General features: G+C 36.2%; 123 protein-coding genes and 2 tRNA genes (2 of these 125 only partly in view). 74 read left to right on the top strand and 51 right to left on the bottom strand.

All coding sequences use genetic code 11. The annotated features are described in order from the left end of the window. From FN817_RS07590 to FN817_RS07605, 4 genes are all read right to left on the bottom strand, one after another. On the bottom strand, positions 1–397 hold the 5' portion of the coding sequence (locus tag FN817_RS07590; RefSeq protein WP_142717410.1) for a multidrug effflux MFS transporter. Its footprint begins 839 nt before the window's first position; 397 of the gene's 1,236 nt are visible here — the first part of the coding sequence; its start codon is at positions 395–397; the stop codon falls past the left edge of the window. Positions 398–563: 166 nt separating this feature from the next. Further along, a complete protein-coding gene (locus tag FN817_RS07595; protein WP_142717411.1) occupies positions 564–1,385 on the bottom strand; it encodes a helix-turn-helix domain-containing protein in 822 nt (273 codons plus the stop codon). Between the two features lie 98 nt (positions 1,386–1,483). Next, positions 1,484–2,536 carry a thiamine-phosphate kinase gene (thiL, locus tag FN817_RS07600; RefSeq protein ID WP_142717412.1) on the bottom strand — a complete coding sequence of 351 codons (1,053 nt, stop codon included), beginning with the start codon at positions 2,534–2,536 and terminating at the stop codon, positions 1,484–1,486. A gap of 93 nt (positions 2,537–2,629) precedes the next feature. Further along, positions 2,630–3,124 carry an acyl-CoA thioesterase gene (locus tag FN817_RS07605; protein ID WP_047422103.1) on the bottom strand — a complete coding sequence of 165 codons (495 nt, stop codon included), beginning with the start codon at positions 3,122–3,124 and terminating at the stop codon, positions 2,630–2,632. A gap of 114 nt (positions 3,125–3,238) precedes the next feature. On the opposite strand from FN817_RS07605, the gene FN817_RS07610 reads away from it, so the two are divergent. The 5 genes from FN817_RS07610 to FN817_RS07630 are packed head-to-tail and all read left to right on the top strand — an operon-like array spanning position 3,239 to position 7,754. After that, on the top strand, positions 3,239–4,441 hold the full coding sequence (locus FN817_RS07610; protein ID WP_142717413.1) for a BaiN/RdsA family NAD(P)/FAD-dependent oxidoreductase: 1,203 nt from the start codon (positions 3,239–3,241) through the stop codon (positions 4,439–4,441). Between the two features lie 31 nt (positions 4,442–4,472). Further along, positions 4,473–5,774, top strand: a complete 1,302-nt coding sequence (locus FN817_RS07615; RefSeq protein WP_142717414.1) for an alpha/beta fold hydrolase — start codon at positions 4,473–4,475, stop codon at positions 5,772–5,774. 18 nt (positions 5,775–5,792) lie between these two features. After that, complete coding sequence (locus FN817_RS07620) at positions 5,793–6,197, top strand: energy transducer TonB (protein ID WP_142717415.1); 405 nt, start codon at positions 5,793–5,795, stop codon at positions 6,195–6,197. A 1-nt stretch (position 6,198) separates the two neighbouring features. Beyond that, positions 6,199–6,837, top strand: coding sequence for a DUF2306 domain-containing protein (locus tag FN817_RS07625; RefSeq protein ID WP_142717416.1), 639 nt, complete (start codon positions 6,199–6,201; stop codon positions 6,835–6,837). Further along, positions 6,834–7,754: a YARHG domain-containing protein gene (locus FN817_RS07630; RefSeq protein ID WP_142717417.1), complete on the top strand. Its 921-nt coding sequence runs from the start codon at positions 6,834–6,836 to the stop codon at positions 7,752–7,754. The genes FN817_RS07625 and FN817_RS07630 overlap by 4 nt, the downstream gene beginning before the upstream one ends. A 24-nt stretch (positions 7,755–7,778) precedes the next feature. On the opposite strand, the gene FN817_RS07635 is transcribed toward FN817_RS07630, so the two are convergent. After that, entirely contained in the window at positions 7,779–8,180 is a 402-nt protein-coding gene (locus FN817_RS07635; protein WP_142717418.1) for a ribosomal maturation YjgA family protein, read from the bottom strand. Between the two features lie 339 nt (positions 8,181–8,519). Between FN817_RS07635 and FN817_RS07640 the strand changes: the two genes are divergently transcribed. The 6 genes from FN817_RS07640 (at position 8,520) to FN817_RS23095 (ending at position 9,764) form a co-directional block, all read left to right on the top strand. Beyond that, positions 8,520–8,675 carry a bacteriocin gene (locus FN817_RS07640; protein WP_142717419.1) on the top strand — a complete coding sequence of 52 codons (156 nt, stop codon included), beginning with the start codon at positions 8,520–8,522 and terminating at the stop codon, positions 8,673–8,675. A gap of 25 nt (positions 8,676–8,700) precedes the next feature. Then, positions 8,701–8,862, top strand: a complete 162-nt coding sequence (locus FN817_RS23085) for a hypothetical protein (RefSeq protein WP_167498824.1) — start codon at positions 8,701–8,703, stop codon at positions 8,860–8,862. Positions 8,863–8,905: 43 nt separating this feature from the next. Then, positions 8,906–9,061 (top strand): hypothetical protein, encoded by a 156-nt coding sequence (locus FN817_RS23090; protein ID WP_167498825.1) that lies wholly within the window; start codon positions 8,906–8,908, stop codon positions 9,059–9,061. A gap of 29 nt (positions 9,062–9,090) precedes the next feature. Then, positions 9,091–9,249 (top strand): bacteriocin, encoded by a 159-nt coding sequence (locus FN817_RS07645; RefSeq protein WP_142717420.1) that lies wholly within the window; start codon positions 9,091–9,093, stop codon positions 9,247–9,249. Positions 9,250–9,408: 159 nt separating this feature from the next. Beyond that, a complete protein-coding gene (locus FN817_RS07650; RefSeq protein WP_139348444.1) occupies positions 9,409–9,576 on the top strand; it encodes a bacteriocin in 168 nt (55 codons plus the stop codon). Between the two features lie 29 nt (positions 9,577–9,605). Continuing rightward, positions 9,606–9,764: a hypothetical protein gene (locus FN817_RS23095; protein ID WP_167498826.1), complete on the top strand. Its 159-nt coding sequence runs from the start codon at positions 9,606–9,608 to the stop codon at positions 9,762–9,764. 36 nt (positions 9,765–9,800) lie between these two features. On the opposite strand, the gene mutS is transcribed toward FN817_RS23095, so the two are convergent. Further along, a complete protein-coding gene (mutS, locus tag FN817_RS07655) occupies positions 9,801–12,392 on the bottom strand; it encodes a DNA mismatch repair protein MutS (RefSeq protein WP_142717421.1) in 2,592 nt (863 codons plus the stop codon). A gap of 126 nt (positions 12,393–12,518) precedes the next feature. Here mutS and FN817_RS07660 point away from each other — a divergent pair, with 126 nt between their 5' ends. Then, on the top strand, positions 12,519–13,049 hold the full coding sequence (locus tag FN817_RS07660) for a GNAT family N-acetyltransferase (RefSeq protein ID WP_142717422.1): 531 nt from the start codon (positions 12,519–12,521) through the stop codon (positions 13,047–13,049). Positions 13,050–13,229: 180 nt separating this feature from the next. Here the strand turns inward: FN817_RS07660 and FN817_RS07665 are convergent, their stop codons facing one another. After that, entirely contained in the window at positions 13,230–14,108 is an 879-nt protein-coding gene (locus FN817_RS07665) for a cupin-like domain-containing protein (RefSeq protein ID WP_142717423.1), read from the bottom strand. A gap of 219 nt (positions 14,109–14,327) precedes the next feature. Between FN817_RS07665 and FN817_RS07670 the strand changes: the two genes are divergently transcribed. After that, positions 14,328–15,224 (top strand): bestrophin family protein, encoded by an 897-nt coding sequence (locus tag FN817_RS07670; RefSeq protein WP_228451500.1) that lies wholly within the window; start codon positions 14,328–14,330, stop codon positions 15,222–15,224. A gap of 12 nt (positions 15,225–15,236) precedes the next feature. Here FN817_RS07670 and FN817_RS07675 read toward each other — a convergent pair whose 3' ends face one another. Continuing rightward, a complete protein-coding gene (locus FN817_RS07675) occupies positions 15,237–15,836 on the bottom strand; it encodes a hypothetical protein (RefSeq protein WP_228451501.1) in 600 nt (199 codons plus the stop codon). A 64-nt stretch (positions 15,837–15,900) separates the two neighbouring features. Here FN817_RS07675 and FN817_RS07680 point away from each other — a divergent pair, with 64 nt between their 5' ends. From FN817_RS07680 to FN817_RS07725, 10 genes are all read left to right on the top strand, one after another. After that, a complete protein-coding gene (locus FN817_RS07680) occupies positions 15,901–16,512 on the top strand; it encodes a toxin-antitoxin system YwqK family antitoxin (protein WP_228451502.1) in 612 nt (203 codons plus the stop codon). A gap of 5 nt (positions 16,513–16,517) precedes the next feature. Beyond that, positions 16,518–17,048 carry an RNA methyltransferase gene (locus FN817_RS07685; RefSeq protein ID WP_142717424.1) on the top strand — a complete coding sequence of 177 codons (531 nt, stop codon included), beginning with the start codon at positions 16,518–16,520 and terminating at the stop codon, positions 17,046–17,048. A gap of 187 nt (positions 17,049–17,235) precedes the next feature. Further along, positions 17,236–17,889 carry a CBS domain-containing protein gene (locus FN817_RS07690; protein ID WP_047375984.1) on the top strand — a complete coding sequence of 218 codons (654 nt, stop codon included), beginning with the start codon at positions 17,236–17,238 and terminating at the stop codon, positions 17,887–17,889. A 1-nt stretch (position 17,890) separates the two neighbouring features. After that, the gene (locus FN817_RS07695; protein ID WP_047422088.1) at positions 17,891–18,757 is read left to right on the top strand and encodes an NAD kinase; all 867 of its coding nucleotides are present in this window, start codon (positions 17,891–17,893) and stop codon (positions 18,755–18,757) included. 71 nt (positions 18,758–18,828) lie between these two features. Continuing rightward, a complete protein-coding gene (gene fbaA / locus FN817_RS07700) occupies positions 18,829–19,899 on the top strand; it encodes a class II fructose-bisphosphate aldolase (protein ID WP_047422087.1) in 1,071 nt (356 codons plus the stop codon). 90 nt (positions 19,900–19,989) lie between these two features. Continuing rightward, the gene (gene accD, locus FN817_RS07705) at positions 19,990–20,844 is read left to right on the top strand and encodes an acetyl-CoA carboxylase, carboxyltransferase subunit beta (protein ID WP_047380112.1); all 855 of its coding nucleotides are present in this window, start codon (positions 19,990–19,992) and stop codon (positions 20,842–20,844) included. 54 nt (positions 20,845–20,898) lie between these two features. Next, on the top strand, positions 20,899–21,408 hold the full coding sequence (locus tag FN817_RS07710) for a DUF6973 domain-containing protein (RefSeq protein WP_142717425.1): 510 nt from the start codon (positions 20,899–20,901) through the stop codon (positions 21,406–21,408). Positions 21,409–21,703: 295 nt separating this feature from the next. Then, entirely contained in the window at positions 21,704–23,107 is a 1,404-nt protein-coding gene (locus FN817_RS07715; RefSeq protein ID WP_142717426.1) for a nucleoside recognition domain-containing protein, read from the top strand. A 55-nt stretch (positions 23,108–23,162) separates the two neighbouring features. Next, a complete protein-coding gene (locus tag FN817_RS07720; protein WP_142717427.1) occupies positions 23,163–23,528 on the top strand; it encodes a four helix bundle protein in 366 nt (121 codons plus the stop codon). Positions 23,529–23,562: 34 nt separating this feature from the next. Further along, positions 23,563–23,955, top strand: coding sequence for a hypothetical protein (locus FN817_RS07725; RefSeq protein ID WP_142717428.1), 393 nt, complete (start codon positions 23,563–23,565; stop codon positions 23,953–23,955). 15 nt (positions 23,956–23,970) lie between these two features. Here FN817_RS07725 and FN817_RS07730 read toward each other — a convergent pair whose 3' ends face one another. The 4 genes from FN817_RS07730 to FN817_RS07745 form a co-directional block, all read right to left on the bottom strand. Next, positions 23,971–24,855 (bottom strand): hypothetical protein, encoded by an 885-nt coding sequence (locus FN817_RS07730; protein WP_047422083.1) that lies wholly within the window; start codon positions 24,853–24,855, stop codon positions 23,971–23,973. A 35-nt stretch (positions 24,856–24,890) separates the two neighbouring features. Then, positions 24,891–25,289, bottom strand: a complete 399-nt coding sequence (locus FN817_RS07735) for an ExbD/TolR family protein (protein WP_142717429.1) — start codon at positions 25,287–25,289, stop codon at positions 24,891–24,893. Between the two features lie 12 nt (positions 25,290–25,301). Next, complete coding sequence (locus tag FN817_RS07740) at positions 25,302–26,006, bottom strand: MotA/TolQ/ExbB proton channel family protein (RefSeq protein ID WP_047422081.1); 705 nt, start codon at positions 26,004–26,006, stop codon at positions 25,302–25,304. A 173-nt stretch (positions 26,007–26,179) separates the two neighbouring features. Further along, positions 26,180–26,641 carry a hypothetical protein gene (locus FN817_RS07745; protein WP_142717430.1) on the bottom strand — a complete coding sequence of 154 codons (462 nt, stop codon included), beginning with the start codon at positions 26,639–26,641 and terminating at the stop codon, positions 26,180–26,182. Positions 26,642–26,810: 169 nt separating this feature from the next. Here FN817_RS07745 and FN817_RS07750 point away from each other — a divergent pair, with 169 nt between their 5' ends. Together FN817_RS07750 and FN817_RS07755 are read left to right on the top strand one after the other, a co-directional pair. Beyond that, entirely contained in the window at positions 26,811–28,607 is a 1,797-nt protein-coding gene (locus FN817_RS07750) for a DUF885 domain-containing protein (protein ID WP_142717431.1), read from the top strand. Between the two features lie 72 nt (positions 28,608–28,679). Next, positions 28,680–29,126 (top strand): DinB family protein, encoded by a 447-nt coding sequence (locus FN817_RS07755; protein ID WP_142717432.1) that lies wholly within the window; start codon positions 28,680–28,682, stop codon positions 29,124–29,126. Positions 29,127–29,277: 151 nt separating this feature from the next. Here FN817_RS07755 and FN817_RS07760 read toward each other — a convergent pair whose 3' ends face one another. Then, on the bottom strand, positions 29,278–29,898 hold the full coding sequence (locus FN817_RS07760; protein WP_142717433.1) for an endonuclease III domain-containing protein: 621 nt from the start codon (positions 29,896–29,898) through the stop codon (positions 29,278–29,280). A gap of 33 nt (positions 29,899–29,931) precedes the next feature. Here FN817_RS07760 and bcp point away from each other — a divergent pair, with 33 nt between their 5' ends. Continuing rightward, positions 29,932–30,381 carry a thioredoxin-dependent thiol peroxidase gene (gene bcp / locus FN817_RS07765; protein ID WP_142717434.1) on the top strand — a complete coding sequence of 150 codons (450 nt, stop codon included), beginning with the start codon at positions 29,932–29,934 and terminating at the stop codon, positions 30,379–30,381. A 69-nt stretch (positions 30,382–30,450) separates the two neighbouring features. Here the strand turns inward: bcp and FN817_RS07770 are convergent, their stop codons facing one another. Genes FN817_RS07770 through FN817_RS07790 form a run of 5 tightly spaced genes read right to left on the bottom strand, consistent with a single transcriptional unit; the run spans position 30,451 to position 34,650 of the window. Then, positions 30,451–30,984 carry a GNAT family N-acetyltransferase gene (locus FN817_RS07770; RefSeq protein WP_142717435.1) on the bottom strand — a complete coding sequence of 178 codons (534 nt, stop codon included), beginning with the start codon at positions 30,982–30,984 and terminating at the stop codon, positions 30,451–30,453. Continuing rightward, a complete protein-coding gene (locus FN817_RS07775; protein ID WP_047422075.1) occupies positions 30,953–31,615 on the bottom strand; it encodes a hypothetical protein in 663 nt (220 codons plus the stop codon). The genes FN817_RS07770 and FN817_RS07775 overlap by 32 nt, the downstream gene beginning before the upstream one ends. 32 nt (positions 31,616–31,647) lie before the next feature. Beyond that, the gene (locus tag FN817_RS07780) at positions 31,648–32,730 is read right to left on the bottom strand and encodes a mannose-1-phosphate guanylyltransferase (protein WP_228451503.1); all 1,083 of its coding nucleotides are present in this window, start codon (positions 32,728–32,730) and stop codon (positions 31,648–31,650) included. A 2-nt stretch (positions 32,731–32,732) separates the two neighbouring features. Beyond that, positions 32,733–33,326: a SprT-like domain-containing protein gene (locus tag FN817_RS07785; RefSeq protein WP_142717436.1), complete on the bottom strand. Its 594-nt coding sequence runs from the start codon at positions 33,324–33,326 to the stop codon at positions 32,733–32,735. A gap of 1 nt (position 33,327) precedes the next feature. Next, the gene (locus tag FN817_RS07790; RefSeq protein WP_142717437.1) at positions 33,328–34,650 is read right to left on the bottom strand and encodes a TolC family protein; all 1,323 of its coding nucleotides are present in this window, start codon (positions 34,648–34,650) and stop codon (positions 33,328–33,330) included. A gap of 184 nt (positions 34,651–34,834) precedes the next feature. Between FN817_RS07790 and FN817_RS07795 the strand changes: the two genes are divergently transcribed. The 4 genes from FN817_RS07795 (at position 34,835) to FN817_RS07810 (ending at position 37,543) form a co-directional block, all read left to right on the top strand. Then, a complete protein-coding gene (locus FN817_RS07795) occupies positions 34,835–36,079 on the top strand; it encodes a bifunctional folylpolyglutamate synthase/dihydrofolate synthase (RefSeq protein WP_142717438.1) in 1,245 nt (414 codons plus the stop codon). Positions 36,080–36,121: 42 nt separating this feature from the next. Next, positions 36,122–36,196, top strand: a tRNA-Val gene (locus tag FN817_RS07800). 33 nt (positions 36,197–36,229) lie between these two features. Continuing rightward, positions 36,230–36,304: transfer RNA gene (locus FN817_RS07805), tRNA-Val, on the top strand. A 117-nt stretch (positions 36,305–36,421) separates the two neighbouring features. Beyond that, positions 36,422–37,543, top strand: a complete 1,122-nt coding sequence (locus tag FN817_RS07810) for a hypothetical protein (RefSeq protein WP_142717439.1) — start codon at positions 36,422–36,424, stop codon at positions 37,541–37,543. On the opposite strand, the gene FN817_RS07815 is transcribed toward FN817_RS07810, so the two are convergent. Genes FN817_RS07815 through FN817_RS07830 form a run of 4 tightly spaced genes read right to left on the bottom strand, consistent with a single transcriptional unit; the run spans position 37,533 to position 40,292 of the window. Then, positions 37,533–38,456 carry a glycosyltransferase family 9 protein gene (locus tag FN817_RS07815; protein WP_142717579.1) on the bottom strand — a complete coding sequence of 308 codons (924 nt, stop codon included), beginning with the start codon at positions 38,454–38,456 and terminating at the stop codon, positions 37,533–37,535. The two genes, FN817_RS07810 and FN817_RS07815, sit on opposite strands and share 11 nt — an antisense overlap. 50 nt (positions 38,457–38,506) lie before the next feature. Further along, entirely contained in the window at positions 38,507–38,926 is a 420-nt protein-coding gene (locus tag FN817_RS07820) for a SufE family protein (RefSeq protein WP_047422068.1), read from the bottom strand. A gap of 47 nt (positions 38,927–38,973) precedes the next feature. Continuing rightward, a complete protein-coding gene (locus FN817_RS07825; protein WP_142717440.1) occupies positions 38,974–40,068 on the bottom strand; it encodes a glycosyltransferase in 1,095 nt (364 codons plus the stop codon). Further along, complete coding sequence (locus FN817_RS07830) at positions 40,068–40,292, bottom strand: uroporphyrinogen decarboxylase (RefSeq protein WP_142717441.1); 225 nt, start codon at positions 40,290–40,292, stop codon at positions 40,068–40,070. The genes FN817_RS07825 and FN817_RS07830 overlap by 1 nt, the downstream gene beginning before the upstream one ends. A gap of 151 nt (positions 40,293–40,443) precedes the next feature. Here FN817_RS07830 and FN817_RS07835 point away from each other — a divergent pair, with 151 nt between their 5' ends. After that, positions 40,444–42,981, top strand: a complete 2,538-nt coding sequence (locus FN817_RS07835) for an ATP-dependent Clp protease ATP-binding subunit (RefSeq protein WP_142717442.1) — start codon at positions 40,444–40,446, stop codon at positions 42,979–42,981. 212 nt (positions 42,982–43,193) lie between these two features. Here FN817_RS07835 and FN817_RS07840 read toward each other — a convergent pair whose 3' ends face one another. Continuing rightward, on the bottom strand, positions 43,194–43,721 hold the full coding sequence (locus FN817_RS07840; RefSeq protein WP_142717443.1) for a hypothetical protein: 528 nt from the start codon (positions 43,719–43,721) through the stop codon (positions 43,194–43,196). 190 nt (positions 43,722–43,911) lie between these two features. Here FN817_RS07840 and mnmA point away from each other — a divergent pair, with 190 nt between their 5' ends. Continuing rightward, complete coding sequence (mnmA, locus tag FN817_RS07845) at positions 43,912–45,099, top strand: tRNA 2-thiouridine(34) synthase MnmA (protein WP_142717444.1); 1,188 nt, start codon at positions 43,912–43,914, stop codon at positions 45,097–45,099. A gap of 130 nt (positions 45,100–45,229) precedes the next feature. After that, positions 45,230–45,430, top strand: coding sequence for a hypothetical protein (locus FN817_RS07850; protein ID WP_142717445.1), 201 nt, complete (start codon positions 45,230–45,232; stop codon positions 45,428–45,430). Between the two features lie 71 nt (positions 45,431–45,501). Here FN817_RS07850 and FN817_RS07855 read toward each other — a convergent pair whose 3' ends face one another. Further along, positions 45,502–45,852: a hypothetical protein gene (locus FN817_RS07855; protein WP_142717446.1), complete on the bottom strand. Its 351-nt coding sequence runs from the start codon at positions 45,850–45,852 to the stop codon at positions 45,502–45,504. 13 nt (positions 45,853–45,865) lie between these two features. Continuing rightward, the gene (locus tag FN817_RS07860; protein WP_142717447.1) at positions 45,866–46,597 is read right to left on the bottom strand and encodes a glycine-rich domain-containing protein; all 732 of its coding nucleotides are present in this window, start codon (positions 46,595–46,597) and stop codon (positions 45,866–45,868) included. 139 nt (positions 46,598–46,736) lie between these two features. On the opposite strand from FN817_RS07860, the gene FN817_RS07865 reads away from it, so the two are divergent. Beyond that, positions 46,737–47,633, top strand: coding sequence for a hypothetical protein (locus FN817_RS07865; protein WP_142717448.1), 897 nt, complete (start codon positions 46,737–46,739; stop codon positions 47,631–47,633). Positions 47,634–47,818: 185 nt separating this feature from the next. Then, on the top strand, positions 47,819–49,045 hold the full coding sequence (locus FN817_RS07870) for a DUF6051 family protein (RefSeq protein WP_142717449.1): 1,227 nt from the start codon (positions 47,819–47,821) through the stop codon (positions 49,043–49,045). Between the two features lie 112 nt (positions 49,046–49,157). Here the strand turns inward: FN817_RS07870 and FN817_RS07875 are convergent, their stop codons facing one another. The 10 genes from FN817_RS07875 to FN817_RS07920 all read right to left on the bottom strand — a co-directional run bounded on the left by FN817_RS07875 (position 49,158) and on the right by FN817_RS07920 (position 57,801). Beyond that, positions 49,158–49,901: a LytR/AlgR family response regulator transcription factor gene (locus FN817_RS07875; protein WP_142717450.1), complete on the bottom strand. Its 744-nt coding sequence runs from the start codon at positions 49,899–49,901 to the stop codon at positions 49,158–49,160. Between the two features lie 60 nt (positions 49,902–49,961). Next, a complete protein-coding gene (locus FN817_RS07880; protein ID WP_142717451.1) occupies positions 49,962–50,237 on the bottom strand; it encodes a 2TM domain-containing protein in 276 nt (91 codons plus the stop codon). A gap of 30 nt (positions 50,238–50,267) precedes the next feature. Next, positions 50,268–50,564 carry a 2TM domain-containing protein gene (locus tag FN817_RS07885; protein WP_142717452.1) on the bottom strand — a complete coding sequence of 99 codons (297 nt, stop codon included), beginning with the start codon at positions 50,562–50,564 and terminating at the stop codon, positions 50,268–50,270. Between the two features lie 125 nt (positions 50,565–50,689). Next, positions 50,690–51,259 (bottom strand): methyltransferase family protein, encoded by a 570-nt coding sequence (locus tag FN817_RS07890; protein ID WP_142717453.1) that lies wholly within the window; start codon positions 51,257–51,259, stop codon positions 50,690–50,692. 52 nt (positions 51,260–51,311) lie between these two features. Next, on the bottom strand, positions 51,312–51,617 hold the full coding sequence (locus FN817_RS07895) for a 2TM domain-containing protein (RefSeq protein ID WP_142717454.1): 306 nt from the start codon (positions 51,615–51,617) through the stop codon (positions 51,312–51,314). 4 nt (positions 51,618–51,621) lie between these two features. Next, positions 51,622–52,935 (bottom strand): 2TM domain-containing protein, encoded by a 1,314-nt coding sequence (locus FN817_RS07900; protein ID WP_142717455.1) that lies wholly within the window; start codon positions 52,933–52,935, stop codon positions 51,622–51,624. 142 nt (positions 52,936–53,077) lie between these two features. Further along, positions 53,078–53,737 carry a hypothetical protein gene (locus tag FN817_RS07905; RefSeq protein WP_142717456.1) on the bottom strand — a complete coding sequence of 220 codons (660 nt, stop codon included), beginning with the start codon at positions 53,735–53,737 and terminating at the stop codon, positions 53,078–53,080. 50 nt (positions 53,738–53,787) lie between these two features. After that, the gene (locus FN817_RS07910) at positions 53,788–56,034 is read right to left on the bottom strand and encodes a TonB-dependent receptor (protein WP_142717457.1); all 2,247 of its coding nucleotides are present in this window, start codon (positions 56,032–56,034) and stop codon (positions 53,788–53,790) included. 91 nt (positions 56,035–56,125) lie between these two features. Further along, positions 56,126–57,028, bottom strand: a complete 903-nt coding sequence (locus FN817_RS07915) for an AraC family transcriptional regulator (RefSeq protein ID WP_142717458.1) — start codon at positions 57,026–57,028, stop codon at positions 56,126–56,128. Positions 57,029–57,114: 86 nt separating this feature from the next. After that, entirely contained in the window at positions 57,115–57,801 is a 687-nt protein-coding gene (locus FN817_RS07920; protein ID WP_142717459.1) for a 4'-phosphopantetheinyl transferase family protein, read from the bottom strand. 193 nt (positions 57,802–57,994) lie between these two features. On the opposite strand from FN817_RS07920, the gene FN817_RS07925 reads away from it, so the two are divergent. Then, complete coding sequence (locus tag FN817_RS07925; RefSeq protein ID WP_142717460.1) at positions 57,995–58,498, top strand: superoxide dismutase family protein; 504 nt, start codon at positions 57,995–57,997, stop codon at positions 58,496–58,498. Between the two features lie 56 nt (positions 58,499–58,554). Here the strand turns inward: FN817_RS07925 and FN817_RS07930 are convergent, their stop codons facing one another. Further along, on the bottom strand, positions 58,555–60,684 hold the full coding sequence (locus FN817_RS07930) for a carboxy terminal-processing peptidase (protein ID WP_142717461.1): 2,130 nt from the start codon (positions 60,682–60,684) through the stop codon (positions 58,555–58,557). Between the two features lie 344 nt (positions 60,685–61,028). Here FN817_RS07930 and FN817_RS07935 point away from each other — a divergent pair, with 344 nt between their 5' ends. Together FN817_RS07935 and surE are read left to right on the top strand one after the other, a co-directional pair. Continuing rightward, entirely contained in the window at positions 61,029–61,199 is a 171-nt protein-coding gene (locus FN817_RS07935; protein ID WP_047426491.1) for a lmo0937 family membrane protein, read from the top strand. 391 nt (positions 61,200–61,590) lie between these two features. After that, positions 61,591–62,379 carry a 5'/3'-nucleotidase SurE gene (surE, locus tag FN817_RS07940; RefSeq protein WP_142717462.1) on the top strand — a complete coding sequence of 263 codons (789 nt, stop codon included), beginning with the start codon at positions 61,591–61,593 and terminating at the stop codon, positions 62,377–62,379. A 53-nt stretch (positions 62,380–62,432) separates the two neighbouring features. Here the strand turns inward: surE and FN817_RS07945 are convergent, their stop codons facing one another. Genes FN817_RS07945 through FN817_RS07955 form a run of 3 tightly spaced genes read right to left on the bottom strand, consistent with a single transcriptional unit; the run spans position 62,433 to position 64,832 of the window. Further along, complete coding sequence (locus FN817_RS07945; protein ID WP_142717463.1) at positions 62,433–63,836, bottom strand: radical SAM protein; 1,404 nt, start codon at positions 63,834–63,836, stop codon at positions 62,433–62,435. 10 nt (positions 63,837–63,846) lie between these two features. Beyond that, positions 63,847–64,080, bottom strand: coding sequence for a hypothetical protein (locus tag FN817_RS07950; protein WP_077413236.1), 234 nt, complete (start codon positions 64,078–64,080; stop codon positions 63,847–63,849). After that, complete coding sequence (locus tag FN817_RS07955) at positions 64,077–64,832, bottom strand: prolipoprotein diacylglyceryl transferase (protein ID WP_142717464.1); 756 nt, start codon at positions 64,830–64,832, stop codon at positions 64,077–64,079. Before FN817_RS07955 ends, FN817_RS07950 begins: the two co-directional genes overlap by 4 nt. A 61-nt stretch (positions 64,833–64,893) precedes the next feature. On the opposite strand from FN817_RS07955, the gene FN817_RS07960 reads away from it, so the two are divergent. Continuing rightward, entirely contained in the window at positions 64,894–65,934 is a 1,041-nt protein-coding gene (locus tag FN817_RS07960; protein ID WP_142717465.1) for a GMP reductase, read from the top strand. A 42-nt stretch (positions 65,935–65,976) separates the two neighbouring features. Here the strand turns inward: FN817_RS07960 and FN817_RS07965 are convergent, their stop codons facing one another. From FN817_RS07965 to FN817_RS07985, 5 genes are all read right to left on the bottom strand, one after another. Continuing rightward, positions 65,977–67,296, bottom strand: a complete 1,320-nt coding sequence (locus FN817_RS07965; RefSeq protein WP_142717466.1) for a DUF6056 family protein — start codon at positions 67,294–67,296, stop codon at positions 65,977–65,979. 3 nt (positions 67,297–67,299) lie between these two features. After that, a complete protein-coding gene (gene fabG, locus FN817_RS07970) occupies positions 67,300–68,043 on the bottom strand; it encodes a 3-oxoacyl-[acyl-carrier-protein] reductase (protein WP_047377912.1) in 744 nt (247 codons plus the stop codon). Between the two features lie 161 nt (positions 68,044–68,204). Continuing rightward, the gene (locus FN817_RS07975; protein WP_142717467.1) at positions 68,205–69,716 is read right to left on the bottom strand and encodes a WG repeat-containing protein; all 1,512 of its coding nucleotides are present in this window, start codon (positions 69,714–69,716) and stop codon (positions 68,205–68,207) included. 6 nt (positions 69,717–69,722) lie between these two features. Beyond that, complete coding sequence (rsmI, locus tag FN817_RS07980) at positions 69,723–70,397, bottom strand: 16S rRNA (cytidine(1402)-2'-O)-methyltransferase (RefSeq protein ID WP_047422043.1); 675 nt, start codon at positions 70,395–70,397, stop codon at positions 69,723–69,725. A 2-nt stretch (positions 70,398–70,399) separates the two neighbouring features. Next, a complete protein-coding gene (locus tag FN817_RS07985) occupies positions 70,400–71,887 on the bottom strand; it encodes a ring-infected erythrocyte surface antigen domain-containing protein (protein ID WP_142717468.1) in 1,488 nt (495 codons plus the stop codon). A gap of 61 nt (positions 71,888–71,948) precedes the next feature. Here FN817_RS07985 and FN817_RS07990 point away from each other — a divergent pair, with 61 nt between their 5' ends. The 6 genes from FN817_RS07990 (at position 71,949) to FN817_RS08015 (ending at position 80,673) form a co-directional block, all read left to right on the top strand. Then, positions 71,949–72,536 carry a thymidine kinase gene (locus FN817_RS07990; RefSeq protein WP_047380060.1) on the top strand — a complete coding sequence of 196 codons (588 nt, stop codon included), beginning with the start codon at positions 71,949–71,951 and terminating at the stop codon, positions 72,534–72,536. A gap of 150 nt (positions 72,537–72,686) precedes the next feature. Then, entirely contained in the window at positions 72,687–75,134 is a 2,448-nt protein-coding gene (locus tag FN817_RS07995) for a bifunctional UDP-N-acetylmuramoyl-tripeptide:D-alanyl-D-alanine ligase/alanine racemase (protein WP_142717469.1), read from the top strand. 2 nt (positions 75,135–75,136) lie between these two features. Next, a complete protein-coding gene (locus FN817_RS08000) occupies positions 75,137–77,296 on the top strand; it encodes a patatin-like phospholipase family protein (RefSeq protein ID WP_142717470.1) in 2,160 nt (719 codons plus the stop codon). 4 nt (positions 77,297–77,300) lie between these two features. Then, positions 77,301–77,720, top strand: a complete 420-nt coding sequence (gene ybeY / locus FN817_RS08005) for an rRNA maturation RNase YbeY (RefSeq protein ID WP_142717471.1) — start codon at positions 77,301–77,303, stop codon at positions 77,718–77,720. Positions 77,721–77,867: 147 nt separating this feature from the next. Beyond that, a complete protein-coding gene (mnmG, locus tag FN817_RS08010) occupies positions 77,868–79,730 on the top strand; it encodes a tRNA uridine-5-carboxymethylaminomethyl(34) synthesis enzyme MnmG (RefSeq protein WP_142717472.1) in 1,863 nt (620 codons plus the stop codon). A gap of 121 nt (positions 79,731–79,851) precedes the next feature. Then, entirely contained in the window at positions 79,852–80,673 is an 822-nt protein-coding gene (locus FN817_RS08015) for a class I SAM-dependent methyltransferase (protein WP_142717473.1), read from the top strand. A gap of 1,680 nt (positions 80,674–82,353) precedes the next feature. Here FN817_RS08015 and FN817_RS08020 read toward each other — a convergent pair. Next, a complete protein-coding gene (locus tag FN817_RS08020; protein WP_142717580.1) occupies positions 82,354–83,544 on the bottom strand; it encodes a phosphoglycerate kinase in 1,191 nt (396 codons plus the stop codon). A gap of 643 nt (positions 83,545–84,187) precedes the next feature. On the opposite strand from FN817_RS08020, the gene rpiB reads away from it, so the two are divergent. The 8 genes from rpiB (at position 84,188) to tsaB (ending at position 91,497) form a co-directional block, all read left to right on the top strand. After that, a complete protein-coding gene (gene rpiB / locus FN817_RS08025) occupies positions 84,188–84,622 on the top strand; it encodes a ribose 5-phosphate isomerase B (RefSeq protein WP_142717474.1) in 435 nt (144 codons plus the stop codon). Between the two features lie 335 nt (positions 84,623–84,957). Continuing rightward, complete coding sequence (gene rnr, locus FN817_RS08030; RefSeq protein ID WP_142717475.1) at positions 84,958–87,111, top strand: ribonuclease R; 2,154 nt, start codon at positions 84,958–84,960, stop codon at positions 87,109–87,111. Further along, positions 87,111–87,623: a hypothetical protein gene (locus FN817_RS08035; RefSeq protein ID WP_142717476.1), complete on the top strand. Its 513-nt coding sequence runs from the start codon at positions 87,111–87,113 to the stop codon at positions 87,621–87,623. Before rnr ends, FN817_RS08035 begins: the two co-directional genes overlap by 1 nt. A 277-nt stretch (positions 87,624–87,900) precedes the next feature. Next, positions 87,901–88,587, top strand: a complete 687-nt coding sequence (locus tag FN817_RS08040; RefSeq protein ID WP_142717477.1) for a LysE family translocator — start codon at positions 87,901–87,903, stop codon at positions 88,585–88,587. Further along, entirely contained in the window at positions 88,584–89,513 is a 930-nt protein-coding gene (locus tag FN817_RS08045) for a S66 peptidase family protein (RefSeq protein WP_142717478.1), read from the top strand. The genes FN817_RS08040 and FN817_RS08045 overlap by 4 nt, the downstream gene beginning before the upstream one ends. 41 nt (positions 89,514–89,554) lie before the next feature. Next, on the top strand, positions 89,555–89,926 hold the full coding sequence (locus FN817_RS08050) for a YraN family protein (protein ID WP_142717479.1): 372 nt from the start codon (positions 89,555–89,557) through the stop codon (positions 89,924–89,926). An 80-nt stretch (positions 89,927–90,006) separates the two neighbouring features. Further along, a complete protein-coding gene (locus FN817_RS08055) occupies positions 90,007–90,756 on the top strand; it encodes an SDR family NAD(P)-dependent oxidoreductase (RefSeq protein WP_142717480.1) in 750 nt (249 codons plus the stop codon). A gap of 66 nt (positions 90,757–90,822) precedes the next feature. Beyond that, positions 90,823–91,497 carry a tRNA (adenosine(37)-N6)-threonylcarbamoyltransferase complex dimerization subunit type 1 TsaB gene (gene tsaB, locus FN817_RS08060; RefSeq protein ID WP_142717481.1) on the top strand — a complete coding sequence of 225 codons (675 nt, stop codon included), beginning with the start codon at positions 90,823–90,825 and terminating at the stop codon, positions 91,495–91,497. Positions 91,498–91,574: 77 nt separating this feature from the next. Here the strand turns inward: tsaB and porW are convergent, their stop codons facing one another. From porW to FN817_RS08080, 4 genes are all read right to left on the bottom strand, one after another. Beyond that, positions 91,575–94,145 (bottom strand): type IX secretion system periplasmic lipoprotein PorW/SprE, encoded by a 2,571-nt coding sequence (porW, locus tag FN817_RS08065; protein ID WP_142717482.1) that lies wholly within the window; start codon positions 94,143–94,145, stop codon positions 91,575–91,577. Between the two features lie 148 nt (positions 94,146–94,293). Beyond that, complete coding sequence (locus FN817_RS08070; protein ID WP_142717483.1) at positions 94,294–94,857, bottom strand: Maf family protein; 564 nt, start codon at positions 94,855–94,857, stop codon at positions 94,294–94,296. Positions 94,858–94,864: 7 nt separating this feature from the next. Next, positions 94,865–95,383 (bottom strand): KdsC family phosphatase, encoded by a 519-nt coding sequence (locus FN817_RS08075; RefSeq protein ID WP_047380044.1) that lies wholly within the window; start codon positions 95,381–95,383, stop codon positions 94,865–94,867. Further along, a complete protein-coding gene (locus FN817_RS08080) occupies positions 95,373–96,122 on the bottom strand; it encodes a Rossmann-like and DUF2520 domain-containing protein (protein ID WP_142717484.1) in 750 nt (249 codons plus the stop codon). Before FN817_RS08080 ends, FN817_RS08075 begins: the two co-directional genes overlap by 11 nt. Before the next feature lie 181 nt (positions 96,123–96,303). On the opposite strand from FN817_RS08080, the gene FN817_RS08085 reads away from it, so the two are divergent. The 5 genes from FN817_RS08085 (at position 96,304) to lepA (ending at position 101,034) form a co-directional block, all read left to right on the top strand. Further along, complete coding sequence (locus FN817_RS08085; protein ID WP_142717485.1) at positions 96,304–96,855, top strand: RNA polymerase sigma factor; 552 nt, start codon at positions 96,304–96,306, stop codon at positions 96,853–96,855. A gap of 17 nt (positions 96,856–96,872) precedes the next feature. Further along, on the top strand, positions 96,873–97,415 hold the full coding sequence (locus FN817_RS08090; RefSeq protein ID WP_142717486.1) for a hypothetical protein: 543 nt from the start codon (positions 96,873–96,875) through the stop codon (positions 97,413–97,415). A 6-nt stretch (positions 97,416–97,421) separates the two neighbouring features. Then, positions 97,422–97,931 carry a hypothetical protein gene (locus FN817_RS08095; protein WP_047422024.1) on the top strand — a complete coding sequence of 170 codons (510 nt, stop codon included), beginning with the start codon at positions 97,422–97,424 and terminating at the stop codon, positions 97,929–97,931. A gap of 96 nt (positions 97,932–98,027) precedes the next feature. Next, positions 98,028–99,053, top strand: coding sequence for a hypothetical protein (locus FN817_RS08100; protein ID WP_142717487.1), 1,026 nt, complete (start codon positions 98,028–98,030; stop codon positions 99,051–99,053). A gap of 184 nt (positions 99,054–99,237) precedes the next feature. Beyond that, the gene (gene lepA / locus FN817_RS08105) at positions 99,238–101,034 is read left to right on the top strand and encodes a translation elongation factor 4 (protein ID WP_047422022.1); all 1,797 of its coding nucleotides are present in this window, start codon (positions 99,238–99,240) and stop codon (positions 101,032–101,034) included. A 46-nt stretch (positions 101,035–101,080) separates the two neighbouring features. On the opposite strand, the gene FN817_RS08110 is transcribed toward lepA, so the two are convergent. After that, positions 101,081–101,725, bottom strand: a complete 645-nt coding sequence (locus tag FN817_RS08110) for a DUF1579 domain-containing protein (RefSeq protein WP_142717488.1) — start codon at positions 101,723–101,725, stop codon at positions 101,081–101,083. 123 nt (positions 101,726–101,848) lie between these two features. Between FN817_RS08110 and FN817_RS08115 the strand changes: the two genes are divergently transcribed. From FN817_RS08115 to FN817_RS08190, 16 genes are all read left to right on the top strand, one after another. Further along, a complete protein-coding gene (locus FN817_RS08115; RefSeq protein WP_047380037.1) occupies positions 101,849–102,544 on the top strand; it encodes an NUDIX hydrolase in 696 nt (231 codons plus the stop codon). Between the two features lie 326 nt (positions 102,545–102,870). Continuing rightward, the gene (locus FN817_RS08120) at positions 102,871–103,413 is read left to right on the top strand and encodes an NADAR family protein (protein ID WP_142717489.1); all 543 of its coding nucleotides are present in this window, start codon (positions 102,871–102,873) and stop codon (positions 103,411–103,413) included. A gap of 27 nt (positions 103,414–103,440) precedes the next feature. Next, positions 103,441–103,989 carry a 2OG-Fe(II) oxygenase gene (locus FN817_RS08125; protein WP_142717490.1) on the top strand — a complete coding sequence of 183 codons (549 nt, stop codon included), beginning with the start codon at positions 103,441–103,443 and terminating at the stop codon, positions 103,987–103,989. A 70-nt stretch (positions 103,990–104,059) separates the two neighbouring features. Next, positions 104,060–104,395 (top strand): hypothetical protein, encoded by a 336-nt coding sequence (locus FN817_RS08130; RefSeq protein WP_142717491.1) that lies wholly within the window; start codon positions 104,060–104,062, stop codon positions 104,393–104,395. Between the two features lie 2 nt (positions 104,396–104,397). Beyond that, a complete protein-coding gene (locus tag FN817_RS08135) occupies positions 104,398–105,252 on the top strand; it encodes a hypothetical protein (protein ID WP_142717492.1) in 855 nt (284 codons plus the stop codon). A 73-nt stretch (positions 105,253–105,325) separates the two neighbouring features. After that, positions 105,326–106,423 carry an adenylosuccinate synthetase gene (locus FN817_RS08140; RefSeq protein ID WP_142717493.1) on the top strand — a complete coding sequence of 366 codons (1,098 nt, stop codon included), beginning with the start codon at positions 105,326–105,328 and terminating at the stop codon, positions 106,421–106,423. Between the two features lie 40 nt (positions 106,424–106,463). Continuing rightward, positions 106,464–106,934: a macro domain-containing protein gene (locus tag FN817_RS08145; RefSeq protein WP_228451507.1), complete on the top strand. Its 471-nt coding sequence runs from the start codon at positions 106,464–106,466 to the stop codon at positions 106,932–106,934. Between the two features lie 11 nt (positions 106,935–106,945). Then, on the top strand, positions 106,946–107,539 hold the full coding sequence (locus FN817_RS08150; RefSeq protein ID WP_142717495.1) for a DUF4291 domain-containing protein: 594 nt from the start codon (positions 106,946–106,948) through the stop codon (positions 107,537–107,539). Between the two features lie 21 nt (positions 107,540–107,560). After that, entirely contained in the window at positions 107,561–108,379 is an 819-nt protein-coding gene (locus tag FN817_RS08155; protein WP_142717496.1) for a TIGR02452 family protein, read from the top strand. A 21-nt stretch (positions 108,380–108,400) separates the two neighbouring features. After that, a complete protein-coding gene (locus FN817_RS08160; RefSeq protein WP_142717497.1) occupies positions 108,401–109,441 on the top strand; it encodes a DUF2971 domain-containing protein in 1,041 nt (346 codons plus the stop codon). Next, the gene (locus FN817_RS08165; RefSeq protein ID WP_142717498.1) at positions 109,438–110,124 is read left to right on the top strand and encodes an SIR2 family NAD-dependent protein deacylase; all 687 of its coding nucleotides are present in this window, start codon (positions 109,438–109,440) and stop codon (positions 110,122–110,124) included. Before FN817_RS08160 ends, FN817_RS08165 begins: the two co-directional genes overlap by 4 nt. Beyond that, positions 110,124–111,089, top strand: coding sequence for an ADP-ribosylglycohydrolase family protein (locus FN817_RS08170; RefSeq protein WP_142717499.1), 966 nt, complete (start codon positions 110,124–110,126; stop codon positions 111,087–111,089). Before FN817_RS08165 ends, FN817_RS08170 begins: the two co-directional genes overlap by 1 nt. Positions 111,090–111,098: 9 nt before the next feature. After that, positions 111,099–111,641, top strand: a complete 543-nt coding sequence (locus FN817_RS08175; RefSeq protein WP_142717500.1) for an RNA 2'-phosphotransferase — start codon at positions 111,099–111,101, stop codon at positions 111,639–111,641. A gap of 1 nt (position 111,642) precedes the next feature. Further along, the gene (locus FN817_RS08180) at positions 111,643–112,371 is read left to right on the top strand and encodes a metallophosphoesterase family protein (RefSeq protein ID WP_142717501.1); all 729 of its coding nucleotides are present in this window, start codon (positions 111,643–111,645) and stop codon (positions 112,369–112,371) included. Positions 112,372–112,539: 168 nt separating this feature from the next. Further along, positions 112,540–114,264 carry a M14 family metallopeptidase gene (locus FN817_RS08185; protein WP_142717502.1) on the top strand — a complete coding sequence of 575 codons (1,725 nt, stop codon included), beginning with the start codon at positions 112,540–112,542 and terminating at the stop codon, positions 114,262–114,264. A gap of 100 nt (positions 114,265–114,364) precedes the next feature. After that, positions 114,365–115,153, top strand: coding sequence for a T9SS-dependent choice-of-anchor J family protein (locus tag FN817_RS08190; protein WP_142717503.1), 789 nt, complete (start codon positions 114,365–114,367; stop codon positions 115,151–115,153). 50 nt (positions 115,154–115,203) lie between these two features. Here FN817_RS08190 and FN817_RS08195 read toward each other — a convergent pair whose 3' ends face one another. Then, positions 115,204–115,343 carry the final stretch of a cupin-like domain-containing protein gene (locus tag FN817_RS08195; RefSeq protein ID WP_142717504.1) on the bottom strand. The gene runs 742 nt beyond the window's last position, so 140 of the gene's 882 nt are visible here — the last part of the coding sequence; the start codon falls outside the window, past its right edge; the stop codon is at positions 115,204–115,206.

Here is a 115,343-nt window from a genome sequence, read left to right on the forward strand (position 1 = left end):
AGATGGTTACCGATTTCTGTTTATCATAAAGATCAATAATGATCGCTCTGCCAATTACAATGCCTGCACTTCCTCCAAATGCCTGCAGAAAACGCATTGCCCATAAAACATAAATATCAGAAGTAAAATAGATGGCCGTAGCACCTATAATAAAAAGTAAAAGCCCGCAATACAGCATAGGTTTTCTTCCTTTTTTGTCTGATAAAGGTCCCCATAATAATTGCCCGAAAGCAAATCCGGCAAAGAACACCGAAATGGATATCTGGATATGGCCGATATCGGTATTAAAGATTTTAGCCATACTTGGGAAAGCGGGAAGATAAAGATCTATACTTAGCGACTCCAGGGTGTTGAGCAGTGCCAAAATAAACACTACAATATTCAAATTCTTCTTCATAAATAATATAAACCTTCACAGGCGGTTTTTCAGCTGCAAAGTTGCTTTAAAAAGCGTCATATTTCAATAAAAGAACTGAAGGAAGTATAGGACAAACTGAGGATTTAAATCAAAAAATAAATGAAAATTATTAATTTAAGCCAATCATTATAGTAAATATTGAAGATTATCTTTTTTCATTATTCTTAAAGCTGTCAGGATTTTGGTTAGTATGTTTCTTGAAAAACCTTGAAAAATATGAAGCATCATTAAAACCGAGCTTAAAAGCAATTTCCTTCACCGTAAGAGCTCCAAAGCTAAGTTCTCTTTTGGCTTCCAGGATAAGACGCTGGGAAATCATTTTTTTGACTGTTGTTCCTCTCAAACGGCGCACAATATCATTAAGATGGTGTGTACTTATCTTTAATTGACCAGCGTAGAAACCTGTTTCTCTGTGCACTATATAATGTTTCTCAATAAGCCCTACCAGTTCCTGAATGCGTTGACGGTCATTCAATAAAGATTCCTGAGGATGAATTTGTTCTCCGATGATGATACAGAATGCTTTCAGATATGCCTTTAAGAGTTCCGTCCTTGATGAAGCTTTATATTCCTGCTCTATCAGAGATATAAGTGTACTGCAGGTCTTTTCATTTTCCGGATTTAAAAAAAAGGGAAGCTCACCTCCTGTAAGTACAGATTCTATATCGCAGGCCTCGTTGAAAATCTCCCTGCTTATGGCCATTGCATATCCCTCTTCTCCTTCCAGCTTCATATTGAATGCCTGTCCCGGTGCAATGATACAGATCTGATTGTTCTCAAGTTGATAGCTTTCAAAATCCAGTTCTAAACGGCTGTTTTCATACACGCTCCTGAACCAGATGATTTCAAAAAAATTATGCCGGTGAACATCATGAAAATTCTCCGGGCCTGCAGCACTCAAAGTGCTCATCTGAAATTCTTCAGAAGTGAGATGGTGAACCGGGATTTCTTTTTCTGGTGTAAACATTACTTTATTGCAAAATAATCAGTGATAAACAAAAACCACAGCAAAAAAAGTGCTGCGGTTTTCTTACAATATTTAAAATTAAATATAATTTTTCAGTTTTATTTATTTAAAAAGGCATCCCAACCTTGAGCAGTCAATGCTACCAACTGGTTAGATCCTCTTGCTACCATAAAGTTTCCATCTTCTTTTTCTACAGCATGGCCTATAATGGTAAAATCCGGGTGATTTTTAATTTTATCAAAATCATTTGGCGAGATCGTGAACAAAAGTTCATAATCTTCACCACCGCTTAAAGCAGTCATTACCGGATTCAAATTCATTTCATCCGCGGTAGAAATTGTAAGATTATCCAATGGTACTTTTTCTTCATACAATCTGAATCCTACTTTTGACTGATCTGAAAGGTGAAGGATTTCTGAAGCCAGGCCATCTGAAATATCAATCATAGAAGTTGGTTTTATATCCAGTTCTTCCAGAATCGCTTTCACGTCTGTTCTTGCTTCAGGCTTCAATTGTCTTTCCAGGATATAGTCGTAGCCTTCCATTTCCGGCTGCATGTTCGGATCTGCAAGATATACAGCATGTTCTCTTTCCAGAATCTGTAATCCCATGTAAGCACCGCCCAAATCTCCGGTTACCACAAGAAGATCATTAGGTTTTGCTCCGCTTCTTTTTACGATATTTTCTTCATTTTCAATTCCTACAGCGGTAATGCTCATTACCAGCCCTGAATTGGAACTTGTAGTATCTCCTCCAATCAGATCAACTTTGTATCTTCCGCAAGCGGCCTGAATTCCGGAATAGATTTCTTCTAAAGCTTCTACCGGAAAACGGTTAGAAACGGCAAGGGATACCAATATCTGTGTAGGAGTTGCATTCATTGCTGCAATATCACTAAGGTTTACTACCACCGCTTTATATCCTAAGTGCTTCAATGGTACATACCCAAGATTGAAGTGTACTCCTTCCGCCAGCACATCTGTGGTAAGAACTACTTTTTTGTTGCCAGGATTGATAACTGCTGCGTCGTCTCCTACTCCAAGCTCCGAAGATTCATTGGAAAGCGGAAAATATTCTGTCAAATGTTTAATAAGACCGAATTCTCCTAGTTTTGAAATGGGCGTCAGCTCCTGTGATTTATCTTCAAACATAATTTCTGTTTATAAGTGATCGTTGATAAAAATGATAATTGATCCAATAAGAATGTAATTCAACAACATCATTGATCAATCATTATTTATCATTTATATATTAATTTCTGCCGGGTCGATATTGTGTGGGTGGAAAGGAAATTTTTTGAAATCTTCTTTCGATAATACAACAGTTTCCGGGCTTTTATACTTATTCATTGCTTCCACTACATCATCCGGTGGAGTAGTCATTTTTCTAAGCATCATATCAATCCATACTCCCGTAGCTTCTGCAGTGGCACAGTGCATTCCATCCGGTGTATAGAATTTGTGTACGAAGCGGTAGATAGAAGAATCTTCAGCACATCCGTCTATTTCCACACTTACAATTACAATCTGATCGGCATAGATCTCTTTGAAGAAAGAATATCTTTCGTGCAGGATTACAGGACCAATTCCCCATCTGCTTAGCTGGGTTACTCCCATTTTTTCTTTAGTCATAAAAGCCATTCTGGCTTGCGCACAATATTGTACATATGATGAATTGGCTAAGTGCTTATTAGCATCAAGATCGCTCCATCGCACTTCAAATTTATGGTAGAAAATCATTTGAAAATCGTTTTTGGGTATTATAAAATAATAATCTTCAAAAATACTCAAATAAGATGGTTTATAAAAATTGTACTTTTGAAAAAATAATCTTCCGCATAGGATTACATATACATGAAACAGATCATTATTATCGGAGGCGGTGCTGCAGGCTTTTTCTGCGCATCCAATCTTGACGAAAAGAAATATACAATTACAATTTTAGAACAGAATTCGGATGTCCTTCAGAAAGTTAAAATTTCCGGAGGCGGACGTTGCAATGTTACTCATGCATGTTTTGATCCGAGAGAACTTGTTCAATTTTATCCTCGTGGAAACAAGGAACTGCTGAGTGTTTTCAGCAAATTTCAACCCGGGGACACCATGGAATGGTTTGACCAGCGTAATGTTCCGTTGAAAATTGAAAATGACAACAGAACTTTCCCTGAAAGCAACTCTTCTCAGACGATCATCAATACTTTTCTGAATGAAGCGCAAAAGAAAAAGGTCTCTGTAAAAACAAAATGTACGGTAAAAGAGATTGAAAAGCAGGATGAAAAATATCTCGTAAAAACCAATTCAGGGGATTTTGAAGCAGATTATATCGTATATACCACCGGAAGCTCTCCAAAATCTTTAAAAATGGTTGAAAATCTGGGACATAAGATTATAGACCTTGTCCCTTCCCTTTTTACTTTTAATATTAAAGATGAATTGCTGAAAGACCTTCCGGGAACAAGCTTTGAAAATGCAGGAATTTCTATTCCTACACTCAAAACCGAAGAAAGCGGACCTTTACTTATTACACATTGGGGACTTTCCGGGCCTGCTGTTCTGAAAATTTCCGCATGGGAAGCCATAAGTCTGGCAAAACTTAAATATAACTTTGAAATTGAGGTTAATTTTATTTCGATAGAAATGGATGAGGCTGAGGAAATCTTTCATCATTTTAAACAAAGTAATCCTAAGAAAACTATCGGACAGTCTAAGATCTTTGATATTACCAATAGGTTCTGGCAGAAAATTTTAGACATTTCAAAAGTTGACCTCAACAAACAGGTGGCTAATATTTCCGGAAAAGAAATGCAGAAAATATTAGAAAATCTCTGCAAAAAGAAGTTCCAGGTGACCGGAAAATCAACTTTTAAAGATGAATTTGTGACAGCCGGAGGTGTTGATTTAAAGGAAATTAACTTTAAAAACATGTCTTCAAAACTGCTACCTAATTTCTATATTGCCGGAGAGGTTTTGAATATAGATGCTGTGACAGGCGGGTTCAATTTCCAGGCATGCTGGAGTGAGGGATGGCTGATTGCACAGGATCTCAACAACTTATAAAAAAATATTACTTTTACTAAAAACTAAATACATGAAAAAAAAATTCGGTTTCTTTCTTCTACTCTTGTTCTGTTTAGGATACAGCCAGGAAAAAACAATTGTCTCTGACTGGACTTCACTTACACAGGCTGTCAATATAGAGAATAAGCCCAACTGGAACTTCCGTATAACGGCAAAAATCAGAAAAGATAATGAGGATAATGGTTCCAATTGTGGGTTATGGTGCAGAATAGATAATAAAGATGAGTCTATCAGTTTCTTTGAAAATCAATATTATGGAATCCAAGTAACCCATGAATGGAAAACCTACGAAATAAAAGGAACCATCAATCCATCTGCGAAGACCATGAATATCGGAGCTTTTGCACAAAGCAACGGGGATTTTTATTTTGACGATTTTAAGTTGGAAATCAATGATGGAAAGTCAAAAAAATGGACTGAAATTCCGCTGGAAAACTCGGGTTTTGAAAAAGACATTGCATCTTCAAATGGTTGGTTTGAAGGAATCCGTTCTCAGAAATTAAAGCACGTAAAACATTTTACAATTGAAACTTCAGATTACAAACCATTCAGTGGCAGCAAATCTTTGTTGATCAAAGGTCGTGGTATTATCGGAGCAATGCCGGAAGGAAAATTTATGGATGTTAATGGTATCAAATTATACTATGAAGTCTATGGAGAAGGTGAGCCGGTTCTTATGCTTCATGGCAATGGCCAATCCATCAGTGCCTTTATGAACCAAAAAGATACTTTTGCTAAAAAATATAAAGTGATCATTGTCGATTGCCGTGAAAGGGGAAGATCTACGTATGATAAAACGAAAGAACTTACTTTTGATATTCAGACAGAGGATCTTAAGCAGTTTTTAGAGAAGCTGAACATCAAAAAAACAAAAATTCTTGGCTGGAGTGACGGAGGAATTCTTGCGCTGTCTATGGCAATGAAATATCCGGAGATGGTAGACAAAATAGCATGTTCAGGAGCCAATATATTTCCGGAAGGAGTTAAAGATAATGATTTAAAATCCATGAAAGAAATGCTCGTGAGCCTTACTAAAGAGAATAAAGACCATAAAAATGATATCTTTATTGATCTTCTCAATCTGGATTTGAAGTATCCTCAATGGAAGTATGAAGATCTGAATAAAATTCAGTGCCCATCATTGATCATTGCCGGTGATAATGATCTTATAAAAACAGAACATACGGTAAAAATCGCAGAATCTATCCCAAAAGGACAATTAGCTATTATCCCAAATGCAAATCATTATGTTCCTGAAGAAAAACCGGAATTGTTCAATGAACTGGTCATCGATTTCTTTGAAAATAAATAACCTGAATACCCTGTAATCATGAAAAAAATAGTAACCTTCGCTTTGTGTCTTGGTTTTGGACTCACATTTTCACAAACCAACCAGCCAGAAACCACTTATAATCCAGACAATAATACAGAAAATACATTTACTACACCTGTTGAATATCCAGGAGGAATGACTGCCCTAAGGCAGGATATCAGTAAAATCTTTGATCTTTCCTGTATGGAGAAAGCATCTGGTACATCGAAATCATTAACATCTTTTGATGTTAATACTGACGGAAGCATAAGTTCTATTTCAACAACAGGAAACAACCCTGCTCTGAATAAAGAAATGGATCGTGTGATGAATGCTTCAAAAAAAAGATGGAAACCCGCCACTAAAAATGGGCAATCCATTAAATCAACATATAACGTTCCTATGACTTTTAAAAATTATTAAAATGCTATCAGTCAAAAGAAGTACTGCAGTTTTCTTTAAAATCCTTTTAGTTCTTGGATTTGCATATTTCTTTTGGCTGATGTTAAAAATTACTTTAGAATATATTCCTTTTAATCCTGAAGTCAGTTTCTTGATGATTAAGCAGACGGAAGTGGTAGAAAGGCCGGAATATCTTATATTTTTCTATACTCACGTTTATACAAGTATCTTTGTTCTTCTTTCAGGGTTTCTGGCTATTCTCAGACGGAATTTTGGATTAAAAAACTTCCACCGGAATATGGGAAAAGTGTATATTTTCCTTATCCTGTTTCTTGCGGCGCCATCAGGAATTTATATGGGAATCTTTGCCAACGGAGGTATTTTATCAAAGATATCGTTTGTCATTTTAGGCTTTTTATGGTGGTTTTCAACGTTTAAAGCCTATCAGCTGGCGAGACACAAAAAGTTTAAAGAACACAAGCAATGGATGTGGCGCAGTTTTGCTTTTACACTGTCTGCAATTACCCTGAGAATGTGGAAAGTAATTATTGTATATTTATTTCATCCCAATCCTATGGATGTGTATCAGATCATTGCATGGCTGGGCTGGATCCCCAATATCCTTATTATTGAATATTTAATCACAAAAAAACATCTATGAAAATTGTAAATTACACATTGATTTCTTTACTGGCAGTTTCTTTGGCAAGCTGTAAAAAAGAGGGAAAGATCAATGAATCGGGGAAAGATTCTCTGACCGCAAAGAAAGATTCTGTTGTTATTCCTGAGGTTCACAAAGAATATTACGGAATTTATACCGGAGAATTTGCCGGAATGGAAAAGGTAGTTGACGAGACAGATGGCTCGGAATATGATGTTGATAATTACAAAAGAATTTCTTTAAAGATCAACAGAATTACCAAGGACAGCGTTTACGGACAAAGTATTGTGAATGGCAATCAGCGCCCGTTCAGAGGAGTTTTCAATGAGACTTCAGCGTCTTTTATACTGGATGAGCCTGGCAATGATAAAACAGACGGGAGATTTGAAGTAAAACTAAAAGGAGACAGCCTGACCGGAAAGTGGAACGCCTTTGATAAAACAAGCGTTAAAGCACCTTCAAAAACACTTAAACTGACTAAAAAAGAGTTTGTTTATAATCCTAATTTTATGTTGAATAAAGATTCTGATCTTGTAGACTGGTCCAATCCTAAGGAGTTTACAGAAAAGTACACGGATGAAGAAACCGGAAAGACAGAAAGCTATAAAACATCTAAAAACCGTATCGCTTCAGAAGCAATTTTCAAACTGAATGCCTCTAAGCAGAAACTGACGGAAAAGGATCTTAAAAACTTAAGAAAACTTGATCTTGAGATCATCAAAAATTCCGTATTTGCAAGACATGGCTATTCTTTCAAAAAAGAAACCTACAGAAATTTCTTTGAACAAACAGACTGGTACATTCCTGTTTCCAGCAATGTAGACAATGATCTTTCTCCTATGGAAAAGGAAAATGTTGCTTTATTGAACCGCTTTACCAAGTATGCAGAGGATAAGTATGACAGTTTTGGGAGATAAACAGTAGGGATTAGGTTGCGGGTGTTAGGGATTAGGGGTTGAGGTTAAGGTTTCACTTTTTGTCATCTTTACGAAAAGATAAAGCAGCAGGCAGCCTACAGCATAGCACAGGTTATCAATCCATGAAAAAGAATTTCCGATAACAATATACATCAGGCTTCCAGGACGGAAGCCTAGTTTTTCTGCAATATGGAAATACTGTGCAAATTCTATCAGAAAGGAAAAAATAAGAATCCCAAGAATCAGTTTCTCATTATTTATTTTTACAAAACTCTTTACGAAAGTATAAAGAAGCATCACCACAATAACATCCCCCAGATAAGCTCTTACGAAGAAAATATGGCTCAGTTTGGTGGCAATCAATACTTCTACAAGAAAAATAAACAGGGTCAGAAGGAGATATTTCAGGCTGAATTGTAATTTCATTTCAAAAGGAATTAGGCATAAAAAATCGGTATTCAAGGAACACCGATTTTATTTTTATAGGAGCAAATATATTATTTCTTTACTTTAATTGTACATCCGATAGCTACTGTTTTTGTCATTTTCACCGGTTCATCTTTTATCAGGGCATTTACGGCATCCTAAGAGCATAATATTCGTTTCTTTAAGCGATTTTAAGACTGCAAAAAGGATTCATTGTGGTATTTACATGGAGCTTAATCCTCTTTTTATTTTGTTACACAGATATGTTAATTTTTTCACAATTAGTAGAATTATGCAAATTGTTTTTTATATTTGAATTGAATCAAAACTAAAATTACCATGAAAAAATCAATCATTCAAAAGAGAAAATTGACAAAAAACGAATTGAAACAAATTAATGGAGGCAGCGGACCACTTTGTCCGGGAACCTGTTTTTGTAATATTGATGGTGAGATGACAATAGGCTCATGTACTCCTAAAGGACAATGCTGTTAATAAAATTCTAATACTCAATTAAATCATGAAAAATTCAAACACTCAAAAGAGAAAGCTTTCCAAAAGCGAATTAAAAGAAATTAACGGTGGAGCGCTTCCTCCAAGATGCCTTCGCGGGTTCTGTACACATCCTGACTCAGGAGAAATGGTTCCAGGTCTGGTGGGAAAAGATGGATTCTGCTGCTAATCAAAAAACTTCAAGAAAAATCAAATCAAAACTAAAAATTACCATGAAAAAATCAAACATTCAAAAGAGAAAATTGACAAAAAACGAATTGAAAGAGATTAAAGGAAGCGGAAGATTATGCTTTGATGGATTCTGCCGCATGGGAGAATTTGAAGAATGGCAGCTTGGTGCTGGTGACAAAAATGGATTTTGCTGCTAATCAATTAAAAATCTAATAATCAAATTACTATGAAAAAATCAAATATTCAGAAAAGAAAGCTTACCAAAAACGAATTGAAAGAAATTAACGGAGGTAACGGGCCTGTTGTATGCCCGGAAGGTCTTTGTGACAGGGGTGACGGCGAGTTTGTAATAGGACCGGTAGGAAGAGACGGATATTGCTGTTAATTTCAAAAAAAGCTCAGTTAGATAAATAAGGATTGAGGAAGCCCCTCAATCTTTTTTTTATAAAATAGATTTCGTGAAAAAAAGTTAACAATTTGACTCACAATATTTTGCAAATATTAAAATAACTTGTAAATTAGCTTTTACCAAATTAAAATTATTATGAAAAATTCAAAAAATCAAAAAAGAAAGCTTAGTAAAAATGAGCTTAAAGAAATCAGCGGAGGAGCTAACAGACCCATCTGCCCTAGAGTAATAAGCTGCACAGATCCTCACACCGGAGAAGAGCGCTCAGGAGTGCCTGGCATGCAGGATGGATTTTGCTGTTAACCAAGTTATACAAGATAAACTTGGAAAATATGAAAAATTCAAACCTCAACACAAGAAAACTCGCCAAAGCCGAGCTTAAAGAAATCAACGGAGGTATAGCAGCCTGCGCAGAAGGTTTATGCAAGCTAAGAGGAGTAAGCCACTTCCTTATTATCGGCCCAAGGGGTAAAGACGGCTATTGCTGCTAATCAAGCTTTTTAACATTATTAAAAAAAATGATTGGATTAACCTCCAATCATTTTTTTTATTGCATTCAGCTTCATCAAAGCTTCAATAGGTGTCAATGTATTAATATCTATTTTCGTCAGCTCCTCACGGATATTTTCCAGAACAGGATCATCCAGCTGGAAGAAAGAGAGCTGCATATTTTCCTCCGTCACTCTTTTGATACTCTCAGAAGTACCTTCACTTCCCTGCGTTCTGCTCGCTTCAAGGGTTTTAAGAATTTCATTGGCCCTGTTCACCACTTTGGCAGGCATTCCCGCCAGTTTTGCTACATGAATACCGAAACTGTGTTCACTTCCACCAGGAACCAGCTTTCTCAGGAAAATGATGTTTCCTTTGTTTTCCTGAATAGAAACGTGGAAGTTTTTTACCCTTTCAAAATTGACAGTCATTTCATTCAGTTCATGATAATGCGTGGCAAACAACGTCTTGGATTGTGTTGGATGCTGATGAAGGTATTCTGCAATTGCCCATGCAATAGAAACCCCGTCATAAGTGGAAGTTCCACGACCAATCTCATCCAGCAGAATAAGGCTTCGCTCTGAAATATTGTTCAAAATATTAGCTGCTTCGTTCATTTCTACCATGAAAGTGGATTCTCCTGCCGAGATATTGTCTGTAGCACCTACCCTTGTAAAGATCTTATCCAGCATTCCTATTTCAGCATGTTTTGCAGGAACAAAACTTCCTATCTGAGCCAAAAGACAAACAATAGCAGTCTGGCGCAGAATGGCAGATTTACCGGCCATGTTCGGTCCTGTCACCATAATGATCTGCTGGGAATCTTTATCCAGGAAGATATCATTCGGAATATACTTTTCACCCAGTGGAAGTGCATTCTCAATGATTGGGTGTCTGGCTTCTTTTAAATCGATAGCATAACCGTCATTTAAAACAGGTTTTGTATAGCTCTCAGAAACAGCCAGTTCAGATAATCCAGCAGCTACATCAAGCTGAGCAATGATATTGGAGTTTCCCTGGATCTGGTCAATATAAACCATCGTTTCTGAACATACATTTCTGTACAGCGAAGTTTCCAGAACTCCTATTTTTTCTTCAGCACCAAGGATCTGGCTTTCGTATTCCTTTAATTCTTCGGTTATATATCTTTCAGCATTCACCAAGGTCTGCTTTCTTACCCAATCATCAGGAACTTTATCTTTATGGGTATTCCGGACTTCAATATAGTATCCGAAAACATTATTAAAATCAATTTTAAGGCTTGTAATACCTGTTCTTTCAATCTCTCTCTGGCACATTTCGTCCAGGAATCCACGTCCTTTATTCTGTAGATTTCTCAATCTGTCCAGTTCTTCAGAAACACCTTCTTTAATGATATTTCCTTTGGCAATACTTACCGGAAGTTCTTCATTAAGATGATTCTGAAGGAATTTAATCAGTTCTTCAAGATCAAACAAAGGTTCCAGCCAAGCCAGCACATCCGCATGAGGATGCAATAAAGATTTGATTTTGTGAATATTAATTAAACTTTGACGAAGATATCCCAGTTCTTTAGGTGAAATTTTCTCTGCAGCAAGTTTTCCCATTAATCGGTCAAGATCAGAAATCGATTTCAGAAGCTGGCAGATCTTATATTTCAGTTGATCATTTTCGTTTAAGAAATCAATCAGAGAAAGTCTTCTCATAATTTCATCCACTGATTTTAAGGGAAGAATGATTCTTCTTCTCAAAAGCCTTCCTCCCATTGGAGTAGAAGTTTTATCAATAATATCCAGCAGAGATTTTCCCTGTGGATTGCTTGGATAAACAATTTCAAGGTTTCTCAGGGTAAAATTATCCATCATCAGATAATCTTCCTGTGGAATGATCTGAAGCTTTGTAATATGGGCCAGCAGATTATGATGGGTATCTTCCACCAGATATGCAAAAATAGCTCCTGCTGCAGTAATGGCCAGCGGAAGGTTTTCTACACCAAATCCTTTTAAGGAATTGGTTTTGAAGTGATTCGTTAATTTTTCATAAGCAAAATTATATTGGAAAGCCCAGTCTTCCAGTTTAAAGGCACTTCTATTCTTTATCTGCTCCGGGATCTGTACACTTCTCTGATAAATAATCTCGCTGGGATCAAAAGTATTGACAATGTGCAACAGCTTTTCCAGATTCCCTTCACTTACCAGGAACTCACCGGTAGAGATGTCCACTAAAGCGATTCCATATTTCTCTTTTTCTTTGTGTAATGAAAGCAGGAAATTGTTCTTTTTTGAATTTAAAACCTGATCATTGAAGGTAACTCCCGGTGTAACCAACTCAGTCACACCACGTTTTACAATTCCCTTCACCATTTTAGGATCTTCCAGTTGATCACAGATGGCCACTCTCATTCCTGCTCTTACCAGTTTCGGAAGATAAGAATCTATTGAATGGTGCGGAAATCCTGCCAGCTCCACACTTCCTTCCCCGTTGTTTCTTTTGGTAAGAACAATGCCAAGAATCTGGGATGTTTTCACAGCATCCTGCCCAAAAGTTTCATAAAAGTCCCCTACTCTGAAAAGTAATAGCGCATCCGGATATTTACCCTTGATGGTATTGTACTGCGTCATTAATGGGGTTTCCTTCTTCGATTTTGCCATAGTAAAAAATGAGCCCCAAATTTAGAAAAATAAATTCAGGGTAAGAGAATTGTTTAGGGGTTAATCTTCCATACTTTTCTTTATCAGTAATTAATCGTACTTTTCACCCATCAAATCACATTATTTATGGAATTTCCTGTCTTAGAGACTGAAAGGCTTATTTTACGTCAGCTTACTTTTAATGATACCCAAGATCTGTTCGAATATTTTTCGCTGGACGAAGTTATGGAATATTATGATCTGGAAACCTTCAAAACAGAAGAGGACTCCCGACGCATTATTCAGCACTTTAACAATGAATTTGAAAAAGGGAAAGGATTCCGATGGGCACTGGAACTTAAATCTGAAAAGAAAGTTATTGGCACCTGTGGCTACCACAACTGGTACAGGGAGCATTTCAGGGCTGAAATCGGCTATGAGCTCAATCCAAAATTCTGGCAGCAGTCTTATATGAAAGAAGCCATTCTTCCCATCCTGACTTATGGATTTGAAACCATGAGACTGCACCGCGTAGATGCATTCATTGATCCTTCCAATATCTCTTCTGAAAGGCTTTTATCTTCTTTAAATTTCAGCAAAGAAGGAACGTTGAAAGATTATTTTTTTGAAAAAGGAAAATTCGTAGACGCAACAATCTTTGGTCTTATCAATAAATAAAATCCAAAATTTAACGCTAAGAGGCAAAAAAAATTGATATTGATTCCTTTAATTTTCGTTCGCAAAGGCATTTCATTTGAGCAACCGAAAGCTTTCTTCGCTGGGTGAAACGCCTTTGCGAACCCTTATCAGCAAATAAAAGTTTGCGTTCCCTGCGTTAAAATAATCTAAAGTAAATGCCTATTGTCCGGACTTCATGTGTTTTTCCAATGCTTCGGAACTTTTCTTATAGGCCCATTTCTGTTTATAATTCACCCATTTTGCTTTGAATAATTTTCTCATAAGCTTATCCGTATATCTCATAATGAAAACATGATACAGCATATTGGCAAATACATTCGGCTTATTCGGAAGCGCTCTCAATGAAAGTGAAAAACCTGGCTCCAGATATCTGTTGAAGTGCCAGAAAGCTCCCGGAATAAAAAGGGCATCACCATGTTCCATAAAGATTTCATAGCCTTTCGCATATTTCAGTGCCGGAAACTTTACGTAATCCGGATTTTCATAATCTACCTCATATATTGTATGAACAGATAAAGGAACTTTATATAAAAATGGGGACTGCTTCTGATCAAACAAAAGAATTCTTTTCTTTCCTTCAAAATGGATATGCATAAAATCACCCAAATCCACATCATAATGCATTAAAACATGGGCTTCACTTCCCCCAAAGAATAATGTTGGTAATCTCTTAAAAAATTTCATTCCCAGGTCCGGATAGGTGAAGTTTTTCAACAGCTCAGGAAGCCTGTCTGTTATGATATAGAAAAAGATACGCAGATCTGAAGGTTTACTTTTTATGGTATCTATATACTCCTTCATTTTCATCTGAGCCACTGGAGCATCAGAGCTTTTAGCAGCATCTGCAGGCTTATTATCATACAGCGGAACTTCCTGATCTCCTGCTTTTTCCCGGATGTAAGCCAGATTCCATTTGTCGAAAGCATCCCATCTTCTGGCAAAATTCTTGATTAAAAGAGGTTTTTGCTTCTTAAAATAATTTTTCTGAAAATCTTCTTTACTGATATCATTTACAATATCTACGTTTTCGAGGATCATGTATTTTGTATTTAATGCGAAATAAAAATAGTGTTTTTTTGAAACCTGAGAAAATTAAGATTAAAAGAGCTGGAAGCTGGAAGTGGGATGCTGGAAGTTAAGATTTGTTCTGCAAACATCTATATATCATTCTATAATTTTTTTTATAAAAGCTTATACCTCTTCCAGCTTCAGACTTCCTTACTTTATTAGCAGAGCTCAGATGAAAAATTTATATTTGTGGTAACAAGTGAATTTATGAGAGTCTACAATACCAAACATTTCCTTAAAATCCTTTTCAGTTTACATAAAAGTGATACGCTGAAGATCCTTTTTCCAAGCATGGTTCTTATAGGATTGTATTCCTGGGGAATTCAGTATCTGGAAGTGGAATATCTGCATCTTACCTCAAAATCAGGAATCAGTAATGTGGGAATGATTCACTCTCTGCTGGGTTTTGTGCTTTCACTTTTACTGGTTTTCAGAACCAACACAGCTTATGACAGGTGGTGGGAAGGCAGAAAGCTTTGGGGAAAACTGGTTAATGACACCAGAAATTTTGCTGTAAAAATTAATACTATACTTGGGGATAACCGTCAGGATGCTGAACAGATTGCGAGATATTTAAAATATTTCCCGCACTTTTTAGCCAAACATCTTTCCAAAGAATCTACAAGACTGGCTTTGGATGAAGATTATTCTGAAATAGAAAGTTCATTAAAAAATCATGGCCCAAGTGAAATAGTTATCCTGCTGACTCACAAATTGAACGTATTAAAAAAAGAAGGTAAAATTTCAGAAATTGAAATGCTGTATTTAGACACACAGCTTTCAGGGTTTCTGGATGTGTGCGGAGGCTGTGAGAGAATCAAAAACACTCCGATCCCTTATTCTTACTCTTCTTTCATCAAAAAATTTATTATCCTGTACGTTTTTGCACTGCCCATTGCGTATGTGATCACTATTGGTCTTTTCATGATTCCGCTTACCGTTTTCGTCTATTATGTTTTAATGAGCCTTGAGCTGATTGCGGAAGAAATTGAAGATCCTTTCAACAATGATGAAAATGATATTCCTATGGAAACATTAGCGCAGAATATTGAAAAAAATGTGCATCAGATTATGATCAGAAAATAAAAAATCAAGCTTTTAAAGCTTGATTTCTTTGAGTTCGCCGTCCTGTTTTATCTCTACAAACTTGCTTTCCCTGTTGGCTGCAGAATATCCGTAGAAAAACGTACTGTATATTGGTGTTGAATACAGGTAAGCTCCATACCCGTTATAAGCATCTGAAGTTCCTGTCTGCTGCTGATAACTTGCCGTCGCTGTAAAATTGACGATCGTTTCAAGATAGTACTTCCCGGGTTTCAGTTTTTCGAATTTAAATCTGCCATGATCATCCGTTAAAGCTTCCACTCTGTATTTAAAAGCTTCTTCAGACATATACACTGTTGTCTTTTTATTTTCATACTTTCTTCTCATGTCATAAAATTCCTCGAAATAAGGCGTTACAGGAAAAAGCATGATCACAGTTCCTTTGGGTGCATAATGTTTTTCTCCAAGCAATGGCTTGATCCCCCAATTGTTTTTTTGTTTGGTGGAAGCAACGCCTTCAATGGTAGAATTTCCGAATCCCAGCATGTCTCTGGCCAATTTTTTATCAAAAAAAGCTTGAGGATAATACGTATTTTGTGCCTCAAGACAGATAAATCCCCATATCAATATGAATAAGGTGAATATTTTTTTCATAGTATATTTTTGAGTCAAATATAAGTATTTTACTATTTTTGAAGTAAAAATAGCTATGAAGTACATGTTTTTATTGTTTTTTTCCACTTCTGTCATGATTCTGGCACAGAAACCATGTGGATATAAAAACGGATTACAGGAGGGATCCTGCAAAGAATTCTATGATAACGGGCAGGTAAAAAATACAGTAGAATGGGAAAAAGGGAAACTGGACGGAGATGCTGTTTTTTATTACGATAACGGAAAAATACAGTCTAAAGGAGAATATAAAAAGGGATTCAAAGTAAAAGAATGGTCCTATTTCGATAAGAACGGAGTACTTACTTCCAAGGAAGCTTTCAGAAACGGAGAAAAGAATGTTTATGATAACAGCCTTACCGCTACTTTTTATTCTCCAGCCGGCAAAATAACTGAAATTTCGAATTATAAATTCAATAAATTACAGGGAGAAAGCAAAACCTTCCATGAAGACGGAAAATCCGTGAAAGACATCGGCCAGTATGACAACGGCCTTGCGACCGGAAAATGGAAAGTGTTTTATCCTTCAGGAAAATTACAACGTGAAACAGAGTTTGCCAACGACAAGAGAAATGGCAACAGGGTTCATTACCGTGAAGACGGAAGCATAGAAAAAACAGAGGTCTATAAAGACGGAAAATTAATCTCAACAAAATAATACAATTGGTACAGAAACTAAAACTGGAAGAACTTAACAGAATAGATGTAGAAACATTTAAGAAGGTTGAAAAAATTCCGGTGGTCATCATTTTAGATAATATCAGAAGTATGCACAATGTAGGTGCAGCCTTCAGAACGGCAGATGCCTTTTTAATTGAAAAAATAATTCTTTGCGGGATCACGCCGCAGCCACCCCACCGTGAGATTCATAAAGCGGCATTGGGAGCAACAGAAAGTGTAGACTGGTCTCATGAGACAGAAACCAATACAGCGATTTCTGATCTGAAAAGCAAAGGATATGAAATCATCGGAATTGAGCAGACTACCGGAAGCCAGCTTATTACTGATTTTACGATTGACAGGTCGAAAAAATATGCCTTGATTTTAGGAAACGAAGTGGAAGGAATCAGTGATGAAGCTCTCCCTAATATTGATGTATTTTTAGAAATTCCACAGCTTGGAACAAAGCATTCTCTGAATGTAAGTGTATGTGCCGGAATTGTAATGTGGGAATTTGCAAAAGCGTTAAAATAAAAAAACTGCATATGTCCTTAGTAGACAGTGCAGTTTGAAATAAATCTAATAAAAAGTAAAAATGAAAGGCGACAAAGGTACTTTTTTTTTCATTACAAACAAATTTTGATGGCATTTTTTTTGTTTCAGCTTAAAAAAAGTCGCGTTTTCAGAAAAAGTTTCATTTAATTTTTTATAAATTAGCACAATGTTTATCAAGGACTATATCTCAAAAGACTTTCCATGTTTTAGCTTGTCTGACTCTATAGAGTCGGCCAGAAATATGTTGGAAGATTTTGGATATTCCCATGTTTTTATCAAAAAATCCCACCATTTTTACGGAGCCCTTGCAATGGATTTTCTGTATGAAGAAGATGGCGGGACTTTGAAGGACCTTGAGCATCAGATTGAGCGGTTTGCTATTCTGGAGGACAGTAATATTATGGACAGTATCCGTCTGTTTTATACCTTCAGCAGCAATGTGATCCCGGTGATTAATAAAAATGAAAAATATCTGGGGTATATCACCTGTGAAGATGTTTTCCAGGACCTTTCCCGTTATCCTTTATTTTCAGAAACAGGTGCCATTCTTACGGTAGAAACTCCTGCCAGAAAATATTCTATGACGGAGATTACCAATATCGTAGAAAGTAACAACTCAAAATTTTATGGAGGATTTATAAGCTTTATGTCTGAAGAAGTGGTTCAAATCACCATAAAGATCAGCAATGAAAATCTGGCCTCGATAGACTCAACTTTTGACCGGTATGACTACAGAATTGTTGAAAAATACTATTCTGATGAGAAATCCGATCTGTTTAAAGACCGATTTGGGTTTTTACAAAAATTCATAGAAATATAACATGAAGGCAGCCATATATTCTCAGAAAAAAGATCTTGATACTTTTTTATATTTAAGCAAGTTTATCTCTGAACTTGAAGCCAGAGATGTAAAATCTGTTCTGTACGATGAAATGGCTGAAGCACTTCAGTTCTCAAAAATTTTCGAAACCTTCAACTGTAAGCAGGATCTTCTGGATAAGGAAGTTGATCTGTTTTTCACTTTTGGTGGAGACGGAACGATTGTAAATTCTTTAACGTTCATTGAAGATCTTGAAATTCCTGTTGTAGGAGTGAATACCGGAAGACTTGGATTTTTAGCCTTTTTCACTAAAGAAGAAGCTTTTAAAGAACTGGATTCCATTTTAAAAGGAGATGTAAAAACAAGCCGCCGATCGGTCATTGAAGTTGTTTCTCCCAATCTGGAGGGATCTTTCCCTTATGCCCTGAACGACGTTACGGTTTCCAGAAAAGAAACCACCTCAATGATTACAGTAGATTCTTATATTAATAATGAGTTTTTGAATGTATTCTGGGGTGACGGTGTTATCATATCAACTCCTACAGGTTCTACCGCTTACTCTTTGAGCTGTGGCGGGCCCATCATTTCTCCAAACAACGAAAATTTCGTCATCACTCCCATTGCACCTCACAATCTGAATGTGAGACCATTGGTGGTCAATGACAAAGTAGAAATAAAATTCAGGGTGGAAAGCCGTGTTCCTCAATATTCACTTTCTCTGGACTCCCGACTGATCCATATAGAAACCGATAAGGAAATTATCATCAAAAAAGCAGCATTCCAGCTTCTTCTGGTACAGCCCAACAGTTTGAGTTTCTATGAGACGATCCGTCAGAAGCTACTTTGGGGAAGAGATAAAAGAAATTAGTAATTTCTTAAAAATGATTACCTTTACACGAAATTAAAAACACCTAATAAATTTATAACAAAAAGTAAAACATGAGCAGAATTTTTCCGGCAGGAGTTGCCACAGGTCAGTTAGTTACTGATATCTTTCAGTATGCTAAAGAAAACAAGTTTGCATTACCTGCAGTAAACGTAATTGGATCAAGCAATGTAAACGCTGTGATGGAAACTGCAGCGAAGTTGAACTCTCCTGTAATTATTCAGTTTTCAAATGGTGGAGCTGCATTCAACGCAGGGAAAGGATTAAACAATGACGGACAAAAGGCTGCCATCTTAGGATCTATCGCTGGCGCAAAACATATCCACACTCTTGCTGAAGCTTACGGAGCAACAGTAATTCTACACACAGACCACTGTGCAAAGAAATTACTTCCTTGGATTGATGGATTAATGGATGCTAACGAAGATTTCTTCAAGCAGACAGGAAAATCTCTTTACTCTTCTCACATGTTAGACCTTTCTGAAGAGTCTTTAGAAGAAAATCTTGAGATCTCAGCTCAGTATTTCGAAAGAATGGCTAAGCTTCAGATGACTCTTGAAGTAGAAATCGGGGTTACAGGAGGTGAAGAAGACGGTGTTGACAATTCAGACGTTGATAACTCTAAATTATATACTCAGCCTGAAGATATAGCTTACACGTATGAAAAACTAAAAGCTATTTCTGATAACTTTACCATTGCTGCTGCTTTCGGTAATGTACACGGAGTTTACAAGCCAGGAAACGTAGTTCTTACACCAAAAATCCTTGACAATTCTCAGAAATATGTTCAGGAGAAATTCGGAACAGCTGCTAAACCTATCAACTTTGTATTCCATGGAGGTTCAGGATCTACTTTAGAAGAGATCAGAGAAGCTATCGACTACGGAGTAATCAAAATGAATATCGATACTGACCTTCAGTTTGCATATACAGAAGGCGTTAGAGATTATATGGTAAATAATATTGATTATTTAAGAGCTCAAATCGGAAACCCTGAAGGAGAAGAAAAACCTAACAAGAAATTCTATGACCCAAGAGTTTGGGTAAGAAAAGGTGAAGAAACATTCTCTACAAGATTGGTGAAAGCATTTGAAGATTTAAATAACGTAAATACTTTAAAATAAGAACTGTACATTTGTACCGATGTAAAAAGTATTCATAAGAAATACATTTACATTGGTACATTTTACATTTATACATTAATACAAGCAAAAATGGCATTCGACTGGTTTAAAAGAAAAGCAAAAAACATTACCACTTCTACTGATGAAAAAAAGGACGTTCCCAAAGGACTTTGGCATCAGACTCCATCCGGAAAAGTTGTGGAACATGATGAACTAAAGAGAAATAACTATGTTTCTCCTGAAGACGGATTTCATGTAAGAATAGGAAGTGCCGAATTTTTTGACATCCTTTTTGACGGTGGTAAATTTACCGAACTGGATGCCAATGTTGAAAGTATTGATATCTTAAACTTCAAAGATACAAAGCCTTACAAAGACCGTTTGAAAGAGGTAAAAGCAAAGACCAAGCTTACTGATTCTATCAGAAATGCTGTAGGAACTGTAAAGGGAACTGAAATGGTAGTTTCTTGTATGGATTTTGCTTTCATTGGTGGATCTTTGGGTTCTGTAATGGGAGAAAAGATCAGAAGAGCAATAGACTACTGTATTAAGCACAAACTTCCTTACATGATTATCTGTCAGTCCGGAGGAGCGAGAATGCAGGAAGCCACTTATTCTTTGATGCAGCTGGCAAAAGTTCAGGCTAAATTGGCTCAGCTTTCTGAAGCAGGACTTTTATACATCGCTTATCTTTGTGACCCTACATTCGGAGGAATTACTGCTTCTTTCGCAATGACCGCTGATATCATCATGGCAGAGCCGGGAGCATTGATCGGTTTCGCAGGACCAAGAGTAATCCGTGAAACAATCGGTAGAGACTTACCGGAAGGATTCCAGACATCAGAATTCTTACAGGAAAAAGGATTTGTAGATTTCATCGTAAAAAGAACTGAAATTCAGGATACTGTTGCAAAAACAGTAAATTTATTAGCTGTAAAAGCATAGTATCTGTAACAAAAACAATACAATCTCTCTCTAATTAGGGAGAGATTTTTATTTATGAGGACTTTTAAGATATTTTTCAATACCATCAGAAGTATGAGTTTTAAAAAGATTATCCGTCTTTTATCACTTATCCTTCCCCATCCTCTTTTTGCCCTGCTGAGCTTTCATGCCACGGTAAAGGCGTTTACCATAGCTCAGAAAAAATTTCCTAAGACAGCCTCCACAAATGGAATTGGAAATGCATTCAGGCACGCTCTCTGGTGCTGTTTCATTATGATGTACTGCTGTAAAATTTCTTCCCCTAAAAAGGCGCTTGATTTCTGCAAAAGAATCACAGACATGCATGAAGAACTTTTCCCGAATGAGCCTTTGGAAACCAAAATGGATCTCCATAACAACAAAATCGGAATGGATTATTTCATGGAACTTTTACCCGGAATCCACCGCCAGTTTTTTGAAAAAAGCTTTTTTGTAGAAGCCCTGGTCAAAAAAATGGATGATGCAAAGGTTCTGAAAAATCTTGATGATGATTTTGAAGGGCATCTTGTTTATCTGGAAGAGTAAATAATTCAGTTTATTTTAAACGCTAAGGATCGCAAGGAAAATATAAAAACTTTGCACATACTTTTTGTTCGCAAGGGCATTTCAATATTTCCTGATTGTCGTTATTTGCTTAGTGTTAACGCCTTCGCGAACAAAAAATCATATTTATCTTCATTAGAAACTTGCGAACATTGCGTCAAAATAATTTGAAATCAGTAAACCATCATTAGTTCTCTCATTCCAGAATAACAAAAGACTTTAGTTATTTTTGTGGTTTAAAGTATTTTTGATAAGTTTAAACAATTAAATCAATCAGATGGTTCTCAGCAGAATTTGGTCGGCTTTCATTATCATTGCCATTGCCATTGCCAGTATAAAATATGTTTCGTCAGGTCACTACAAAACCATTTTCAATGATATGGTAGTGGGAAAAGGAGGTGATACGGTGAAGATTGCATCCCAGCCGATGAACAGCCTTTCCCCAGTTGTAAGAGACAGCCTGATGAAAAAGAATGATTTTGCAGACAGCAGAATTCATTATAAAACAGATTCTTTAAAACAAAATGTAAACGTTTACCGTGTTCAGGAAGCTGATGGAGTGATTGGAACTTCAGAAACTGCGGTGAAGATCTGTCTTGGTCTTATCGGGATTATGACGTTGTTTATGGGATTCATGAGTATTGCAGAAAAAGCCGGGGGTATCAATCTTCTAAGCCGTCTGATACAGCCTTTTTTCTCAAAACTATTTCCTGATATTCCTAAAAACCATCCCGCATTCGGGCATATGCTGATGAATTTCAGTGCCAACCTTCTGGGACTGGATAATGCAGCGACTCCTTTTGGACTAAAAGCGATGGAAAGCCTTCAGGCTTTAAATCCAAATAAAGACACGGCCAGTAATTCACAGATTATGTTCCTGTGTCTTCATGCCGGAGGAATGACTTTAATTCCCGTATCCATTATTGCCATCAGAGCATCAATGGGCTCCAAAACCCCTACAGACATTTTCCTGCCCTGTATGATTGCTACTTTCGCGGCTACTTTGGCGGCAATGATTATTGTTTCTTTATATCAGAAAATCAATCTTCTCCGTCCCGTAGTAATCGCTTATGTAGGGGGAATTTCAGCCATTATCGCTTTATTGGTTCTGTACCTTGTACAATTGAGTAAAGACCAATTGGATGATTTCAGTAAAGTATTAAGCAATGGTTTAATCCTTTTCATATTCCTTGCTATTGTGCTTGGAGCCGTTTATAAGAAGATCAACGTTTTTGATGCCTTTATTGAAGGTGCAAAAGAAGGATTCACAACCTGTGTCAAGATTATTCCTTACCTGGTTGGGATGCTGATTGCCATTTCCCTGTTACGAACTTCCGGAGTTTTTGATGTGATCATTGACGGAATGAAATGGGTTGCGAATGTCGCGAATATGGATCCAAGATTCGTGGACGGGCTTCCGACAGCTTTAATCAAGCCTTTATCCGGTTCAGGAGCCAGAGGAATGATGGTGGATACGATGAGTACTTTCGGGGCTGATAGTTTCCAAGGGAAATTGGCAGCCGTACTTCAGGGAAGCTCAGATACGACGTTTTATGTGATTGCAGTCTACTTTGGCGCCGTAGCCGTTAAGAATACGAGATATACTGTAATTGCCATGCTTCTGGCCGATTTGGTGGGCGTTATTACAGCAATTGCATTGGCGTATTTATTCTTTGCTTAATAAAAAAGTTGCTGGTTGATGGTTTCTAGTTTTTTAACCGTGAAAAAATATATTAATGAGCTACGAAAAACTTGACATTTATAATATTGCTTTTGAATTATTTATTGAAACACATAAATTATCGCTCAAACTACCCAACTATGAATTATATGAATTGGGTAGCCAATTGAGGCGATCTGCCGATTCCGTTGTTACGAACATTGCAGAAGGTTATGGAAGAAACCATTACAAAGGTGATTTTATCAGATTCCTTACTTACTCTCAGGCAAGTTGTGACGAAACAGTTTGTCACTTGTCAAAAATCAACCGTCTCTATCCGGATTTAAGCTCAGACTTTAAAGAAAAATCAGAACAATACAAACTCTTAGGAGGAAAAATCAATAACTTTATAAAATACGTCCAATTAAGCTGGCGAACCTAATCCAAACCAGCAACTAGCAACAAAATATACTATTATGATTACCGATAAAGAATTCACCCTAAGACTCATCCGCCAATTAACCCAGGCACTGGAAAAACTAATTCTGGACAAACCTGAAGAAAGTTTAATGCAGAAAGAACTGGATTTTGATACTTTGATGAGAGACATTTTCAAGATGAGCTTCACAGAAGTTTCTTCTAAAACGAAGGAAGAAATGATTGCCCTTGTCAATGAAAGACAGGAAAGGGATCACAAAGATTATTATGAAATGCTGGGAAACCTTTTCTATTTCAATAGCAGACATGATCAGAATAAAGATTTTCAGGATAAAGCAAAGACATTTTACGAGCTGTATCTTCAGACCAGCGGTATTTTTGCCCTTCCGATTATTAACAGAATCAATGAATTAAAAAAAGCACTTGAATAAAGTGCTTTTGTATTTTTAGAATGTAATTTTATAAGTTCCGGTGGAAGAAGTATTGGCTTTCTCTGCTTTTACATATTTCTTTACCCAGGCCACTGATGTAGATGACACGCAAGGATCTGAAACACCTCCTGCCCTTCTTGCAGACACCACATTTCCTGCTTTATCTACAGTATAGGCGATGGTAATTGATCCACTTGCAGTACAGCTGTGAGAAGGTTGTGCTCCTCCCCTTCCCATTGTCCCGGGAATATATCCTACCAGCTTTCTGTCTATTCCTACTTTGCTGTCTCCGTTTCCGTCACCTCCTAAAGGATCTCCTGCATTTCCTATACCCTCACCTGTTCCCTGGCTTCCGGCTTTTGTTCCTCTTCCTTTGATCAGGTTTCCAATAGCGGCATTTCCTTTTCCATCTCCATTTCCTGTTTTTGAATTGGCTGTTGCAGCGCCGGATTTTTTAGTATTCTTAGAAGCGCTGGTGCTTGTTGCTTCCTTTTTTTCAGCTTTTTTTGATTCCTCTTTTTTAGGAACTGTTGCTTTTGAATTATTTCCTGTAATGACTTTCTCCTTTGCCTCTACTTTCTTCGGTTCAGGTGCCGGTTCTGGTTTTACAATAGTTTTTGTTTCCGGAACAGGTGTTTCTGCTGGTTCAGGTGTTACTTCTTCTGTAGCTGCTGCAAGACTTCCCGGCTGTTCAGCAGGTTCTTCAATCCCTTTCCCGTTTCTGTTATCCCCGAAGTTGACCAACATGGTAGTAACCACTTCAGGATCTTTATCCAACTCAGGTTTTAGTTTATACAAAAAAACAAAAAGCAAAATAGCAGCCCAGATAAGAACAGAAAGCAGGGCGCTCTTTATTCTATCTTTGTTTTCTTCGTTTCTGTTTGCTGTATAGCTTCTCATCTTAACAAGTAATTCTTTCCGGAAATCCGGATTTGTTATTTATCTTTAACGGTCGCAATTGCAATGTTAAACTTATGTTTTTCAGCAATTTCCATTACAAAAACAACATCTTTATGCAATGTGTTTTCGTCAGCTCTGATTGTGAACGATTGATTGGTCTGACCAGCCAGTTTATCTACAATACTTTTCTCCAGTTCCCCTTTATTAACAGGATTGTCATCTATAAAGAATGAGCCGTCCGGCTTAATGCTTACTGTGACAGGATTAGGAATATTATCGTCAACAGCTCCGGCTTTCGGCAGATTCACATCAATAGCACTTTGATTGGCTGCAGAAGATGTGATCATAAAGAAAATCAGCATCAACAGGATAACGTCTGTCATCGCTGCTAAACTGAATTCCGGGTTTGCTTTATTTCTTCTCTGAATTTTCATCTTAAGAAAGATTTATAAAGGTTTGTTGATAAGGTCTAAAAATTCGCCTGACATATTCTGAGCCTTCAGTACAAACTTATCAATCCTTGTCAATAAAATATTGTAACAGAAGTTAGCAGGAATAGCTACTGCCAGACCTACAGCGGTCTGTCCTAATGCGGTATAAATACCTTCTGAAAGTGTTTTCGGAGAGAAAGATCCAGTGGCATGGGATAAATTAAAGAAAGCGATAATCATCCCTATTACTGTACCCAAAAGTCCTAACATCGGTGCAATACTCGGTACTACAGCCAAAAGGTTCAGATTTTTCTCCATATTGGCAACCTCTACCTGAGCCTGCGCTTCCATAGCACTTACGATATCAGAAACAGGACGTCCCAATCTTGAGATTCCTTTTTCTAAAATTCTTCCTTCGGGAGAATTCTGTGTTTTGCAATAATCTGTTGCAGCCTCTATTTTTCCAGCTTTGATAAAGTCTTCAATATTGTTCATAAAGTTGGAATCCGTTTTTGAAGTCAGCCTTTTGATAAAGAAAAATCTTTCAAAAAACAGATACAGAGAAAATATACCTAACAGCAATACCGTGACCATCACTATTTTAGCGAAAGCTCCTCCGTGGAACATGATTTTCCAGAATGAGAACTCTAAGTTGTCTGCAGCAACTGCAGGTGTAGCGATTTGTGCAAATAAAATCTGAGAAAGTTCCGTTAACAGCATTAAATGTGAATTTTATTAAATTTTCAACGACAAATGTAATAGAATATTATGAATTGAACTCTTAAAAATTGCTTAAAAACAACTTAAAATTTGTTACAATTCTATCAATAGCAAATTTCTCTCCAAAAATAATTTGAAAAGAAATCCGGTATAAAAAAGGATGAAGACGATCGTTAATCTTCGTCTACCTCAATATCATCCTGCTTAAATTCGCATTTTAATCTAAAAGGAATCGGTGTATCAGATCCGGTATAGAAATCATCAATGGTCCCCTTCCAGATGACCTGAAGCTCTCCTTCCTCATTTTTTTCGAAAAGAAGCTCATTGTCATAGATATAGGCATCTTCGTCGTCGAAAAGGTCTACTTCTGTGTAGGTTTCTTCATCAGAGTCATTGATTGTGATAGTTTTTCCTTCTATTTCCGCTGATTCTATAGGAAAATCAAAAACTTCAAGTGAAAGCTGCGGAAAGTTGTACTGTAGTGAATCATCGTCTACGTGATCCAAACTGTCATCCGTAATAACTTCAACCTCTAAAAAATGTTGTTGGTTACTGTAAACCGCCTTACAATAAGTATTTCTGATATTGTATTTTAGCGTCTCCTCCGGATGGTAAATTTTTAAAATCCCTTTCATTATTTCTTAAAAAAGAGCTGTAATAATATGATTGTTAAACGTTTTAGACAAAGATAAAAAATTGATTCAATGTTGAAAGGATTTTAAAAATAATTTTTTAAAATCAACTCCTACCATAAGTCTGAATATCCCAATAATACTTACTTTTGTTTTCATAAAGATTCTGAAAATGAAAAACATTTTATCAAAAGGTATTCTTGGATTAGGATTGATAATCGGTCTTGCCTCGTGCAAAAAAACGGATTCTCCCCTTACGAAAGTGACTCCCAGCAACCTGGATTCCATTGCTTCCAACTATTATGAGCAATATCTTAAGCTATACCCTTTAGATGCTACCTCTCAGGGAGATACGAGATACAATGACCAGCTTCCCATCAATATTGATAAGGATTTTATTTCAGGAGAAGTGGCTTTTTATAATTCTGTACAGAAACAGCTGGAACATGTAGATTACAAAAACCTTTCTGATGAAGATAAGGTGGTATATGATGTACTGGATTATTCTTTAAAAGATAAAATTGAGGCCTATGCCTATCATCCGGAATATATTCCTTTCACACAATTCGGGGGTCTTCCGCTTACTTTTCCGCTGTATGGGAGCGGACAGGGCAGCCAGCCTTTCAAAACCGAAAAGGATTACAGCGACTGGCTGAAAAGGATGGAAAAATTCCCGGAATGGATGGATGCCGCAGCAGACAACTTCCGTGAGGGAATCAACAATAAGGTAGTACTACCTAAAAAACTGGTTATCAAAATGATTCCTCAGATGAAAGCTGAGGAAATCACAACCTCTGATATGGAAAAGAATATTTTCTACGGACCGATTAAAAACTTCCCGAAAAGTTTCACTCAGGATCGGAAAGATAAATTTTCAGCACTTTATAAGGAAGCAATTACGAAAAAAATTATTCCTGCCTATACTAAAATGGGCGTGTTTTTAGAAAAAGATTATCTTCCTAAAGCCAGAGATACAGACGGATACAACAGTCTTCCCAATGGAAATGAAATTTACAGCTATTACGTAAAAACCTGGACAACAACTAAGAAATCTCCTGATGAAATCAATAAAATTGGTCAGCAGCAGGTAGCTATGCTTCGTGCAGAAATGGAAAAAGTAAAGAAACAGGTAGGTTTTTCCGGAAGTCTGGAAGAATTTATCACTTTTGTGAAGACAGATCCAAAGGCAATGCCTTATAAGACTTCTAAGGAGGTTTTAAATGCCTTCAACGGTATTCTGACGAAGATTACTCCGAAACTGAAAACAATGTTTAATGTAACTCCAAAAACAAAGTTTGAAATCAGGCAGACGGAAAAATTCAGAGAGGCAAGCGCCAGTGCAGAATATATTCCGGGAACTCCTGACGGGAAGAGAGCGGGTATATTTTATGTTCCTCTTCCTGACCCTACAAAATTCAATGTTACTTCAGGAATGGAGTCTCTTTTCCTTCATGAAGCGATTCCAGGGCATCATTACCAGGTTTCTTTACAACAGGAAAATACTAAGCTTCCAAAGTTCATGAGATTCGGATGGTTTGGAGCGTATGGCGAAGGATGGGCCCATTATTGTGAAACACTAGGTCCTGAATTTGGTTTGTATACAGATCCTTACCAGAAAATGGGATATCTGAGCGATCAGATGCTGAGAGCGGTACGACTTGTAGTGGATACAGGACTTCATACCGGAAAAATGTCAAGAGAAGAAGCCATTAAATATTTCTTAAGTAATATTTCTTACGATGAAGGATCTGCCACTGCAGAAGTTGAAAGATATATGGCGATGCCGGGACAGGCTTTAGGCTACAAAATAGGTTCTTTAAGAATCCGTGAACTGAGAGAAAAGTACCAGAAAGAACTTGGAAACAAATTCAATCTGGCAAGCTTCCATGATGAAGTATTAAGCCAGGGATGTCTTCCTTTAGACGTTCTGAATAGAAAAATGGAGCTTTGGGCTCAAAAACAAAAATAAACTTACATTAATAAAAGGGGACATTGAAAAAAGTCCCCTTTTTATTTACTCTTCTAAATAAACAAAATTGATATGATCACAGAAAGCCTTAAATCTCTCTACAGCAGAGATTTGAACAAATTAAGAACAGAGATAGAAGCCTATCAAAATGAAGAAAATCTATGGAAAATTGATAAAAACATAGCCAATTCTGCGGGTAACCTGGTTCTTCATTTGGTTGGAAACCTCAACCATTTTATAGGAACGCATCTTGGAAACACAGGATATGTAAGACAACGTGACCTGGAGTTTTCCTTAAAAGATGTTCCAAAAGCCGAACTTATTGAAAAAATTGAAGCCACTGCAGCCATGATAGACTCTGTGCTGCCACAATTATCAGAAGACGATATAAAAAAAGAATATCCGCTGGTAGTTTTTGAAAATAAAATGTCCACAGATTACTTTCTGATTCACCTGATTGCACACCTGGATTATCATTTGGGGCAGATCAATTACCACAGAAGGTTGTTGGATTATTAAATACACTTCCTTTATCTCACATGATGTTTTTTAAACCATGTCAAGGTTCTGAACCTTGACATGGTTTATTAAAATAAACGCAGCGATAACAAAGTAATTGCTGCATTTTATTTTTTAACCCTTCGCGAGTTTAGCGTTAAATCAGAACAGGTTATTTCTCAAACATCATTTTCGTAATAAAATCCTTCTCTCCTTTTCCCCTTGCGGGAGAATATTCTCTTCCATAGAAAATGATCTGAAGATGAAGCTTATTCCATACTTCTTCAGGGAACAAACTTTTTGCATCACGCTCCGTTTCTACTACATTTTTTCCTGACGTAAGCTTCCACTGCGTCATCAGACGGTGAATGTGGGTATCCACAGGAAAAGCAGGAAATCCGAAACCCTGGCTCATTACTACTGAGGCTGTTTTGTGTCCTACACCCGGAAGAGCTTCCAATTCTTCATAAGTCTGGGGAACGACGCCATTATGTCTTTCCAACAGAAGTTCGGCCATTCTTTTCAGGTTTTTGGCTTTCGTATTGGATAATCCTATTTCTTTGATTAGTTCTTTGATTTCAAATTCTTCAAGCTTAGCCATTCTTTGCGGTGTTCCTGCTACCGCAAAAAGTTCGGGCGTAACCTGGTTTACTTTTTTATCTGTAGTTTGTGCAGAAAGCGCTACGGCAACCATCAATGTATACGGATCAGTGTGATCTAACGGAATAGGTGTGGTGGGATATAATTTATCCAGTTCTCGCTGAACGAGCTCAGCTCTTTGTTTTTTTGTCATGTAACCCTTAAATTTGAACAAAATTAAATCATTATGCTGAAAGTTGGAGATAAATTACCTGAATTTGAAGAACTCAATCAGGACGGAGAAACAGTAACCTCATCAAAATTAATTGGAAAAAAACTAGTGGTTTTCTTCTATCCGCAAGCCAATACACCAACCTGCACGGTGGAAGCCTGCAACCTGAGTGATAATTATACTAAGCTAAAAAAAGCAGGATTTCAATTATTGGGAATAAGCGGTGATTCTGTAAAAAAGCAGAAGAATTTCCACAGCAAGTTTGCTTTTCCTTATGATCTTATTGCGGATGAAAAACGTAATATCATTGAGAAATTCGGGGTATGGCAGGAGAAAAAAACATTTGGAAAAACCTACATGGGAATTGTAAGAACCACTTTTATCTTTGATGAAAATGGCATTTGTACAAGAGTGATTGAAAAAGTGACTTCAAAGACTGCTGCCGAGCAGATTCTGGAGGGATAACTTCTTTTTGAAACACAGATATAAAAAAGCTTTCACAAATAGTTATGAAAGCTTTTTTTATAATTCTTATTATTCTGTTTCGTAATAGTTTAATTCTTCAGTTTCTCCGGGAAGAGTGACATGTTTTTTAAACCTTAGTCCCAACTTTTCAATTAGCTTTTGGGAAGAAACATTATCTTTTGAAATGATCGCTGATATTTTTGATAACCCGAATTCATCCATTCCTATGGATTTGACCTTCTGAGCCGCTTCAAAAGCATATCCTTTACCTTCAAACTCTTCCAGCAGAGAATATCCGATATCCACAATATCCAGGCCTTCTCTTTCAAAGATTCCTACGGCACCCACTTTTTCATTTCCTTCCTTCGTCACTAAAAGATAGTTTCCGAATCCCAGCCTTTCAATCTGTGGAGCAAACCTGTTTAAGATATAATTTTCAGCATCTTCAATGCTATTAACATTGCGGTTACCGATATGTTGAATAAATTTCGGCCTGTTATAAAGCTCAAAAACAAAGTCTTTGTCTTCACGGGACATCGGACGAAGTATTAATCGTTCAGTCTCGTAGGTTTTATTTGCGCTTGGGTGTTTTTCTGGGCTCATCTTTCTTTGGTTCTTCTTTTTTTTCGATTTTTAAAAGTCTCGGGTTATTAGCACATTTTTTATTGTAAAGCTCAATATAGGTTCCATTGTCCTTCACATTACTTACAGCACCTGTTGATTTATTTACAGTCACCGTATAATGCGTTTTCTGGTAAGGACACTCCTTTGAGGTCAGTTTTCCAAGGTCCAGATAATAATTAGATTTGTCTTCATGATAATTACCCGCAAGGTCTTTGAATTCCTCATCCACCATATATCCTTCGGCAGCCAGCATTACAGCAGCTTCCTGCGCATTATCAATCCGGTCTATAAACTTCTTAAGCCCCTCAACATCGGTAACATAATTAACTTTTCCACCTTCTGAATAAGCAATATAATAAAAGCTGTCTTCATTAGGGAAAAGATTGAATCCGGAGAACTGCGGGGTATAATCCACCTTACCCGAAATTTTTATTTCTTCACCTTTTCCATAGCTGTTGTATACCAATATCCATGAATCTACCCTGTTGCTCGGGTTGATCTGCTGTAAAATATTCGGAATGCTTGAAAATTTTTTCTTCTCCTGAGAAAATCCTAAGACTCCCAAAAGTAAGAATGTAAGAATTGTAAATCGGGTTGCAGCTTTAATCATAATTTAAAAATCAGCAGAAAATATACCAAATATTACATAAACTTATCTCCCTTCTTAAAGTTTTTTAAGTCAAGAACATAATCTTTTATAAGCTGGTCGTTATCCCGCGGGCAGATAAGAAGTGCTTTATCGGTATCTACAACAATGTAGTTTTCAAGACCGTCAATGATGACCGCTTTGTTATTATTTCTCAGACGGATAATGTTTCCTTTTGAGTTATAGGAAAGTAAATGTTTTAGCTTCACAGCATTTCCGTCTTTATCTTTTTCTGTATTTTCGTAAACAGAGGTCCATGTTCCCAGATCGCTCCATCCTAAATCTGATGGAATCACATATACATTTTTTGCTTTTTCCAAAATCCCGTTATCAATAGAGATTTTCTGAACTTTTGGATAAATAGTTTCAATACAGTTGTTTTCCTTTTCAGAATTGTATTCGCAAGCCATAAAATGCTGCATCATCTCAGGAAGATAAAGGTCAAAAGCATGGTGAATACTTTTTACATTCCAAATAAAAATACCTGCATTCCAAAGGAAGTCACCACTTTCCAGGAAGCTTTGGGCAATTTCAAGAATAGGCTTTTCTGTGAATGTTTTCACTTTAAAATAGTCAGAACCCTTCTTTTCTACAAATTGAATGTAACCGTAGCCCGTATCAGGCCTTGTTGGAGTAATTCCTAATGTTACCAGATAATCATGTTTTGAAGCTACCTCAAATGCCAGCTCCACTTTTTCCAAAAATACATCCTCTTTAAGGATCAGGTGATCTGCCGGAAGCACAATCATTGTAGCATCCGGATTGATCTCAGCAATCTTATTGGCCATGTATAAGTTACATGCAGCCGTATTTTTCATAAGCGGTTCTCCCACAATGTTTTCTTCAGGAATCTCCGGAAGCTGCTGATGGGAAAGAGCCACATACTCTTTATTCGTAATCACGAATATTTGCTCTTTAGGAATTACCTTGCTGATTCTGTCATAGGTCTGCTGAATCATAGTACGCCCGGTACCTAAAATATCCTGAAACTGTTTTGGAAATTTCTGCGTGCTCATCGGCCAGAACCGGCTCCCGATTCCTCCCGCCATTATAACGCAGTATCTATCTGATTTTAACATTCTTAACTACATTTTTCTACCCTGGCTAATGGCTTGAAAGAATACTTCCTTCCAGTAGCCAGGTTCTTACAAAGATAGTTTTTTTTAACCAGACCTTCTAATAAATACTTTTCGTTGCGGTATATAAAAAACTCCCCCTTCTGAAGTTCCTCGATAAAATGAAGAGTATCATCTTGTTTCTCAGTATGAAAATACCTTACCAGATCAGGGCTGGCCATGAAGTTGGCTTTGGGCGATTTTGAAAATTTTATAATGATAGGTTTTAACTCTTCATCATAAATTTCAAGACTTTCAAGAAGCATATTTCTGAAGGTTTCTTTCCATTCATTGCCATGGGGAGAGATTTTTCGTCCATATTTTTCAAACGCAATCAGGTGTGCAAGCTCATGGGTCAGTACAAAGAAAAAAAGTTGCGGGGTAAGCGTGGAGTTTACCGTTATTTCATGGGAATTGTCCGGAAGTTTTCTGTAATCTCCCAGTTTTGAATTCCTGTTTCTAGTAACCTTTATATGTATATAGTAATCTGAAAACCAGTTTCTTAAATATTTAAGAGTATTGTTTTTAGGTAAATATTTTTCTAATGATTGAATTGGCATTTTACAAACTTAATGGAATTCCTGCATAGAAATTCAATAGTTTAAGACTAAAAAGATAATTATATTTTGCCTGCGCTACTGATCCCTGTGCATTTGCATAATTATTTCTCGCTACATTGACGTCATAAATGGTTGTTCTTCCTGCAGCATAACTTTTGTCAGCAAAATCAAGAGCCAGTTTAGAACTTTTTTCTGCTTCCACAGCTGCAAGATAGTTTTCATAATTGGCATCGGCATCAAACTGAGCTTTCTGTACATTTTGTCTTACCGTTTGTTTCTGCTGCTCAAGGGTAATTTTACTAACACTTTCATTTAATTTGGACTGCTCAACCTGTAGTTTTGTTTTTCCTTTATTGAAGATAGGAATATTAAGTGACAATCCAACATTTTGTCCAAACTGATCTTTATATTGTTCAAAAAAAGTTCCCTGTACAACTCCCTGAGGAACATTAAATTGCTTATTATAGAAAGTGTTAAGACCGGCACTCGCTGTTAAAGTAGGCCAGAATGCTGTTTTGCTTACCTCAGTTTGTGCTTCGGCAGATCTTATCCTGCTTTCCGCTGCTTTTATCTGAGGCTGCACATCATAGGCTTTTGTAAGAACATCATCAGCAGTTATCAACTGGGATTCTAATGTTTCAGGAATCTCTACGTTTTCCACATCAAAATCCTTATAATCTGAAAGTTGCAAAAGCTGAGCGATTGCAAACAGAGCTCTTCCTACGTTAACCTCTGCTGTCTTAAGATTTTGTTTTTCTCTCGCCCAGGCTGCATCGGCTTCCGCTAAAACAGTCTGTGCAGTAGTCCCGACCTGAGTGGTGATCTGTGCTCTGTCACGCTGTTTTTTAGCATTTTCTACAGCGCTTTGAGAAATCTTCACAATTTCTTTGTTCAGTAAGGCGGTTAAATATTGTTGCGCTATTTGTACTGAGATATCATTTTTGATGGCTTCAATATCATATTGGCTGGCTTCTACATCAAACTGGAGTTTTCTTACATTCTTCTCCAATCTCCCGTTATTATAGACCAAAACATCGGCACCTACACCAACACTGTTATTGAATCTGTCGTTTCTATAGCTTCCTGCTCCTAAAGATCCTTGTCCGAAACTCACTCCAGTAGTAACACTCCCCGATACGGAAGGCAAATAGTCTTTTTTGGCCGCTTTAAGGTTGTATTCCTGGTTTTCTTTAGTATACTGATTTTGGATAACCTGAAGATTATGCTCCACTGCATAGCTTACGCATTCTTTTAAGGACCATTTCTTCTGAGCGCTTAAACCCAGATAACCTAATCCAAAAACGATGATCCAAACTTTTTTCATATTATGTAGATGTTTATTTGTTTTTAATGGTCATATGGAATCGTGTTATCTTCATCAGTATTGTAAATGCAAATCACAGCGACTTCATATTAAGATTTTTCAATATTAGACGAATTAAATATAAAAAAGTTACAGATTGAAAAATTATATTTTTTTTTAAGAAAACTTTTGGGAATTTTGCACCATGACAAATGAACAATATCAGGAAGCTATTGACTGGCTTTTCGTGCAGATGCCCAACTATCAGATAGATGGACAGAAGGCTTATAAACCCGGGCTTGACAATATTACAAAGCTTTGTGCTTTCTTTGGAAATCCACAGGATAAAATAAAATGTATCCATATCGGCGGGACCAACGGAAAGGGCTCTTCAAGCAATATGCTCGCATCCGTTCTCCAGGAGGCTGGTTATAAAACCGGATTATACAATTCTCCTCACCTGATAGACTTTACGGAACGCATTAAGGTTAACGGAAAAAACTGTAATAAAGAATTTGTCTTTGAGTTTATTCAAAAATTAAGAACACTTCCGGAAGATATCCGTCCTTCTTTCTTTGAATTTACCACAATCATGGCTTTTGAATATTTTTATCAGCAACAGGTAGATTTTGCCATTATTGAAGTCGGATTGGGAGGAAGACTGGATTCAACAAATATTATTAAACCCCTGATCTCTGCGATTACAAATGTTCAGCTGGATCATCAGAATATTTTGGGAGATACCATTGAAGAAATTGCCACTGAGAAAGCGGGAATTATTAAAAATAATATCCCTGTTATTTCAGGTGACGAGAATGAAGCTGTCAAAAATATCATCCGAGAGAAAGCGATTAAAGAAAATGCACCGTTTATCGATGCTACTCTTATTCATACAGACCTTGAATCTGATCTGAAAGGAAATTACCAGAAGAAAAATATCAGAGTTGTACTGGCCGCAGTAGAAGAATTAAGAAAACTGGAAGTACATATTTCTGAAGAAGATCTTGAAAACGGACTCCTTCATGTTCATCAGAATACCGCATTCATTGGCCGTTGGTTTGAATTTTCAAAAAATCCGCTTACAATTTGTGATACGGGACACAATCAGGCTGGCTTGGAGTATGTTTTTTCACAATTAAATTCAATTAATAGGCATAAGCATGTCATTTTGGGGTTTGTGAATGACAAAAAAATAGATGATGTGATGAAATTACTTCCTGGAAATTCTGAGTTCTATTTTGCAAAACCATCTGTCAGCAGAGGAAGACACCCGGAAGATTATGAAAATCTGCTTCAGGAGGCGAAAATTTTTTATGAAATTTTTGATTCTGTACAGGAAGCCTATCTTGCTGCAAAAGAACGATGTACAAATGAAGAAATGATTTTTATCGGCGGAAGCAACTTTGTAGTGGGAGATTTTTTAGAAAAAAATTTGGAGATTAAAGAATAAGTCGTATATTTGCACCACTCTAAACAAGAGAACAAGTCTAGAGGGTTCTTAGCTCAGTTGGTTCAGAGCATCTGGTTTACACCCAGAGGGTCGGGGGTTCGAATCCCTCAGGACCCACAGAAAAGGAAACGAAACCTTTCAAAAAAATTCGGGTTCTTAGCTCAGTTGGTTCAGAGCATCTGGTTTACACCCAGAGGGTCGGGGGTTCGAATCCCTCAGGACCCACAAAAATCTCTCAAGAAATTGGGAGATTTTTTTATTTTATTTCTAAGCTATTTAAGAGTACTTCCTGCATTTCTTCTCATATTTATTTACCTTTGTCTGCGACTGAATTTGCCTGACGTGAAGGAACTCCATATCATATCATTCAATTATCCCTACCCTCCTTCTTATGGCGGGATCATTGATGTGTATTATAAGATCAAAGCTCTATCTGACCTGGGAATAAAAATCCACCTTCATTGCTTTGTAGACAAAATTCCTGTAAAGATTGATCCGGAAGTTGAGGAAAGTACTGAAAATGTCTTTTTTTATGAAAAGAAAAAGAATCCGCTCCTCTACTTTTCAGAAATTCCTTTTGCTGCTGTAATAAGAGATTCTGATCTCCTACTTAAAAATCTGGAAAAGATCGATGCTCCTATATTATTTGAAGGGCTGCAGACAACATCCGTCATCAGATTTCTGAAAAATAACAGGCGTGAACTATATCTCCGCCATCACAACAACGAAGCAGAATATTATAAAGGTCTTTCAATATCAGAAAAAAACATCTTCAAAAAGATTGTTTACAGAATTGAATCTTTAAAGTATAAAGAATATCAGAAAAAGCTTTTAAAGAAGTTTGAAGCGGTATTCTGTCTGTCTGAAAAGGAATATAATGAAGTAGAAACTTATTCGAAAAACGCACAGTTAATCCATATTTTCCATGGCAATCAATCGGTAAAGCAACTTGATAAAAAAGGAAATTATTTTCTTTTTCATGGAGACCTTACCACGGCTGATAACAAAAGAGCACTGGTTGAAACTATTGATTTATTTAAAACACTTCCACAGTATAAACTTGTTGTTGCCTCCGACCGCGCTGGTGAAGATATTAAAAAGAGGATTTCAGCGGTTAAAAATATCACCCTCACTCCTATCCTTACCACGGAAAACCTTCACCATCTTCTGGAAAATGCCCATGCCAACATCCTGATTTCCTACCAGAATTCAGGAACCAAGGTGAAACTTTTCAACACCCTTTACAACAGTCGTTTTGTGATTATTAATGGAAATATTACAGATGATCCTGCTTTGACGGATTTATGTCTGTATGGGGCTGATATGGCCGAAATTCGCCAACAGATTATCACCTCAGCAGAAAAAGATTATAATGATTCTGAAAAGAGAAAGGAAATCTTAGAAAAAACACATTCGGACCATGCTAAGGCCGAAGAGATGGTAAAGATTATTTTTAAAAATTAACCCTGTCTATCACCTTCTGGATATTAAACTCTTCAAGACAAGCCCAATCTCCTCTGTAGCACTCTTTATCTCCAAAAACAGAACATGGCCTGCAGGTAAGGTCTTTTACCTGAACAACATCTTCTTCACTCTGCCCGAATCCTAAAAATCCGGCATAGGGATGAGTAGCTCCCCAAATAGAAACACATCTTGTTCCTACAAGACTCGCAAGGTGCATATTCGCAGAATCCATGGAAATCATCAGTTCCAGCCCGGCAATATGATTCAGTTCTTCGGTAAGATTTAATTTTCCGGCAAGATTTTTTGTATTAGGAATCTCGCTTTCCCATCTTTCAAGGGTTTCAGTTTCTTTTTTACCTCCACCAAAGAAATATACCGTATGTTTCTGAGCCAGGATTCTGACCAGTTCATAGGATTTTTCCAGAGGAAGCATCTTTCCTTTGTGTTGGGCAAAAGGGGCAAAGCCAATTCCTGATTTTTGTTCCGAAGTCGGTCTGAGTTGATGTGAAAGTTCAACCTTGAATCCCATTTTACGAAATACGTCTGCGTAACGCTCCACGGTTTTCTTCAGCTGTACTTTCTCAAGGTTCCATACATCTGTGAGGTGTTCTTTCTCCTCTTTACCCTTATCTATTTTGAAAACTTTAAGTCCTTTTCTTCTATATATTCTGTCTAAAACTTTGGTCCGGATTACGTCATGAAGGTTGGCAATACAATCCGGATTAAACTCCCGAATTAGTTCATTGCTCAATTTCCTCAATCCAAAGAGACCTTTATAGTCATCAAGATCAATTCCTTTGAAAGTCACATTGGGAATTTCCGCAAACAGCGCTTCGAAATTCTTTCTGGACACCATAATAATCTCCACACCGGGGTTCTGCTCCAGAAATTCTCTGAAAACAGGTACAGTCATCGCAACATCTCCGAATGCGGAAAAACGATATGCTAAAATTTTTGTCACGGCTATGATTTCAGTTGGTAAGCAACTGCATAAAACTTGATCTGTTTGGTCATTGCCATCAATCCATTAGCTCTGGATGGCGAAAGAAATTCCTGCAATCCTATTTCCCCGATAAAATCAAAATCAGAATCCAGAATTTCCTGAGTGGAATGTCCGCTATAAATACTTACTAAAAGAGAAACGATTCCTTTGGGTAAAATACCGTCAGAATCTGCATTAAAGAAAAGTTTCCCATCTTTAAATTCAGCATCGATCCAAACTTTACTCTGGCAGCCTTTAATCAGATTTTCTTCCGTTTTTCTATCTTCCGGTAAGCCTTTCAGTTCTTTTCCGAGATCAATAATATACTCGTACTTTTGCTCCCAATCTTCAAGAAAAGCGAATTCGTCGATTATTTCCTGCTGTTTTTCTTTAATGGTCATTTTTAATAAAATTTCTTTTGCAAAGATAACCAATTTTGTAAAATTTATTATCGGGATGCTTTTTCAAAAAGCTGAAGGATTTTTGTTTCCTCATTCTCCCAACAAAATACATCTGCAGCTTTGTTAAGTTCGCTCTGATAATACAGTCTTCCTCTTTCAAGAACAAGGTTAACCGCTTTTTCAATAGTTTCAGGTTTGTGATCCGAAACAATTTCTCCTACATTGAATTGATTTCTTATCCGCTGCATCTCCGGGAAATTAATCATAACAAGCGGTACTCTGGACTGAATGTAGTCACAAACTTTATTGGGTAAAGAATAATAATAGCTGACCCCGTTATTTTCTTCAAGACTGAAACCCATATCTGCTGTTTTGGTTACTTCTCTCAGGTTTTCGGGCTTCAGTTTACCAAGGAAAAAGACTTTGTCCTGCAGCTTTTCCTGAATGACAAGTTCTTCATATGCTTTTTTCTTCGGTCCGTCACCAGCGATTTTCAGAACGGCATCTTTAATATGATGCATGGCGGCAATCATTTTTTCAATTCCTCTGGACTGGTTAATGGCTCCCTGATACAGAATAATTTTAGGATGGTTTTCAGGAATTTCAGGAGCGGAAAGAATTTTTCTCGGGATATTTCTGACAACTACCGGATTGACATTATATTTTTCGTGAAACCATTCAGCGTAGCTTTCACTTTCTGTCATCATAAATTTCACATGAGGAACCAGCTTTCTTTCCAGCACCCTCCAGAATTTTTGTGAAAACCTTTTTTGTACCGATGGCATTTCCGTGAAAATTTCATGACTGTCAAAGACCAATGGGATGTTCAGTTTTTTGGCAATGAGATAATTTGGCAGAAGTGCATCAATATCATTGGCATGAAGGATAGTATCTTTGTCAGCTTTTTTCTTAAGTTCATGGTATAATTTCCAGTTGAACTCAAAATAAGCTGTCTTTAGGCTTTTTGACGAAAGTCCAATTCTTGAAAAAGGATAAGGACGTTCCATTTTCTCATTTCCTTCCCAATCGTTTCCGATCAGTTCAATGGGATATCCGTTGTCAAAAAGGGTTTTGCATACCTTCTCTATTCGCTGATCGGTATACAAACTGCTAAAGGCAGACACTAGTATTTTTTTCTTCATTAATTTTTCTTGTCTAATATTAAATAATAGATCTGAATGAAACAAATGAGCCCGTTTGGAATGATAACCGGCCAAAGCATTCCATTGAAGATACCATAAATGACAAAACAAATACAGCCGATCATGTTGACTACTCTTATTTTTCTTACATCTTTCAGTATGAAACTCAATACGATAAAAAGAGATGCAGAATAGCCGACATAGGTGGTAATTTCAGTATTCATGGGGAAAATTTAAGGATAACAAACTTAATCATTTTCAATAAGATAATAAAATTTTTTCTGCCATAAAGTCATTAATTGATTTTTGGTAAAATATTTGTAATTTAGATAATGAATAAAAGGTAATGTTGCCTTTGTTCTAATGAGATATATTATGGATTATAAGTTTTCACAAGGTTTGAGCCAGGTGTTCAAACAAAGCAAAAGCGAAGCTAAACGGCTGAAAAGTGAATTTCTTAATACAGAACATCTACTTTTAGGTATTATAAAAACGGAAAACTCTGCAAAAGAAATCCTTCAAAACCTTAATGCGGATTTAACACAAATCAGAAGAAAAATTGAAACTTTAAATACAGCAAGTCTAAATCCTATTTCTGAGGAGGTTACCAATATTTCTTTCACCAAGATGGCAGATCATGCCATTAAGCGTGCGGAGTTAGAATGCCGACAATATAAAAGCAATGAAATTAATACCGTTCACCTGCTTTTAGGTATTCTTTATAAATATGAGGACCCTACTTCAAATATTCTGGGAGCTTATGACATCGACTATGAAGGAGTTTCAAGAGAATACCAGACTATGCTTAAAAATTCAGGCCAGTCTCCACAGATGAGTGCTTATGACGATGATGATGAGAGAGAAGAATTTGAGCAAATGAGAAAGCCTACAGGAAATCTAGGTTCTGCAAAAAGTAAAACGCCTACTTTGGATAACTTTGGTAGAGACCTTACTTCTTTGGCAAGGGATGGAAAACTGGACCCGGTAATCGGCCGTGAAAAAGAAATTGAGAGAGTTTCTCAGATCTTATCACGTAGAAAGAAAAACAACCCTCTTCTTATCGGAGAGCCGGGAGTTGGTAAATCTGCCATTGCTGAAGGTTTAGCATTAAGAATTCAACAGAAAAAAGTGTCAAGAGTTCTTTATGGAAAACGTGTGATCACTCTGGATCTGGCAAGTTTAGTCGCCGGAACTAAATACCGTGGTCAGTTTGAAGAAAGAATGAAGGCGATCATGACAGAGCTGGAAAAAAACAGAGATGTCATCTTATTTATTGATGAGCTTCATACAATTGTAGGAGCAGGAAGTTCTACTGGAAGTTTAGATGCTTCCAATATGTTCAAACCTGCTTTGGCAAGAGGTGAAATTCAATGCATCGGGGCAACGACTCTGGATGAATACCGTCAGTATATTGAGAAAGACGGTGCTTTAGAAAGAAGATTCCAGAAAGTAATGGTGGAGCCTACTTCTATTGATGAAACCATTCAGATTCTGAACCAGATCAAAGATAAGTATGAAGAGCACCACAATGTAATTTATACTCCTGAAGCCATCACTGCGTGTGTGAATCTGACATCAAGATATATTACAGACCGTTTCTTACCGGACAAAGCTATTGATGCAATGGACGAAGCCGGATCCCGTGTTTACATCAAGAACATGAAAGTTCCTACCGAAATCATTGATTTTGAAAAGAAAATCGAAGATATTAAAGAACTGAAACAGAAAGCTGTAAAAGCTCAGGATTACCTTGAGGCAAGAAAGCTTAAAGATGAGGAGGAACGTCTTCAGATGGAACTAAATTCAGCCCAGGAAAAATGGGATAAAGATGTAAAGGAGAAAAAAGAAACCGTAACGGAAGAAAATGTAGCAGAAGTGGTTTCTATGATGAGTGGAGTTCCAGTAACGAAAGTTGGCAAGAACGAGCTTGATAAGCTTGCCCAGATGGATGAAAAACTGAACGGAAAAGTAATTGGTCAGGAAGATGCTGTGAAAAAGGTTGTGAAAGCAATTCAAAGAAACAGAGCAGGTCTTAAAGATCCAAACCGTCCTATCGGTACATTTATTTTCCTTGGAACAACCGGGGTTGGTAAAACCGAGCTTGCTAAAGTAATGGCGAGAGAATTATTTGAATCCGACGAGTCTCTGATCAGAATTGACATGAGTGAATACATGGAGAAATTCGCCGTATCAAGATTAGTAGGTGCGCCTCCGGGATACGTAGGATATGAAGAAGGTGGTCAGCTGACTGAAGCGGTAAGAAGAAAACCTTATGCTGTGGTTCTTTTGGATGAGATTGAAAAAGCTCACCCGGATGTATTCAATATTCTGTTGCAGATCCTTGATGAAGGACACGTTACAGACAGCTTAGGCAGAAAAATCGACTTCAGAAATACGATTATCATTCTTACTTCCAATATCGGAACCAGAGATCTTAAAGACTTTGGAGATGGTGTAGGATTCGGAACTTCAGCTAAAAAGACAAGCTCAGATACAAGAGCGAGAAGCACTATTGAAAGTGCCCTTAAGAAAGCATTTGCTCCTGAATTCTTAAACAGAATTGATGACATTGTGATCTTCAACTCTCTTGTTCAGGATGATATCAAGAAAATCATTGATATTGAATTGAACAAATTGTATGGCAGACTTGAAAAATTAGGATATAAAGTTGACTTAACTGAAGATGCTAAAAACTTCATTTCTGAAAAAGGATGGGATAAAGACTTCGGTGCAAGACCATTGAAACGTGCCATCCAGAAATACATTGAAGACTTATTGGCAGAAATGCTGGTAAACAAGCAATTGAATGAAGGAGAAACCGTAGTTCTTGACCTTAATGAGGCTAAAGACGGACTGATTGGAAAAACGCAGAAGGCGAAAAAATCAGCTGCTGAGAAATCTTCTCAGTCTTAATTGAATAAATAATTTAATTTCAATAGAAAAGCACCGGAATTTTTCCGGTGCTTTTTGTTTTATAAGTTTTTGGCTAAAGCCAATTATATTGAATATTGTATTGAACTCCAAATACCTTTGTGGCTTAACGTTATAAGGTTTGGCTGAAGCCTAATGAATGTTGTTCTTTTGATTAAACGGGCTAAAGCCCGTTCCTATTGATAAATCAGGCATTAAAGTCCCACCACAAATCCGATATTCGGGATCAGGCCGCTTGAAAACACACTGGAATTCTGTTTCCAGAGTACATTATACATTAATCCAAGCTGCATAAAAGAATTATTCCCGATTCTTTGCATATATCCTCCTCCAAGATACAATGCATTTTCTTCTGTATTGTATTTATAATCATAGTATTTATCTTTATAATCAACAAAATAATGCTGATAGTTTGCCCCCACATAAAATGATCGGGCAAAATAATAATTCACAAAGGGTCCTACTCCAAACATGGTAGATTTATAATAGTCGGAAGTCTGCCAGGATACACTTCCTATAACTCCTGCTTCAAGATCATCCGTAAGCCTGTAACCCACTCTTGGGGAAGCAGACAGATTAAAAGCACTGTTACTCCCGAATCCTAATCCGATTCCTCCTCCAAATGTCCATTTGCTGTTTTCCTGCACCGGAGTTCCTACTGAAACCTGGGAAAACACTGACCCTGAGATGATCAGCATCATTGAAATAATAATTTTTTTCATATGTAGATATATTTTGTTGTGATGATATTATATGCTTCTATCTTTGTTAATAGTACGCTATAAGGGCAATTACGATTAACATCGTTTTTATCAATGTTTAAAATTATGGTTTTTTTACGACATTATTAATTGTACTTTTGCCGCATCAAACTAAGAACTCCCGTTAAGAGTTTCGTAAAATTGAAATACAATGAAAGTAGTAGTAGGCCTCTCCGGAGGTGTAGATTCTAGTGTTACAGCATATTTGCTGCAGCAGCAAGGCCATGAAGTAGTGGCTTTATTCATGAGAAACTGGAACGATGCTTCCGTAACATTAGAAGATGAATGTCCCTGGATTGAGGACAGTAATGATGCCCTTATGGTGGCACAAAAGCTTGGAATTCCTTTCCAGGTGATCGATATGAGTGACCTTTATAAGGAACGTATTGTTGATTATATGTTTGCCGAATACGAAAAAGGAAGAACTCCCAACCCGGATGTATTGTGTAACAGAGAAGTAAAATTCGACGTATTTATGAAGACGGCGATGTCTTTGGGTGCAGATAAGGTAGCAACCGGACATTATGCAAGAGTAAACTCTACTTTTGACGAGAACGGGAAAGAAATTTTCCATCTTCTTGCCGGAAAAGACAACAATAAAGATCAGTCTTATTTCCTTTGTCAGCTGAGCCAGGATCAACTTTCAAAAGCATTATTCCCTATCGGTGAACTTACAAAACCTCAGGTAAGAGAAATCGCAAAGGAGATCGGATTGGTAACCGCTGATAAAAAAGATTCTCAGGGATTGTGTTTTATCGGGAAAGTGAGCCTGCCGCAGTTTTTACAGCAGCAATTAAAACCTAATGAAGGAGAAATTGTAGAAATTTTCAAAGATTCACCTTTATTTTCGGAAGAAAAACCTGAGTTCGCTTCTAAAGAAGAAGAACTTGAGTTTTTATCCAGAAAAATCAATTATAAAAAATCTGACGGAAAAGTAATCGGGAAACATCAGGGAGCCCAGTTTTTTACCATCGGACAAAGCCGCGGCCTTGGAATAGGCGGGCACAAAGAAAGCTGCTTTATCATCTCAAGGGAGATGGAAAACAATATCATTTTCGTGGGAGAAGGAAGTCATTTCCCTGGTCTTCACAAAAAAGCACTGAAAATTGATAATTCTGAACTGCACTGGGTTCGTGAAGATATGAAACTTCAGAATGGAGAAGCTATGGAAGTAATGGCCAGATTCCGATACAGACAGTCTCTACAGAAAGCCACTTTGTATCAGTTTGAAAGTGCATTATATATTGAGTTTGATGAACTTCAGTCTGCTATTGCGGAAGGACAGTTTGCTGCCTGGTATATTGATGATGAACTTATCGGAAGCGGTGTGATTGCGTAAGGGATGTGAGGTTCGCGTTTCGGGATTGTGGAATTAGATATCGGAAATTTTAAAATAAAATATTTTTAAATTTTCTGTAACGTTTTTTTAGTTGTCTTACTTACTGAGTAAATAACAATAAAAAATTACTATGAAAACAACTACAAGAAACCGCTATGCTTATGCAAATAATATCCTGATCACAATTGTATCTGCAGTTTTTGGCTATAATTTCTATCAGTCAATTGTATATCCGGAAAAGTCAAATATCGCTATCAGCCTTATTTTGGTGGTAATTACCTCCGTTATGGTTCGAAAATATGGCTACAGCCCTATAAAAGAAAAAAAGTAAGAGATTTGATCTCAATACCTTATTATAAAGCCCGGAACAGTTTTGTTTCGGGTTTCTTTTTTATGAAACAATTACTTTATCTTTTTGTTGATATGGCTCATGATAAGAAACACTGACACAATACATTCCAGAATTAAAATCATAATGAGAAATCCAACGGGCTTTCCCAACATGATTCCTCTTATCAGCTTTACAGTTCCCAGTAAAAAAATGAAGCCTGTGAAATACAATGTAATTTTCGAAATGGCTTCTCTCAAGGAATTTAAAATAAAAACTGAAGCATAGAATCCGAGAACCAGGATGAAATAAAATTTCAGAAAATCCGGTCCTTTAATAATAATGGGATTCAATGTCTGACAGGCTGCCATAAGCCACATAAAGCTTACTACAACAGGAGCTAAGTGAATGATTAGCTTTTTCATATTGATTATTTTTTTATCCTCCACATCCCCCACAACCACCGCAGCCTCCGCCACAACCACCTCCACAGCTTGATCCTCCACAGCTTCCGCCACCTCCTCCATCACTGCTTTGCTTATCCTTTCTATTGGGATCAGAGATTTCACGATCCCCGATGATTGAGGTTATTGTCCCCAGAATAAAAATAATGGCAAAAACCACTGCTGTGACCAACAATCCAGTGAAACCACCTCCTTCTGTGCAGGAGAACAGCAGCAGTAAAATAAAGATCGGAGCAAAAAAGGCCATCTTTCTCATCCAGCGCTTTACTTTAGATTCTTTCTTTTTCCCTTTCCAGATTTCTTCAGGTGCTTCCTGCTGAAATATGTTTCTGTAACCAGACAGAGTATCTTCAAACCAGTTCTCATGTTTCACTCTTTCTGTGTTTCCACCCTGAGAAGGATAATGATGAAGTGCCCTTTTTAAAATATTCGGGCAGAACTCTTCCCAATAATTCTGGGTATAGATCAGATGCATATGCCATACTTTATCCACTATTTCGCTGGGAGAAGCTCCATGAGGAAGAATGCAGCAGAGATAGACAAACTTTTTATATTCTTCAATTGCTTTTTTTGCGAAATCAAGGCTCCAGTTTTCTTCTTTTGCAAGCTTTTTTGAAAAAGGAAAAGCAGCGCCGGGAGCATCCAGAGAAAATCCCTGTATACGGTTCCAGAGGGATTCATCTTTTAATAACATTCTTGTTTCCATTGTTTTAAATTTTGTTTTTCTATTCAAATATCAATGGATTTTAAAATATAAAAGTCCCTCAAAAGTCTTTTTTAGTTTGATAAAAATCTTAAATTAGTCTTATAAAACTAAAATTAATCTGACCCTAAAAAATAAACAGATGAAAAAGGAAGATATACTGCATCTTGAAAAGCTGATGAATTTCTTAAGCCGTCACTTTTTAAAGAAAAATCACTGGGAAGATGTCACCAAAACAGAATGGTCTTACATCAGTGCAGAACTCAATGATCTCATTATCAACGATTACTCAGAGAAAGAAATAAAAAAAGAACCGGATCTTCTGGGAAGCAATTACCTGTATGAACACCTGATCATCAATAAACTAAAAAAATTCAGGCAGAATGAAAATGCTGTTCTCAGCAGGCCCAATCTTGCAAAATTGAGTCATATTGTCAAAGTTCTGGGCTACTCCAATTATATAGACTTCATCAATTCTACTACGGAATCTTTCAATTTTAATGATCTCAGGATTGAGATGAATAATGTAACCCTGAATACGACTCTTTTAGATCGTCTGGTGGGCTGTTGGTATTCTTATAACAGAAATCTACCTGACAATCCTTTAATGGCAAAAGAAGACCGCATATGGCGATCTGCAATGGAAATTTATAAGTCAGAAACAACCGGAGAGTATTTTATCGAACGAAGCGGTGGTGACCAGCATAAATACTTTGGCAAGGTAACCGCATATTCAGATTATGTTTTCATCATCATGAACAGTAATACTTTTATCCGTCAGCGGCATTTTATCTCAAGAATAAAAGACATTAAAGAAAAACTTAAGAATCCGGACTATAAACTCCACGAAATCCATTTCATAAGCACCTGCATCAGCTTCAATCAGGAACCGATAGCTTTGTTTGAAATCTTCAGGAAAGCAGACAGAAAGAACTTTATTTCCGACTCCATCAGCTTCCCCATTGACAGCGATGAAATTCCGGAATCTATCCTTAAACAGCTTGAAGACACTGAATCTAACAGAATAGATTACAGATAATTACCCCCTTTAAAATAAAAAATTAAGTAGATGGTTTCTTGCCATGTAGACATCTGTTGCCTCGGAATAATACTGTTCAGATCTTTCTTATGTCTAGAATATATTTAACTCTTAAAAATCAACCTATTACAATAATAATTTTCTAAATTGATAGTTCTAAATATGAACCCTTCAGTTATCTTGCTATGGAATATTATGAATTGTATGAAATTTTGAAAAGTCATTTTGATTCCGGAAAAGACAGGGTTGAACTCAAGGAATTGAATGTAACGATTGAATCTGTTCCTTTTGAATCGAAGGTTTCCGATCTGCTCTATGGTTCGGAACATCAACATTGCAGTAAACATCAGCAATCACTGGAAATCAATGAAAAAGGTTATTTATTTTATGGTCAGCCTGTCGTAGACATCAAGGATTTCGATATTGAATGCAATAAAAGGTTTACCTATTATATCCTGAAAAATGCAGATATAGAAACCGCCAAAGGATGTATCTTTTTCTTTCATGGCCTGAACGAAAAGAAATGGGACAAATATCTGCCTTGGGCATATGAACTTGCCCAGAGAACACAAAAAGCTGTTATTCTCTTTCCTATTGCTTTTCATATGGATCGTGCAGTACCCATCTGGAGTGACCGCCATCACATGATGGAAGTGGTTCGTCTCAGGAAGAAAAAATATCCGGAAAATATGAATTTCTCCTATGTGAATGCTGCCATAAGCTCAAGACTGGAAGCCCATCCTCAAAGGATATTCTGGTCCGGACTGCAGACTTATTCTGATATTACTGAAGTGGTGAAAGACATTAAAAACAATAAAATAAAAGGAATTTCCCCGGAAGCAGATCTGGATTTATTTGGCTACTCTATTGGGTCTTTTCTTTCAATGATCATTAAAATGGCAGATCCCAACCATTACTTTACCCGGTCTAAAGTTTTCTGCTTTTGTGGAGGAATGACCATTGACCGCATGTTTCCGGTCTCCAAATACATCATGGATACGCAGGCTACTATTAAAATGCAGTCAGTCTTCACAGAGTTGCTGAGTTCTGATTTTAAGTCAGATACCCGTTTGAAACATTATCAGAATGAAGACCTTCATCCACAGGAAAGCTGGTTCAAAAAAATGCTCCGCTACAATTATTTTCAAAAGGAAAGGGAAGAAAGAATTCATGAAATTCAGTCCCAGATAAAAGCGTATGTATTGGAAAAAGACAGTGTTGCCCCTCCAATAGAAGCGTTGAATACTTTACGTGGAGGCTACAGGAACATCAATGTAGAGGTGGAAATCAAAGATTTCCCGTTTGAATATTCCCATATGGTTCCGTTTCCTCTTGCTCACAAGCATAAGAAAGAAGTTACGGAAGCTTTTCACCAGTTTGTACAATCAGCCAGCAACTTTTATAACTCCTGATTATTACTTTTTCAGGTATAGAAAAGGGAAAGGAACAGTTTAAAAATCAATAATATAAGATCCATGGTATTTGTTTTTGTATGATGGGGAAGTTAAAATCCTTCCTTGTTGATCAACTGACCAGCCAATCTTTGAAATCTTTGACGCGGTCTCTGCTTACCGTAATTTCTTCCTCAGGCTGAAATTCCATATCCACTTTATAGTAAGGTGATGTATGGATATTTTTAATATAATCTGAACTGACAATAAACTGTCTGTTTACCCGGAAAAACTTTTTCTCATCCAGAACGTCTTCCAGCTCATCAAGCGTAAAATCTGATGGATAGGTACGCTCTTCCGTCTGAAGATAAACGATTTTATTCTCACTGAAAAAACAGCTTATTTCCTGGGTTTGGATAATTTTAAGATTATACCCGATTTTTACCAGTACTCTGGACAGCGTAGATTTCTCTTTTCTGATCAGCTGTTTGATATCCTGAGAACCATTTGTGTTGTTGGCAGGAATAAAGGATTTAAACTTCTCTATTGCGCCTTCCAGATCTTCATCAAGAATGGGTTTTAAAAGGTAATCGATGCTGTTCAGCTTAAAAGCTTTCAGGGTATACTGATCAAAAGCTGTGGTATAGATGATAAACCCTTTTGTCGGAATTTTTTCAAAGATGTCGAAAGACAACCCGTCACCTAAAACAATATCAGAAAATATCAGTTGCGGATGTTCATTTTCAGAAAACCAGGCTACACCTTCTTCTACTGATTCTATTTTTGCAACGATCTCAATTTCAGGAAAATTATTCAGCATACGTTCTAACTTCCTTGAAGCAGGTTTTTCATCTTCTATAATGACAGTCTTGATCATTGAGCTTTAATTTTGGTTTTTAGATTTTAGGAAATAAAGTTAGATAAAAGCGGGCATATTTTAATATTTTATCAACTTTTTCTCCTTCTCAAGCTCTTTTTCAATCATATTTCTTTCCCATTCGGAATCAAAAAGAAACAGTTTTACGGCTTTGATAAGGATAATAAATCCCCAGATCCCAAGGATGGTGTATCTGTCAAATAATCGAAAATTAATCATCTTTTCGCCAAAAATATCATCAGGAATGATAAGAACAGCAAAAATGGCAAATATAAAAATGCTTTTATAGAATTTTCTGATGTTCTTTGTTCTTTCGCTTGCAGTTTCGTAATCCATGATCGTGTACGTTTTTTATTATCAATATTATTAGAATGTTTTTATTTTACTTTTTTCCTCTTTCTCCATCAGCTCTTTTATCTTTTTTTCTTCCCAGCTTTTTCCAATTCCGAATACGTTTATTGCATGAAACGTAATTCCTATTCCCCAGCCCAGCATTGGCCATAAAAACCATAAGTATCCCGGAGCAGTCATAAGGTTCAGTATTGCCAGAAATGGAATCACAATACAATAAGAAGTAAGATTTCCATAAAACTCTTTTAATTCTTTTACTCTTCTGGATGCCTTTCTGTAAGCGATCGTTTCTTTATTTGGTAAAATTTCCATAATGTTTTGTTTTTAAAAGGTTAATTTGCTTTTTCTTGAGTCAAAGGTAGGTCAGGAAAAGGGCTCAAATCAATTTTATATTACCGAATGGTAGATTATGCTATCCGAATCGTAAAAACAGGTAATTAATAGATAAACGGGATCAGTTTCTTTGTACTTTTTCTGTATTCAAGATACTCATCACCGAACTGTTCTACCAAAGCCTGCTCTTCGATCTTAATCCTGTAGGCAAAAGCCAGAAACGGAGGTACAAAAGCAAAGATTAAAGACAGCCAGTTATTGAGATACAAACCCAAACCAAGAGAGGTCAGCAGAGAAAAAGCATACGAAGGATGTCTCAGGTATTTATAGAACCCTTCCTTTTTGATTTTATGATCCTGTCTGATGGTAACATCTACTGTAAAGTATTTTCCCAAAGATCTGATGATCATGTATCTGAAAATAATTCCGGTAAGAATGAGGAGTTCCCCAAGATAAAGAATCCAATTTCCGGCAGCAATTGTAAAATGAGTGTTATAAGAGATGAATATTGAACTCATGATAGAAAAAGGAATGGCAAGCCATAGAATATTCAAGGTTGATTTGTCTTTGTTCTTTTGATCTTCTTTACCGGATTTCAACATATTTTTGTAAAGAAATTCAGTGACAAACCAGGCACCCATTGAAATGTAGAACAAAGTTGATAAAGTATTCATTTTTAATGAGTTTTTAAAGTTAAAGTGTTTTGACTAAAAATTTGTAATCCCCTTACTGATCTTTCTGTTTATCCATCAGTTCTTTAATCTTATGATCTTCCCATTTCCTGACAAAATTAGCCCGAGGCAGAAAAACCGTAACAGCGTGTGCTGCAAGTCCTATTCCCCAGAAAGTGGCGGTAAAAAAGTTTTTAAACTGAAAATAACTTTCACCAGGTTTCAGGTTCATACAATTATAGACCACGATCATGGCATTCACCGCGATATAAGCGAATAAATGCGCGTAAAAACCCCGTAATCTTTCCACCTGTCTTCTGGCACGCTGATATTCAATATCATTTTCGTCAAATCTTTCCATCGCTTTATTTTTTTTGTTTGTTCATAATTTCACGAATCTTCTTTTCCTGCCATGATTCTCCTACTCCAAACACCTGAAATGCATGGGAAGCAACCCCAATTCCCCAACCCAGTACCGGAAACCAGAACCAGTGTGTTCTGCTGCTCGTAAAAAGGTTGATAAAGATTAGAAAAGAACATACCGTACAATAAGAGATCAGGTTTTTATAAAATCCTTTAATTTCTTTTACTCTCTTCTGTGCTCTTTTGTAAGCTTCAGACTCATCTTCAGGTTCCGAGCTGGCAATATGAGGCTTAGCTAATAGCATCGGAAGTTTTACTTTAAAATGATCCTCTGACTTTTCTATAAATACATTTCGATCCGTAAGCAGAGAATAACGCTGTACAATATTCGATAGCCCAATTCCTGAGCTCTCTTTGATCTGTTCTCTTACCTGTAAATTATTTTCAATACAAAGTATGTTTCCGGCTGAAAAAATTTTTATAACCAAAGGTTTTGATGACGTAGCAAAATTATGTTTGATACAGTTTTCCAACAGCAGCTGCAAAGCCAGCGGAACCACATATTTCTGGTAATCTTCCTCGGCAACATCAAATGTAAAATCTACGCTGTCTTCAAACCTCGTTTTCAAAAGGTCACAATAGGTTCTGGCAAATTCTATCTCATCTTCCACCGTTACCAGCTCTTTATCTTTCTGTTCAAGTACATAACGGTAAATCTTTGACATTGAAGCGGTAAACTTCTGAGCCTGACGAGGATTTTCATCAATCAGTGAGCTTAGAACATTCAGAGAATTGAAAAGGAAATGAGGGTCCAGCTGGTTCTTTAAACTTTCAAACTGGGCATTTGCTGATTTCGCGATAAGCTTCTGCTCTACCACTTCTTTTCTGGAAGTCTTTTTAAGCTCTTCCATAAAGCCTTTTGCATGAAGGAAAGCAGAGATCAGAAGAGCAATATTGATCATGAACCAATTGGTTACGCCATATTTTGAAGAGAAAAATTCTTGTATGGTAGCCGTTTTCTGAATCACGACATAGTTCATATAATTACAGAAATAGACCAGAATAAAGTTCCCGATGATGATAGAAATAATACTTAATACCGCTCTCGTCCGGGTAGCTTCGGACCATGGGAATTTTCTGTTGAGAAATTCATTGATAAATCCGTTTCCAAATCCCAGCACAAAAGAATACATGGTTGAAAGAAGCAGCGTGATCAGAAAAGTACTGAATGTCTTTTCATCATTAAAAAACAAAAAGAAAAACAAAGTGGTTCCTAATGACGTCCAAAGTAATATTTTAAAGTATTTATGCTTCATGATCTGTTTTCTTGACTCAAAATTAGTTTTTATTAAAGGTATCAAAAATTAATTTTTACCGAAGGGCAGATTTTCTTTCCTGAATGGTATTAAAAAAACCTTCACGAATGAAGGTTTTTTTATTTGTAAAGTAGAGAAAGCACTATTTCGCTTTTTCTGCCTGAAGACTTAGGAAATAATCGGCTTCACCTCTTCCCCAGTTAGGATCTAAACCTGTTTTAGGTTTGTAGGTCTTAAATTTTGCCTGTGCATCTTTGAACATTTCCAATCCTTTGGTTTTACTTCCTCCGTACTGCTCTGGAGTAAAATAAACGTCTTCTGCTTTGATAAGGGCAATTCTTGGATTTGCCGGCTCTAATTTTTCTGCAGTATTAAGTTCTTCAGCAGCTCTGGCACCGTCTGTCATATACCGTTGTGCCGGATTTACCATCATTCTCAGGGAATAAGACATTTTTCTTAACAGGTGAATTTCTGCATTGTCTGCTCCGGCAAGATTCTGTGCCATTGACAGTTGTTTCTCAGCCTGATCTGCAATAGCATCCAGTTCCTGCATTTTTCCGTCTCTCATCAAGGTTCTTCCTTTCTGGATATAAGAAAATGCCGCATAGTATGCCGGAAGCCATTTTGTGCTTTCCTTGCTTCCAATTCTCTGGAAATCATTGGCCAGGGCCTGGAAATCTTCCGATGTTTTGCAGACTTCTATTCTTCCGATTTTTTCAGCCATTATTTTGTCATAATCTGCCTGTGCAAAAGCGGTTAAACTTACAAAAGCTAAAGCAAAGCTTAAAAGGTATTTTTTCATGATATCAAATTTTAAAAGTTAGTTTATTTGTTTGTTCTAAGATATGTTTTTTATAAATTATTATTGATGGCATCATCCGTCTTATCTACTCCGAAGCTTATAAATGCCCCAATGAACACAAAAGTATTGACTGGCGGAACGATGGCAGAACTTCTGGATCCATCTGCAGAGAAGTTATAGCCGTATACATTCTTTGATCCTAAAATATTGCTGACACTCAATACGAACACCGGAAAAGCTTTCGCATCTTTTTTACCGATGTTGGGCAGATAATTGATACTGAAATTCAAAGCGTTATAATCTTTTAACCTTCCTTCCTTTCTTGTATAATTCACTGCTTTTCCATTCTCAAACGTAGAGACAATGTCATAATAAGGACGTCCTTTGGCATAGGTATACGATAAGTTTACCCCAAGCTTCCATTCCGGAATAAATCTTTTTGCCACTGCAGAAAGGGTATGTTCAGCGGCAAAACTTGGCTGCAGGCTTATCGGATAATTAAGAAAATCTCTTTTAGAATCCAGGTAGGAGTAGCTGATCCAGTAATCAATATTTTCAAATGTTTTTTTATTATCTCTCCAGAAAAACTCCACTCCTTTTGCATATCCGTATCCATTATTGTTTAATGCGGATTGAGTCTGCTGATTTTGCTCTTTATCCTGGTTAATATTAAATGTTTTAATCAGCTGATCATATTTTTTATAAAACGCTTCAAAACGTAATGTTCTCCCTTCCGAGGCTCTCTGAACCTGAAAAATATAATGCTGAGACTGCTGAAAACCAAGATTTGCAGGACCATTGATATATTTACTTTCCGGATTCTGATAAAAGAGACCATACGCTAAGGAAGTGGTCCAGTCTTTTGCCAGACGATAGGCGATCGCAAAACGAGGGGCAATATTATTCTTTCCTAAAAAAGAAGAATGTTCTGCTCTTACTCCTATTTTCGCTGATAGGGCATTGCTGAATCCCAGATCTGTTTCAAGAAAAGCAGAAGAGATCAAATCTTTATAATGTTTCTGTACTGCTTCAAAATTCAGGTTTTCATCCGTATTATTCAACTCAAATCCTCCCCTCAGAGCACTGATTCTGTTGATCTTTCTTTCAAGAACTGCTTTGAAGTTCAAATAGTTTCCGTCCGTAAGAAGCTGGCTTCTGTTGGATTCAATATCATTGGTTTCTGTAGAAAAATGAAGATCAGATCTGTTGTAAGAGTAAGAACCTCCAACATTCAAAAGATATGTTCCAAATTTCTGTTTAAAAGACAGGTTATGAAATGTATTTTTACCATTAAGCTTTACCAGGCTGAAATCATATTTAGGTTCAAGGCTTTCTGACCTTACCCCCATTTTATTGGAGTTGAACATCCCGTAATATTTGAAAAAGCCTCCTGATTTTGTTTTAAATCTGAAATTCAGGTCTCCGTTAAAACCTTGTGGCGCTTCAACAAAATCTGTATTAAAATTAAAAACTTTCTGCATCAGGCTTAAGAGTGAATACCCTGCTGTAGCGCCGTAGGAATAGTTTTTATTATCGGATAACTTCTGAAAGCCGGCATTCAGGAAAATAGGTGAAACGCCTAAACTGTAAGTGCTCTCATCCGGAAGATCAACACTTTCCAGCATCAAAGCTCCTGAAAGGGCCTGTCCGTACAATGCAGAATATCCGCCGCTTGAAAATATATTCCCTTTGAAGAGAGAGGTATTGAACTGATCTCTTCCTGCAATTCCCGGAACAGAATTTGAAAAATAATTGTTGATAAGACTTCCGTCCATAAAAATTTTAGATTCCGTACCTGTTCCCCCTCTGATAAAAAGACCTTCAGTCCCACCTACTTTCTGTACACCCGGAAGATAGGTTAAAGCCGAAGAAATCTGCCCGTCTGCTCCTGCTGTGGTATAAATATCAATTGGTGAAAGCAGCGCTGTTGCCCTTTTCTTATCACTTGCTTCAATGGAGCCTGCAGAAACTACAACTGCATCAATCTCGCTGATCTGTTCTTTAAGATCTACATTCAAAGAAATTTCCTGATTTTCAATAGAAACTGTTCTTTCTACATTCTCATATTTCGGATGGGTAAACGTTATTGTATGTGCTCCTTTTTCTGAAGTTTCAAAAGAAAAATTACCCTGGGCATCTGTGGTTGTTCCGTCATAGGTGTCTTTCAGAGTGACATTTACTTCACTTACTCCTTTGTTTTTAAAGGAAACTTTTCCTGAGATCTTCACCTGAGAATATCCCATTATGGAAGCCATCAGGAAGATAAGAACCAGTATGTTTTGTCTTTGTGTTTTCATTTTTTTTTTTCTGGGTCAAAAATAGGATGAGAAATGCCTTCCCGTAAAAAAATTGTTACCGAAAGGTATTCTTTTGCTACCGAATGGGAAATTAATGAATCGGAATACAAAAATCAACGATCATTTTTCCTTCCGGATGTTCTTTAAAGTTGGAGTGATAGATTTCGTAAGGAAAGGTTCTTCTGGTGGTATATTTGTTTTCATTCATCCATAAAAACAAGGAAACCCAGCATTGCTCGAAGTCATCCAACGTAACTTCACCACTTCCAATAATGTATTTTCCTGCATCTAGGGTTTCAGCAAATACTTCGCCCTCCTGCTGCTTCAGTTTTTCATCCAGGAGCATGCAGGCATGGATTCTGACCTTATCAAGAGGGGTAATCTTACAGCTGTCATGATAAACAGCAATCATTTTCACATTTTCTCTTGGAAAAAGATTCTTCTTAATCGCCCAGTCTACTAATACATTGAAAGAAGGTTCTACGTTTGCAATTCCAAGGCTCATTACTGACGCCAGATTCATTTCCGGCATTTCTTTTACTTCGATTTTTAAATTCATATTGGTCCAATTTAACAGGTTTTCTATGTTGCAAATGTATTGGCTGAAAACCGTATCAATTTGTCCGTTCTTGCGATGTGTTTGTAAAATCCTGTGAAATTTTTCCGGCGCTGACCTACGGAATTCTGTAGGTGGTACGCCATAATGTTTTTTGAATGTCTTACAGAAAACTGAGTGGTTTGAAAATCCAAGATTCCAGTAGATATCTTTGATCTCCATATTTTTATACAGTGCCAGATGAAGAGCACTTTTTTCTATTTTCTTCCTGATAATGTAACTCTGAAGAGTTTCTCCGGTAACGAGCTTAAATATTCTGTGGAAATGAAAGGGCGAATAGGCACTTACCTCTGAAACTTTCTCCAGAGACAAATCAGAATCTATATGATTATCAATGTATTGAATTGTTTTTACAATCCTTTTTTTATACTCTTCCAATTCAAAGTTGTTAGTTTACAAAGATATTTTTCCAGAGTGAAAATCTGTTGTCTGTTATTGCTATTATCAGGATAACAAACTCGTATTTATGCTAGGATATCCCCTTCAAAATGTTTAAAAAGAGGGATTGTTTTTTTAATTTCTGGATCTGAAGAAGCCATATAACTATGATAATCTTCATGAATAAAAATCTTTTTTATGAAGAATTTCTCATCTTCAATAATACACTCATCGTTGGCTATTTCAAAAGATTCTAAGGGAAGTATCATACCGGCTCCATGCGCTTTTATAACAGCTTCTTTTCTTGTCCAATAGGTGAAAAATCCATTCATTTCATCTTCAGCATCCTGAATTTCCTGAATTTCATTGGGAGTCATCTGAAATGTAAAATCATGGTAGCTGATCTTCGGGTCATTGTATTCTATATCTATTCCCAAAGGATATTCTGCAATGGCACAGACGACAAGCTCCTTGGAATGCGATATATTAAAATGAAGGTTATGTCCTTTCAAATAAGGTTTTTTATTGGGAAGAACCCCAATCTCCACATCCGGAATGTTATAATAAGTTCTTAATCCGTGCCGTAAAAGTACTTTTCCCAGTAAAGAAAGCTGTGCATCCTGCCATCTTTTGTACCTTAGAATATCTCTTTTAATTTCCTCAGAAAAAACAGGCAGATACCTATTAAGGAGGGACTGATGTCTTTCTTCGCTAATGAATGCATACAAAATAATCATTTCTATTTTTTCTTTGATGTGGATAATTACTTTCACGTTAAAAATAAGCTTTTTTTCGTCCCTTTGTAAAGCAATTCACCTTCTGGTCAAAGTTGCAGAACCTGAGGCTGAAACCTATTGAATTTTGGCTGTACTGCGCAATATCTTTTTAAAAAAGACTGGAATCATAAAGCGCTTTGGAAAATCTTTTATAATTTTAGGGGTAAAATCACTATAAATCATTTAAAAAATGAAAGTACAAACATTAGCATTATTGGCAGGATTTGCATTTTTAGCAACTTCATGCGGAACAACAAAAACGTATTCTGTAAATGCCAAAAGCGGAACACAAACAGGAGGAACAGCGAAATTTACCCAGAACGGAAGTGAGGTAACCATGAAGCTGGATATCACCAACCTTACTCCTGGAATCCATGCAGTACACATTCATGAAAAAGGAGACTGCTCTGCAGCAGACGGAACTTCTACCGGAGGCCACTGGAATCCTTCAAAGAATGATCATGGTAAATGGGGTGCTGAACATTTCCACATGGGAGATATAGGAAACCTGGTTGCTGATCAGAACGGAACTGCAACATTGACTTTCAAGACAGACAAATGGTGTCTGGGTTGTACGGATGAGTCTAAAAACATTATCGGAAAAGGTCTTATTGTACATGCAGCCGCAGATGATTTCCATACTCAACCTACCGGAAATGCAGGAGGAAGAGTGGGATGTGTAGAAATTAAATAATTTACTTTATTCAATAAAAAAACCGCTAACCAAAAAGATTAGCGGTTTTTTTATGTTTAGGATTTAGCTCCCATTTCTGATACAATATTCATTGCTTCCTGCAGGTAAAGATCTTTTTTCAGATTCTTGATCCACATTTCAGATTTTTTCTTGAAAGCCTCATCTTTTTTCTCTCTTTCAACTTCACTTGGATACATGGTGAACTGAAGTCCGTTCTCAAATTTTGTCAAAGCTTTGAACTTTTCAATCTGAGATTTTCTGTTCTTCATCAGCTCATTAAACTTAGTGATATTCAAAGTGATATTTTCTTCTTTATCAAGTTTTTCTCTCCACTGAGCAGACTCTAATAACAACTGATAATTGCTGTTTTTAGCCATTCTGTCTGCACTTGCTTTTTCCAGTGCCTGAATGTTGAAATAGTTCAGTTTCTGGAATTTAGTAGGTGGAATCTTATCCCATGCCAATGCATAGTCATCGTATCGCTCTCCTACTTCAGCATAGGTAAAGAAATCTTTCATCTGGATATCAGAAACGATCCCTTTTCTCTGTGTAGATTCTCCGGTAATTCTGTAGAACTTCTGGATAGTCAGTTTTAAAGATCCGAAATCATCTTCTGTATTCAGGAATCTGTTCAGATCCACAAAAGTCTGAACGGTTCCTTTTCCGAAAGACTGCGGAGACCCGATGATCATTGCTCTTCCGTTATCCTGCATTACTCCTGCAAGGATTTCTGAAGCTGAAGCTGAAAGCTCGTTTTGCATGATTACCAATGGACCAGTCCAGATCGGAGTTTCATTTTTATTCTTAAGAGTCTGTATTTTCCCGTTTCCGTCTTTCACCTGAACGTAAGGTCCGGCTTCCATGAAAAGTCCCATAATATCCCCTACTTCAGTTAAAGAACCACCCCCGTTATTTCTAAGGTCAAGAATGATTCCCTGGATATTCTGTTCTTTCAGTTTAATGATCTCATTTTTGATGTCATCAGAAGCATTTCTTCCTTTAGCATTTTCAAAATCAGCATTAAAGCTTGGAAGGTTGATAAAACCATATTTCTTACCATTTGGAGTATTCACTACAATACTTCTTGCGAAAGTATCTTCTATAGCTACTTCCTCACGGATCATTGTTACATCTTTGATGGTCCCGTCTTTTTTCTGAACCGTCAGTGTTACCGGAGTACCTTTTTCACCTCTGATCAAACGTACTGCTTCATCAGAAAGCATTCCTACTACATTTACGGCATCTTCCTTCGGTTTAGATCTTACTTTCAGGATTTTATCACCCTCAGAAAGCTGTTTCGACTTCCACGCCGGTGCACCAATGGTAAGAGCTCCTAAGTAAAGGTTCCCTTTTTTCTCCTGGATCAAGGCCCCGATACCGATTACTTTTCCTGTAAACTGAGTATCAAAATCTTCTTTATCTTTTGGAGAATAATAGTTGGTATGCGGATCAAATACTTCTGTATAAGCATTCATATACACGGTAAACCAATCCATTTTCTTTCTTTTTTTGAATCGCGTAAAGGTATCTTTTACAAGGTCTTTTACTTCGTCAGTCGCTTTTTTGATTTTTTCGTCCTGGGTAAGAGGCTTAAACTTGATGGTATCTTTCAGCTTATACTTCTGAACAGAGTCTTTCTTTTCTTTCTGAGCCTCTTCTTTGCTGTTCATCGACTCTACTTCCTGAAGGATATTGTACTTGATGAATTTTTTCCATTCATTATACTGTTCCTGCTTGTTGGCAGGTACCTTTTTCAGTTTCGGCTCAAGAGTAAGCGTTTCATCTTCCTGAAGGTTAATCGGTTTGCTGAAAATATCCTGTGTTATCTTATCGATTTCATCCACTCTCTGGTATAGTCTGTCAATCGTAAGCTTATAGAATGTAAGATCACCCTGACCGATATAATCGTCAAGCTTGGTCTCATGCTTGCTGAATTCATCCATATCAGATTGCAGGAAATATCTTTTAGCAGGATCTACCAATTCGAAATAATGCTTATAAACGTCCTTCGAATAGGCATCATTGATAGTCTTGGGGCTATAATGCAGATAAGAAAGTGTGTTCTTTACGCTCACCATAATCGTCTGCATCTTTTCATCGTCATTCTTTGGCGAGTTGAAACAAAACATTAGACTGGTTAATGGAATAAGAAGTAAAAATTTATTCAGTTTGAAATTTTTCCACATAAACTGTCTTTATTTATTAATTTTTTTAAAATAAGTATAATAATTAGTAGCAGTAAGTTTGGTACTGTTACAAATGATCAAATTTAATACCTTATTTGCAATTATCAGATAGTTTTAACCATTTTTATTAAATAGACTTACAAATAATAATAACAGTGTTAGCCATTTCCGATTATCAGGCAGTTTACCTCCGGAATGAAATAATTATCGTTCTGTTTTCAAGATATAGACTCAGTATTTATTTTTCATTAAAAACTAAAAACAGGTACCACAAAAAACAATTTTTAGCCATAAAGGCATAAAATATGCAGAGAATTAAACATACAAATTCAAAATATTAAGTCATGAAAAGTTTATTATGGTTAGTAGCAGTCATCTGCATCGTTGTTTGGCTATTGGGAATGTTAGGAATTGTTCCTGGAATGAGCACGGGGTATTTAATCCACGTTTTACTGGTCATTGCCATTATAGTTATTCTTTATAATATCATTTCCGGCAGAAAACCTCTCGACTAGTTTATTATTTTGTAAAAACCACTTAAAATTAAAACAACCATCAGGCTTAACAGATGCTCTTTAGCAAAGTTGCAATATATTTTGTCTTGAAAAGCATCTGTAAGTACTGTGGCTACTTTTATTGTCAAAAAAACCAGAATAATATTAAGTATTAATTTTGCTTTATTTTAAGTTTAATTTTTGCACCTTACCCTCTTTCCTTTCCCTGCATCCTGCCTCATTCCAGAGGTAAAACAAGAAAATCTCAATTTCGATTTCGCAACACTCAATAATAAATCTGCTGTTTTATTACGTCTTATTTTTACCTACATTTGATGGGTTGAAAATTTATTTGTTCTATTCTGAAATGAACAAATTCACTCTATTTGAATAAAAATATTAAAGATAATTTATGGAAAGACCACTTATTCTGGTTACTAATGATGATGGCATTACAGCTCCTGGTATCAGAAATCTTATCAGTTTTATGAATGAAATCGGAGAAGTAGTTGTTGTAGCACCCAACTCTCCTCAAAGTGGAAAAGGCCACGCTATTACCATTAATTCTACCCTAAGCTACGAAGAAGTTACCCTGGATGGCCCGCAGACAGATTTTTCATGCAGCGGAACTCCAGTAGACTGCGTAAAAATGGCTCTTGATAAAATTCTGAAAAGAAGACCTGATATTGTAGTTTCAGGGATCAATCACGGAGCAAATTCTTCTATTAATGTGATCTATTCGGGAACAATGTCAGCTGCTGTAGAAGCGGGTGTAGAAGGAATTCCTGCGATTGGGTTCTCATTACTGGATTTCAGCTGGGAAGCTGATTTTACTCAGGCTAAGGAATTTATTCAGAATATCGTAAGAAGAACTCTGGAAAACCCAATGCCTAGAGGAATTGTATTGAACGTAAATATTCCTAAACTTCCTGCTGAGGAAATAAAAGGGGTAAAAGTATGTAAACAGGCTCACGCAAAATGGGAAGAAAGCTTTGACGAAAGAATAAACCCGCACGGTAAAAAATATTACTGGCTGACCGGTTATTTTAACAATATGGATGATTCTGAAGATGCTGATGAAACCGCATTGGCAAACGGATATATTTCTATTGTTCCGGTAAAGTTTGATCTTACAGCATACGAATACATGAAAACACTGGAGGAAGTAATGACTTTTGAAGATGTAAAAGAAGTAAAATAACCGAAGAGATAATAAAAGCGTGAAATATGATTTCACGCTTTTATTTTATAGTGTTAAAATAATACTTTATCTTCTTTTCTGAGCTCTTCCAGATAAGCCTTTTTCTCATCTCTGTAAAAAAGGTTCATCGTTTCAAAAGGGATTAACTTCAGGTCTTTATTGACAATATGTACGCACGATTTCTTCACTGCCCTTACATCAAAATCATGAGCATCCATAAAGTTCATGATAATTATTCTGAAAAGGTTATCATAGTCAAGATCCGGAGCACATACTTCCGGCAGACAACACAGTAGCTGATTGACCTTAGGCTGAACTTTATCTACGGAAATGCCGGTGCTGAAAATATCCAACAGTTGCATGTGCAATCCCTTATCCTGTTCGTAAACAATGGTATTCCTTGATTCATTATTCAGAAGATCTGCAGGATTAATATACCGGGTTAAAGGAATTGCTTCGCCCTGAAGTTTTAAGATATATCCCATAGCCAAAGCATCCGGATTACATGGAACAGGAATAATATCATCAGAATTTAATAAAGGAAACTGATTGATAATTTCCTGTCTTACCTCAGTTAAGGTAATTTTTTCATGGGCAGAGTCTTCCCTGTTTCTTCCGGCAATTTCAACAGGTTGGAAGGTAATTCCTCTTACACATTTCTGTTTCAGGGCAAATTCTATTATTTTTCCTATTTCATCAATATTTTTATCTTTTTGAAGGACAATAACCAATGTAGTTGAAAGATTAAGCTCATTGAGTTTTTCCAGTGCCTTCATTCTGACTGCAGTAAGATCCTTCCCTCTGAAATCTTCCAGGACTTCAGGTTTAAATGAATCAAACTGAAGGTAAATTTCAAACTCAGGAGCATACGTCGCCAATTTTTCAGCAAATCCCGGATCATTGGCTATTCTGATTCCGTTGGTATTCAGCATCAGATGTTTGATCGGTTTTGATTTGGCAATATCCATAATTTTGAAAAACTCCGGATGAATTGTAGGTTCTCCTCCACTGATCTGCACCACGTCCGGTTCCCCTTCATTTTTTACGATAACATCAAACATAGCCTCAATTTCTTCCAGGCTTCTGTGGCTTCCATAATGAGGTGAGGACATCGCATAACAGGTTGGACAGGTCAGGTTACAACGATCTGTAACTTCTACGATAGAAAGACAGCTGTGCTGTTCATGATCTACACATAGTCCACAATCATAGGGACAGCCATATTCCACATCAGTTCCGAAATGAAGGGGCATTTCAGAGGCTTTATTATAGTTTCTGATGTTTTTATAATAACGCACATCTGAAGCTATTTTTGTTTTGAAAAAACCATGATCCGGGCATCTTTTGGTCATAAAAACAGTATCACCCTCAATAATGATTTTGGCTCCTACCCTTTTAAGGCATTCCGGGCAAAGACTGATGGTATAATCGTAATAGGTATAATTTCTTACTGGCATAGCAAAATTTTTAAAGTCCCCCGCAAATATAACCGCTGATCAATCCACAGATCAGAAGAGATATAAGCATTGTTTGAATAAATTGTTTTTTGGTGAATTTCCGGTCTCCCTTTCTTTCGTAAATAAGTTTTGTTATAACAGTGACAATAAGGGAAATAACCAATGCAACCAAAATAATTGCACCAACAATAATTACGACTAAACCTGCCAGATTGCCGACTTCTAAAATAGTTAACGTTTTCATCTTGAATATTTTAAATATAAAGACCTGGTATTTTTGATTTTATAAATGTAGTAAATAATTACGCAGATACAGATCATTTGAATGGTCCCCATATTTTCAATGATTTCTGCTCTTGGTTTTATAAAATCTAAAAAGAATCTGAATGTAAAATAGCTGAGCATAAACAGCTGAAAAATATAACCAGAAGGATATTTCTTATGATTTTGAATATACTTTAATCCTATCCAAAGAAAAATTAAAAACCCTATTTCATATAAAGCAACAGGATGCCTGAGATATTGATCTCCCAAATGCATTCCAAACACAGAATCAGTAGGAACACCATATGTTTCTTCACCAATACCGGTAAGAAAACACCCTATTCTGCCTATAATCATAGCCAGTATCAGAGGAAAAACAATAAGATCTCCTGTACTTTCTTTATGGCGTACTATCTTTTTTGCCAGCTCTACTCCCAATAAGCCAAAAGCCAGCCCTCCTATAATGGTATTGTTTGACCAGAACTTTCTGATAGAAAAATTGTCAAATAATGTATAAGGATTTTCAAGGTTGCCAATCAACTTGGAACCTATCAAAGCTCCGGCAGTAGCCCCTATTAAAACCGCCGCAGAAGTATTGAAAGAAAGTTTTTCCTTAGACTTACGTTTCAGATAAAAATAATATCTCATACCCAAAAACATTCCGCAAGCCTCAAAAAGTGGATGCGCAAGGATTGTTTTACCGAAAATATGAAATGTTACAGGAAAATCCATTCTTTCAAAAATACACTATTTCATATTATTCACTACCTTTATTCTGACAAATAATTACAAAATGCGTATAGAATATGACATAAAACTGGGGTTCAAGGATGTAATGTTCCGCCCTAAGCGTTCTACTTTAAAATCTCGTTCAGAGGTTGATTTACAAAGAGAATTTACTTTTAAACATACTAAGAAAAAATGGACAGGTGTTCCCGTAATTGCCGCCAATATGGATACTGTAGGAACTTTTGAAATGGCTGTAGAGCTGGCAAAAGAAAAGATTATTACAGCGATTCATAAACATTATACCCCTGAACAATGGGATCAGTTTCTTCAGAGCCAGCCGGAAAGCATTCATCAATATATTGCTTTAAGCACTGGAACGGGAAAAGCTGATGAAGAAAAAATAAGACTGATCCTTGAAAAGCACCCAAAAATTGAGTTTCTCTGCATTGATGTAGCCAATGGCTATTCTGAGCATTTCGTTGGATTTGTGAAGAAAGCAAGGGCTAATTTCCCGGATAAAATCATTATCGCCGGAAATGTCGTTACCGGAGAAATGGTTGAAGAGCTTCTTCTTGTAGGTGCTGACATCATAAAAGTAGGTATTGGTCCCGGATCTGTTTGTACGACCAGAGTAAAAACAGGTGTAGGATATCCTCAGCTTTCTGCTATTATTGAATGCGCTGATGCTGCCCACGGGCTAGGTGGGCATATTATCGCTGATGGTGGCTGTAAGGTTCCCGGCGATGTTGCAAAGGCCTTTGGAGGCGGTGCAGATTTCGTAATGCTGGGCGGAATGTTTGCCGGTCATGATGAAAGTGGCGGAGAAATAATTGAAGAAAATGGTAAAAAATACCGCCTTTTCTATGGAATGAGTTCCAAAACTGCAATGGATAAGCATTCCGGAGGTGTAGCAGAATACCGTGCTTCTGAAGGAAAAACAGTGAAAGCAGTGTATAAAGGTCCTGTGGCAGACACTGTAAAAGATATTCTGGGAGGCGTAAGGTCTACCTGTACTTACGTAGGCGCTTCAAAACTTAAAGAACTTTCCAAAAGAACCACTTTTATCCGGGTTCAGGAACAGGAAAATCAGGTTTTTAAAGACTAGAAATAAAACAAAAGGCTTTAGAATTATTATCTAAAGCCTTTTTTATTCTTTTGTTCTGATATATTTTTTATTAAAATATTTTTGTAGCTGGTCATTTACATAGGTTTCCTGTTCTTTTACTGAAGCCATTTCATCTATATATAAAATTCTCGGAACCTCTTTTATTTTGTGTACTGTAACAGAGTCCTGAGAAGAATTTTTGATGATATCGATTCTTTCATCCATCTCTCTTTCGTATTCCTTAAGATCTGTGCTCAGAAGTTCCATGACTATATTTTCGCCATTAAAATCAATATTAAAATAAGAATACTTTTCCGGGAAAATTTTAAGTTCAGGAAGAAACACAATCAGAAGAGAAACCCACCAGAACTTTTTAATTTTTTCAAATTTAAAGTATAACAACAGTGAAAAAGTAAGCAGAAAATAAAAGAGTGTACTTTCAAACTGTCTTGCAATAGAGGTGAGAATATAGCTCGTAAATAACAAAGGAATCAGTGAGACAGACCAAAATAAAACCGCTTTTTTCAATGTTATCTGCGCAGTGATCCTTTTGAGTTCTTCTTCAAAAACTTTAATAAATAATGGAAGTACTGCAATAACTTTCAGTCCTACATAGATTGTATCAGCACCAAAAAGAGCAATTCTTTTCAGCCATTTTACCATTCCTCTTTCCACCTCACCCATTCTGTTGAAGTTTCCCGGTGCAAGAAAACATACAAGTAAAAATATTGTTCCTAACAGTACCAGCAACAAGTTTTCTTTATCACGCTTCTGATAATAATTGACTAACAGAAGACCTTCAAGAATCAATGCCAGAATTTCATTAGATCCCATCAGAATGATGATCAATAAAGCTGAAAGATAAAACCATATTTTCTGTTTTCTATCCTGATATTTTTTGAAAAAATAGAGTAAAATACCGGATAAAATAACAGGAACGAAATAAATATTGGACCCTGTAATCCAGAAGTAATGCTCTGGTAAGCTTACAAGAAGTACTGTATAAAAGAAAAACAGAAGAAATCCTTTTTTGAGGGATTCTTTCGGAGAATAGCTGAAATATTCTTTAAAGTTTAATGCAGAAACTCCGATAAAAGAGAACATTAAGAAGACGGGATATATTTTCGGGAGAATATGGTTACTGTCGTAAAAGACAGGATTAAACATATTAATTGAGTATCCGAAATATCTTCCGCCCCAATTTGTATAGGTATCTATAAAACTCTGCAGTAATCCTACTTTTCTGGTCGTATAGGACCAGAAATAATCATCGGTCTGGTATACATTAAAAAAACTGATGTATGCCAGACCGATGAGTAGTAATATCGACAAGAATAATATTATATTCTGTACCTTTTTCATTTTCTAAGTTAACATTCCACCGTCAACGTTTAACGTTTGTCCGGTAATGTAAGCTGACATTTCGCTGCCTAAGAATACACATGCGTTCGCGATATCTGCAGGCTGTCCTCCTCTTTTCATCGGAATTTCTTCTCTCCATCCCTGAACAGTTTTTTCGTCCAGAACAGCAGTCATTTCCGTTTCAATAAATCCCGGAGCAATAGCATTACATCTGATATTTCTTGATCCTAATTCCAGTGCCACAGATTTTGTAAACCCTATTACCCCTGCTTTAGAAGCTGCATAGTTGGCCTGTCCGGCATTTCCTTTCACTCCTACTACAGAAGTCATATTAATGATAGATCCTGATCTTGCCTTCATCATTGGCTTGATTACCGCTTTGGTAAGGTTAAAAACTGAATCTAAGTTTACTTTGATTACTTTATCCCAATCTTCTTTGGACATTCTCAATAACAGGTTATCTTTTGTAATTCCTGCATTGTTTATTAAAATATCAATCTGCCCGAACTCTGCCATCACATCTTCCACCAATTTCTGAGCTGCATCATAATCTGATGCGTCAGACTGATATCCTTTAATTTGGGTTACAGAACTTAAAGCTGCTTCTAATTCTTTTGCTTTGTCTACAGAGCCAGCGTAGGTAAATGCTACTTTTGCTCCCTGCTGAGCAAACATTTCAGCGATACCCTTACCGATTCCTCTTGTAGCTCCGGTAATTAGTGCTACTTTTCCTTCTAATATTTTCATATCTATTGACAATTATTTTTCTTTTAACTCATTCAGCTTGTGACGGCTGACTCTTATAATTTCTACAATTCCTATCCGGAATTAAACGGTTTGCAAAGATATTATAAATTGTTATTCAAGCCATTGAATTTGTTAAAATACTGGATTATTTTGGATTTTTATTACAGCTGAACAGAATTATTTTTAAATCTCGTGAAATAAATAAAGTCTGTTTTTTTGCTTCTATCCAGCTTCAGTACCTCTTTCTGCCAGAAATATTTGTCATAAATAATCTCCTTCAAAGGTTCGTTCTGAAAGTTTGAAACTCCAAATTTCCCTTCCTTTTTTACTACAATTTCGTTCTCAGCATTCCCGAATGTGATGATATCTTCGTAAATAAAGGGAACAATTTCTGTTCCTTTTCCATCCAGAATGCCATAGAGATTGCCTGTATTTTTACACACCAAAGGTTTTGAATACTGATTAAGCGGATTAAAATATTCAACATCTTCGTTTCTGATTTCGATGATATTCTTCAACTCTGCCGTTGAGCCATCTTTTACAGAAAACCTATAGTAACGATCCTGTTTTTCAATAATAAGATTGTCCGGGTAAAAACCTAAAATATGTACGCCTTCTCCAACAATATTTTTAAGATCCTCATCCAGAAATTGTTCTTCATTTCCTTTTTTAAGGTAGATAAAATCTTTCCCGGAAATGGTAAAAGCTTTAATAAAATCATATTCCTGAGGAAGAATGATGTTCCCCTCCAGATCAATAATTCCGGATTTTTTTACTTTATCATTATAAACACTGAAAAAATTATTCAATAAAGGATTTAGATATTTAAAGTTCTGAGAATACAGCTTCTTATCTTTTTTATTGAAAACCGTTGTTTTTCCATTTTTTATAAGATAGATATATGCCTTTCTGCCAAAGTATTCCGGTGTAATATCATTAAAGATTTCCTCAGCAAGTATATTTTCTCCGGTGTCAATCAAACCATATTTTCCTGTACTTCTATTTTTAGTAATCAGATAAGGATATGCATTGATATCTACCACCTGTTTTGAAAATTTATGCAGGGTCTGACCATTATTTCCTATGATTTCACTCTCATATTCTTCATTAATGATCAGTGCTTTACCCTCTTCAAAGTTGTTATCTTCTTTAAATTCCCGGCTGCTGAGCTGCTTTCCGTTAAGGTCATACAGAAACCATTTTTTATCTTTTAAAACAAAGAATCTATCCTTTCCTGAAAATCGGATCTTTTCAGCATAAGGAATAATTTCCTTGCCGTTATAATCGTAGACGGCTTCTTTGTCTTGTTTTGAAGAAATAATGCGGTCTTTGCTCCACCAGGGTGTATTGAATTCCTGATCATCCAAAGCAATGAATTCCTTTCCTTTTTCGTCAATAATAGCTGATTTTCTATTGTTTCCGTCTTCAGAATAAAGAATAAATCTGTTTTTAAAAATGTGTAAAATTCCGCCTCTGTAGGGAGATTCAAAGGTAATGGTCCCTAAAGAATCTACTATTGCCTGCTTTTTAGATCCGGAATCGTAAGCCGTTCCATATCCGTCCGAATAGGAATTCACCTCCCTCCCTGTCTTTTTCGACAGGATCACTTTCATATATTGGTTAGTCTGTGCTGTACAGACTACAGAACACAATACAAAGACTAATTTTTTCAAGAAAAATTAAATGGAATTGTTGACAATAAGAACGATCTCCCCTTTTAAAGTTTTACTTTTGGAAAATTCAATTAATTCATTGATTGTTCCCCGTTTGGTTTCCTCAAATTTTTTAGAGATCTCCCGGCTTAAGCTTACTTTGGTTTCTTCTCCGAAGAATTCTTTTACCTGCTCCAGAGTCGTATTGATTTTATGGGGACTTTCGTAAAGAACTATGGTCTTTTTTTCTTCCGCAAGCTGCTTTAGTTTCGTTTGTCTTCCTTTTTTCTGCGGTAAAAAACCAGCGAATAAAAATTCATTGTTGGGAAGACCGGAAACCACAAGTGCAGGAATGAGAGCCGTTGCTCCGGGAAGGCAGATCATATCAATATTATTGTCTGCTCCTGCTTTTGCCAGCAAATATCCCGGATCCGAAATACCGGGTGTTCCTGCATCGGTAATAATAGCGATATTCTGACCGTTTTTAAGATCTGTGATCACTTTCTCTGTTGCCTGGTGTTCATTATGTAAATGATAAGATTTTAAAGGCTTTGAGATTTCAAAATGTTTTAAAAGTATTCCGGAAGTTCTTGTGTCTTCACATAAAATATAATCAACTTCTTTAAGGACATTTACCGCCCTGAAAGTCATATCTTCCAGATTCCCAACGGGTGTGGGAACAAAATATAAGATTCCGCTCAAAATTATAAGAATTTATTTTCTACCAATATCCAAAGTCTCTGAGCATATTCATCCACTTTATTCCATTTTCTTTCGTAATACAGATCACTCAGATATTCTTTGGCTTCTTCCAGTGTTTTGAACTGGTTCAGCTGAAATACCGTATCATTCAGATCGGTCTGACTTCCTTCAAAGAGCATTTTTGAGAAAGCAATTCTGTCATTCAGATCCAGCTTAAATTCCGGTTTCTGTTTGTCTGCTTCCATAAAGTTGGTAGGAATATTAGACTTCAGAATACTTCCGCTATCTTCTTTTTCCGCTACAGGCTCTTTTTCGTTAGGAAATTCTCTTTCTAAAGGATCGTCATCAAAAAGTGACTGAACGGCCTTCAATCCTTTGATATTGGATAATTTTATTTTTTTCTCCTGATGATAGGCTTCTAAATTTTCAAAGCTTTCATCAGAAGGATGTTTTTCTGTTTCTTCGGCAGCAGGTTTATCGATCTCAACGATTTTTCTTCTGTCATAGACTTCAGCCAGGATGCTTTCCTCCTTTGTCTCTTCTACTGAATGATCATTTTTAATCTCACTCAGAATATTTTCCACGTTAGAAGTTTCAGTGGCCATTTCTCCCTGCTCAATCGAAACATTGGAAGCCACAAACTGCTCCTCGTTTTCTTCGATCAGTATTTCATCTTCCAGAGTTTCTGTATCAAAAATACTTGGAATAATTTCCGTCACGGGAATTTTAGCATTATTTACCTCGACAAAATCAGTTTCTTTTCTTGATTCCTGCTCAGCGTTTTCTTCTTCCTGGTCATCCATTTCATTCAGCTGGTTATTGAAAACGGCTTCTTCCTCTGTCACTTCATGATGAAACAGATCTTCATTGAGATCTTCATCAGAATCCGGGGTAGAATCTGCAAGAATTTTTTCTTCATCTACAAAGCTCAGAACAGCTCTCTGCTCTTCTGAAATTTCATTTTCATCAATTTCGTTTAACTGATTATTGAAAACCGCTTCTTCTTCCAAAGTTTCATGGTCAGAAGCCTGTTCCTGAGTATTTTCCGGTATTTTTTCTTCATAACCTTCTTCTACAAAGCTTACCATATTTTCATGGAATTCATTTTCAACAATTTCATTCAGCTGGTTATTGAAAACGGCTTCTTCCTCTCCAGAACTGGTTGAGAAAACTTCATTCTCATCAATTTCGTTCAGCTCATTATTAAAGATGGCTTCCTCTTCTGTTACCTCATTTCCCTTATCATAATGTTCCGTTTCTCCGGATACAAAAGAGAGGTGCTGATGGTCCGGATTCTGCCCCGGTTGATCTGTCACGAAATATTCAATATTCTTTTCCAGCAGTTTCAAAAAAGAAATCCTGTTAGCAAGCTCATCTACAAGATCTTGCTTGGAAAGTAATTCGTCTACGTTGTTTATTTTGTCCAGATTATCAATGATATTCATGGATTCAAAAAAAATCTTTTCCTTTAGATCTTGGATATTCTGCATAATAAGATTCTTATTAAAATTGCTTACTTTTGATGTTAAAAATATACGGCTAATTTAACAAATGTTTTTAGAAAATACAATTAATCATTCCAAACAAAGTGGTTGGATGGAAGTGATTTGTGGCTCTATGTTTTCGGGTAAAACCGAGGAACTGATCCGCAGACTACGAAGAGCGGAAATGGCAGGACAGAATGTGGAAATTTTTAAACCAAAAATGGATATACGATATTCTGAAGAGGATGTAGTATCTCATAATCAGAATAAAATCCGCAGTACAGCAGTAGAAAATCCTAATGAGATTCTTCTGTTGGCTTCTAATTGTGATGTAGTAGCCATTGATGAAGCTCAGTTTTTTGATGAAAGTATTGTTGATGTTGCCAACCAGCTTGCCAATAGCGGGATCAGAGTGGTCATTGCAGGATTGGATATGGACTTTTTGGGCCGTCCGTTCGGGCCAATGCCCAATTTGATGGCCACTGCCGAGTATGTCACAAAGGTGCATGCTATTTGTAAGAGAACAGGTAATCTCGCCAACTATTCTATGAGAACTTCCCAGGGAGATAATCTGGTAGAATTGGGAGAAACTGAAAGCTATGAAGCAGTAAGCCGCCGTGTGTTTATTGACGAAGTACTTTTAAAAAGAAAATAAGGGTTAAAATATACCCAGCCATAAAATTAAATTCACTCAGAAAAATAAAACAGCGAAAACGAATAGAGTAAATCCGGAAAAAAGGAGCAGTTCCAATAACCGGTTCATACTTTGCAGTTTCGCTAAAAAAATAAAGCAGAAAGGGCACCAATGAATTATACAGTACAACACATTGCAGAGATCACCAATGCACAGATCATTGGAGACGGAAATTTATTGATCAAAAATATAGCCTATGACAGCAGGATTATTTATTCTACTAAAAATACAGCCTTTATCGCGATCAATACCCATAAAAATTCCGGTGAAAAATTTATTGATTCTGCAATAGACAGGGGAATTAATGTTATTATTTCTGAACATCATTATCCGGAGTTTGAAAATATAACCTGGATTATTGTTGAAAATTCTGTTGAATTTCTTCAAAAATTAGCAAAGTATCACTTTGAAAATTCTCACTTGCAATCTATCGGGATTACGGGAAGTAATGGTAAGACTATCTTAAAAGAATGGTTATATCAATGTCTGTGGAATGAATTTCCTACTGTAAAAAGTCCTAAAAGTTTTAATTCTCAGATCGGTCTTCCGCTCTCTCTTCTTCAGATCAACAGTTCTTATAAGCTGGGAATTTTTGAAGTGGGAATTTCAAAACCACATGAGATGGAAAAACTTGAAGATATGTTTCATCCTCAGATCGGATTACTTACTCACATCGGGACCGCTCATGCTGCCAACTTTTCTTCCGAAGAACAACTGATTGATGAAAAGATCAGTCTTTTCAAAAATTCTGAAGTGATCATTTATAATGGTGACAATTCTTTGGTTGAACAAAAAATTAAAAATTTATATTCTGATAAAAAATTAATTTCATACGGATTTAAAAAAGAGAACCAGGTTTTCATCAAAAGCAATATTTCCAAAGATGACAACATTATTGTTGATTATTTTGGTGAAGAAATCAGTTTTCCGGCCCATCAGAGAGACGAAGCGACATTAACCAATGCTATGGCGCTTATCACAGTTCTCAAGGAACTAAATATCGAAAATAAAAAGATCGTTGAAAAAATCAACCTTTTAAAAGCCGTTGAAATGAGGCTTGAAGCGATTGAAGGAATTAAAGGCAATATTATCATCAATGATTCTTTTAATCTTGACCTCGATTCTTTGAAGACTGCTCTCCAATTTTTGAATGAATATAATAAATCTAAAAAATCGCTGGTCTTAACTGATATTGTTGGGGTGAGTACCAATGCAAAAGAATTATATGAAGAAGTTTCTGAGCTGGTGAATGAACAGCATTTTGATTCTGTTTTCTTAATCGGCGATGAAATATCAACATTTAGTGAATTATTTAAAGCTAAAACATATACTTTTATTGACACTAAAGAGTTGATTGAAAGTAAGCACCTTACTGAAATAGAAAATCAGATTATCCTGCTGAAGGGAGCCAGAAAATTTGAGATTGAAAGGCTTAAAGATATTCTTGAACTCAGAAAACATGATACGGTACTGGAAGTAAATCTTAATGCGATTCTTCATAATATCAACTATCATAAATCACTGTTGAATCCAGGAACCAAAATGATGGCAATGGTAAAAGCCAATGCTTACGGATTGGGAAGTTATGAAGTATCAGAATTTCTTCAGCATCATCATATAGATTATCTGGGTGTGGCCTATGTTGATGAAGGGGTTGAACTCCGTAAGAAAGGGATCACCACTCCTATTATCGTAATGAATCCTGAGCAGCACAGTTATCAGACTATTATAGAATACAACCTGGAGCCGGAAATTTACAGTTTCAGAGTATTGGATTTATTCTATGAAGCGGTTCAGAAGTCAGGTTATGATAAAAAATATCCGATTCATATCAAGCTGGAGACCGGAATGCACCGTCTTGGTTTTAAAGATTTTGAACTGGATCAGTTAAGCGAAACTTTAAGTCAGAAAAATCTGAAAGTTCAGAGCATGTTCAGTCATTTATCATCTTCTGATATGCCTGAAGAAAAAGAATTTACTTTGAAGCAGCTGGAAGTTTTCGATAAGAATTCCAGCTACCTGATAGAAAAATTAGAATACACTCCTCTCCGTCACATCCTGAATTCATCCGGAATAACAAGCTATACCAACCATCAGTTTGATATGGTAAGAATCGGGATCGGGATGCTTGGAGAATCGCCTGATCATGAAATTCAGAAGCAGTTGCAGTCTGTGGTAAGTTTTAAAACCGTAATTTCACAGATATCAATGGTTGAAAACGGTGAATCTGTAGGCTACAGCAGGAAGTATAAAGCTGACCATCTTACCAGAATTGCGACGATCCCTGTTGGATATGCTGACGGTATTCCAAGATTGATAGGAAATCAGGTAGGAAATGTAGGCGTCAACAAAACACTTGCTCCCATTGTTGGGAATATCTGTATGGATATGATGATGATTAATGTAGATAATATCCCGAATGTAAAAGAAGGCGATACGGTAACTGTTTTCAACGCCAAACCAAGTTTAAAAGAATTCGCAGGCTACTGCAAAACGATAACCTATGAAGTATTAACCTCCATTTCGCCTCGGGTGAAACGGATTTATATAAAAGATTAACTATGAGAAAACTCCTGATTCTGCTTTCCATATTCCAACTGTTATTGATCCATTCTCAGGTAAAAAAAGATTTGAAAATTCCTAAAAACCCAAAGATTGGACTGTCGCTGGCTGGTGGCGGAGCCAAGGGGTTTTCACATGTAGGAGTTCTTAAAGTACTGGATTCATTGGGAGTGAAAGTGGATTATGTTTCCGGAACAAGTATGGGAGCCATTGTAGGTGGTTTATATGCCGCAGGCTACTCCGGAAAAGAAATAGAAAAAATAGTGATGGATACGGATTTCTATTCTTTAATTATGGATCCGAAGTCGAGGCAGGAAACCACTTTTTTCAACAAATCTGTAGACAAATATCTTTTATCCATTCCCCTGAAAAACGGAAAAATCACACTTCCCTCTTCTATCAGTACCGGTCAGAGAAATGTTTATCTTCTGAAAGAACTTTTTAAAAACGTTTCCAATATTGAAGACTTTTCCAAAATGCCTATTCCATTCATGTGTGTGGCTACCAATCTTGAAAGCGGCAATATGCAGATATTTGAAAAAGGAGATCTCGTACAATCCATTATGGCAAGTTCCGCATTTCCTTCTTTAATGGATCCTGTTAAAATTGGCGACAGTATTTATATAGATGGGGCCATGACGGTAAACTATCCTTCAAAGCCTTTAAAAGACAAAGGAATTGATATCGTTATAGGTGTGGACCTTAATCAGGATCTTTCAAAAAGAGAGGATTTAAACAACATTATATCCATCCTGAATCAGGTGATTGATTTTGGAATCAAAAAAGATACCCGAAGACAATATAAATATACAGACATCAATATCAAACCCAATCTGAAAGGAATGTCTGCAACAAGCTACGATGATAAGAAGAAAATTCTTGACAGCGGCTATGTAGAAGGACTCAAATATTCTCAGATACTGGATCAATTACCCAAACGTCCTTTTGACCGCCTCAGACAGCGTGTAAATCCTATATATTCTAATGTTTATAAGATAGACAGCATTTCTATCGAAGGAAGTAAAATATACGGTAAAAACTATACGCTTGGGAAAATGGGGCTCCGCCTCCCCTCTTTACAGACTTATGGAAGCATCAATAAAATGGTGGATAAGTTGGTAGCGACAAATAACTATCGTTTTATCAATTATGATATCGTTCAGGAAAATGATGCCAATTATTTGAAGCTTTATGTCACTGAAGATGATACCCGTCATTTTCTGAAATTCGGATTGCATTATGACGAAGTTTTCAAAACTGGGCTTCTTTTGAATTATTCTGCAAAGAGGCTTTTATTTAAAAATTCAAACCTTTCCCTGGATGTTGTTGTGGGTGACCGTGTGAGATATTATCTGAACTATTTTATAGATAACGGATATATTCCTGGTTTTGGTCTCTATTCATCAGGAATGAGCTTTGATATAAAAAATGTAGACAATTATGTTGTAGACCGATGGGAATGGCTGAGAAATGAGGCCTACATACAGTCTATATGGAAGGATAAATTCGCTATTGGAGGTGGTATCAGCCATGATTACTTTAAAGCGGAAAACAGCAATGGAGACAACAGACGCTACAGCCGTTTCCTGAACCCCTACATCTTCATAAAAACCGATACACAGGATGATAAGGAGTTTCCTACGAAAGGAATTTATTTTGCAGCAGAAGGAAAGGTAATAGATCTATTAAAATCTGAAGTTGATAAAAGAATCATTCAGATCAAAGCAGATCTTAAAATTAACATTCCCTTGGGTAAACAATTCACTTACCGTCTGAATGTTTTTGGAGGTGTTACTATTGGAGAAAATCTTCCTGCCTACTATCAGTATAGATTAGGCGGAATTTTTGAGCAGAATCTAATAAATTTTAAAAGCTTTGGAGGGTTTTATTTTGCCCAGCTTTATACTAATAATGTGATATTGGCATCTAACGATATCCAGTTTAAATTTAACAAAAACTATTTTATCAGTGGAAACTTCAGCTTTGCTAACTTATCAAACGATATCAAGTTTGAAGATGCAGTTAAAGTAAATTATAGTTCCCTGGGAATTACGGCAGGTTACAAATCTCCCTTCGGGCAGATAAAAGTCAACTTCAGCCACTCACTTAAAAATAACCAAAAAGGTATATTCAGTGTTATTTTAGGACACTGGTTTTAAAAAAATGATACAGTTCTTTTACGAAAACTTACCAGAGTCGGTAAGTACAGATTACAAAAAATGGCTGGAAGATCTTATTCTTTCAGAAGGAAAAAAGCCAGGAGAAATCAATTATATTTTCTGTGATGATGAATATCTTCTTAAGATCAATCAGGATTATTTGCAGCATGATTATTATACAGATATCATCACTTTTGATTATGTAAAAGGTAAGACAATAAGCGCTGAGATTTTTGTATCTTTGCAGCGCGTTTCTGATAACGCCTCTACCCTTTCCCGAGATTATGAAGAAGAATTAAGAAGAGTTTTAGCCCATGGTATTTTACATCTTGCAGGCTATAAGGACAAGACAGAAGAGGAAGAAAAAGAGATGCGGAGAATGGAAGATTTGTACTTGGCTAAATACAGGGATTTAAAGATTTGAAATTGAACAATCACTTAAAGTCCTATACCTAAAGTACTCAATTCTAGTAATAATATAACTTTACCTAGAGTGCATTCTTCAAAAATGTTTCACGTGAAACATTGGTTATAAAGATAAGGTTTAAAGCTTAAAACAAGCGAGATAAAAATGATTTCAGAAATATATGATGTAATAGTAGTAGGTGCCGGACACGCAGGTTGTGAAGCCGCCGCGGCAGCAGCCAACCTCGGTTCAAAAACACTACTCGTTACAATGAATATGCAGACCATCGGACAGATGAGTTGCAACCCGGCAATGGGCGGAATCGCAAAAGGACAGATCGTAAGAGAGATTGATGCAATGGGAGGATATTCCGGAATTGTAGCAGACAAATCTGCTATCCAATTCAAAATGCTGAATCTTTCAAAAGGTCCTGCGATGTGGTCTCCGAGAACCCAAAATGATAGAATGCTTTTTGCTGAAGAATGGCGATTAGCATTAGAGAACACTCCCAATCTTGATTTCTTTCAGGATATGGTGAAACAACTGATTGTTGAAAATAATAAAGTAACCGGAGTGGTTACTTCTTTAGGAATTGAGATCAAAGCAAAATCTGTAGTTCTTACAAACGGAACTTTTCTTAATGGTTTAATTCATGTTGGAGATAAACAATTGGGCGGAGGAAGAATGGGTGAACCAAGAGCATTTGGAATTACAGAACAATTGGTCACTTTAGGATTTGAAGCAGGAAGAATGAAGACCGGTACTCCACCAAGAGTAGACGGAAGAAGTTTGGATTATTCAAAAATGGAAGAACAGAAAGGAGATGAAAATCCTCAAAAGTTCAGCTATCTTGATACTCCGAAATTAACAAAACAATTAAGCTGCCATATCGTATATACTAACGAAACAGTACACGATATTTTGAGAGAAGGTTTTGATAGAAGCCCAATGTTCAATGGTACCATTCAAAGCTTAGGTCCAAGATACTGTCCAAGTATTGAAGATAAGATTAACCGTTTCGCAGAAAGAAACAGACATCAGCTTTTCGTAGAACCGGAAGGATGGAAAACTGTAGAGATCTACGTAAACGGATTCAGTTCTTCTCTTCCGGAAGATGTACAGATCAAAGCAATGAAACAAATTCCAGGATTTGAAAACGTAAAAGTGTTCCGTCCCGGTTATGCTATTGAATATGACTACTTCCCTCCTACCCAATTAAAGCATACCCTGGAAACAAAATTAATTGATAATTTATATTTCGCAGGACAAATTAACGGAACTACAGGATATGAAGAAGCTGCAGGCCAAGGATTAATTGCGGGTATCAACGCTCACAATAAAGTTCATGAAAAAGGTGATTTCATTCTAAACAGAGACGAAGCATATATCGGAGTTTTAATAGATGATCTTATTACCAAAGGAACTGAAGAACCTTACAGGATGTTTACTTCACGTGCCGAATACAGACTTCTTTTAAGACAAGATAATGCAGATATCAGGTTAACTGAAAAAGCTTATCAGTTAGGATTGGCAAAAGAAGACAGATTAAGAAAAATGGAAACTAAAGTATCTGAAAGCCAAGCACTTGAAGAGTTTCTTCGCGAAACTTCTTTAAAACCAGGTATTATTAACCCAGTTCTTGAATCTATAGAAAGTAATCCTGTAGACCAGGCCTACAGAGCGGCACAAATTCTTACCAGACCTCATATGACATTAGGAAAACTGGATGAAATTGATTTCATTAAAGAAGTTTCAGGCCAATACAACGATGAAGTAAGAGAACAGGCTGAGATCAATATCAAGTATAAAGGATATATTGAAAAAGAAAAAGAGAATGTAGCCAAGCTGAATCGTCTGGAAAACATTAAAATTCCTGAAGATTTTGATTATACAAAGCTTTCCAGCCTTTCTGCAGAAGCAAAACAGAAGATGTCAAACGTACGTCCGAAAACTATTGCCCAGGCAGGAAGAATAAGCGGGGTTTCTCCAGCCGATATCAACGTTTTACTAGTCTATTTAGGACGTTAATAAAAGATATGTTTCACGTGAAACATTTAAATAAATAAAACAAAAATTAAGGTATTTATGAGCGTACACTGAGCTCTGGATATCTTAATTTTTTTTACAATATAAAAAGATATCAATTTCAATGAAAATAAAAGATCATTTTCTTTCACAGGAAATTTTTGAAATTAAAGAGACAGAAACTAAAGGGGTATTCAAGACCACTCCTATCCCATCCAATATTTCCAGATATTATGAAAGTGAAGATTATATTTCTCATCATCAGGACTCCGGAAGTCTGAAAGAAAAGCTTTATAAATTTCTTCAGTCCTTCAATCTGCAGTACAAAAAAAATGTATTAATAGACAGAATAAAAAAAGGATCAAGAGTGCTTGATTACGGATGCGGTGCCGGAGAATTTGTAAAATTTATAGAAAATGATTTTGAGACTTTTGGTTTTGAACCTAATGCCGATGCAAGAAAAGCAGCACAAGGAAAAATAACCAAAGCCTCTATTTTGGATACGATCAACACAATTGAAGAAAACAGCTTAGATGCTATCACTCTATGGCATGTGTTTGAACATATCGAAAACCAGGATGAAATGCTGGAAGCCTTTCATGGGAAATTGAAAGAAAAAGGAATTCTTATTATTGCTGTTCCCAATCCTACTTCTTATGATGCAAAACATTATAAAGAATATTGGGCAGCATATGATGTACCAAGACACATCTATCATTTTTCAAAAAATGGAATGGAAAGTCTCATTTCAAAAAAGCCAGACTGGAAAATGAGAAAAATAAAAGCTTTGGTGCTAGACTCTTATTACATCTCCATGTTAAGCGAAAAATACAAGAAATCATCCCTATTTTGGATAAAAGCAATGATCTATGGAACGATTTCGAACGTAAAAGCCCTTTTTTCAAACGAATTTTCAAGTTTGATATACATTATCGAAAAAAGATAGAAAATGGATTTTTGACCCATTTCTAGCGGTCACTTTTCAGCGTTTTCTACTTCTAAAACAAAAAACTCAGGATTTTTTTGCCTGAGTTTTCTTTTTTTAATTAAGGAATTTAAAAAAATTTCTAAAAAAGGAAACTTAAGAATTTAAGATTCTATAATTTTTTAAAATAAATACTCCCCTACTCCATTTCAAGAAAAAAAAATAAAGAATCCTTCTTATTAGTTAAAGTGTTACTTAATCATTTATTATATTTCATATTTGGTCCAAAAAAACAAAAAAATGGATATTAGAAATTAAATTCTTACAAAAAAGGTAGAAATTTCGACTCAAAATCTATCAAGATATAAATATTCGGAAAAATTTAGTTTTTCGATTCTAAAGGCATTTCTAAAGGTCAATTTTCACAGACTTTATTGAAAAAGTAAAAAAATAAGATTCATAGCAAATTTCATTCTTACCAAATATAAATCTGATGAATCAAAAAATTTTATACATCAAAAAGGAAATTTAAAAGCCGGAGCAGAAAACTCCCCTACTCTATTTTATCTTTTACATAAAAAATTTTAAAAATAAATTTCAAAGAAACTTCTTTAGAATAATTTATAGATCAAAAAATAGCGACCTACAAAATTCATTAAGAGAAAATTCTACGTTGGTTCAAAAAAATTGAAGGCTATTATAAAAATAATTTGATAAAAAATAAGAGTATCTAAAAAATATTGATTCCAGAAAAAAGCAAAACTATCATATTTTTAAAATTCTGATTTTTTTAAAAAACTTAATACATCATTCTTTTTATAGTGTGAAATGAATAATTTCTAATTTTTACATTTTTTTTAAAAGAAAAGTAAATATAATTTTACAATATAAAATAGTTTAAATATTAATATTCAATATCTTACAACACTATCACTAATATGTGAAATAAATAAATTACAAAAATTTACATTTAATAAAACTTAATCATATAAAACTTGTTTTTAAAAATTCAAAAAATTCTAACAAGTCACATACGTATCTAAATAATAGCGACAATATAGAATTTTACACCGTCATCATTGACTTGTCGAATCTTCGATTTTCGACGAAAGAAAAAAATCATATGAAACTTAGATTCTTCGTTTCACTCCGCTACATTCGGAATGACAGCGTCCTAATAAGAAGATAGCAGGATTAATGTAAATTGTTGTAATTACCCAAATAATTAAAGAATTTAAAGGTTCAATGAAACTCCCGGATCCAATTAGAAAGATTTTAGATTCTTGGCAAAGAATAATTGTTAGAAAACATTCATAGCTTTCATAAATTTTATTTTACATCACATTATTTATAAGCCTAAATTCTGCCAAAATAAATATGAAAATTAATAAAAAAGGAGAAATTATGATCTCTTAAAAAGTACAAAGCTTATCAAAATTTATAGTCGATTATCACAAAAATCTAGTTATAAAAACAAGAAATATTTCTTTTTAATGAGGTCAATTTTAAGAAGAAAAAATAACCACATTATTTATTAAAGATCTAAGTAGCTGAAAGCGAATTCAAGTTAAGCAAGTATAACCACAGGTTATATCTTAAAATACCAAAAAAACCCGATCAATAAAGGAATTTCTTATACTTTCAAAAAGAAAAAAAGCCTGCTAATATAATTAGCAGGCTTTAAAATATCTTTATTTTTTTTTAATTGTTGATCGCAGCTACTCCTGGTAGCTCAAGTCCTTCAAGACTTTCAAGCATTGCTCCACCACCGGTAGAAACATAACTTACCTGATCAGCATATCCGAATTGCTTCACGAAAGCAACACTGTCTCCTCCTCCCACTAAAGAGAAAGCTCCTAATCTTGTTGCTTCAGCAATACTCTCACCTAAGGCTACCGTACCTCCTGCAAAATTTGACATTTCGAAAACTCCAATCGGCCCATTCCAAAGAATAGTTCTTGAATTTAATAATACATCATTGAACTGATCTCTTGATTTATGACCTGCATCAAGTCCCATCCATCCTTCAGGAATTGCATAGATATCAGCTTCTTTTCTTTCCACATCATTACTAAAACTTTCAGCGATAATAGCATCAGAAGGAAGATATACTTTCACTTTATGTTCTTTTGCTTTCCCTAAAATCTCTAAAGCTAAAGGAAGCTTGTCTTCTTCTACCAGAGAATTACCAATTTTTCCTCCAAGAGCCTTAATAAATGTAAATGCCATTCCTCCACCAATGATCAGATTGTCTACTGCAGGAAGGATATTTTCTATAATGGTGATTTTAGTTGAAACTTTAGATCCACCAAGGATAGCTGTAACAGGTCTCTCACCGCTTTTCAATACTTTATCAATAGCCTGAAGCTCATTAGCCATCAGTAAACCGAAATATTTAGTTGATGGAAAATATTGAGCGATCACTGCTGTAGAAGCATGAGCTCTGTGTGCAGTTCCGAATGCATCGTTTACATAAGCATCACCTAATTTAGAAAGCTTCTCCGCAAAACCTGCATCTCCCTTCTCTTCTTCATTATGAAAACGTACATTTTCAAGTAATAAGATCTCTCCTGGCTTCAGTTCAGCAGCAGCCTGTTCTGCTTTTTCCCCAATGCATTCATCAACAAATTTAACTTCCTGTCCAAGAACAGCAGAAACTTCGCCAAGAATATGTTTAAGAGAAAATTCATCTTTAACCTCTCCCTTAGGTCTTCCAAGGTGTGTAATTAAGATGACAGAACCACCATCATTAAGGATCTTCTCCACTGTTGGCTTCACAGCAACAATTCTCGTATTGTCTGTCACCTTCAGCTGATCGTCCTGAGGAACATTGAAGTCCACTCTTACCAGAGCTTTCTTATCTTTAAAATTGAAATCATTGATTGTTTTCATACGTAGATTTATTTTTTTCTGAGTCGGATGAAACTCCTTTGGGCAGATCCCGGTTTGATTTTCCGTAAACCCTGCAAAGGCAATTTCATAAATTTCATTGAATTTTTGTTTCACAAATGTAAGGTTTTAAACTTTTTCAACAGATTGATTAAAATAAAAGTTTTCAAAAACTTTCCCCGAACCCAATCACCCATTAATCAACAATTTTTTCTCTTTTAAAAAAAAGAATAATGTAGTTGTTGTTGAGTGTTGTTAGTTTCGGGGATAAGTTTTATGCTAAAAATTGATAACATTCAACTTTTATTCAATTCATATTTAACTCACAATATAAATCCTTGTAAACCCGCTATTTCACATACTTATTAACAAATGTTGGTAACTTTGAGATGAAGCCATTATTAGTTATTTTATTATGGAAAAATCTGGGGATAGCTGAAGAAAACATCTGGAAAGTTGTGGTAAAAAATTGCGGAAAGGTTTTCTATTACGAAATAAATTGATCTTTAAAAATAGAAAGTTGATAAAAGTTTTCCACAGTTATTAACATACCTTTTCACAATTAACTCAGGGTTTACTAACACGAATTGTTATTATTCTTACCTTTGTAAGGAAATAGAATCTAATAAAGCTTAATAAGAGTATTATGAAAAGAAAAATTGCTATCGCAGCGGACCATGCAGGCTATGAATATAAGGAGATTGTTAAGAACTATCTTTCAGAAAAGTTTGAAGTTCAGGATTTTGGAACGTTTTCCACAAACAGTGTGGATTATCCGGACTTTGTACACCCTGCTGCAACCTCTGTGGAAAACGGAGAAAATGAGCTGGGAATTCTGTTCTGTGGAAGCGGAAACGGAGTTCAGATCACTGCGAACAAACATCAGAAAATAAGATGCGCTCTTTGCTGGATGCCGGAGATTGCAACGCTGGCAAGACAGCATAATGATGCCAACATGATTTCAATACCGGCGAGATTTATATCAAAGGAACTGGCGATTGAGATTGTAGATAAATTTCTTGCAACAGACTTCGAAGGTGGCAGACACCAGAACAGAGTTGATAAAATTGCAGTTTGCTAAATATACTGAGGCTTGTAAATCGTATTACAAGCCTTATTTATTTTTTATTCGTACATTTGCAGTGTCCAATAGAAATTACATTCTATTATTCTCTAAAGCCTTTCTTATATTTGAAACATATTTAATAGAAGGTTTTTCTCTTTTCTTCTCGAGAATTGTATTAAATTTATACAAAACTAAAGCTCCCGTTCTAAGTAAACTGAAAGATGATTTCTGATGATGTACGGAAAGAATCTAATGATGAAATTGAATAATCTTTATAAGGAATGAATAGGGAAAATTTAGAAAAAGGTTTTATTTGAAACTAAGACCAGAACATTTAAAAGAAAATTAAAATGCCAAAAAAAAGAAAATATATAAGTCATAAAAATGATTTAAAAATGATGGAGATCGGAAGACTGATCCTCCGTTTTATGAATGCAAATTCATCCAAAATTTATAATTATAAGCAGATCGCTGACGGAATAGATTACAAAAATCCAAGACAAAGAGAACTTGTCATCCAGGCGCTGCACAAACTTCAGGGATCTGAAAAGATCAAGGAAGTGGAAAAAGGAAAATATATAGTGAATCTGAAAATCGCTGGAACACTTACCGGAACCATTGACTTCAACCAAAGTGGAAATGCTTATGTAAGCGTGGAAGGTTTGGAAGATGATGTCTTCGTACATGCCAAAAATGTGAAGGATGCTTTGCAGGGAGATAAGGTTCTTATTATAACTTATCATTATAAAGGAAAGAAGCTGGAAGGCTCTGTTTTGGAAGTTTTGGAACGTACCAGAACTGAATTTGTAGGAACCTTTCAGAAGGTTGCTCATAAGGAATTTGGGTTTGTGGTTTGCGATAAAAAATCAATCAACACAGATATCTTTATTCCGAAAGGAAAATTCAATACTGCTGAAGATGGAGACAAGGTTATTGTAAAAATGACAGAATGGAGACCGGGAGATAAAAATCCTGAAGGAGAAATTATCCAGGTGCTGGGTGCTCCGGGAGAACACGAAACAGAGATCCACTCTATTCTTGCAGAATATGGCCTGCCTTACGAGTTTCCATCCGAAGTGGAAGCAGATGCAGATAAAATTGATAGAAGTATCACAGACGAAGAAGCTGCAAAACGTTGGGATATGCGTAATATCTGTACATTTACAATTGACCCAAAAGATGCGAAGGATTTTGATGATGCTTTATCCATAAGAAAGCTGGAAAACGGAAACTGGGAAATTGGTGTTCATATTGCGGATGTATCTCATTATGTAGTTCCGGGAACTATTCTTGATGATGAAGCGTATAAGAGAGCAACTTCGGTATACCTTGTTGACAGAGTTGTGCCGATGCTTCCTGAAGTTTTGAGTAATGATGTATGTTCCCTTCGTCCTAACGAAGATAAATACACTTTTTCTGCAGTTTTTGAACTGAATGACGAAGCGGAAATTCAGAAACAGTGGTTTGGAAGAACGGTTATTCATTCAGACAGAAGGTTTACCTATGAAGAAGCTCAGGAACGTATTGAAAGCGGACAGGGAGACCTGGCGGAAGAGATCAATACTCTTGATAAGTTAGCAAAAATTATGCGTCAGGAACGTATCAGAAAAGGAGCCATTACTTTCGACAGAAGTGAAGTAAGATTCAATCTTGATGAAAATAATGAACCTGTTGGAGTGTACTTTAAGATAAGTAAGGATTCAAACCACCTGATCGAAGAATTCATGCTTTTAGCCAATAAAAAAGTATCTGAATATGTATCTCTAAGCAGAAAAGGTGAGATAACAAACAATACATTTATTTACAGGGTTCACGATGATCCGGATCCTGCGAAACTGGAATCATTGAGAGATTTCGTTGCTACTTTCGGATACAAAATGGATCTTGCCAATACCAAAAAGGTTGCTGCATCTTTGAACAAACTTTTACATGACGTAAAAGGAAAAGGTGAAGAAAATATGATCGAAACGCTTGCGATGAGAAGTATGAGCAAAGCGGTGTACTCTACTGAACCTATTGGTCACTATGGTTTAGGTTTTGAATATTACAGCCACTTTACCTCTCCTATCCGTCGTTATCCGGATTTGCTTGCGCACCGTCTTCTTCAGCATTATCTGGACGGAGGAAAATCTCCAAACAGAGGAGAACTTGAAGAAAAAGCAAAACACTGCAGTGCCATGGAAAGGCTGGCAGCTGATGCAGAAAGAGATTCTATCAAATTTATGCAGGTGAAATTTATGGAGAAACACCTGGGAGAGACTTTCAGAGGAGTTATTTCCGGGGTGGCAGAATTTGGTTTCTGGGTTGAAATTCCTGAAAATGGTGCGGAAGGACTGATCAAACTTAGGGACCTTGTAGACGATTCATATATGTATGATGCAAAAACCCACGCCGTATACGGAATAAGACATGGAAACAAGTATCAGTTGGGAGATGAAGTTCAGATCAAGGTGGTAAAAGCTAATCTGATTCAGAAGCAGCTTGACTTCCAGATTGTAAAGTAATGACGAAAATAGATAAATACATTGTATTTAGTATTTTAAACGCAATATTATTGATAACAGTAATTTTTAATACTGTTATCAATTTTTATCTGTTTGTACTCGCTATGATTGTTCTTGGTGTATTTTGTAATATTTTAATTAAAAGAAATATTATTAATGTCAACAAACAAGGGAAAAAATACTTTTTTGGAGTTACATTTCCTCAGATAATTAATGGATTTTTTTTGATAAACTATCTTACAGGAATGAATCCTACCAGGGAAACATACTGTTTTAAAAATATGATTTCAGAGGTTGGAAGTGTACGCAGCCATGAGAAAGGAAAGACAACTTACATTTATTTAAGCGGAAATGCATATGAATATTCTTATATGACAAGAAGTTTTCTCATTGATTATAAAAGAATGTTGTTTAAAAATCAGATAACTTACACCTTTGAACGAGGAATTTTTGGGCTTAAAATTAGAAAAGACTTTGAGTTTGCGTTTAATGAAAATTGCCTGGAAAAATAAATGTGATGAATCATTAAAAAATATAATGCAAAAAGATTGTTCCCATGAGGAACAATCTTTTGTTTTTTTAAGGAGGCAAAGAATTGTCCAAAATTATTTTGAGATCTGTTCGTATTTTGGGCTTTGTATTCTTACTCCTCTCCTATTTCTTTAAAAATTGAACATTAAACTCTCCTTAAAATCCACTTGATAAATTACAACTTTATTGAATAATTAAATCATAAAGTATAACTTTGTATAAAACGAAATGAATTTTATTCATTTTAAAACACATTAAATGCTAGAACTTGTACTATCGGCGATCATATTAGGATTCATGCTGAGCCTGGTTTTTATAGGACCTATATTTTTCCTGTTAATTGAAACCAGCTTTTCCAGAGGCCCCAGACATGCCCTGTCATTGGATCTTGGAGTTATTACTGCAGATTTATTATGTATTGTAGCAGCATATTATGCCAGTACAGATATTGTAGCTTTAATTGATAAGCATCCCGGCTTCTACAGGATCACTTCCATTCTTATTTTTGTTTATGGAATTGTGATGCTGGTTACCAAGACCAAGATGCATTTGCCCGGCGAAGAAAAGATCATTGGCCAAAATTATATTAAAACATTTTTCAATGGCTTTTTCTTTAATCTTTTAAATGTAGGAGTTATCCTTTTCTGGCTGGTAACGGTAATTTCTGTGAGAAACCAATATCCGGACACCAGCAGTTTTATTTTATACATAGGGATCGTACTGGGCACTTACCTTTCAATAGATCTTGCCAAAATATTTCTTGCCAAGCAATTTCACGATAAATTAACACAAAAACTGGCCAATCAAATCAGAAGAGTTGTTGGCTGTATTCTTATTATCTTCAGTTTCTTTATCTTCCTGCAGAGTTTCAAAAAATTCAATCAGTTTGAAAGACAGCTGGAGGAAGCCGAAAAGAAAGAAGTAAAATATCAAAAAAAAGAATGAAAAAAATAATCTTTCCAAAGTCCCTTAAAAAAGGGGACAAAATAGCTGTTATTTCCCCTGCAGGAGCGGTAGATGCCTCTCAAATGGAAAAGGGAATAGAAATGATTAAAAGCAGAGGTTTTGAGCCCGTTCTCGGGGAACATCTCTACACAAGATTTTCAAACGGATATAACTATGCCGGAACAGAACAGGAAAGAATAAAAGATATCAACTGGGCTTTAAATGATACAGAGATCAGAGCGGTATGGGCTTCCAGAGGTGGCTATGGATGCCAGCACCTGATTCAGCACCTGAAAATGAAAGGTTTTACAGAAAATCCGAAATGGTATATTGGATATTCTGACAATACTGTTATACAAAGCTATCTGTTGAAAAAAGGTTATGCATCCATTCATGGGCAGACCATTAAAACATCAAGTTTCGGTGTTACAGATGAAAGTTATGACCTGATCTTTGATATCCTCAAAGGTAAAACTCCAAAATACAGTCTTGAATCACATCAATTCAATAAAGAAGGGAATATTGAAGGAGAATTAATCGGAGGGAATTTAGCCCTTATTTATGCCCTTTTAGGAACCAGATATTCTTTTGACTTTAAAGACAAAATCCTGTTTATTGAAGATATCGGAGAAAACTTCTATGCACTGGACCGTATGATTATGAGTCTGGAGCTGGCAGGAGTTTTCAGTAAGATCAAAGGACTTATCATTGGCGGGATGACCAATATGGGAGACGAAAAGGAAAATAAAAGCTATGAAGAAAGCTTTGATGAATTTGCCTATAAACTGATCTCGGAACGAATTTCAAGATATAAATTTCCTGTAGTATTTGGTTTCCCGAATGGACATATTAAAGATAACCGTCCGCTTTTAATCGGGGCGCAGGTTAAAATGAAGGTTGGAACTAAAGTAAAGATCGAATTTTAAAAAATACCACTCTCCTATCTCCAAACTCTTAAATACAAGATATGGCTGATCATAACGATTTTGGAAAAATAGCAGAAGATACAGCAGTTGATTATCTTCAAAAGAACGGCTACAAAATCCTTGTCAGAAACTTTCGTTTTCAGAAAGCAGAGATTGACATTATTGCTGAAAAAGATAATCTGGTTATTATCGTGGAAGTGAAAGCAAGGTCTACTGATGCCTTCATGCTCCCACAGGAAGCAGTCACCAAAACAAAAATAAAATCAATTGTTTCTGCAGCCAATCATTATCTCGAGGAATTTAATAAAGATAGTGAAGCCAGATTTGATATTATCTCCGTTCTTCCTGATGAAAACAGAAATTTAAAAATTGACCACATAGCCGATGCTTTTCAGGCATTGGATGCTAATTAATAAATCAATAAAAATGTATGAAGGAATAGCATCATACTCTTGAGAAGATATTCCGTTCATACAAGTTAATAAACAATTTTATGAAGACAGTATTAATCACCGGAGCAACTTCCGGAATAGGTAAAGCTACTGCAGAGCTTCTTGCAAAACAAGGGAACAGAATTATTATCTGCGGAAGAAGAAGTGAGGTATTGGAAACTGTAAAAACAGAGCTTTCCCAATATACCGAAATATTTAGTTTGTTGTTTGATGTAAGGAATCTTGAAGAGGTAGAAGCCGCTATAAATTCACTTCCTGAAAACTGGAAAGAGATTGATGTTCTGATTAATAATGCAGGAAATGCTCATGGGCTGGATCCTCTTTCTGCTGGTAAGACAGACGACTGGGATTCTATGATTGACGGAAATGTGAAGGGACTGCTTTACGTTTCTAAAATGATCATCCCGATTATGAAAACTAAAAATTTAGGTCATATAATAAACATCAGTTCTGTAGCAGCAAGACAAACTTATGCCAATGGAGTAGTGTACTGTGCAACGAAGAAAGCAGTAGATGTTATTTCAGAAGGAATGAGACTGGAGCTTACCGAATTCGGAATCAAAGTAACCAATATTCAGCCGGGAGCTGTAGAAACAGATTTCTCTTTGGTAAGGTTCAAAGGTGACAGTGAGAAAGCTTCAACGGTATATGCAGGCTATGAAGCCCTGAAAGCAGAAGATATTGCCGATGCCATTGCTTACTGTGTGAATGCTCCGAAACACGTAACTGTCTCAGATATGACCATCTACCCAAGTGCTCAGGCAGAACCGAGAACGATTTATAGAAAATAGTTAAAATAATGGACTAAATTTGCAGCATATTAAAAGCAATTTTGCTGTTTAGCTTAAAACAAAAAAATGAAAATTCTATATCTGGAAACATCATCAAAAAACTGTTCAGTAGCGGTATCAGACAATGAAAAACTGCTGTGTGTGTGTGAAGAAGTTTCTGAAAACTATAAACAATCTGAAAGCCTTCATACCTATGTGGAATGGGCATTGGAAGGAGCAGGGATTGCTCTTAAAGATATTGAAGCCGTTTCTTTGGGGAAAGGTCCCGGCTCTTACACAGGACTAAGGATTGGTGCAGCCTCTGCAAAAGGATTCTGCTATGGTCTTAAAGTTCCCCTGATTGCTGTAAATTCCCTTGAAAGTATGATAGAGCCTTTTTTAGGCGATAACTATGACTTTATAGTACCTTTGATTGATGCGAGGAGAATGGAGGTGTATACAGCCGTTTATGACGGTAATACGGGAAAAGAATTATCTGAGACCGAAGCCAAGATTTTGGATAAAACTTCTTTTGAAGAATTTAAAGATAAAAAAGTATTGTTTGTAGGAGACGGTGCAAAAAAGGCAAAAGAGATATTGAATCTTCCTGATGCTGTTTTTAACGAGACTGTTTATCCTTCTGCAAAATATCTTATCACAAGGACATTGGAAAAAATAGAGAATAAAGAATTTGAAGATATGGCATATTTTGAGCCTTTCTATCTTAAAGATTTCCATGGAGTAAAGAAAAAGGGCTCGTAAGATTTATTAAACAGAGTAATAGACAAGAATAAGCAACTGCATAAAAAAAGCGAAGAGTACATCTTCGCTTTTTTATTTTATTGAGGTCTTGGCGGTGCCTTTGAAGCAGGTTTAGTTTCTGCTGGTTTCTTGTTTTTTTGCTGCTGCTGGGCAGGATTTCCCTGTTGTGGAGCAGGATCCATATTCAGGGTTTGTGTACTGATATTTTTCCCATTGTTCATTTGCGGAACGCCGGTGTTTTGGGCATTAGGCTGTACGGGTGCTCCTCCTGGTTGTTGTGGAACAGCATTTCCTTTATTATCCGTTGCCTGGAAGCTGAGGTCGCTTTTCAGATACACCAGCATTTCTTTAGCCCTTATGCCTTCAGGAGTTTTAGAATAATTCAGGGCAATCTGTTCAAGCTGAAGAATCATTACTTCCTTTCCATTGGCTTTTCCTGCATTGAATGCATTGAGCAGGTACAATTTAGGAACCAGCGCATCCTTAGGGAATTTTTGAAGAGTCTGATCGATCACTTCCTTACTTTCTGCAAATTTCTCAGATTCAAATAAGGCATATGCTTTTTTATATTCATTTTCTACTTCTTCCGTTGATTTTACGAAGGATTTGTTTTTAGGGTTTCTGGCAAATTCAGCATAAGAAGTGTAAGGATAATCCGTCAATAGAATTTGTTTTGCTTTTTCAGATGCCTGTGGATTCTTCTCATAATTCATGGCAAAAATCTCATACAATGCCTGTAGCATTACCTTTTCTTCCGGTTTTACATCTACAAGGTCATACAATGTTTTTGTCGCCAGGGGAGTGTTGGTAAAATAGTTCTGATACATGATTCCCAGGCCTAATGAAGCGGTATCTCTGTCCTTTTTCAATTGGGATAATTTACCCTGATCTGTAGGAATCTGTTCAATATAGTAAGAAGGTTCAAAACGTCTTGGATTAGGTGCTGAAGTAACTCCTAACGCTTCATTCTTCATATCTTCAATAGAAGCCATTTTCTTTGAAAAACGCCAGTTATCAGCAAGAGCACGATCTCCCCAGACTTGTTTAAACGTAGAGGCTCCTTTGCTTACAGTTCCCGTATTTCCAAAGTAAAACCCTTTGGTTGTCACTCCGAAATCCTCAAAAGCATTGGAACTATTGGCAAAAATAGAATTAGCGCTGTAGTCTCCGGTATCAAATCCTTTGCTTCTTTCTGCACGTTTTCTTTCCAGCTCTTCTTTCTCTTCTTTAATTTTTAATTTTGCAATATATTTTGTGAAATAGTCTGTTTTCTGACCTTCATCCATTTTTGCAAGAGAGAGAATACTATCATTCTTTTTGATCAGATAGTAGTTTTTGGAAATCTTTTTTATGTATTCAGACTGGTCTTTTAATAAAATCTTTGATGGCTCATAAGTCATTACTGCAAGCGCAGAATCATAATAGCTTCCGGCTCCGATATAATCATTTTTCTCCAGATAGCTTTTTCCTATCTCATAATAAGCCAATCCACGGATCTGAGGGTCAGAAACCTTTTCAAACAACGATTTTCTGAAGAACTGCTGGGCTTCATCTTTTTTGCCTGCTTTATTGGCCATTAAACCTAAAGCATAATAAAATTCATTTTTTCTGGAACCGTAAGTCCCTTTTTTACTGATGCCTTCCAGATAGTTTTTGGCTCCTGCATAGTCCCCTTTACCATTAAAAGTTTTGGCAATGGCAATCTGGGATTTTACTTCAAATTCAAAATCATTGGCATATTTATAGGCTGCGGTATAGCTTTCTCTTGCTTTATCATTCTGGTTCAGATTTTCTAAAACCTGGCCTCTCAGATAAGCAATTCTACTCTTTAGTTTTCTGTTGCTGTTCAGTTCAAAAGCATCATCAAGCTCTTTGGCTGCATCTTCCTTTTTACCAGCATCCAGTAGAGATTCAGAGTAATAAATGCTCAGCAGTTTTGCATAGCTCTTATTGATATCTTCTCCTTTCAGTTTAGCAAAAGTTTCATGAGCTCTGTGGTAATCTTTGATTTGATTATAAGCAAGCCCCTGATAAATTCTTGCCAGTGCAATCCTTTTATCATCTTTCATGTGAGTAAACACATAATTCAGAGCATCCAGCGCTTCCAGGGATTTTCCTCTATAAATTCTCGCCTGGGCAAGAATCATGTAAGCATCAAAAATCTGTTTGTTTTTCTCTTCACCGTTTCTGGTTACAGAATATTTATTAATCGCTTTTAAAGCTTTTGCTTCTGCAATTTCTAGGGTAGTAGCTCCTTTACCTTGTTCACCATCTGGTCTTGCAGGGGCATTTCCCTGAGGCCCACCAGGGATATTCGGTACTCCGGAATTTCCTCTTCCTGAAGGTTTGTTGGCTACTTCAGCCATTTTCATAGAGTTTTCAGCAAAAGCTTCTGACTGTCCGAGATCACTTCCCAAAGGCTGTTCTTCATAGGTAAGAATGGGAATATAAGGAGCATAAAAATTGTCTTTATGTCCTTTATCTCTGGTGGTAAACTCACTGTTTAATGCATCTTTCGCATTAAAAAGCGTGTTGTAATATGTGGAAAATCCTTTCAATAGTTTTGATCGCTGCTCCGGCTTTTTTGTTTTGGTAGCACAGGAAGCAACGAGACATATCACTAAAAGGAACAATATATTCTTTTTCATTATTCAATATAACTCGCTAATCTGCTTTTTATTATCAGCGGTTTGCTGATTTTGTAAAAATAATAAAATTTTATAATGAATAATATTTATATTTCTTTCGGAAACATTTTATTTCTTCTTTAATCGATATTGAGAACCTTAATAATTTTTAAATCAGAGAGGTTTCTTTCAATATTTTGTAGACAAGATGGGTAGGAAGCCCCATAATCGTATAAAAGCTTCCTGTAAGACTTGTGATCTTTGCCATTCCCAGCCATTCCTGAATACCATAGCTGCCCGCTTTATCGAAAGGCTTATAGTTTTGAATGTAATAGTTTATTTCTTCATCAGAGAGGCTATCAAGAGTAACATCAGCAACATCCGTTTCTGTAATGGATTTATCTGCAGTTTTGATGGTGATTCCCGTATAAACCTGATGAGTTTTTCCGGAAAGATTCTGAAGCATTTTGTATGCGTCAGCTTCATCCTTAGGCTTTCCAAGAATCTGATTATCAATAGCTACAACAGTATCAGCAGTCAACAGAACTTCATCAGCCTCCAGACGTCTGAAAGCATCTGCTTTTAAATCAGACAGGTAAGCCGCAGCTTCTTCTATTTTTATATGTTCCGGAAGAATTTCTTCACAGTCTATTTTTACAACTTCAAATTCAAAACCCAGGTTGGTAAGAAGCTCTTTTCTTCTTGGCGATTGGGAGGCTAAAAGTAATTTCATACCGTACTTATACAGATTGAGTGTTATCATCATGCCAGTTGCCCTGAACCTTCATTACCTGTTCTATCACATCGCGTACTGCTCCGGTTCCACCTTTTTTCGGAGAAATATAATCTGAGATTCCTTTTACTTCAGGGACTGCATTTTCAGGACATGCTGCAATAGCTGAGCTTTCCATAATATGAATATCCGGAAGATCATCACCCATGGTAAGAATTTCTTCATTTTTAAGATTGTGTTTCTTCTTAAAATCTTCAAAATCATCTATTTTATTGTGAGATTTCGGGTAATAATCCTGAATACCCAGGTAATTGATTCTGTGTTTTACCATTTCATCATTTCCCCCGGTAATCACTCCGATCAAGTAGTTGTTTTTTAATGCTTTCACTACTGCATATCCGTCCAGAACATTCATTACCCTGCACATATTTCCTCCGGGAAGCAGATAAACACTTCCGTCTGTGAAAACTCCATCAACATCAAATACAAATGCTTTAATATCTTTTAATTTCTCTTTATAGCTCATACATTTTCTGAATAGAATGATTCATTGTTTTATAAATTTCAAGACTTTCGTCTTTTAATAACTGTTCATGCAGCTGTAAAATTCTTACATCATTTCTCACTGCCGGTCCTGTTTGGGCCTGCCTGGGTTCTATTTCATAAATTTTCTGAACCGTTTCATCAATCAGCGGTAAGAAATAATCAAACGGAATTTCCTGAGAATCCGAAATTTCTTTAGCCCTGGAAAAAAGATGATTCACAAAATTGCAGGCGAAAACAGCTGTCAAGTGAATATATTTTCTTTTTTCGTGGCTGCTTTCCATTACTTTCTCTGAAACCTGTGAAGCAAGGTCAAGCAATATTTTCTGGTCTTCTTCATTTTCAGCTTCTACAAAAAACGGAATTTTTTCATATTCCAGTTCTTTTGACTTAGAAAAAGTCTGTAAAGGGTAGAAGCTGGCTTTCCGGTACTCACCAGACAAAACTTCTTTTGGAAGCGATCCGGAAGTATGGGCAACCAAACAATCTTTTTTGGTAATGATCTTTGAAACTTCTTCTACAGAATGATCACTTACACAGATGATATAAAGATCTGCCTCCTCCAGATGATCTGTGGAATACGGAATATTTAATTCTTCTGAAATTTTACTTAATTCTTTTTCGTTCCTGCCAAAAATCTGGGCCAGGGGAATGCTTTTCAAAGTGAAAGCTTTTGCCATATGATAGGCAACATTTCCGGAACCGATAATTACAATTTGCATATAACAAATATAAGATATTAAGCTGAGCCGGGAAAGGAAGAGGGACTCAGAAATCCTGACTTTCAATATGGGCACGTTTATTGCGTAAGTGTCTCATATTATTTTAAATATTTAATTGAAAATTGAAGATTTAATTTAACTTTCAGTTATTTTTGTAATCCAAAACAATGTAAGGCATCTTATGAAGATTAAGGACGCGGAGATTATTTCGTTGATGCAGAATCCACGGACCCAGGATAAAGGAGTCCGGGCCTTGATGGATGCCTATCAAAGCAGATTGTACTGGCACATAAGAAGAATTATTGTGGACGGAGATCTTGCACAGGATACTTTGCAGGAAACTTTTATTAAAGCTTATCAAAATTTTCATCAGTTCAAAAATGATAGCCAGTTGTATACCTGGTTGTACAGAATTGCAACCAATGAAGCATTGCAGCAGGTGAACAAAATGAAGAAAATGCAGAAAACCGATGAAGATCCGGAGTATCACATGCAGAATCTTGTAGCTGACAATACGGAAGGAGATGCTGAAGAAATACAGATTTTGCTGCAGAACGCTATACAAAGCCTGCCTGAAAAGCAGAAACTGGTATTTATGATGCGGTATTATGATGATTTACCCTACGAAGAAATATCAAAAATTGTAGATATGTCAGTAGGAACTTTGAAAACCAATTATCATTATGCCAAACAAAAAATAGAAGATTATATTAAAGAAAATTACGAAAGATAATTTTTGACCCAACAAAGATGAAAGAGTTCGACATAGAAAAATTAGAGCGTAAGAACATTTACACAGTTCCTGATAATATGTTTGAAAGTATTCAGGAGAACGTTATGAATGATATAAAGACAAGTAAAAAAGCACCTGTCTTTAAGCTGAACTGGATGTATGCTGCAGCGGCATCTCTGGCTTTGATCTTTGGAGCAACTTATGTTTTCAATTCGGATAATGATTCTGCTCAGAAAGGATTCAATTCTGAAACAGCATATGCTGCCAATACCAAAGAACCCAAAACAGAAGGTGAGCTTGCTTACGAAACTTTAAAATCTGATTTAACTTCTGTTGAAAATAATAATCAAACAGTTGAAAATCAAAATAGTAATGATGATTATGCTTATAAAAGTGTAAGCGAATCTGAAAAAACAATTGATACACCAAAACCGGTGAAAGCCGTGAAGAAAAAAGAAGAAACACGAATAAATGAATATCTGGATTCGTTTTCTAACTCTGAAATTGCAGAGTTAGCAAGTAATTCGACTCAGGACGTTTATTTGGATATTTATAATTAAAAGAAAATGAAAAAGATATTATTGACGTTTTTGATTATTTATGGCTTTGGATTAAATGCCCAAAGAACTGATTACGACTGGAAAAAGATGGACCCTAAGCAAAGGAAAGAAGTCATCAATAATCTTTCTCCGGAAGAGAGAAAAGAGCTCCTGAAGAAATTCAGGAACAACATGATTATGGATAATCTGAATGTCGATCCGGGAGATAAGGCCGAATTTACACAATTGTACAACGAATATCTGGATAGCCAGAAGCAAATAAAAAGTCAGTTTAACTCAAGCTTTGATCCTGAGACTCTTACAGATGAGGAAGCAAAAGCTAAATTGCAGCAAAGCTTTGAAGTAGGACAAAAACTGTTGGATAACAGAAAAAAATATGCAGAAAAAATGCAGCAGGTAATTCCCTGCCAGAAAGTTCTGAAGCTGTTTCAATCCGAGAAAATGATGAAGGATAAAATGGATGAAAGAAACCCTCACGGAAATCATGATGCTTCGGGACCTAAACAAAACCCATAATAGTTTATTTTTTTAATGTTGGACGGCTCTTACAGAATTTTCTGTGAGAGCCGTTTAATTATTTATCAAAATTTTTAATTTTGCTGAAAAACAAATATGAAAAAAAGACTGTTATTTTTCCTTTTCCCTATATTTATTTCTGCTCAAAAATATCAATTTATAGAGCTCAGAAAAAATATAAAAGATAAAAATCATACTGCCGAATCTCTTACATTACTTGACAGAAGAGAGGATAAATTCATTGGAATTGTATCTCATAGAAAAGACCCCTATGAAGTAAAATTTGAAAAGGATGATCTGGAAAAATTATTTTCAGACTGGTTTATAGAATATAATAAAGAGCGTGGAAGTAATCAATATTTCTTTATGCTGGAGCATTTAAAAGTTGAAGATATACCAACGGAAAGATCAATTAAGGGGCATTTGGAGATGCGGATAGCAACTTTTCTTAAAAAAAATAATCAATATTATTTTCTTAAAAAAAATAGAATTTCAAAAGATTATCAACAGAAAGATCACGCTTATATTACAAGAGCAATAGCTGCCAGTATATCAGCAGAATTTTCTAATATAATAAAGGATTCTTACGATATAAAAGAATTGAATATTCCAATTTCTGAGACGGATATGGAAAATTATGAAAAGGTAATATCTGAAAAATTGCCAATTTTTAGTTCAGTGTCTTTTGCAGATGGTGTTTATAAAGATTATGAATCATTTGCAATGCAAAAGCCGGATAAAGAGCTTATGGTTCGAAAGAATAAAGACGGGGTAATTAAAGGAGTGAAAAGAGTTGATGATTATGATAATTTAAACAGAGAAGTTTTTGCAGTTGTTGATAATGGACTTGCCTATAAAAAAACACCCACCAGTCTCATTGAAATTGAAAAAGATAATAATGGTTTCTTTATAATGGCATCCGAAGAGGAGTTATTTCCACAGAATAATACAATGACTATTGCAGGAGCAGCGTCCTTTGGTATAATAGGAGGTATAATAGGTGCTGTAATAGATGTTGCTTCTTCAAAAGCCCGCAAACAGAATGCAAAGTATTATAGAGTGGGAATTGATGCGCTCACAGGGGAGTATATTCTACCAGAAAATTTTGGTAGATCAAAGTAAAAATAATTCCGTTTTTGGATTTTGAATACCATTTTTCCATTCAAATTTTCATTGATAAAATAAGTAGCCGAAAGAGTTTTAATTTAATATTTTTAAGTTGAATGATAAGTTAATTTATGCTTCTAAATTATGTGTGATAAATTCACTTTCATTTTCTTATCTTTGCAAATTACAAGATTCTTAAATGAAAAACATACGAAATTTTTGCATAATCGCTCATATCGACCACGGTAAAAGTACCCTGGCAGACCGTCTATTGGAGTACACGAATACGGTTACCCAAAGAGAACTTCAGTCTCAGACGCTTGATGATATGGATTTGGAGAAAGAACGTGGGATTACCATCAAGTCACACGCCATCCAGATGGATTATGAGTATAAAGGAGAAAAATATATTCTAAACCTTATTGATACACCGGGACACGTTGACTTTTCTTACGAAGTATCCCGTTCTATTGCGGCCTGTGAAGGTGCTCTTCTTATCGTAGATGCTGCACAGAGTATTCAGGCACAAACCATCAGTAACCTTTATTTGGCATTGGAAAATGATTTAACAATTATTCCTATTCTGAATAAAATTGACCTTCCGTCTGCCAATCCTGAAGAAGTAACCGATGAGATTATGAACCTTATCGGATGTGAATATGAAGATGTATTGAGAGTTTCCGGGAAAACAGGAGAAGGTGTTCATCATCTTCTGGAGCAGATCGTAGAAAGAATTCCTGCACCGGTAGGAAATCCTGACGGACCACTTCAAGCTTTGATTTTTGACTCGGTATACAACCCATTCAGAGGAATTGAAGCCTATTTCAAAGTAGTGAACGGAAGCATTTCTAAAAATGAGAAGATTAAATTTTTCGCAACCGGAAAAGAATATGGAGCTGATGAGGTAGGTACACTAAAACTGAAGCAGGTTCCAAAGAAAACAATTCAATGTGGAGATGTAGGATATCTGGTTTCAGGGATTAAAGATGCCCGTGAAGTAAAAGTAGGAGATACCATTACTTCTTTTGAAAAACCAGCTGATGGACCGATTGACGGATTTGAGGAAGTAAAGCCAATGGTATTTGCCGGTATTTACCCAATTGATTCTGAGGATTTTGAAGAGCTTAGATTCTCCCTTGAAAAATTAAGACTGAATGATGCTTCTCTGGTTTTCGAACCAGAAAGTTCTGCTGCTCTTGGTTTTGGTTTCCGTTGCGGATTCTTAGGAATGCTTCACATGGAAATTGTTCAGGAACGTCTTGACAGAGAGTTCAATATGAACGTGATCACTACGGTACCGAACGTATCTTATTTTGGATATACTAAAAAAGAACCTGAAGTTCCGATTCTGATCAACAACCCATCAGAAATGATGGATCCTTCAACGATGGATAGAGTAGAAGAACCTTTCATCAAAGCTTCAATCATTACAAAATCTGATTTCGTTGGAGCAGTAATGACTTTGTGTATTGAAAAGAGAGGTGAGATCGTTAACCAGAGTTATTTAACATCAGAAAGAGTGGAATTGATTTTCAACATGCCTCTTGCTGAAGTTGTATTCGATTTCTATGACAGATTAAAATCAATCTCTAAAGGATATGCTTCGTTTGATTATCACCCGATCGGATTCAGAGCTTCCAAGCTTGTAAAAATGGATATCCTGATCAATGGTGATATGGTAGATGCATTGTCTTCATTGATTCACGATTCTAATGCTTATTACATTGGTAAAAGAATGTGTGAAAAGCTTCGTGAGCTGATTCCTAGACAACAGTTTGATATTGCTGTTCAGGCGGCATTAGGAACTAAAGTAATCGCAAGAGAAACGATTAAAGCCTTAAGAAAAGACGTTACCGCAAAATGTTACGGTGGGGATATTTCCAGAAAGCGTAAGCTATTGGAAAAGCAGAAAGAAGGTAAGAAAAAAATGAAGCAGATTGGTAGAGTAGAAGTACCACAGTCAGCATTCATGGCCGTATTAAAACTGAATGACTAATTCATTATAAAATAAAAACCGCTTCAGACGAAGCGGTTTTTTTGTTTTATTTTTTACGGGTATACTTTATTTCCATTGTTTTGTACTCTTTTCCGGTTTTGGAATCAGGACCATACATTTCCAGCTTTTGATTGTTATCATCTACAAATGTGAAAACCTCCCTGAAATCACAATCTTTCCCAGGTCTTGAAGGATCCGTCATTTTTCCCTTAAATTCAACCGATTTTGTGGAAGCATTCCAATCTCCTTCGCTATGCATTATCCCGGTTCCCATATTGTCTATCCATGTGCTGACAAACTTCTTCTTTGCGTTGTCATATCCTACAATGCTCATCCCTTCAAAAGGCATTCCCATAAAGTTGCCTTTGTGGTTCGTGATCTGATAACGTCCGCCATACATCATTTTGTTGGTAGCTTCGGATTTACTTACCATAGGTTTTCCTCCATTTTCCATCCACATTGTCGTTTCTCCGGTCCAGTTCCCATCAGATTTGGCTAGCATTTTCTGCATTTCTCCCGGAGTGGCATACTCTGTCCAGTTTTTCATAGCCGTTGCGGAATCTACAGGTTTCCATTCAGAATTTGCTGCAGTAGAATCTGTTTTGTCAGAACTATTGGCCGCTGTTGTTTTTCCTTTCTCACATGCTGTTAATAAAAAAGCAACGGTGAGAATTGTTAATACATTTTTCATAATAATTTAGTTTTAAGATGGTTAGAATAATAACTTAAAGATAGGAACTTTTATTATAACCGAAATTGTTTTTTAATTTGAGCATAAATCGTAGCTTTGTGTATTCGTAACGCAAATAAATTTATGGAGTCTCCAAAAAAATTACAGGATATAAAAGTGGCCGTAGATGCCGTTATTTTCGGATATTTTGATAAAAAAGATCTTCAGATCCTTCTGATTAAAAGAAATATTGAACCTTTTAAAGGCGGCTGGGCGCTGCCGGGAGGACTTGTGCTTGATGATGAAAGCGTAGATGATGCCGTAAAAAGAGAACTCTATGAAGAGGCAGGCATAAAGCCCGATTTTCTGGAACAACTCTACACCTTTGGTAATCTGGGCCGCGATCCGAGAAACAGGGTGGTTTCTATAGCTTATCTGGGGCTTGTGAACCCATCGTATCATGAACTGTTCGCAGATTCTGATGCCGAAGATGCACAATGGTTTAGTATTAACAAACTTCCTTCAGTGGCATTTGACCACAAAACAATCATTGAGACTGCGTTAAAAAGGCTTCGTACGAAAATTCAATACCAGCCGATCGGCTTCAATCTTCTCAATGAAGAATTCCCTTTTTCAGACCTTGAAAACCTTTATAAAACAATTGTGGGACAGGAAATTGACAGAAGAAATTTCCGTAAGAAAATCATGAGCTACGGACTGCTGAATGAAACCAATAACGTTAAAAAAGAAGGCAGTGGCAGACCCGGAAAACTTTTTACCTTCAATAAGGAAAAGTATAAAGAGCTTGAAGAACAGGGTTTTTATTTTGAAATTAAATAGATTTCTAAACACAAACTTCACAAATGTTTTGCACAAATATCCACTAATATTTATGCATTTTTGAAGCAATAGTATAAAATATCAATTGAAAACATTCAATAGGAACGGGCTTCAGCCCGTTTTTTATGATCAATTCCATCGGCTTTAGCCTAAATATCTTAAAGATTTGTACCATTTGTGATAAAAATTGGCCTCCTTCGTGTTTTATAAAATTAAATTTTTATATCTGAAAATCAATTAATTATATTTATTAGCGTAAAATTAACACAAATAAATTTGGTGCAAAGACTGATATTATTTTAAATTTGTGTCAAAATAACGCAATCATGAAATACACCATACAAAATATTACAGAACGTTTTCAGAAGAAAGAAAGAATTAAATTTCTCTTTTTCTGGGGGCATACGGCAAAAGATATGGTAACCAAATCATGCTTTAGCCAATGGTTTCCCGGAAAATTTGAAGAAAACGGGATCATATATAAAACGGCAGAACATTATATGATGGCCGGAAAAGCAAGATTATTTAATGATCCTGAAACCGAAGAAGAGATCTTAAAGGCGGCTACTCCTAACCAGGCAAAAGCTTTAGGACGAAAAGTAAAAAACTTTGATCCTAAACTTTGGAATGAACATAAATATGAAATTGTAACCCGGGGAAACCTTTTAAAATTCTCTCAAAATCAGAAATTTAAAGAATTTCTCTTGTCAACCGGAGATAAGACCTTGGTAGAAGCAAGTCCGTATGACAGAATCTGGGGTATCGGAATGCTGGAAACCGATAGCAGAGCAGAAAACCCTTTGCTTTGGAACGGAGAAAACCTTTTAGGATTTGCTTTGATGGAAGTGAGAGATCAATTAAGAAAGTAAAAACAACACCAACACAAAATAGGAATCATGGAAAAAATAGAACTGCACCCACAGATATTTCTGATTGAAGATTTTCTGACTGAAACCGAATGTGATCATTATATCAATCTTTCGCAGGAAAAAGTTTTTGAAGAAGCAAAAATCAATGTATTTGGACATCAGCAAATGAATAAAGGAGTCAGAAATAATGACCGGCTGATAATCTTTGATGAAACAATAGCTGAAGATCTGTTTAAAAAAGCATCCGGATTTCTACCTCAGGAACACGATGGATATCAGATTCTTAACTTCAATGAAATGCTCAGAGTGTATCGGTATGCACCTGGACAACAGTTTAAAATGCACAGGGATGGAAGCTATATCCGAAATGAAAGAGAGAAAAGTTTTTACACTTTTATGATTTACCTGAATGATGATTTTGAAGGTGGTGAAACAGAATTTGAAAACCTTTTTACTGTAGCACCAAAGAAAGGAACAGCCCTTATTTTTCATCACCCTTTGAGACATGAAGGAAAAACTTTGATTAGTGAAATAAAGTATGTTTTAAGAACGGATATCATGTATTCCAGAGATTAACCATTCTTAAAAAAGAAAGGCATTGCTATGTCTTGTTTAATTAGCGTAAAATGAACACAAAATAAAAATTATGGAAAATGAATTAAAACCCAGATTTATCGAGTCATTACAAAGAAATAATGATCAGATCAGAGAAGAACGTGCAAAGATCATCGGAGCAGATTCCGAACTGATCTACAGACGCAGAGTGGAAGATATCGAATTAAAAATCAAAAGACTCGAGCGTGAGCAGGAAGGGCTTATTGATATCAGTCCACTAGACAGGAACAGTCTGACTTTTGCGGATTTTAATCCGGAAGCATTTGTTCAGAAAGACATGGAATTATCATTAACAATCAGAAATCTGAATATTCAGCTTGAAGTAACCCAAAAGAGATTTGAATATTTATTTGGAAAAACACTATAGTCATGGGAAGTACAAGATACGATTTAGACGCTCGTTATGACAGAGCAAGAAAAGCAGGGTACGGAACCAAATCCGCAGGTGAAATTTTCACCCAGAATGCCAAAAGAATGGCCCACGAATCCATGAATCCTCACGGAATTTCTTTCAGAGAATCCAGAGATTCAGAAGTTCATCCCAACTCAGTTCCTATTATTTTAGGACTGGATGTTACAGGAAGTATGGGGCATATTCCTCATGAGCTGATCAGAGATGGATTGCCTAAACTGATGGGAGGAATTATTCAGGGAGGAGTTCCTGATGCGGCTTTACTCTTTCTTGGAATCGGAGATCATGAATGTGACGGTTATCCGCTTCAGGTGGGACAGTTTGAGTCCGGAGATGCAGAACTGGATATGTGGCTTACCCGCACTTATATTGAGTCTGGTGGAGGAGGAAATGCCGGAGAAAGCTATTTGTTAGCATGGTATTTCGCTGCTTTCCATACCAGAACGGATGCCTTTGAAAAAAGAAAACAAAAAGGATTGCTGTTTACCGTGGGAGACGAACCTTGTTTAAAGACACTTCCTGCTTCCGCAATCAGAGAAATTATGGGAAAAGGACAGCAAACCTATACTCATCTCGAGTTGCTCGAAGAAGTAAAGAAGAAATACGAAGTATACCATATCAGTGTTTTGCATTCAGATCAGGCACTCAGAGCAGACAGAGGATGGAGAGAATTGTTAGGACAAAATTGTATCTCCATAGAAGATCACAGGGAAATTCCGAATGTTATTAAAGGAATCATCTGCGATAGATTTAAAAACCCAACCTTTGGAACAACAGGAACAGAAGGTTTGGATCAATTTAAAATGCTTTAAAACAGAGCTATTGCCATCAGCAGAATTAGAAACACAAATGAAGATGGCAAAGCTTTTAAAAAATAAAAAGGATATGAAAAAGGCGCAAATCGTAATAGGATTAGGTTTTGGTGATGAAGGAAAAGGGATCACTACAGATTTTCTGGCTTCTCAAAATCCTGAGGCGGTGGTAATCCGGTTTTCAGGAGGCCAGCAGGCCGCCCATACGGTAATGATTGATGATAGAAAGCATGTACATTCAAGCTTTGCAAGCGGATCTCTTCGCGGATTGCCTTCTTATTTTACAGAACATTGTACTGTTCATCCGGTTTTTCTGCTCAATGAGAGAGAAGAATTAAAAACAAAGAACGGAAATATTGAACTTCATATTCATCCATTGGCAAAGGTTACGACTCCTTTTGACGTATGGCAGAACAGAACCAATGCAAGAAATCTGGAACACGGAACCTGTGGAAAAGGAATAGGAGCCACCATGAAAAGACACGAAAGTCCTTATAAACTCTTTGCCATAGACCTGATTGCACCTCGAGAAATGCTAATGGAAAAATTAAAAGGAATCGCCTATTATTACGGCTTTGTAGATGAAAAAGAAGTTGATGAACTTTTACACCCTTTTTTAGAAGCTGTTGACAGCATTGATTGGAAAATAAATGATTATACCTGGCTTGCTTCATTCAATCATCTTATTTTTGAAGGAAGCCAGGGTATTTTACTCGATATGGATCATGGTGTTTTTCCTAATGTGACCTATGCTCATACCACTTCAAAAAATGCCTGCGAAATCTGTAAGCTTTTAAAAATTGAAAACATTGAGATGTATTATGTCACCAGAAGCTATTCAACCCGTCACGGAAATGGCTGGATGAGCAATGAAAAAGAAATGAACCTGAGAAATAATGAGGAAGAAACCTGTACATTTAACGAATACCAAAAGGAGTTGAGAACAGGAGAAATAGATTATAACCTTTTGAATTATACCTTAAAACTGGATGGAGCCTATGTATTTCCAAGTAAAAAGAATCTTGTCATTACCTGTCTGGATCAGATTGATGAGAAATTTAAGGTAGAAAATCTTAATATGGATTTTGATGCTGTTTACGGATCGTATTCTCCTTATTCAAAAGATTTTAAGCAGATTTTTATCCCAATGAATGAAGCAGCCAAATGGTAAAAACATTAATTTTATAATGATAGAAACAATAACCATGAAAATAATACAATATGTAAAAGGAGATGCTACCCGTCCCAATGCCGAAGGAAATATAATAATTGCTCATATCTGCAATGATATAGGAGGCTGGGGAAAAGGTTTTGTACTGGCTGTTTCCAAAAGATGGGAAGCACCGGAAAAAGAATATAGAAACTGGCACCGCTTAAGAAGTAAAAACAATTTTGCATTAGGAGAAATTCAATTGGTTCAGGTTGAAAAATATATTTATATAGCCAATATAATTGGGCAAAAAGGAATAAAAACCGGAAGTAACGGAGTTCCTGTTCGATATGATGCTATTGAAAAAGCTTTGGAAAAACTTTCTGATGAAGCTTTGCAGCTCAATGCAAGTATTCATATGCCGAGAATCGGATGTGGATTGGCAGGAGGAAAATGGGAAGAGATAGAACCTATTATTGAAAGAACACTGCTTGCAAAGAATGTGGAGGTGTATGTGTATGACTTTGAATAAATGAACAAGCAATGAAAGAATTTGAAATAAGAGCAGATTATAAAAATGATACTCTCATCGTTTACCAGGCTTATAATAAAGCCATTGCACAATCAGCCATGGAGCATCAGAAATTTACCGCTCCGTTTTCATTCAACAGGATGACCTGGATAAAGCCTTCTTTTCTTTGGATGATGGAACGCAGTAACTATGGACAGAAATCCAATCAGGAGTGTACTCTGGCAATACATATTAAAAGAGAAGCCTGGGAGAAGGCTTTGAGCAAAGCGATTCTTACTTCACCAGAAAAAAGAGTCTATCCCGATCCCCGAAGTTGGGGAAAAGATTTTGAAAATGCAGAGATTTATGTGCAGTGGGATCCTGAAAGGAATATTAAAGGGACAAAACTGAATTACCGCTCTATCCAGGTCGGGATTAGCCGATCGTTAATTGAGGAATTCAATGAAGAATGGATTGTAAAAATAGAGGATTATACTCCTTTGGTTAAGAAAATCCTGAATCTTACCAAATCGGGAGAATTTGACAAGGCAAAGAAACTGCTGCCTGTAGAAAAAAACTATCCTCTGTCAAAAGAACTAGCTCACAGAATTGGAGCTACAATGTAATAAAATAAACGAAATATTATAATGACAAATAAAGGAATGGCAAAAGATACACTAGATCTCCTTGCCAAAAAATATTATATCAACGAATATAACGAGAAAATAAATATAGAAAACGAGCTGGAAATCAGTAAAAAAGAAACCACTCTTTTCACTCCGGAACAGCTTTCAGAAATGGCAGAAGCCTCAATGCCGGAAACTACTTTTGAAACACAGTTTGAAACAAGAAATTGCAGTTCTTTAAAAGCAATTTTAGAATTGGCTGAAGAAGAAAACCAGGAAAAACTCATGTGTCTGAACTTCGCTTCGGCAAAAAATCCCGGAGGTGGCTTTATCAATGGTGCGGAGGCACAGGAAGAAAGCCTGGCAAGAACTTCCGGATTGCATGAAAGTCTGCTCCAGGCCTGGGATTATTACACAATTCATCGCGCAATGGAATCCTGTTTTTATACAGATACAATGATTTACAGCCCGAAAGTTCCTGTTTTCAGGAAAGATAAAGGAGAGTTGCTGCCAAAACCGGTTCTGTGTAATTTCATCACCTCTCCGGCAGTCAATGCAGGAGTGGTAAAACGTCAGGAACCTGAAAGAGAAAATGAAATTTTACCTGCCATGTATGTCAGAATGGATAAAATGCTTTCGTTGGCTTTACATGAAGGAAATGAGGTGCTGATTTTAGGGGCATGGGGCTGTGGAGTGTTTAGAAATGATCCAAAAGAAATTGCAGGATTATTTAAAAAACATCTTCATGGGAAGTATAAAAATAAATTTAAAAGAGTGGTTTTTGCAGTGCTTACCAAGAAAGAAGAAATGTTGAAACCGTTTGAGGAAGTTATTTCCTAATAGAAAAATAAAAGAATTATCATGAAAGTTTACAAATATAGGTCAATAGAGGAAGATATCTTTAAAAGAGATTTCGAAACTATAAGTAACAATTCTTTTTACTCATCAAACTATAGCATGTTAAATGATCCGTTTGATATTTATTTTAATGAAGAAATATCTCAAGTTATAGATCTTTTGAAAACATTGTTTCCACATAGTGAATTGGACAACCTCGAAAAACAATTTCGGGAAGTTTTAAATTTTAAAGAAGAGATTGGAGTTTATTGTTTAAGCACGGATTTTTTGAATGAACAATTATGGGCCTATTATGCTAGTTCATATTTTGGATATTGTATAGAATATGACTTAGACAAATTAGTTGATAAAGGACAAAATTTTGATTTTCAATATCAATTTGAAATTGATTATAAAGATAATATTCCAATTTTGGGAATTGATGATCTTATAAATTTGCAAGATGGTTTTATAAGAAAAATGTTTGCTACTAAAAAATCTGCATGGCATCATGAAAAAGAAATTCGCTTAATCTTTGATAAATATGGGATGAAAAAAATTCATCGATCATCTATCACAGGAATTTATTTTGGAGTTAAAACACCAGAGAAAATCAAGCAAGAATTTTATAAACTTTTCGAAAATGATGATGTAAGATTTTATGAGGTTTTTCCTTCAAATTTTGAATTAGATTTTAAAATGGTGCATGAAACCAAAAGGAAATTAAAGCATAATATAAATAAGTTTGATTTTGAAATATTGAAACATCGAATTAATGTATCACATGAATCATATTATGTTTTTTACAAGGGTAGCAAAAATGAATTAGACATAAAAGAATTTATTTTGGCATTTAGAGAAGCTTTTTTTATTAAAGAGAATAATAGTCTTTATATTTTTGATAATAAAGAGGTAGAATCACTAATAGATGTTTACCCTAAAAATGCTGAACAGTATATTAATTATGCTGATTCAATTATAACTGTTTGTGATGATTGGGAAGAGGCTAATATTAATAATCCTTATAAAGACTTTTATTACAACGAAATTATAAGCAAAAGATGAAAAAACTAACCATATTAAGCGGTGCCGGAATCAGTGCCGAAAGCGGAATAAAAACCTTCAGAGACGGAGACGGTCTTTGGGAAAATCATAATGTAACGGATGTGGCAAGTCCGGAAGGATGGAGAAAAGACAGAGCTCTGGTGCTGGAATTTTACAACCAGAGAAGACGCCAGCTGCATGAAGTACAACCCAACGAAGCGCATCACTTACTGGCCGAGCTGGAAAAACATTTCGATGTTCAGATTATTACCCAGAATATTGATGACCTTCACGAAAGAGCTGGATCTACCAATATCCTTCATATTCATGGAGAACTGTTCAAATCATGCTCATGCAACAATAAAAACCTGATTTATGACCAAAAAGAGGACATCAATATCGGTGATAAAGCAGAAGATGGGGCGCAATTAAGACCTTTTATCGTTTGGTTTGGAGAAGATGTTCCTTTATATCAAACGGCAAGAGAAATTGTGAAAGAATCTGATATTCTGCTGGTAATCGGAACTTCTTTGCAGGTGTATCCTGCAGCAGGATTGATTCATGATATTAAAGATGACTGTCTTTTAATCGTTATCAATCCTAATGAAACAGGATTTGGATACGGACAGAGGGCTGTTGTCATGAAAGAAACTGCAACCCAGGGAATGAAATTATTGTTCGATAAACTGGTAAACCTTGCCTGATGGAAAATAAAGTAAAAGCAGGAATTATGGGCGTTTGCATAGGAGACGCTCTTGGTGTTCCTGTAGAATTTAGGAGTAGAGAACAACTTAAGCGTTCTCCTGTTACTAAAATGCGCGCTTTGGGGACCCATCACCAGCCTGCAGGAACATGGAGTGATGATGGTTCTTTGACATTATGTCTTGCAGACAGTTTATGTAATGGATATGATCTCGAAAATATGGCTCTGAAGTTTTTGCAATGGTATAATGCAGAAATTTGGACCCCTCATGGATGGGTTTTTGATATAGGTATTGCAACTTCACAAGCAATTTATAGAATTGGAAAAGGTGTTTCTCCTACTTTGTGCGGTGGCAATTCGGAATTTGATAATGGAAATGGCTCTTTAATGCGGATCATGCCATTATTATTTTACATTAAAGATTTTCCTATTGAGAAACGCTTTGATATTATAAAAGAAGTTTCTTCTATTACACATGGACATATCCGCGCAATTTTAGCCTGTTTTATTTATTTGGAATTTGCTTTAGAAATTCTAAAAGGAAAAGATAAATGGGAGACATATAGGATAATGCAGAAAACAGTTCGGGAATTTTTGGATTATAATCCTATTTGTTCACAAAACGAAATGGATAAATTCCATAGGATTTTAGAATTAAAAGTAGGAGAATATGATTTGGCTCCTTTGCATACCTTGCAGGAGAAGGAAATAAGTTCTTCTGGCTATGTCCTTCACAGCCTGGAAGCTTCTCTATGGTGTTTTTTAAACTCAGAAAGCTATGCAGAAGCCGTTTTGAAAGCCGTCAACCTCGGAGAGGACACCGATACAACAGGAGCTATCACAGGAGGAATTGCCGGAATTTATTATGGATATGAAAATATTCCTGAAGAATGGATTGCTGAGCTGGTGAGAAAGGATGATATTGAAGCATTGTGTGAGAAGTTAAACCAAAAATTAATGAATTAAAACACAACCATGAACGAAATAGAAAAGAAAAAAATAAGTAAATTTTTAAGCCTGATCCTACGCCATCAGCCAGAAAGCATTGGACTTATGCTGGATGAAAACGGATGGGCAGATATAGAAGAGCTGAGAGCAAAATCAGCAAAGAAAAGGATATATTTTACTCCTGAAGAACTGGATGAGGTAGTAGAAACCAATAATAAGAAACGCTTTGCCTTTAACGAAGATAAAACGAAGATCAGAGCAAGTCAGGGACATTCTATTGATATCGATCTGGCTTTGGAAGCAAAACAGCCTCCTGAATTTCTTTATCATGGCACAGCAGAAGGTAATATTTCTTCAATTTTAGACAAAGGAATAGAAAAAAGAACCCGTCAGCATGTACACTTAAGCGCTGATAAAGAGACTGCTGCAAAGGTTGGGATGAGACATGGCAAACCCGTGATTCTTACCATCAGAACCGGAACAATGCATCAGGATGGATTATCTTTCTATCAGTCTGCAAACGGAGTTTGGCTCACCGATTTTGTAGATGCAAAATACATTTCTAAGTAAAATGAAAAGAACATTAGTAATAGGAGATATTCACGGAGGATTTAAAGCTTTGCAGCAGGTTCTTGAAAGAGCAGAAGTCACAGAAAATGATCAATTGATTTTCCTGGGAGATTATGTGGACGGCTGGAGTGAGTCTGCACAAATTATTCAGTTTTTAATGGATCTTTCCCAAAAACAGGAATGTATCTTCATCAAAGGAAACCATGATGCATGGTGTGAAGACTGGCTGTCATTGGGACAAAAACCTGATGTATGGCTTTTCAACGGCGGAAAAAGTACTGTAGAAAGCTATGCTGATTATCTCCCGGAAGATCTGGATCTTCACCTGGAATTCTTTCAAAGGATGAAAAACTATCATATTGATGATCAGAACCGACTGTTTATTCATGCCGGATATGCTTCCATGCACGGCCCCGAAAGAGAAGTCTACTCCAGTAATTATCGGTGGGACCGAACCCTTTGGGAAACCGCTGTAGCAATGGACAAAAAACTGGAAAAGAATTCAGCGTTGTATCCCAAAAGACTGCTTTTATATAAAGAAATATTCATCGGGCATACCCCCACTCTTGATATTGGCGTTACAACGCCGGCCAATAAAGCTAACGTCTGGAATATGGATACCGGTGCTGCCTATACCGGATCTTTATCCATCATGGATATCGATTCCAAAGAATTCTGGCAAAGCGATCCGCTTCCTTCCTTATATCCAAATGAAAAAGGAAGAAACTGATGAATTATATTCAAATAAATTATAGATCACAAATAAACCTCACAGATGTTCAAAACCTGTGGGGTTTCTATTTTATTAAAATATTTTTATCATTTTTCTATTTAAGATTTTAATGATTCGCTCTTTCATAAAAGATGATTAATTTTAAAGCCTGAAAATATCACTTCAATGAAACTGAAATATCTTTTATTCATCCTGAGTTCTACCTTGTTTTTTGCTCAAAAATCATTTCAGACCCCTTTTGAAAAAGGAAATGGTAACCAGACCGTTACCTATGATGAAATGAATAGTTATTACCAGGATCTGGCTAAGAATTTTAATACCATTCAGTATCTTAAAAAGGGGGAAGATGATAATGGAAAGCCTATTTATGTAGTGGTTTATAACCCTTTTCCTGAAAAAGACCTTGAAAAATTAAGAAAAGATAAAGCAATTCTCTTTGTCAACAATGGGATTCACCCGGGAGAACCGGACGGAATAGATGCTACCATGATGCTGATGAGAGATCTTGCCACAAAAAAGATTAAAACTCCACAAAATTTTATCATCGCTGCTATTTCCGCTTATAATGTGAGTGGAATGCTGAACAGAGGTTCTTACTCCAGAGCCAATCAAAACGGACCTGAGCAGTATGGTTTCAGAGGAAATACAAGGAATTATGACCTGAACAGAGATTTCATTAAGACCGATTCAAAAAATGCCAGAAGCTTTCAGGAGATATACCAATGGTTAAAACCAGATGTTTTTATTGATAACCATGTCAGCAACGGCGCTGATTATCAATACACATTCACCTATATTTCTACTTTTAAAGAACGTCTTGGAAATACTCTGGGGACTTATTTCTATAATGATTATCAGGCCAAAAATCTTGGAGATATGAAGAAACTGGGCTATGAAAGTACACCTTATGTAAATATTCATGGTGATGTTCCAGAAGTAGGCTTTGCTTCATTTGAAGACTCTCCGAGATACTCCACAGGCTATACATCACTATTCAATTCCTTAGGAACCGTTCCTGAAACCCATATGCTGAAGCCTTATGATAAAAGAGTAGATGCTACTTACAAATATATGCTGGTCAACCTTCAGAATTTAGATAAAGAGTATCGTACTATAAAACAGCTCCGCATTGAAAACTTAAAACAATATCAGGCGGGTAAACAATATGGCATCCGTTGGAAAATAGACTCCACAAAGTTCTCTACTATGGATTTTAAAGGCTACGAAGGAAAATACAAACCCAGTGAAATTTCCGGAAAACCAAGGCTGTATTATGACAGAAACAAACCCTTTACAAAGAATATAAAACTCTTTACTACCGCTGTACCAACAGGATATATTTCCATTCCGAAATATTATGTTATTCCGCAATCGCAGTACCGTGTGATAGAAGAATTCAGAAGAAATAATATTCAGATGAAACCCATTCAGAAAGACAGTACTTTAACGGTTGAATCTTATAAAATTAAAGATTTTAAGACCGTTAAAAATCCTTATGAAGGTCATTATCTGCATTTTGAAACCACAGTGGACGCTTCAAAAAAGAATATAATGTTTTCAGCCGGAGACTATCTGGTTTCTACCAATCAGCCTGGGGTGAAATATGTTATAGAAACCCTTGAACCTGAGGCATTAGACTCTTTTTTTAACTGGAATTTCTTTGATGGAATTTTAGCCCAGAAAGAATACTATTCTGCCTATATTTTTGAAGATACGGCTGCTGAACTGCTGAAAAAAGACCAAAAACTGAAAGAAGCCTTTGAAGCAGCAAAAGCATCTGATAAAAAACTCTCTGAAGATGGAGATGCACAATTAGATTGGGTGTACAGACATTCTCCATACTTTGAAGAAAAGACTTTCAGACAATATCCTGTTTATAGGGTATTGTAGGGAATTCCTCATAAAAAGTCAGGTTATTTTATTTTTTTATAGTGATTTGTTAATCAGTATGTTAGTTTTTTTATTAAATTAGTATTCAAAACAAAACACTATGAAACAAATTTATCAATTCGTAACATTGCTGTGCTTTGTACCAATAGGTCTGCTGGCACAATATTCTCAAAGTTTTGATTCGGCAACAATGCCTGCCGATTGGACGGTAATTAATGGAGGAGATCCCGGAACCTGGGAAACCTGGACTTCCTATGATTCTTCATTCAATGCGCCTCATTCAGGAACGCATTTTCTTGGATTGGAATATGGCAGTACTGCCCATGATGATTATGTCGTTAGTCCTGCTATAGTAGTGACTGCAGGAGTATCAGATAAGCTTACTTTCTGGGCAAGAAACAGGGGAGCCGGGCTTGCAGAGACGGTGGATGTAAAAATATCAACAACAACTCCTACCGTTGCAGGGCTTACCAATACGCTTGCTGCTGCAGTAAAGCCTCCTACTTCATGGAATCAGTATACGTATGATCTGACCCCTTATGTTGGACAAACCATTTACATTGCTTTTCATTCCACTACAGACGATATCTGGTTTATCGGAATAGATGATTTTCAGATTTCAGCAAACAGTCTATCGGTTTCTGATGTAAAAGCGGATAGCAGCCGGGCCTCTATCTATCCAAATCCGGTAAAAGATATCTTATCCATCAAAAATAAAACGAAGATATCTGAAATCAATATCTATGATTTTAATGGAAAACTGGTGAAGAAAGAAATGATGAGCTCAGAAAACGGAACGGTAAACGTAAGTGAACTGGCTGCAGGAAATTATATAGTAAAGGTCAAAGATAGAGAGACTGAAAAAGGCTATAAAATTATTAAGAAATAACATTTTTATAATAGAATAAAAAAGACGTTTCATCTGAAACGTCTTTTTATTTATCTTGGTAAACCTCTTTTTAAAGCAATTTCTGCCCTTTCAATGGCAAGCTTTTCTTTCCAGTCCATGTATTTACTCTTAAACTGTGACTTCATAACATCGTCAAATTTACGCTGTACAGTAAGATTCCATAAAGAAT

The sequence above is a fragment of the Chryseobacterium rhizoplanae genome, assembly GCF_900182655.1.
GTDB lineage: Bacteria > Bacteroidota > Bacteroidia > Flavobacteriales > Weeksellaceae > Chryseobacterium > Chryseobacterium rhizoplanae.

Coding starts and splice junctions, on each gene's coding strand:
- FN817_RS07595 (WP_142717411.1), bottom strand. CDS start 1,385: ATGTTTACACCAGAAAAAGAAATCCCGGTTCACCATCTCACTTCTGAA.
- thiL (WP_142717412.1), bottom strand. CDS start 2,536: ATGTTTGAAGATAAATCACAGGAGCTGACGCCCATTTCAAAACTAGGA.
- FN817_RS07605 (WP_047422103.1), bottom strand. CDS start 3,124: ATGATTTTCTACCATAAATTTGAAGTGCGATGGAGCGATCTTGATGCT.
- FN817_RS07610 (WP_142717413.1), top strand. CDS start 3,239: ATGAAACAGATCATTATTATCGGAGGCGGTGCTGCAGGCTTTTTCTGC.
- FN817_RS07615 (WP_142717414.1), top strand. CDS start 4,473: ATGAAAAAAAAATTCGGTTTCTTTCTTCTACTCTTGTTCTGTTTAGGA.
- FN817_RS07620 (WP_142717415.1), top strand. CDS start 5,793: ATGAAAAAAATAGTAACCTTCGCTTTGTGTCTTGGTTTTGGACTCACA.
- FN817_RS07625 (WP_142717416.1), top strand. CDS start 6,199: ATGCTATCAGTCAAAAGAAGTACTGCAGTTTTCTTTAAAATCCTTTTA.
- FN817_RS07630 (WP_142717417.1), top strand. CDS start 6,834: ATGAAAATTGTAAATTACACATTGATTTCTTTACTGGCAGTTTCTTTG.
- FN817_RS07635 (WP_142717418.1), bottom strand. CDS start 8,180: ATGAAATTACAATTCAGCCTGAAATATCTCCTTCTGACCCTGTTTATT.
- FN817_RS07640 (WP_142717419.1), top strand. CDS start 8,520: ATGAAAAAATCAATCATTCAAAAGAGAAAATTGACAAAAAACGAATTG.
- FN817_RS23085 (WP_167498824.1), top strand. CDS start 8,701: ATGAAAAATTCAAACACTCAAAAGAGAAAGCTTTCCAAAAGCGAATTA.
- FN817_RS23090 (WP_167498825.1), top strand. CDS start 8,906: ATGAAAAAATCAAACATTCAAAAGAGAAAATTGACAAAAAACGAATTG.
- FN817_RS07645 (WP_142717420.1), top strand. CDS start 9,091: ATGAAAAAATCAAATATTCAGAAAAGAAAGCTTACCAAAAACGAATTG.
- FN817_RS07650 (WP_139348444.1), top strand. CDS start 9,409: ATGAAAAATTCAAAAAATCAAAAAAGAAAGCTTAGTAAAAATGAGCTT.
- FN817_RS23095 (WP_167498826.1), top strand. CDS start 9,606: ATGAAAAATTCAAACCTCAACACAAGAAAACTCGCCAAAGCCGAGCTT.
- mutS (WP_142717421.1), bottom strand. CDS start 12,392: ATGGCAAAATCGAAGAAGGAAACCCCATTAATGACGCAGTACAATACC.
- FN817_RS07660 (WP_142717422.1), top strand. CDS start 12,519: ATGGAATTTCCTGTCTTAGAGACTGAAAGGCTTATTTTACGTCAGCTT.
- FN817_RS07665 (WP_142717423.1), bottom strand. CDS start 14,108: ATGATCCTCGAAAACGTAGATATTGTAAATGATATCAGTAAAGAAGAT.
- FN817_RS07675 (WP_228451501.1), bottom strand. CDS start 15,836: ATGAAAAAAATATTCACCTTATTCATATTGATATGGGGATTTATCTGT.
- FN817_RS07680 (WP_228451502.1), top strand. CDS start 15,901: ATGTTTTTATTGTTTTTTTCCACTTCTGTCATGATTCTGGCACAGAAA.
- FN817_RS07690 (WP_047375984.1), top strand. CDS start 17,236: ATGTTTATCAAGGACTATATCTCAAAAGACTTTCCATGTTTTAGCTTG.
- FN817_RS07695 (WP_047422088.1), top strand. CDS start 17,891: ATGAAGGCAGCCATATATTCTCAGAAAAAAGATCTTGATACTTTTTTA.
- fbaA (WP_047422087.1), top strand. CDS start 18,829: ATGAGCAGAATTTTTCCGGCAGGAGTTGCCACAGGTCAGTTAGTTACT.
- accD (WP_047380112.1), top strand. CDS start 19,990: ATGGCATTCGACTGGTTTAAAAGAAAAGCAAAAAACATTACCACTTCT.
- FN817_RS07710 (WP_142717425.1), top strand. CDS start 20,899: ATGAGGACTTTTAAGATATTTTTCAATACCATCAGAAGTATGAGTTTT.
- FN817_RS07715 (WP_142717426.1), top strand. CDS start 21,704: ATGGTTCTCAGCAGAATTTGGTCGGCTTTCATTATCATTGCCATTGCC.
- FN817_RS07720 (WP_142717427.1), top strand. CDS start 23,163: ATGAGCTACGAAAAACTTGACATTTATAATATTGCTTTTGAATTATTT.
- FN817_RS07725 (WP_142717428.1), top strand. CDS start 23,563: ATGATTACCGATAAAGAATTCACCCTAAGACTCATCCGCCAATTAACC.
- FN817_RS07730 (WP_047422083.1), bottom strand. CDS start 24,855: ATGAGAAGCTATACAGCAAACAGAAACGAAGAAAACAAAGATAGAATA.
- FN817_RS07735 (WP_142717429.1), bottom strand. CDS start 25,289: ATGAAAATTCAGAGAAGAAATAAAGCAAACCCGGAATTCAGTTTAGCA.
- FN817_RS07740 (WP_047422081.1), bottom strand. CDS start 26,006: ATGCTGTTAACGGAACTTTCTCAGATTTTATTTGCACAAATCGCTACA.
- FN817_RS07745 (WP_142717430.1), bottom strand. CDS start 26,641: ATGAAAGGGATTTTAAAAATTTACCATCCGGAGGAGACGCTAAAATAC.
- FN817_RS07750 (WP_142717431.1), top strand. CDS start 26,811: ATGAAAAACATTTTATCAAAAGGTATTCTTGGATTAGGATTGATAATC.
- FN817_RS07755 (WP_142717432.1), top strand. CDS start 28,680: ATGATCACAGAAAGCCTTAAATCTCTCTACAGCAGAGATTTGAACAAA.
- FN817_RS07760 (WP_142717433.1), bottom strand. CDS start 29,898: ATGACAAAAAAACAAAGAGCTGAGCTCGTTCAGCGAGAACTGGATAAA.
- bcp (WP_142717434.1), top strand. CDS start 29,932: ATGCTGAAAGTTGGAGATAAATTACCTGAATTTGAAGAACTCAATCAG.
- FN817_RS07770 (WP_142717435.1), bottom strand. CDS start 30,984: ATGAGCCCAGAAAAACACCCAAGCGCAAATAAAACCTACGAGACTGAA.
- FN817_RS07775 (WP_047422075.1), bottom strand. CDS start 31,615: ATGATTAAAGCTGCAACCCGATTTACAATTCTTACATTCTTACTTTTG.
- FN817_RS07780 (WP_228451503.1), bottom strand. CDS start 32,730: ATGTTAAAATCAGATAGATACTGCGTTATAATGGCGGGAGGAATCGGG.
- FN817_RS07785 (WP_142717436.1), bottom strand. CDS start 33,326: ATGCCAATTCAATCATTAGAAAAATATTTACCTAAAAACAATACTCTT.
- FN817_RS07790 (WP_142717437.1), bottom strand. CDS start 34,650: ATGAAAAAAGTTTGGATCATCGTTTTTGGATTAGGTTATCTGGGTTTA.
- FN817_RS07795 (WP_142717438.1), top strand. CDS start 34,835: ATGACAAATGAACAATATCAGGAAGCTATTGACTGGCTTTTCGTGCAG.
- FN817_RS07815 (WP_142717579.1), bottom strand. CDS start 38,456: ATGACTGTACCTGTTTTCAGAGAATTTCTGGAGCAGAACCCCGGTGTG.
- FN817_RS07820 (WP_047422068.1), bottom strand. CDS start 38,926: ATGACCATTAAAGAAAAACAGCAGGAAATAATCGACGAATTCGCTTTT.
- FN817_RS07825 (WP_142717440.1), bottom strand. CDS start 40,068: ATGAAGAAAAAAATACTAGTGTCTGCCTTTAGCAGTTTGTATACCGAT.
- FN817_RS07830 (WP_142717441.1), bottom strand. CDS start 40,292: ATGAATACTGAAATTACCACCTATGTCGGCTATTCTGCATCTCTTTTT.
- FN817_RS07835 (WP_142717442.1), top strand. CDS start 40,444: ATGGATTATAAGTTTTCACAAGGTTTGAGCCAGGTGTTCAAACAAAGC.
- FN817_RS07840 (WP_142717443.1), bottom strand. CDS start 43,721: ATGAAAAAAATTATTATTTCAATGATGCTGATCATCTCAGGGTCAGTG.
- mnmA (WP_142717444.1), top strand. CDS start 43,912: ATGAAAGTAGTAGTAGGCCTCTCCGGAGGTGTAGATTCTAGTGTTACA.
- FN817_RS07850 (WP_142717445.1), top strand. CDS start 45,230: ATGAAAACAACTACAAGAAACCGCTATGCTTATGCAAATAATATCCTG.
- FN817_RS07855 (WP_142717446.1), bottom strand. CDS start 45,852: ATGAAAAAGCTAATCATTCACTTAGCTCCTGTTGTAGTAAGCTTTATG.
- FN817_RS07860 (WP_142717447.1), bottom strand. CDS start 46,597: ATGGAAACAAGAATGTTATTAAAAGATGAATCCCTCTGGAACCGTATA.
- FN817_RS07865 (WP_142717448.1), top strand. CDS start 46,737: ATGAAAAAGGAAGATATACTGCATCTTGAAAAGCTGATGAATTTCTTA.
- FN817_RS07870 (WP_142717449.1), top strand. CDS start 47,819: ATGGAATATTATGAATTGTATGAAATTTTGAAAAGTCATTTTGATTCC.
- FN817_RS07875 (WP_142717450.1), bottom strand. CDS start 49,901: ATGATCAAGACTGTCATTATAGAAGATGAAAAACCTGCTTCAAGGAAG.
- FN817_RS07880 (WP_142717451.1), bottom strand. CDS start 50,237: ATGGATTACGAAACTGCAAGCGAAAGAACAAAGAACATCAGAAAATTC.
- FN817_RS07885 (WP_142717452.1), bottom strand. CDS start 50,564: ATGGAAATTTTACCAAATAAAGAAACGATCGCTTACAGAAAGGCATCC.
- FN817_RS07890 (WP_142717453.1), bottom strand. CDS start 51,259: ATGAATACTTTATCAACTTTGTTCTACATTTCAATGGGTGCCTGGTTT.
- FN817_RS07895 (WP_142717454.1), bottom strand. CDS start 51,617: ATGGAAAGATTTGACGAAAATGATATTGAATATCAGCGTGCCAGAAGA.
- FN817_RS07900 (WP_142717455.1), bottom strand. CDS start 52,935: ATGAAGCATAAATACTTTAAAATATTACTTTGGACGTCATTAGGAACC.
- FN817_RS07905 (WP_142717456.1), bottom strand. CDS start 53,737: ATGAAAAAATACCTTTTAAGCTTTGCTTTAGCTTTTGTAAGTTTAACC.
- FN817_RS07910 (WP_142717457.1), bottom strand. CDS start 56,034: ATGAAAACACAAAGACAAAACATACTGGTTCTTATCTTCCTGATGGCT.
- FN817_RS07925 (WP_142717460.1), top strand. CDS start 57,995: ATGAAAGTACAAACATTAGCATTATTGGCAGGATTTGCATTTTTAGCA.
- FN817_RS07930 (WP_142717461.1), bottom strand. CDS start 60,684: ATGTGGAAAAATTTCAAACTGAATAAATTTTTACTTCTTATTCCATTA.
- FN817_RS07935 (WP_047426491.1), top strand. CDS start 61,029: ATGAAAAGTTTATTATGGTTAGTAGCAGTCATCTGCATCGTTGTTTGG.
- surE (WP_142717462.1), top strand. CDS start 61,591: ATGGAAAGACCACTTATTCTGGTTACTAATGATGATGGCATTACAGCT.
- FN817_RS07945 (WP_142717463.1), bottom strand. CDS start 63,836: ATGCCAGTAAGAAATTATACCTATTACGATTATACCATCAGTCTTTGC.
- FN817_RS07950 (WP_077413236.1), bottom strand. CDS start 64,080: ATGAAAACGTTAACTATTTTAGAAGTCGGCAATCTGGCAGGTTTAGTC.
- FN817_RS07955 (WP_142717464.1), bottom strand. CDS start 64,832: ATGGATTTTCCTGTAACATTTCATATTTTCGGTAAAACAATCCTTGCG.
- FN817_RS07960 (WP_142717465.1), top strand. CDS start 64,894: ATGCGTATAGAATATGACATAAAACTGGGGTTCAAGGATGTAATGTTC.
- FN817_RS07965 (WP_142717466.1), bottom strand. CDS start 67,296: ATGAAAAAGGTACAGAATATAATATTATTCTTGTCGATATTACTACTC.
- fabG (WP_047377912.1), bottom strand. CDS start 68,043: ATGAAAATATTAGAAGGAAAAGTAGCACTAATTACCGGAGCTACAAGA.
- FN817_RS07985 (WP_142717468.1), bottom strand. CDS start 71,887: ATGCAGAATATCCAAGATCTAAAGGAAAAGATTTTTTTTGAATCCATG.
- FN817_RS07990 (WP_047380060.1), top strand. CDS start 71,949: ATGTTTTTAGAAAATACAATTAATCATTCCAAACAAAGTGGTTGGATG.
- FN817_RS07995 (WP_142717469.1), top strand. CDS start 72,687: ATGAATTATACAGTACAACACATTGCAGAGATCACCAATGCACAGATC.
- FN817_RS08000 (WP_142717470.1), top strand. CDS start 75,137: ATGAGAAAACTCCTGATTCTGCTTTCCATATTCCAACTGTTATTGATC.
- ybeY (WP_142717471.1), top strand. CDS start 77,301: ATGATACAGTTCTTTTACGAAAACTTACCAGAGTCGGTAAGTACAGAT.
- mnmG (WP_142717472.1), top strand. CDS start 77,868: ATGATTTCAGAAATATATGATGTAATAGTAGTAGGTGCCGGACACGCA.
- FN817_RS08015 (WP_142717473.1), top strand. CDS start 79,852: ATGAAAATAAAAGATCATTTTCTTTCACAGGAAATTTTTGAAATTAAA.
- FN817_RS08020 (WP_142717580.1), bottom strand. CDS start 83,544: ATGAAAACAATCAATGATTTCAATTTTAAAGATAAGAAAGCTCTGGTA.
- rpiB (WP_142717474.1), top strand. CDS start 84,188: ATGAAAAGAAAAATTGCTATCGCAGCGGACCATGCAGGCTATGAATAT.
- rnr (WP_142717475.1), top strand. CDS start 84,958: ATGCCAAAAAAAAGAAAATATATAAGTCATAAAAATGATTTAAAAATG.
- FN817_RS08035 (WP_142717476.1), top strand. CDS start 87,111: ATGACGAAAATAGATAAATACATTGTATTTAGTATTTTAAACGCAATA.
- FN817_RS08040 (WP_142717477.1), top strand. CDS start 87,901: ATGCTAGAACTTGTACTATCGGCGATCATATTAGGATTCATGCTGAGC.
- FN817_RS08045 (WP_142717478.1), top strand. CDS start 88,584: ATGAAAAAAATAATCTTTCCAAAGTCCCTTAAAAAAGGGGACAAAATA.
- FN817_RS08050 (WP_142717479.1), top strand. CDS start 89,555: ATGGCTGATCATAACGATTTTGGAAAAATAGCAGAAGATACAGCAGTT.
- FN817_RS08055 (WP_142717480.1), top strand. CDS start 90,007: ATGAAGACAGTATTAATCACCGGAGCAACTTCCGGAATAGGTAAAGCT.
- tsaB (WP_142717481.1), top strand. CDS start 90,823: ATGAAAATTCTATATCTGGAAACATCATCAAAAAACTGTTCAGTAGCG.
- porW (WP_142717482.1), bottom strand. CDS start 94,145: ATGAAAAAGAATATATTGTTCCTTTTAGTGATATGTCTCGTTGCTTCC.
- FN817_RS08070 (WP_142717483.1), bottom strand. CDS start 94,857: ATGAAATTACTTTTAGCCTCCCAATCGCCAAGAAGAAAAGAGCTTCTT.
- FN817_RS08075 (WP_047380044.1), bottom strand. CDS start 95,383: ATGAGCTATAAAGAGAAATTAAAAGATATTAAAGCATTTGTATTTGAT.
- FN817_RS08080 (WP_142717484.1), bottom strand. CDS start 96,122: ATGCAAATTGTAATTATCGGTTCCGGAAATGTTGCCTATCATATGGCA.
- FN817_RS08085 (WP_142717485.1), top strand. CDS start 96,304: ATGAAGATTAAGGACGCGGAGATTATTTCGTTGATGCAGAATCCACGG.
- FN817_RS08090 (WP_142717486.1), top strand. CDS start 96,873: ATGAAAGAGTTCGACATAGAAAAATTAGAGCGTAAGAACATTTACACA.
- FN817_RS08095 (WP_047422024.1), top strand. CDS start 97,422: ATGAAAAAGATATTATTGACGTTTTTGATTATTTATGGCTTTGGATTA.
- FN817_RS08100 (WP_142717487.1), top strand. CDS start 98,028: ATGAAAAAAAGACTGTTATTTTTCCTTTTCCCTATATTTATTTCTGCT.
- lepA (WP_047422022.1), top strand. CDS start 99,238: ATGAAAAACATACGAAATTTTTGCATAATCGCTCATATCGACCACGGT.
- FN817_RS08110 (WP_142717488.1), bottom strand. CDS start 101,725: ATGAAAAATGTATTAACAATTCTCACCGTTGCTTTTTTATTAACAGCA.
- FN817_RS08115 (WP_047380037.1), top strand. CDS start 101,849: ATGGAGTCTCCAAAAAAATTACAGGATATAAAAGTGGCCGTAGATGCC.
- FN817_RS08120 (WP_142717489.1), top strand. CDS start 102,871: ATGAAATACACCATACAAAATATTACAGAACGTTTTCAGAAGAAAGAA.
- FN817_RS08125 (WP_142717490.1), top strand. CDS start 103,441: ATGGAAAAAATAGAACTGCACCCACAGATATTTCTGATTGAAGATTTT.
- FN817_RS08130 (WP_142717491.1), top strand. CDS start 104,060: ATGGAAAATGAATTAAAACCCAGATTTATCGAGTCATTACAAAGAAAT.
- FN817_RS08135 (WP_142717492.1), top strand. CDS start 104,398: ATGGGAAGTACAAGATACGATTTAGACGCTCGTTATGACAGAGCAAGA.
- FN817_RS08140 (WP_142717493.1), top strand. CDS start 105,326: ATGAAAAAGGCGCAAATCGTAATAGGATTAGGTTTTGGTGATGAAGGA.
- FN817_RS08150 (WP_142717495.1), top strand. CDS start 106,946: ATGAAAGAATTTGAAATAAGAGCAGATTATAAAAATGATACTCTCATC.
- FN817_RS08155 (WP_142717496.1), top strand. CDS start 107,561: ATGACAAATAAAGGAATGGCAAAAGATACACTAGATCTCCTTGCCAAA.
- FN817_RS08160 (WP_142717497.1), top strand. CDS start 108,401: ATGAAAGTTTACAAATATAGGTCAATAGAGGAAGATATCTTTAAAAGA.
- FN817_RS08165 (WP_142717498.1), top strand. CDS start 109,438: ATGAAAAAACTAACCATATTAAGCGGTGCCGGAATCAGTGCCGAAAGC.
- FN817_RS08170 (WP_142717499.1), top strand. CDS start 110,124: ATGGAAAATAAAGTAAAAGCAGGAATTATGGGCGTTTGCATAGGAGAC.
- FN817_RS08175 (WP_142717500.1), top strand. CDS start 111,099: ATGAACGAAATAGAAAAGAAAAAAATAAGTAAATTTTTAAGCCTGATC.
- FN817_RS08180 (WP_142717501.1), top strand. CDS start 111,643: ATGAAAAGAACATTAGTAATAGGAGATATTCACGGAGGATTTAAAGCT.
- FN817_RS08185 (WP_142717502.1), top strand. CDS start 112,540: ATGAAACTGAAATATCTTTTATTCATCCTGAGTTCTACCTTGTTTTTT.
- FN817_RS08190 (WP_142717503.1), top strand. CDS start 114,365: ATGAAACAAATTTATCAATTCGTAACATTGCTGTGCTTTGTACCAATA.